Here is a 115343-nt window from a genome sequence, read left to right as displayed (position 1 = left end):
ACTATCAGGCCACCATAGAAGGTAAGGCCGCTGAACGAGAGCAACGCGCCAATGGGGTCCTGAACAAAATCGTTCCAGTTCTCCAGGTTATGAAACACTTTAGCGCCCAGCAGTCCCGCGATAGCTGCCATTACGATAATGTCCGGCACACGCTGATGAGGCCATACGCTCACGGTTTCTTTTTTGGGTGCTGTTCCTTTCAGTTTTTTGGTGCTGTTGTATTTGAGGAAGACCAGTATCGCTGCCACGGCGAGGCCGCCGAGAAAGCTGCCTTCAGCAGAGAGGATAAAACCCTGAAAATTCTGGGACGCTTTATCCCAGTTGAGTATCAGTCCAAGACCTTTCCAGCCCAGCAGGAACCCGAGGATGCCATTGCTGATATATTCGCCGGTAGTGGCCGGACCGCCCGTCAGTACAGTCTGGGAAACAGGTTTCAGCCAGCCCAGCTGTTCTCGGCGCTTCAATTCTTTTGTCAGTACATAAGCCCCTGCCAGGAAAGCAACGGCCACAAAAAAACCAAATGTCTGAAGGATTTTAAAAACAGGAATCTCTATACCGAACAGGTCTCTGAAAGCGTAATATAAATTAGGATACATAGCCCAAAAAAAAATTGGTGATCTGAATTTTCCTATGAACAAAGCCGAATTAGTCAACAAGGAAAATCAAACCACCAAAGTACGATGTAATTTCGAAATTCTGAATTGGAATTCCGGAATTAAAGTATTAGCAATATTGTTCAAATGCGTCTGCGAGGTTCGCAGCAATCATCTGTGCTGAACGGCCCTCGATCATGTGGCGCTCAATGAAATGTACCAGCTGTCCGTCTTTAAACAGGGCGATAGACGGAGAAGATGGAGGATAAGGCAGCAGGTGCGTACGGATCTGCTGTACAGCTTCCAGGTCATAACCGGCAAAAGCGGTCGTCAGTCTGTCCGGTTTCTTTTCACTGTGCGCTACAGCCATCAAAACACCCGGACGGGCAGTAGCAGCAGAGCAGCCACATACAGAGTTTATTACTACCAGCGTGGTGCCTTCTTTCTTCAGCGTATCGTCTACACTGCCGGAAGTCAGCAGCTCGTCAAATCCATTATCAGTCAACTCAGCCTTTCTAGGCATAACTAGTTCCGCAGGATACATATTATTATAGTTTTTTGTGTTAAGATTTTCGACAAAGTTAAAGATATAGGAGCAAAAAGTAAAAAATCGATCTCATAAAAAGACTTTTTGACACAAACCAAACAATCAAAACGACACAATGTCAGTATCTGTAACGTTTTTACTAACAAAATAGCAGTTTTGTTGGCATGGTATCCCATTTGATCTGTAACCATCGTTGAACAACAAAATTGATTTCACACTAAAAAAATTGATAAAGACTATGACACACGTAAAATTCAACCACAGCCCTCTTCCCAGATTAGTTGAAGACATTTTTAACAATGGATGGAACAAATATGTAAAAGATGATTTCCTGACCAGCGATTTCTTCTCTACCCATCCTCCTGTGAACATCGTAGAAACCAAAGATGCGTTTCTGCTGGATGTAGTGGCGCCTGGCTTTGCGAAAGAAGACTTTAAGATCAATGCAGATGAAAAAGCCATCACCATCAGCGCAGAAAGAAAAGCCGAAACCAAAACTGAAGGCGACAAACAGGTACGCCGCGAGTTTAACTTCAAATCCTTCAAACGCTCCTTCAGCATCTCTGATGCGGTAGACGTGAACAGGATTCAGGCGAAATATGATAATGGCATCCTGAAGGTGACCCTTTCCAAAAAGGAAAACAAGCAGGACGCTCCCAAAGAAATAGTAGTGGAATAAGGGATACAGGATGGCTTCCTACCGGAAGCTGTCCAAAACATGGGGGTTAATTGAAGGAGGTACCATCTGGTGCCTCCTTTTTTATATGTGTATAATTCACACAAACGTTGAATCAACTGGTGTATATTAATACGATAATTTGCTTTCTTAAGCAAGCGCTATGGCAAAGCATTTCAGGAATGCCTGGATATTCACCAAGAGCATCTACCTCAGCTCAGAAAAAGCAGTGATCGGCAATGTATTGCAACGTACGGAAGACACCTATGAACAGGCGAAACTCCGGCTCATCTTTGACTTTCTCTTTTTTTATACGCTACTGTTGTTTCCCATCATGTTGCTGGCCATGATCAGCCAGAATGAAGTCAACATGCTGCTGATCCCCTGCCTGGTCACCGCTTTGATGACCGGCCTGTACCTGCTGAGAAAAGGTGTGGCCGCCCGTGTGGTCGGCATGGTCACTTCCTGTTGTACGCTGGTCATACCTATTATTTCTTCTTTTTTTAACAGCCAGGACCTTTCGCCCCGTTATGCCATCATATGGGCCATGAGCATACTGCTGGCCTTCATTACCGTCAACATCAGGAGCGCACTGGTATTGTGCGGTATCCTTTGCGCCTACCTCTCTGTGGTGGCCTACATTAAAATCAATGGCATCCCGGTTTATGTAAGCTCCGGCTATTCTGATAAGTTTCAGCTGATATCCAATCCGATAACAGTAATACTGTACATGCTGTTCCTGATCCGCGCACTGGGACAGTATTACCGCAACATTATTTCCATGGAACAGCAGCGTACCGCGGAAAAACAAAAGCAGCACCTGTCGCTGATCAATCAGAACCTTACCAAGCAGTTCCTGTTGGTGAAGGGCTTTTCCCGCTCGGGCAAATCTGCTTTCATGAAAGGCGAAATGGAGTTACTGGAAGCCTGTTTCACCGAAATAGAAAAACAATGTGGTGCCGCTATCGGGTATCTCAACGAAGCGCAGGAAGACTGATACTACACGTCTGTGTGAGATATAATATTTTTTTATTTCCTGTCCCCCGTCTTCTCTCCGAAAAAATGGCAACAGCCAAACTATTGAAAGCCCGCGTAAATGTTAATGATTTGTAAATGTTATAATATTATATTAACCCGAAATTGATTCAAACACCACAATAACAGATTATAAAAAATTACAACTTTTAGGTCTTATCCAGCGTTAACGACTACACTATATTTGTGCTATCAAATTATTTCCTATTGTCCTTATGCTATTGGACATCATCTAACCTATGCCATGGATGGGGCTTTCAGCAATGAAAGTCCTTTTTTTTTGCCTGTATCTTTCTGACATAAAAAAAGAAGCCCCCCGAAAAATCGGGGGGCTTTCAGTAGGATTACTAACCCATTTTTTTAATAACCCAAAATCTTTAACATGCTCTGGGAAGTCTGCTCTTTGGCATACAACCAGTCTTTCAGCTGTCCATTTTTATCATATCCCACAATCACGTGCTTGGGAGACGGGATCAGGCAGTGTTTAATACCACCGTATCCACTCAGCTGGTCCTGGTAAGCGCCTGTATGGAAGAACCCAATATACAGCGGCTCTCCGCTTGGCTGTTGTTTCGGTAAAAATACCGCGTTAATATGTTCCTCAGATGTATAAAAGTCGTATCCGTCGCAGGTAAGCCCCCCCAGGTGTACTTCCTGGTACTCCTGGTCCCACTTGTTGATAGGCAGCATCAGGAATTTCTCCCCAATACCCCAGGTATCTGGCAGGGTGGTAATGAAAGAACTGTCGATCATATACCAGGATTCCCTGTCGTTCTGCATTTTTTCGCCTACTACGCTGTAGATCACCGCACCGCTTTCACCTACAGTGAAGGAACCGAATTCTGTGTAGATGTCCGGTACCGGCACTTTGTTCTTTTTGCAGGTGCTTTTAATATTGGCTACAATTTCATTAACGATGTAATTGTAATCGTAATCAAAGCCCAGGGAATGTTTGATCGGGAAACCGCCACCGATGTTGATGCTGTCCAGTTCAGGGCAGATCTTTTTCAGCTGGCAGTACAGGTTGATCACCCTGTTGAACTGCGACCAGTAGAAGATATCATCCTTGATCCCCTTGTTCATGAAGAAGTGCAGCATTTTCAGCTCGAACTTCTCATTCCCCTTGATCTTGTCGACATAATATTCGAGGATATCACGGGGAGGCACGCCCAGGCGGGAGGTATAGAAGTCGAAGCTGGGTTCTTCTTCCGCGGCTACACGGATACCCAGTTTCACTTTATCTTTTATCCGGACATTACGTTTGTAGTCTTCCAGTTCCTCTTTATTGTCCAGTACCGGGATCACATTTTTAAAGCCGCTGTTGATCAGTCTGGCTATGGCCCTGGTATAGGCTTTTGTTTTGAAACCGTTACAGAGCACAAACGTCTCTTTGTTGATCTTCTTTTTTTCGTACAGCTTGTTTACGATATCGATATCATAAGCAAACGAAGTTTCGATGTGCACGCCATGTTTCAGGGTTTCCTCCATAATAAAGGAGAAGTGCGAGCTCTTGGTACAATAACAGTAATAATATTTACCATCGTACCTGTTCTTCTTGATGGCATCATGGAACATCTTTTTTGCCTTGTTGATCTGCATTCCGATCTTGGGAAGGTAGGTCAACTTAAAAGGCGTTCCGTACTTGTCAATCAGCGCCTTAATATCCAAACCGTTAAACTCCAGGTAGTTGTCTTTTACGTCAAAGCCCTCCTGGGGGAATTCGAAAGTCTGTTTAACGAGGTCGGTGTAGGTGTTGTTCATTTAAATCTGCAAATGAATTAGTAATAAAATAAACTACAGGATAAATGCTCCTTTTCCTCGCTGGAAACTCCTGGTTTACACACCTACGTCAGTTGAAACCCAGCAAAATTGGTTGCAAAGCTAAATATTTTGTTGATTGCTGCAGTAATTTTTTTCCGGCAGTCCTGCCGGGCAACAGGTCAGCAACCGGGCAAATATACAAACAATTACAAATCAACAAATTAAATAAAAATATTTAATATTTATTGGCCATCATTTATAACCGTCAGGGACTGCTTTCCTTCGCAAAAAAGAAGGTCCAGGATGCTCAGATCGGGCAGGAAACCGACCCGTTCCTGGAATACCTGGGTGTACTGCGGCGCATCCTCCGGCGTGGGGGCGTTCGGCAGAATGCGGTCACGTGCATCTGTTACACCAGGTACTACCTTTTGGTAACTGTCGGTGAACTGAATGACCGGGCTAAGGCCGAGCTTGTTATTCACCCATTCAAAACAGGCCATGTTCCAGTCGAGCAAAAATGAAAACTGTTTTTCAAACAGTCCCTGCATATCCTCCTCGTAATATTCAAACCAGGGAGAGCGCCTATAGGCGGACACGAGCGTTTTCCAGTGCAGAGACTGCCATCTCTCTTCATTACTGATCCGGACATCCTTCATCAGGGTCCGTTGGTTTTTACCGCGGGTGAGAGGCACGCTTAAGATCATACGGCCATTTGGCCCGGCGAGATAACAACGGTTCCTGTAACTGAGCTTTTGATAGTGTTCATATTTCTCAATCTGTAATATATCGTGGTTAATTAAAGTTTTATAGAAGCTAATTGGCGGAAAATACTGTGATTCAATTAATAACGCTCCACTTTTTGCATTCTCTGTCATAATGTCAAAATTTTAGCCCGCCAGTGCGGAAATGATTAGTTACAGCTGCTGATCTACTTACAGTTATTTACTTAATAATTAATTTCAAATAACTGAATAACAATTCATAGAATTGTTATTCATATGCTAATGAAATTAGTATTTCATTATTGGAAGTAAAGTGGCAGAAAAATGCAAAAATACTAAAGATATTAGTTGCTTGCGAGATGAATTTAAGCAAGCTCAGGAAGGTTTTGAAAGATAGGAAAGAATCATAAAGAATATATTTTTTTATATTCATTTTTTAGATTATTTAAATAGACTCTCCTACCCGGCTCCGCCATAACCTCCCGTTAAATGTTTCCCAATTCCGGACCTGATTTTTGATAAGTAAAACCTTTGCAGTAGGTTTGAAGATTAAAAGTTCACCGACAACAATGAAAACGATCCGTCTGTTTTTAATCATAATGGCCACTTGGGGACTGACAAGCTCATGCGAAAAAATGAAGGACCTCCAGTTTGTAAGAGTCGCTAATCTTCAAATGGATGAGCTGGGCATGTCCAAGAGCATTGTACGGCTCACCCTGGCATATTACAATCCGAATAATTATCAGCTGAAATTAAAAGACGCCAACTTCAACGTCTTTTTTGATGATACAGAAGTAGGACGCTCTGTTCAGGATACCATGATCAATATCCCGGCAAAAGATACTTTCTATTTTCCAGTGAAGCTGGAAGTCAATATGGCGAATGTGCTGAAAAATGCATTTACTGCTTTTTCCAGCAAGGAAGTCACCATTAAAGCCACCGGCAATTGTAAAGTCGGCAAAGGAGGCATTTATATTCCCTTCCCTATTAAATGCGAAACTAAACAGGCGCTGAATTTTTTTTAACGCAAATGTCCCAGGGCTGAAGCCCTGGGCTACGATTAGATTCTGGTCTTTTTTATTGATAATGCTTTATGGGGGGAAGACAACCATGAAGCGCTGATTGAAAAGTGATTGCCTTTCGTAATGAAAGGCTTTTTTTATTGGCAGGACTTTTATACGGGAAAGACAAACAGATTGAAAAATTTCTGTTTTTAGCGGAAAAGTGGCTTTTTCATGAAAAAGCCAGAACAATATATTCGTACATAACGGCATTTTCAATGCCCCGAGCCGCAAATATTACTCTTCATTCCTAACTGCATTTCTCCTTAAAGGGCTTCAAAATCTAATCGTAGTCCAGGGCTTCAGCCCTGGGACACAAGGGAGATGATCTTCAGCATATGTTGTGCATCTTCCAGGCTGCGTACCGGCGACAACGCTGCTATGGCCCTCACGGCGTTTATATCGGTCAATAGTTCACCCGTGAGCAGGCCGTTGCGTTCCGCCGCTTTATAGGCCATCGCCGTTTTCAGCGCGGCAGCTTTAATGCGCAGCGAATGGGGACTGTACCGTCCGGGATGCAGATGGACATAACGCTCCGGATCGTCAGACAGCCGCAATATCCAGCATGAGGTGTCTGACAGCGTCACTTCCGTGTAGCTGTGATGTGCCGCTACCCGGGCGGCAAAGGCAGCCGGCAGGAGGATGTTCTGTGCCGTTAGTTGTGTAGTGATTTCGTTGAAAATCATCTCCGGCGTCAGGGTGCCGGTATACATATCCATCTGGGAAGTGCCGATCTTTTGCAGCGCAGCGGGCAATTCAGCAGGTGATACCCTTATCAGCATCTGCTGTAACACTCCTAAATGGTGCTTGAACGGGTTAAAAAGAATGCAGGAAATAGCGGAAAAATTGAAAAATTGAGCAATTTATGGGGAAAACGGGCAATTCGGGCTTTATTAAAAAACCCGGGAAGGGCTCGGACCACTCCCCGGGGCAATTATAATGATGATGTCAAAAGCTTAGTGCTTTTTCTTTTCCATGCCGCCGCCGTCTTCCGGCTTTTTGCAGCATTTAGGCAGTTTAGCGTAGCTTTCCGGATTGGCAGTTACGTTATCTGCATCATAACCGGCATTAGCGATGCCTGTTTTGACATTTTCGATATTTGTACGGTCATCCCAATATTTTACGGTAGTCACGTGTTTTTTATAATCCACTTTTACAGACTCCACGCCTTCTTCCTGGGACATGTATCTTTCAATACGGTTTTTGCAGGATTCACACTGCACGGTTGGCGTGCTGATCTTGGCAGTCAGCAGGGCTTTTTTCTTCTGCTGCGCCATGGCCACGCTTACGCTCGCCAGCAGGAACAGCATTACTAATTTTACGATGCGCATAGTATAGATTTTGACAACCGAATATACAAAAAAAGTAATATACAGGCATTATTTACCCCACTGGTCAGGCGCTGTTCTCCAGGCCTGCAGTGTGCTGATCTCATCTGCTGAAACAATGCCTTTCTCTTCCGCCAGGGCAATCATCGCGTTGTAGTTGCTCAGCGACTTAAACGGTACGCCGGCTGCTTCAAATGCTTTTACCGCCACATCAAAGCCATAGTTGAAGATAGACACCATGCCTATCACCTCACCGCCTGCGGCACGGATGGCCTGCACCGCTTCGAGGCTGCTTTTGCCGGTAGAGATCAGGTCTTCCACCACTACCACCTGTTGACCAGGCTGCAATACGCCTTCTATCTGATTGCCCATACCATGCTCTTTCGGTTTGGAACGAACGTAGATAAATGGCAACTTCAACTGATCCGCCACCAGCGCACCGTGTGGAATACCGGCGGTGGCCACGCCCGCGATCACCGCTGCATCAGGAAAGGTCTCAAATACGGTATTGCATAACTCGGATTTGATATAGTCCCGTACATATGGATAGGATAACAGTTTCCGGTTATCACAATAAATAGGGGATTTCCATCCGGAGGCCCATGTAAAAGGTTGGGCAGGGCTCAACTTTACGGCCTGCACCTGCAGCAGTTTTTCTGCAACTTGTTTTTCGCTTACTGTACTCATACAGCGCCAAAGTTAAAACATTTGATTATTTAGACATTTAGATATTTAGACATTTACAGATTTGAGTGCTTTCATTAAATCTTCAAATAACTAAATGTCTGAATAACCAAATGTCTAAATTTGCACCATGCAAGCAAACATGACGATCTACCTGAATGAGCGCCCCCTCATTATCAGCGGAAGTGAACAGAACATACCGGCAGACATCAACGGGGCAAAGGTGTACCTCAACCCGGACACGGAGAAGATAGAGAAAGTATTGCAGAAGATGGAAGAGGGTAAAAAAGAAGCAGCGGTGTTTATCACAGAAGACGTGAAACAGCTGTTTAAGAAGGTATCACTTCATTTTACCGTGCTCGTGGCGGCCGGCGGCCTGATCACCAATCCTGATGGTGAAGTACTGATGATGTTCCGCAGAGGAAAATGGGACCTGCCCAAAGGCAAACAAGACCCAGGAGAAGACCTGGAAACCTGTGCTGTCCGCGAAGTGGCGGAAGAAACCGGTCTGCATACCATCTCCCTCACCCATAAAATCACGGAAACGTTTCACTACTACCCGATGAAAACCAAAAAGGTACTGAAACACACGCACTGGTACCGCATGCAGTTCACCGGTACTGAACTTACCGTACCGCAGATTGAAGAGGATATCCAGGATATAGAATGGGTTAAACCACAGAACCTTGATAAATTCCTTAAATATTCCTACGAAAATATCCGCGAGGTGTTCAAAGCAGAAAAAATCATATAATAATTACGAATTACGAATTACGAATTACAAATTACAAATTACGAATTGAGGGTTCCTTATCAGAGCGGCTACTAAACTAACCGTTTTATAAACGAGTCCTCAATTCGTAATTTGTAATCGTAATTGATTTTATCTTTTGGCCAGAATAGCCATGGTAAGCCGGCTCACACAGATAAGTTTATGTTGGTCGTCCGTAATCCGGATATCCCATACATGGCTGGTAGCGCCTATATGCAACGGTTTGGCACAGGCATGCACATACCCGCTTTTTACTCCTCTCAGGTGATTGGCACTGATTTCCATCCCTACACAGATTTGTTTATCGGGGTCGATGATCAACCCGGAAGCCATACTGCCTACAGTTTCGGCCAGCGCCACAGAAGCGCCGCCATGTAGGAGGCCATACGGTTGTTTGGTACGGTTGTCTACCGGCATCATCATCTTCAGATAATCCGGGCCTATTTCAGTAAACTCCATTCCCAGATGAGTTCCCATGGTATTTTCACCCAGCTCGTTGAGTGTGTCCAATGATACGTTCAGGGAATGCCAGATCGCTTTCATAGTATGCGCTTTAACAGTTATCGCTTATGTTGTTGAATACCTTCCAGTACCACCTTATGGAGGAAAGGCTGTACGTCTCCCCCATTCCGGTAAATATCCCGCACCAGCGTGGACGCCACACTGGAATACTGCGGCGTGGTGGTCAGGAAAATTGTTTCTATGTCAGGGGCAATGGTCCGGTTTACATCCGCAATGGCTTTTTCATATTCAAAATCACTCACGTAACGGATACCACGCAGGATGAAGCTGGCACCTATTTCCTTGCAGAAGTTGATGGTCAACCCCTGATAAACGGCCACTTCCACCCTCGGGTCGTTTTTATAGATCTCCCTGATCCATTCGATACGCTCTTCCAGCGAAAACATGGGCGTTTTGGCGCTGTTGGTGCCGATACCCACCACGAGGCGGTCAAACAGGCCCAGCCCCCGGTCAATGATATCGGTATGGCCCAGCGTAATGGGATCGAAAGTACCCGGAAATAAACAAGTCCTCATGGAAAGTTGATGAATTAAAATGACAGATCAGCGTTTCAGCTCTTCCCGGTTAATAAAAATCGAGAAGGTGGTCCCGCCATAACTCCTTTCGGAGCGATAATAACTATAGTCCCGGAAATCGTTCTGCCGGGTATGTTCTATGACCAGCCAGCCTTCGGGATTGAGCAGTTGTTGCTCAAAAATGATCCCGGGCAGTTTATACATGGCTTCCATGGCATAAGGCGGGTCGGCAAAAATGAAATCGAATTTTTCGTTACACTGCTGCAGGTATTTAAAAACGTCCATCCTCACTACCTTCAGGGTGGGGATGTCCAGCAGAGCGGCTGTCTTGGTGATGAATTCAGCCATTGCGTGGTCTTTCTCCACGATGGTCATGTCGGTGGCTCCCCTGGAAGCCAGCTCATAGCTGATGCTACCGGTACCGCCAAAAATGTCGAGTGTTTTTAAAGAAGGAATATCCAGGTTGTTCTCGATAATATTAAACAGTCCGCCTTTGGCAATGTCTGTAGTAGGCCTTGTATTAGGCATTTTTGCAGGCGGTTGTATTTTTCTGCCCCCACTTTCTCCTCCGATTATACGCATAATGCTAACGCATACAAGTTATGAAAATAATAGCCTGGTATTTCCTGCATGGGCGTGATATAGCTAAATCCCGGCAGTCGTTGCACCCATTCCAGTTTGGAGATGAATTTATACATCTCCTGGTAAACCACGCTGTCTGTGGCCACCACCCCTCCGAGCTTCACCTTTACCTGCTGCTCGTTGAGTCCCAGCTGGCGAAGGGTATTTACCAGTTGATATACCACATCGAGCCCGGCCTGGTACTCACCATCCTGCTGGATGATAAGTTTCCCGTTCACGTAAATAGTCAATGTAAAAGACTGTCGCTGTACATGCACAAAAGCTATTCCTTCAGGCGCCCGATAGTCCAGGTCCAGCGGATAAGCCTGCAGCAGGGCAGAGTTGGCGTGTACCACCAGGTCTGTGGAGAATTCCTTACGCAGGAACCCCAGCAGGTCTTTGTCCACGCTGAATATATTCACCATAGGCAGTCCCGGCAGCAGATCGGCCAGGATGGCTTCCTGCATTTTTTCCGGTTGTGACAGGTGGAGGTAGTCTTTTTTCAGCGAAGGCATATAATATACCTGTGGCACCAGTACGCCGCCGCCGTTGTCAAAAGCCAGCAGTACGGATTTAAAGGCGGTAAACAGCAGTTTGTCTGCGTCAAACACCTCTTCTATCATTTCCAGATCGGCCATGGCCAGTTTTTGTGGCTGGAAATGGTAGGATTTAAGCGCCAGGAATTTTTTCGCTGCGGGATCAAACACCACATAACTGAAAGTACCGCCGCCAACCAGCACCAGCAGGTGACAGGCCGTAAGATCGGTCCCCAGTAAAGTTTCATCATCTACTGTAAATGCAGGATGGATGTTGTAAGCCACGGGCATATATAACCTTTCAAATGAATTACAATAATAATCTTTTTAGTGAATTGGTGAGGCTATATCTTTGTTTTTTGATGAATATCAGAACCATTTCACGATGCAACTGGAAGTTAACAACCGGCAGATCATTAAAATCGCCGCCCCTATATGCCTGGCACTGATCATCCCTCAGTTTAACCACATGACCAACACCGCTTTCCTTGGCCGGCTGGGCGAGCTGGAGCTGGCTGCCAATGGTATCGCCGGTATTTACTACCTCGTGATGTATATGATCGCCTATGGGCTTAACAACGGTCTGCAGGTACTAATAGCCCGCCGGGCGGGTCAACAGCAATACAGCAGCATTGGCAGGCTTTTCGCCAACGGGCTGGAAGTGGGTGCCTTCTTTTCGCTATTGGCTATCCTGATCACGCTGGCGGTGGCCCCTTATTTTTTTTCGAAAACGCTTCACAACCAGGAGATCCTTGCTGCAGCGGTTTCGTTCATCCGTATCCGTATCTGGGGCCTTCCCTTCCTGATGATGCTGAGCATGGCCAACGCCTTTTACATCGGCAGCGGTAATTCCCGCGTGCTGGCTGTCACCTCGCTGTGCCAGGAAACGATCAATATCTTTTTTGACTACACGTTGATTTTCGGGAAGCTGGGCTTACCCGCCCTTGGGCTGAACGGGGCTGCGGTGGCTTCCATTATTGCGGAGATCACCGGGTGTTCGGTAGCTTTCAGTATCATCTTCCTCAAAAAACACCATATCAGGTATAGCCTGTTCACCTACATACGGCCCAACCGGGAGATTATCCGGAACATTCTCAACGTGTCTGCCCCGTTGATTGTGCAGTTCCTTTTCAGCATTGGCAGCTGGTTTGTCTTTTTCATTTTCATTGAGCATCTGGGAGAAAGGCCGCTGGCGATTTCCAATATGCTGCGCAGTATTTTCGGTTTTTTCGGCATTTTCACCTGGGCGCTGGCTGCCACCTGTAATACCATGGTAAGTAATATCATCGGGCAGGGCAAGGAACAACTGGTCTTTAAAGTCATCCGGAACATCGCCGCTATCAGTCTGGGTTGTGCCACGGTTGTTTGTATCCTGGTGAACCTCTTCCCCTATACCATCCTGCATATTTATACCAACGATGCTCCGTTGATCACTGCGGCAATCCCTTCCATCCGTGTCATTACCCTCAGCACCCTGCTGATGGCGGTAGCGGCGGTAGTGCTCAGCGGCGTTACCGGTACCGGGAATACGCGGATGAACCTTTTCACTGAATGTACTGCGGTGGTGGGTTATCTGATTTATTGTGATATCGTGATAGAGCGGATGCGCAGCCCGCTGCACCTTGCCTGGGGTGCAGATTTTATCTATTGGATATTGATATTCGGGCTCAGTGCCTGGTATCTGAAAAGTGGTAAATGGAAAGGGAAAGTGATTTAAAATAATTACTGGAGATCATCCAGCATTTTTTTGCAGTCTGCTTTGATATTGGCGTCGTCCTGGTAGATGCTGCGGAGGCTCAGGGCTTTTTTCAGCACTTCGATGGCTTTGTCCTGCTGGTCATCGGCTTTATAGGCACGGGCCAGTTCGTAATAGTTGAGGAGGAAAGCGGGGTCCAGCTGCCTGCATTTTTCATAATTGGCAATAGCATTTTTAAGGGAGCCGTCCGGCAGGCCGCCGAAGAGCATCTTAGCGGCACCTCTTTCAAATACATTGAGGTTGGCTACTTCGTAGTTCCACTTGCCAAGCACGTGATAAGCCTGTGCGAGGTTGGGGTTGAACTTAATGGCCAGTTCGGCGTACTTCTTCACATCTTTGGAGGCGGCAACTTTTTCCTTTGCGCCCGAGATGAGGGCCATGCGCCCCATGGCCACTGCCATGGCGAGGTTGGCGTCTGCGTTATTCGGGCCGACTTTCAGCGCTGACTGCGCATAACTTTTCGCCTGGTTAAAATAGTTTGTTTTAGCGCTTTTATCTTTCTGGCGGTTACCAATACGGGAGCACATCTGGCTCGCCTGGTTCAGGGCCCTTATCTCGTTGGGCTGTATTTTCAGTATTTCCTTGTCTTTGTCGAGCGCAGCCTCTTCCTTCATCTGTAATTCCAGCTGCTTGGCCTGTTCCACCATTTCGTCCACGGACTGGGCTTTTGCAAATAATACAGTGCAGAGCAGGAATGAAATTGTCAAAATCCGTTTCATCATAGGATTGGTTTTTAACAGGAATAAGAAGCTTGATTTACTTGTTGCTATAAATCTACGGAAAATTACAAATAATTAGCGCGGGCAGGCATGCATTTTAGTATTCCTTTTCCAGTGACACCAGTGAATTACGGATGCTGGCACCCATTGGCGGGTTCAGTTTCCGGAGGGTGACAGTACTGTATTGAATAGCAGGATAACGTGCCTTCAGGGTATCGGACAGGGCGTAGACCACTTCTTCCAGCAGCGGTTTCGGTTGCGCCATGATTTCTTTGGCTATTTCATAGATTCCCTGATAGTTCACAGTATCAGTAAGATCGTCGATGGTAACGGAGCCAGGTATACGAACAGAAATATCGAGGAGAAAATCATTGCCGATCACGGTTTCTTCCGGATACAGGCCATGATAGGCGCGGAAAGCAGCTTGTTCGAGCGCAATAGTAAGCATCTTTGGATAATTACGAATTACGAATTACGAATTACGAATTGAGGTGCAATTCGTAATCAGTAATTCGTAATGGTGTTATTATAATGTTTCAGTTAGGAATTATGGACCACAAATTAACTCTCAATTCGTAATTCGTAATTCGTAATTCTCAACTGGTTATTGGTGTTCTTTAGCAGACAGGTATCTTTCCGCATCGAGGGCTGCCATACAACCGCTGCCTGCAGCAGTTACAGCCTGGCGGTAGATTTTGTCCTGTACGTCGCCGCAGGCGAATACGCCTTCCACGCTGGTACGGCTGCTGCCCGGAACGGTCACGATATAATCCTGTTCGTCCAGTTGCAGATAGTCTTTAAAGATGGCGGAGTTAGGCTGGTGACCAATAGCCACGAAGAACGCGCTTACCGGAACGTCTTTTTTCTCGCCGGTTTGGTTATTACGTACTCTGACAGCTTCTACTTTGTTTTCGCCAAGTACTTCATCTGTTTCGGTGTTCCAGTATACGATGATATTGGAAGTTTTGAGGACGCGGTCCTGCATTACTTTGGAGGCGCGCATTTCGTGCTTGCGTACCAGCATGTGTACGGTGGAGCACATTTTGGAGAGGTAAAGGGCTTCTTCAGCGGCGGTATCGCCGGCGCCTACGATGGCCACCTCTTTACCACGGAAGAAGAAACCATCGCACACAGCGCAGGCGGAAACGCCGGAACCGTTGAGCCGTTGTTCGGACGGGAGTCCCAGCCATTTGGCGGAGGCGCCTGTTGCGATGATGATAGCGTCAGCAGTGATTTCTTTTTCTTCGTCGATGATTACTTTATATGGTTGTTTGCTGAAGTCCACTGATGTGGCCATACCATAGCGGATATCGGCGCCCATTCGGGTAGCTTGTTTTTCGAAGTCCACCATCATTTCCGGGCCTTGAATACCTTCAGGATATCCGGGATAATTTTCAACTTCGGTAGTGATGGTCAGCTGGCCACCGGGTTGAATACCCTGGTACAATACTGGTTTAAGGTTGGCTCTTGAGGCATATATTGCAGCGGTATAGCCGGCGGGGCCGGAACCGATGATCAACAGATGCACATGTTCTTGTTGTTTGTTTTCCATACTTTGATTGCTCTATATAATTATTTCCTGATAATAACTGTTTTATAGGTGACCGCATAACCGCCCCAGTAACCGATGGCGCCGGGCACATTTCCCATGATTTTAGTAGGAGATGCGAACGGATTGCCGTTGCTGCTGTAGGCAAAATCGAGTGCCCGCCAGAAGGTGTAGGTGGCTTTATCGATGTTACAGAATTTGAGCGTCACCGTATCTCCTCTGTTAAAAAAGCCGTTGGTCTCCGGGTCTACACGTTTGCTTTTATCCACGCCGGCGTCCACAGGAATTTCAAATGTTGTGCCGTTCACCACCTGGTCGTCCAGGGTGGAATTCAACCCGGCCAGAAAGGGCCCTTTATTGGTCCGGGTGAAGTACCGGGCATAATTACCGGGGGTGGCTGCATCCGTGATCCTGGCCCACAGGCGGGCTTTCAGCGTATCGTCGCCCTGTCTTGTGCGACGCCACCAGATGGTGTCCAGGTGAAAATTCTGCAGTGGTATAGTTGTCACCGCCTCATATGACTTATTGTCAGCAGTTATTCTTAACGTATACTGGTTGCCGGCTTTTCCTTTGAAGACGGATGGTTGGGCAGTATCCGGCGTATAGGCGAAAACGGGGCCCAGGCCTGGTATTTCCACGATTGTTTCCCGGAGTGTCATGGTGCGGACACTATCGGAGACGGTCACCACGGCTTTGTGTACAAAGGAAGCCAGTAATGCAGCGGTATCTATCTGAGAGAAGTAGCCGAGGCTGCGGGTAAGCACTACCTGCGGGTACTGGTTGGATTCAAATTTACCTTCCACCACCAGCGATTGCTCCTGTTGTTGCAGGTTGACGGTAATATCTTTCTCGCAGGCGGAGAGCAATATTACTGCAGCCACTATGATCATCAGGAGGTTGCGCATAACTGCAAAAATAAGTGGTGTTCACAATATAAAAACACCGGCCATGTATTTACAAGGCCGGTGTTTTTATAGATTAAGAGGGTTTATACAGCGGTTTCAGGAGAAACCGTAAATATTATCCCAGGTAGGATTTCAGGGCGCCGCTATAGCGTGCTTTCTGGAGCCTTTTGATAGCGCGTTCCTTGATTTGCCTGATTCTTTCTTTGGTCAGATCGTACTTCTGTCCGATTTGTTCGATTGTTGCGCCGTTTTCACCATCCAGACCGAAATAGGCATTCACAATTTCCGCTTCGCGGGGGCTCAGGGATTTTAATACCCGGCGTATTTCCTCGCGGAGGGAATCTCTCATCACGTCGTCATCGGTAATGTCACCACCTTCCAGCAGATCTCCCATAGCTACGTCTTCAGCTTCATGTACCGGAGCGTCCAGTGACATATGGCGGGTGTTGCTCTGAAAAATGTTGTTAATTTCCGATTCAGACATTTCCAGGATTTCTGCGAGTTCCTCGGTAGACGGTTCACGCTCGTTTTCCTGTTCAAATGCCATGTAAGCTTTGTTCGCTTTATTATAGGTGCCAATTTTGTTTTGTGGCAGACGAACAAGACGGCCTTGTTCAGCCAATGCCTGCAGGATGGACTGGCGAATCCACCAAACTGCATAAGAGATGAATTTGAAACCTTTTGTTTCATCGAAACGTTGCGCAGCTTTGATCAGGCCTAAATTACCTTCATTGATAAGGTCGCTGAGGCTAAGCCCCTGGTGCTGATATTGCTTGGCAACGGAAACCACGAAACGCAAGTTTCCTGTAGTCAATCTTTCAAGAGCCTTCTGATCGCCCATTTTAATGCGCTGCGCCAAAACGGTCTCCTCCTCAGGTGTTAACAAAGGGATCTTCGAGATTTCCTGCAGGTACTTTTCTACCGCCTGCGAATCACGATTGGTGATCTGGGTGGCAATTTTAAGTTGCCTCATATGAAAAATTGTATTGGTTTATAAATAAGAATAACAGCGAAAGAAATATTTTGTTTGAATTTTGAATTTAATTAACTTACAAAATTTCCCGCACCTTATTCGTTTGTTTTAATTAGCCTGCAAAGATCGTGCTAACCCACCACTCTACCAAATCCTTCTTTTTTTCGTCTTCGCTATAACAAAGTACAGTTTTATAACGATATTTTATAGTGCTTTAGTCCTTGTTGCCACACGCTTTATGCAAATTTTAACAATTGATAAATAATCATTATTAAATTAGCATCTTAACTAATTTATTGTCAAAGTCCTTGCAAATTATTCAATCATATGATAGACTTTCGCAGCGATACTTTTACACGCCCCGGTCCTGGCATGTTACAGGCCATGTTACAGGCTGAAACAGGAGACGACGTTTTCGGTGAAGATCCCAGCGTTAATAAACTGGAAGCCATGATGGCAGATTACTTTGGCAAAGAGGCAGCTATTTACTGCCCTTCCGGCACAATGAGCAATCAGATTGCCATCAAAATACATACGTTGCCAGGGGATGAAGTGGTTTGCAGCGACCTCGCCCATGTGTATATTTATGAGGGAGGCGGCATTGCGGCCACTTCCGGCGCCCAGGTACAGGCCATCACCGGCGACCGTGGCATGATCACCGCTGCCCAGGTGGAAGCTGCCATCAACAATCCCGACGATGTGCACAAAGCCCGCACCAGCCTGGTATGCCTCGAAAACACCTCCAACCGCGGCGGCGGATGTTGCTATGACTGGGAAGAGGTGCTCCGCATCCGGCAGGTATGCAACCAGCATAAACTGGCCCTTCATATCGACGGCGCCCGCCTCTTCAATGCCCTGGTAGCTACAGGACAAGATCCCAGGACTTACGGACAGACATTCGACAGCATCTCTGTATGCCTCAACAAAGGAATGGGCTGCCCCATGGGCTCCGTGCTCCTTGGCAGCAAAGCTTTCATCCGCGAAGCCCGCCGTGTACGGAAAAGACTGGGCGGCGGCCTGCGGCAGGCAGGCTTCATGGCCGCTACCGGCATCTACGCCATGGAAAACAACATCCAGCGCCTCGAAGAAGACCATCAGCATGCCAAACAAATAGCGGCTGCCCTGCTGGAGAAAACTTTCGTTGGCCATATGCTGCCCGTGGAAACCAATATTCTCATCTTTGAAGTCACCGGCGAATGGACGCCCAAAAAACTGACAGACCACTTCCACAGAGAAGGCGTACTCGTCATCCCCATCTCGCCCACACAGGTCAGAATGGTGGTCCATCTTGATATCACACCTGACATGGTGGCGAAAACCTGCCAGGTGATCTCCGAAACCATGTAACGGTACCGTCTATATATAAAGACACTTATCTGCAGCAAAAGGTGCATCTGATGATGCACTTTTTTTTTGCACCAAAACCGTCCGGTGCGGCCGGCATGCAGCCAACAGCAGCAAAACGCAGGCACACCGGCACTCCGTCCTTTCCCCTGCGGCCAACGCTCCGGGCTAATATTCTGCGTCATTATTTCCTTCTCTGGTCAATCTCCGTTATTTTTGCAGACTTATATTATGAATAGCATGGAACTTTCGAAAAATTACCTGCCTGCAACGGTTGAAGACAAATGGTACCAACACTGGATGGACAAAGGCTATTTCCACTCTACGCCGGACAGCCGCCAGCCCTTTACTGTAGTGATCCCCCCGCCTAACGTCACCGGGGTCTTGCATCTTGGCCATACCCTCAATGAAACTGTCCAGGACATACTGGTGCGCCGCGCCCGTATGAGCGGTTTCAACGCCTGCTGGGTACCCGGTTCCGACCACGCGTCCATCGCCACTGAAGCCAAAGTGGTGGACATGCTGAAACGGGAAAAAGGGATCGAAAAATCCCAGCTGTCCCGCGAGGAATTCCTCAAACACGCCTTTGAATGGAAGGACAAATACGGTGGCATCATCTACCAACAGATCAAAAAGCTCGGCTGCTCCTGCGACTGGGACAGGGTGACCTTTACCATGGACGACCACTATTATAAAGCGGTGATCAAAGTGTTCGTGGAACTGTATAATAAAGGCCTGATCTATCGCGGCGCCCGTATGATCAACTGGGACCCCAAAGCAAAAACAGCTTTGAGCGATGAGGAAGTGGAATACAAAGACATCCAGGGCTTCCTCTATCACGTGAAATATGCCATCACTGACGCGGAAGGCAAGCCTACCGGCGAATTCATTACCATCGCCACGCAGCGCCCCGAGACCATCATGGGCGACACCGCCATCTGCGTAAATCCGGAAGATGAAAGATATGCGCACCTGAAAGGCCACTTTGCCATCGTACCGCTGGTAAACCGCCCCGTGCCCATTATCTTCGATACATACGTAGACAAAGCCTTTGGTACCGGCGCCCTGAAAGTGACGCCTGCACACGATATCAACGACTACAACCTTGGTCTGAAACATAACCTCGAGATCATCGACACCCTCAACGAAGACGGCACCCTGAGCGCTGCCGCCGTCGTATTTGTGGGCGAAGACCGTTTCGTGGCCCGTAAGAAAACAGTAGCCGCCCTCGCAGAGGCCGGCCAGCTGGTGAAAGAAGAAGCCTATACTACCCGCCTGGGCTACAGTCAACGTAACCCTACCACGGTAGTGGAACCGCGCATCTCCACCCAGTGGTTCGTAAAGATGGCCGATATCGCCAAACCAGCGCTGGACGCAGTTGTGGAAGGCGACGTAAGGATACATCCCGGCGACCGCTTCCTCGCGACGTACAAATACTGGATGGAAAACGTGAAGGACTGGTGTATCTCCCGTCAGCTCTGGTGGGGACAACAGATCCCTGCCTGGTACACTGCCGACGGCACCTTCGAGGTGGCCGCCACCGCAGAAGAAGCAGTAGCGCAGTTTGCAAAAAAAGGCATCACGCTCACCGCGGCAGACCTGAAACAGGACGAAGACTGCCTGGATACCTGGTTCTCCTCCTGGCTCTGGCCCATGGAAGTGTTCAACGGTATTTCCAGCCCGGACAACGAAGATTACAAATACTACTACCCCGGTTCCGTACTGGTGACCGGTCAGGATATCATTTTCTTCTGGGTGGCCCGCATGATCATGGCCGGCCTGGAATTCAACGGGCAAAAGCCTTTCAGCGACGTGTACTTTACCGGCATGGTAAGAGACAAGGAAGGCCGCAAGATGAGTAAACAACTTGGCAACTCACCAGACCTGCTGGAACTCATTCACAGCTACGGCGCCGACGCCGTACGCTTTGGCGTAATGATCAGCTCTCCGGCCGGAAACGACCTGCTGTTCGATACTTCCAGCTGCGACCAGGGCCGTAACTTCAACAATAAAATATGGAACGCCCTGAAGCTGGTGAAAATGTGGGAATCCCGTCAGGCTACTGACGATGTGGACGCTTCCGGCCTCTTCCCGATCAGATGGTTCCAAAGCCGCCTGAACGAAGTACAGGCACAGGTAGCCACCCTGCACAACGACTTCCGTCTCAGCGAAGGCCTGAAAGCTTTGTACAGCCTCATCTGGGACGATTTCTGCGGCTGGTACCTCGAATGGGTTAAACCTGGTTTCGAACAACCCATCTCCGCTGCGGTATACGCCCAGACAGTATCTTTCTTTGAACAACTGATGCAGCTGCTGCACCCGTACATGCCGTTCATCACGGAAGAGATATACCAGTTGCTGAATGTACGCGACGAAGCTGATGTACTGATGATGAAACAATTCACCACCCCTGCCGCCCCGGTACACGCCGCCCTGCTGGAAGGCGTACTGGCACAGGAAGTGATCACCGGCATCCGCGACGCCCGTGTTAAAAACCAGATCAAACCCAAAGACCCGATTGTACTGCATATCGAAACCAAACACGAGAATGCCTTCAAACAAATTGAAGACACCATCGCCAAACAGGTCAATGCAAAAGCAGTACATTACGTACAGGAAGCGGTTCCCGGCTGTATTACGCTCGTGGTACAGAAAGATAAATTCTACCTCGGCACAGAAACAGTACTGGACACCACCGCGCAGAAAGAATCCCTGCTCAAAGATCTCGAGTATCAACAGGGCTTCCTGAAGTCGGTGGAAAACAAACTGGCCAACGAACGGTTCGTTCAAAATGCCAAACCGGAAGTTGTAGAGGCTGAAAGACGCAAGAAAGCAGACGCCGAAGCAAAAATCCTGGCGATAACGGAAAGTTTGAAATCTTTATAATTTTTGCAATCGCCCGGTCGTTAGTATACCGGGCGATTTTTTTATCCCGTCACTATCATGCTGAAACACCTGTCCGCATTCATTTTCCTGCTGTTGACGATCAACGTGAGCACTTTTGCCCAATCCGGTAAAAAGCCCGCTCCTGCTACCAAAGCCTCACCGGCGACCAACAAGCGGCCCGCGAAACTTCGCAGCAGCTGGGGGCTCTTCCTCAGCGACACGCTGCCGAAAAGCCAGGTGGTAAAGCTGCTGGACTCCGCACTGGTGGTACGTGATGAGAAGAACCACGTTTACCAGGTGATCTCTTTCGCCTTTACTTACGAACAGCATCAACCTTACCTGAACGATACTACCGGCCAGGCCGCCATTTATAAGGACTTTACCGGGGACAACTTCAAAACCTCCCGCCTTCCGGCGCTCTGGAGCACACGCCTGAAAGAGAGCCTGCAACAGGGAGACGTGTTGTACTTTGATGATATCCTGATTGAATATGCGCCTGATAAACTTTACCGGGCACCGTCCTTACGGATAGACGTGAAATAGGTTTTCAACATTATATAACAAAGGGCCCATGAATACTGGTATTCATGGGCCCTTTGTTATATAAAAACTCTTTAGTAGTTAAACAGCTGCTGCAATGGCAGGATAAAGTCCACCCTGTTCTGTGCATTGTCAACCGGGTCTTTGTCAAACAGGTGGCTGAACCGCACCCCACAGGTAAACGGCAGCGTATTGCCGATACGGGTATCCAGGAAAAGTTCTGCCCCGGCTGAAGTATAGCGGTTGTCCCGTTTGTTGATGAAATCCCGCGCCATGCTATAATCGTAAAACAGATTCCCCCTGATCCGACTGAAATAAAGGACCTGCGCAAAGCCCCAGTCAGGATATGCCAAAGGCAGGTGGTAGTTGGCTCCCAGCTTATATATCCGGTCGTAGAAAGGGGTATTATACCCTCTCGCATACACGAAATTGTCTGTAAACGTATAGTTAAAGTTCTGATCACGTTGCCGGTAGGCGGCCTGCAATACGATACTGTGGTTTTGGGAGAATCCCGGAAGATATTGATCTATGCGGCCATACAGCTGTTCCGCGAAGGGATTGCCCATTGAGTGATTGTAATACAGCGCGATATACTGGCCGAAATGGCTATAGATGTTCTGTTTGGCTTTGATCCGCATGTTACTGAATATCAGCCGGCTGCTCAGGTATTGCAGGTTGTCGTTCCTGAACTTGAAATTTCCCTGCGGATAACGATGCAGAATATTGTAATCGCCGCCAATGACAAGGCTGCGGCTATACAGTCCCGACGAAAAATTCAGCGGAAGCGACAACCCGGCGTGCCAGGTCAGCTCATTCCAGTAAATGCGCCCGATATTTGGCGCCACTGTATTGCGGTTAAATATATAGTCCACGCCGGTATTGAGATAAGGGAACCATCCGCCGAAAGTGAAGCTGGCTCCCAGATCGGAGTATCCTTCATTCCGGTTGTAGGTATATCCCAAAGAGGTATTGGTGGTGTTCAGTATGTTTTCGCCCAACAGCGAGATACTGTAATCGGGCTCGTTAAAAGAAGGCACCCAGCTGTGGAAATTGAACGGACGTGTAAAGAGCGCGTATTTCTTCACCGGCAGCGAGTCATGCGGCACGATGTCCAGAATGTTGGCCCCTTCTTTATCAGACGGCTCCAGCCATTTGCTGTGCCGGGCCTGCGCCACGGCTGTTTCTTTCCAGGCCGTTTTCAGCGGCGCGCGGTACAGGCGATAGCCGGCTGTGGTGAACTCGCTGAACACCAGGCTGTCCTGCTGCGGCGAAGCGGCCATGTGCAAGGCGCTGTTCCCCCGGTCTGTGATTTCATATGTTTTCCTGTCAGATAACGTGAGCGCATATACGTTGTTCACATCACGGGTAGATGCGGTGAAATACACCGTGTCGCCCTGTACGGCAGGTATGCCCAGCACAACGAAGCTGAAAGGGGTCAGTTCCGTGACTTCGTCCGTTTGCAGCGACTGCTGCACGAGCGCCATTTCGCCCCGTTCGTTACGGACCGCGCTGATAACGGCTTTATCATCAGCCGTAAAACGGGGGAAGGTATAGTACCAGTTGTGCGGGTTGGGCAGTACTTTTTCCACCGTGCCGGTGGAAGTGTTGATCAGCCGGAGGCTGTAATGCATGTCCGGCGTGATAGACGCAGCCACCACTTTCCCGCCGTCGTTGCTGATATCCGGGGAGAAGAACTTACCGCGGGGAGACACTGTTTTCGTACTACCGCTGGCGTTGTCGTGGATACGGATAACGGAAAAGTTTTTCCATCCCCAGCGGGCATCGAAACGGGCAGCGGCCCATACGATACGTTGGTTACGATAGCTGAAGAAATCATTGTATACAATGCCGGGCCTTACCAGCAGGTGTTCTTCCCCGTTGCTGCCAAGGCGGTAGATGCCGGGCACTTTATTAAAAGCGTCTTTCAGCACGATCCACTCACCAGGACCGGCGGCATAGACATATTTATAATTGGTCACCGTACGGCCGGCGGTGGTAACCGGTATTGCCGGCGTAGTGTCCGGACGGGCCGCGTAGCTGTTCCACTGTGGCTGGTATTCCGCCAGCATGGCGTTATAGAAAGCAGTAATATTTTTGCCGGTACGTTTTTTCAGGCTTTGGGAGAAGGGATAAAAAACGCCGCGGTAACGGACCGCATCGCTGGTAACGCCCTTCCAGAAGTCGTTGCCATAGTGGTTACGGCCATAGGTGGATAAGAGGTATCCCAGCGGATAATGGTCGGGAATAAAATCGCGGTAGGAGCCGTTGCGGATTTTCATATAGCTGTAGCGCTTGTCTTCGAGCGACAGGGCGCGGAAACCGTCAAAAAAAGCGGGCAGCCGGCCTCTCCCCTGTTGACTGAAAGCCGTTTCATTGATCACCGCATCACCCTCCCAGAACCAGTTGGGCACCGCGATATTGGTGGCGGCCGCCTGTCCCAGTTGTCCGCCCAGCCAGGAAAACACTTTAGACACGCCCTGGCGGAAGTTCATGTTTTGCAGCACATGGCGGTATTCATGGAGCGCCAGTTGTTCCGTCCAGTTGAGAGAGCCAAGGTCCTGCGATGAAGGAGACGGGGCCAGGTAGAATTCAGAACGGAAGGGGCCTAGCTGCACGTATCCGTTTGACTGCATCGTTTGGTTCTGCAGCACGATATCCACCTTCCTTTCGAGCGGACCGATAGAGCTGCGGGTATTTTTATTGAGCCAGGTAACGATATTGGCTACACGTTCTCCTTGCTGGCCCATCCCCTTGGGGAAGATAACGCGGACAGTGTCGGTATTGATCTGTTGCCATTTCAGGGAAGGAGGGTTGCCCCCGAATTGTTGGGCGGCAGCGGAAGTTGACAAAAACAGGAGCCAGAAGTAGTGACGCATAAAAAAATACGGATTACGAATTGCGGTACTGAGCGCAAAACGAAAATATGTTTCTTTCTTAATATAAACATATTTAAAATCCTGAGCCCTGTACCGCTGTTTCCGTACTTTATGTTAGCATTCGCTGAGACTGATGGGGATGTTGACAGCGAGGCCGCCGTCGGACGTTTCCTTGTATTTAGAGTTCATGTCCAGGGCGGTGTCCCACATGGTTTTCACGACCGCGTCGAGGGAAACCTTGGCCAGTTCAGGGTTGCTTTGCAACGCCAGTTGAGAGGCCGTGATGGCTTTGATAGCGCCCATGGTGTTTCTTTCAATGCAGGGAATCTGAACCAGTCCGCCGATAGGGTCACAGGTCAGGCCGAGATGGTGTTCCATGGCTATTTCGGCAGCCATGAGCACCTGGCGTTGAGATCCGCCGAGGCATTCTGTCAACGCCGCAGCGGCCATGGCAGAGGAAACGCCTATTTCCGCCTGGCATCCGCCCATGGCAGCGGAGATGGTAGAGCGTTTTTTGAAGATGCTGCCTATTTCTGAGGCGGTGAGCAGGAACTGCATGATTTTATCGTCGTGCAGGCCGTCGCAGAATGCGATATAGTATTGCAGCACCGCCGGAATTACGCCTGCAGCGCCATTGGTAGGTGCAGTCACCACGCGGCCAAAGGAAGCATTTTCTTCATTGACGGCGAGGGCGAAACAGCTCACCCAGTCGAGCGTATAGGTGAAATGTGCGCCGCCGGCGCGGATAACTTCTATCCACGAATGATAATCGGTATAAGTGCGTCCTTTCAGGAGTTTTTTATTGAGCGCAGCAGCACGGCGGGCCACTTTCAGGCCTCCGGGCAGTTCTCCCGTGGTATGACAGCCGCGGTAGGTGCATTCCTGCATCACACGCCAGATATTGAGCACGCCGGCACGGGTTTCGGCTTCCGGTCTCCAGGCCAGTTCATTTTCCATGACCAGTTCAGAGATGCTGAAACCTGTTTTAATGCAGAACTGCAGCAGTTGCCGGGCCGTATCAATGGGAAAAGGCAGGTCTACCGAGGCAGCACCGCCGTTTGCTTCGCCTTCCTGCACCACAAAACCGCCACCAATAGAGTAATAGGTAGCTGCGCGTTTATCGCCATCGGCGAAGGTGACGAGGAAAACGAGTGCGTTGGGGTGGAATGGCAGGGATTCCTCGAAGAGGAATTCTATGTCTTCCACCGGATCAAAATCAATTTCATATTTGCCGGCCAGCATCATTTTACGGGTACGGCGCAGGTCATCTATTTTACTGTTGATTTTATTAACATCGAAAGTAACGGGGTCATCACCGCAGAGGCCCAGCAGAACGGCGATATCGGTGCCGTGACCATGGCCGGTTTTAGCGAGGGAACCATAGAGCAGTACCTGTAAACCGGTTACGGAAGAAAGTTTTCCGGCGGTATCCAGTTCATGCAGGAATCGCTGGGCGGCCCTCCAGGGGCCTAAAGTATGAGAGCTGGACGGACCAATGCCAATCTTAAAAATGTCAAATACGGAAATACATTCGTGTGCCACTACATTATTGATTTACCTGTAAAAATAGGCCATTTTACATATTCAGTTATTTACGGATTTTGTTATTTAACGATTTATGTTTGGAAGTGAGGAGGGAGACGACATAAAAAGGGCTGACCTGTTGGGGTCAGCCCGGGAGATTTATTTTTTAACGAGGTCTTTCAGTGTTACGTCGAACAGCAGGACAGCGTTTGGCGGAATGCTTCCTCTGCCACCGGGGCCGTATGCGTAGATGGAAGGCAGGAACAGTTTGATGCGTCCTCCTTTTCCGATTTTGGGAATACCGATGGTCCAGCCGGTAATTACGCCGTTCAGGTCAAAGCTGATGTTATCGTTGCTGTCGAACGCTTTTCCATCCACGAAAGTGCCGGCATATTTCACGGTCACGTTACTGGTGGGAGTAGGTTTGTTGGCCACATCGCCGCTGTCGATGATCTGCCAGAAGATGCTGCGCGGATCATGGGAAGCGGTGATGTTATTGGTTTTCAGGTAATTGACGATAATGGTGCTGTCAGCGTCATACTGTGCAACAGCATCATAAGTTGGTGTATCGTCTTTTTTGGAGCAGGCCGCCAGTAAAGCCAGGCCTAGCCCTCCCAGTAAAAAAACTTTCTTCATTCCGTTGATATTTGGATTTTATAGTTACACAAAAATTACCTGACGTCTACCAGTTCCACATCGGAGATGAGGATGGCGTTGGGTGGAACAATATTGGGCACGCCGGTGCTACCAAAGGCGAGGTATGGCGGGATGTACATCCGTATTCTGCCACCTTTTGAAATTTTACCCAGTCCTATCTGCCAGCCGGGAATATGATTTTTAAGTGTTCTGTTGTTGAAGTTGGTCACATCGAAAGAGGCGTCTACGACGGTACCGTCAATCAGTTGGTTGGTATAGTTGACAAAGGCGATGGATGTCGGTTTCAGGTAATGAATACTGTCACCGGGATTATAGACGCGGTAATAGAGGCCGGACGGGTCACGTACCGCAATTTCGTTATGGGCAAAGAGATATTGTTGTATACGGGTATCTGTTTCCGCCGTGGCCATGGGCATCATCTCATCTGCTTTTTTGGAGCAGGAGAGCATTGTTAGTACCGGCAGGCATGCCAGGGCTATTTTCAGCAATAACTTCATTCAGTGTTCATTAATTTAATTACCAGGGGTACCTGTGTAACGCAATACCGGCGGTAAAGTTACAAGATAAAAAAAACTCCCGCAGAAAGGCCTGCAGGAGTTTCTTTTTTATGGTAATAAGACTGATTAGTAGTCCATGCCCATACCGTGTCCACCACCTGGCATAGCAGGAGCAGCGGATTTAGGTTCAGGTTTGTCAGCGATCACGCATTCGGTGGTCAGCAGCATACCAGCGATGGAAGCGGCGTTTTCGAGTGCGATACGGCTAACTTTAGTTGGGTCGATAACACCGGCAGCCAGCATTTTTTCATATACTTCAGTGCGGGCGTTGAAACCGAAGTCACCTTTACCTTCTTTCACTTTCTGTACAACGATGGAACCTTCGATACCAGCGTTAGCAGTGATTTGGCGCAGTGGTTCTTCGATAGCGCGTTTGATGATAGCGATACCGGTTTGTTCGTCGTTGTTATCACCTTTCAGTTTATCGAGAGATTCGATAGCGCGGATGTAAGCCACACCACCGCCCGGTACGATACCTTCTTCCACAGCAGCGCGGGTAGCGTGCAGGGCGTCGTCTACGCGGTCTTTTTTCTCTTTCATTTCCACTTCGGTAGCAGCACCTACGTACAGTACAGCCACACCGCCGCTCAGTTTAGCGAGGCGTTCCTGCAGTTTTTCGCGGTCGTAGTCGGAAGTAGTTACTTCGATTTGTGCTTTGATCTGACCGATGCGGGCCTGGATGTCTTTTTTCTGGCCTTTACCACCTACAACGGTAGTATTGTCTTTATCGATAGTTACGGATTCAGCTTTACCCAGGTAAGTGAGGTCAGCGTTTTCCAGTTTGTAACCTTGTTCTTCGCTGATAACGATACCACCGGTGAGGGTAGCGATGTCCTGCAGCATGTCTTTTCTTCTGTCGCCGAAGCCAGGAGCTTTTACAGCAGCTACTTTCAGGGTACCACGCAGTTTGTTTACCACGAGGGTTGCCAGTGCTTCACCTTCCAGATCTTCAGAGATGATCACCAGCGGAGCGCCTTGCTGGGCCACTTTTTCCAGGATGTGCAGGATATCCTTCATGGTGCTGATCTTTTTGTCATAGATCAGGATGTAAGGGTTCTGCAGTTCAGCCTGCATTTTTTCGCTGTTGGTGATGAAGTAAGGAGACAGGTAACCGCGGTCGAACTGCATACCTTCTACTACTTCAACAGTAGTGTCGGTACCTTTCGCTTCTTCTACGGTGATTACGCCGTCTTTGGTTACTTTTTTCATGGCTTCCGCGATCAGTTTACCGATTTCGGAGTCATTGTTAGCGGAGATAGAAGCAACCTGTTCGATTTTTTTGTTGTCGTTACCAACTTTTTCGGACTGTTTTTTCAGGTTTTCAACGATAGCTTTCACCGCTTTGTCGATACCGCGTTTCAGGTCCATTGGGTTAGCGCCGGCAGCCACGTTTTTCAGGCCTTCGCCGATGATAGCCTGTGCCAGTACGGTAGCAGTGGTAGTACCGTCACCTGCCAGGTCAGCGGTTTTGGAAGCAACTTCCTTCACCATCTGGGCGCCCATATTTTCGATAGCGTCTTCCAGTTCGATTTCTTTCGCAACGGTAACACCATCTTTAGTTACGCCGGGAGCGCCGAATTTCTTTTCGATCACCACGTTACGGCCTTTAGGACCGAGGGTTACTTTTACTGCATCAGCCAGGGTATCAACACCCTTTTTCATTCTGTTGCGTGCCTCTATATTGAAGAATAATTGTTTTGCCATAATGCTCTAAGGATATTTAAAAGATTAGTTTTTACAATAACACAAACCGGCTGTTATTAAACGATAGCCAGGATATCGGATTCTCTCATGATCAGGTAATCTTCGCCATCGATCGGCAGTTCCTGACCGGAGTATTTGCCATACAATACAGTGTCACCTACTTTTACAGTCACCGGCTCGTCTTTTTTACCAGGACCGGCGGCTACCACGGTTCCTTTAACGGGTTTTTCCTTTGCAGTATCCGGGATGATGATACCACCTGCGGTTTTCTCTTCAGCGGCTGCAGGTTTTACGATGATCCTGTCAGCTAATGGTTTAATACTTAATTTCTTAGCCATAGTAGTTTTTATTTAAAGAAAGTAGTTTGAATTGTGAATGCACCTTGCCACGAGAATTATGCCAAGGCGTTTTTATGGTCAAAATTGCAGATTGCAAATGTAATACAGGCTTTCATTACTGACAAATCATGACAGCCCACAGGAAAAAATGACAGGAAAGTGTTTTCAGATTTAGACATTCGGATATTTTGTCATTTGTTTTCATGGCATTGTCTCCGTTGTTCCGGTTCCGGTCTGACAGAATGATCAAACGGCCAAATGATCAAATATCCAAATTTTTGTCTAGTTTTGCGCCCTTATACCAGTTCTTTTTTATACGATGATCAGTAGAAGAAATATCCGGGTTAAAGTAATGCAGACACTTTATGCCCTGGAAACGATGGAGCAAAGCAATATTAAGCCGGGCACGGCCACAAGGCTTCTGAATGAGAAGCTGGACCAGACCTGCCAGATCTTTACCTACTTACTTTATTCAGTGGTACAGGTGGCACAATACGCGGAAACTGATGCTCAGACCCGTGCTTCCAAACACTTACCCTCTGCCGAGGACCTGCAGGTGAACACCAAGATCGCAGGTAATGAATTCATTTATCAGATAACAAACGACAAAGGCTTTCAGGTAAATCTGGAACAGTGGAAAATGCGCCAGCTGACAGATACGGACCTGATCAGAAAGCTTTATAATATACTGGTAGCCACCGACACCTATAAGGCCTACATTGCGGACGAAAGCCGCACCAAAGCCGGTGAAAAGGAGATACTGGAATATATCTATAAGGAGATATTGGCCAAAAACGAACTGTTTATCCAGCATATGGAAGATACCTTCCTGCACTGGAGCGATGACGAGGAAATGATGGGCATTCTGCTGGGCAACTATTTCAACAAGCCGCACCTGTTCAACTTCCTGCAACTGATCAGCAAGGAAAAACTGGACTATGCGCGGGAACTGTTACTGACGGTGATCGACAAGAAAGAATACTGCCTGGAGCTGATCAAACCCAAGTTGCAGAACTGGGACCCGGAGCGTATCGCGGCGGTAGACATGCTGCTGATGGAAATGGGCGTTTGCGAATTCCTCTATTTCCCTACCATTCCGACGAAAGTGACCATCAATGAATACATCGATCTGGCCAAAGCGTACAGCACGCCACAAAGCGGTCAGTTCATCAATGGCATCCTGGACAACATCCTGAAAGACCTTGAAAAAGAGTCGCTCGTACAAAAACAGGACCGTCCGAAAAAGTAAGTGGAAAGCAGTATTTTTAGGCCAAAACAACACCATTATGAAAACACTGCTCTGTTTCCTTACCTGTGGCACCCTCTTAATGGCTGCCTGTAATAACCAACCGGCAAAAGATAAAACCGCTGGTCAGACCGCTGCTTCCGGCACTACTGCTGAAGCCGGTAAAGCATCAGATCTTTCTTTTGAAGAAAAGGTGCATAACTTTGGGGATATCACCCAGGGAGAAAAGGTGGAATATTCCTTTAAATTTACCAACACCGGCACCAGCCCGCTGGTAATTGAGGATGCCATCTCCAGCTGTGGCTGCACAGTGCCTGAATGGCCCAAACAGCCCATTAAACCGGGAGAAACCGGCTTTATGAAGGTTATATTCGACAGTCATGGAAAATCCGGCTATACCGAAAAAGAGATATCCATCAAAACCAACCGGGAAGGTGGTTATCAGGTAGGCCCTAAGATCCAGTGTAATATCATTACAAAATAAAGCGCTGATTAGGCAAACTATTTAAATCAATTTATCGATGAACATCATGAACATTTTACTGATGGGGCCGTCACAAGGCGGTGCGCAAGGCGGTAGCCCAATGATTTCTATCCTGTTTTTTGGCGGTATGATCCTGATCATGTGGCTTTTTATGATCCGTCCGCAGACCAAGAAAGCCAAACAACAGAAACAATTCATTGACAACCTGAGAGAAGGCGATAAAATCGTGACCATAGCCGGCATCCACGGTAAAGTGAAAAAAATAAACGACAATAACACCCTGGTAGTGGAAGTTAGTCCTGGTACCAGCTTCACCATCGAACGTTCTGCGATCAGCATGGAATACACTTCCGCTCAACAGCAGAAACCGGCCGAAACCAAATAAGCATCAAACAAATCTGTATAAAAAATCCCGGCCGTTACGTCCGGGATTTTTTTTATACTTAGCTTTCAATATTGACTCATTCATCTGGATTTTATGTTAAAGGTAGGCATCACCGGTGGTATCGGTTCCGGCAAAAGTACCGTCAGCAAGATATTTGAACTCCTGGGCGTCCCGGTGTATTACGCGGACGAACGCGCCAAGGATATCCTGGTCCGTGACCAGGAACTGGCTGCTGCCGTGCGCAGGCACTTTGGCCCTGAAACCTATGACGCCAATGGCATGCTAAACCGTAAATACCTGGGCAACATCGTGTTCAACGATAAAGATAAACTGGCATTGCTCAACTCCCTGGTACACCCTGCCACCATCCGCGATTCCAACCTCTGGGCCAGTCAACAGAAAGCGCCCTATGTGCTGAAAGAGGCCGCACTGCTGTTTGAATCCGAATCCTTCCATTACCTCGACAAAATCATTGGCGTATATGCCCCCCAGCCCCTGCGTATCCTGCGGGTCATGAAACGCGACAACGCCACCCGGGAAGAAGTGCTGGCCCGTATGCACAAACAAATCGACGAAAAGATCAAAATGCGTTTGTCCGACTACGTTATCCAGAATGATGAACAGCATATGGTCATCCCGCAGGTACTGGCGCTCCATGCACAGCTGTTACAGCTGGCCGCCGCCACCTGAGGTTACCTTACGTATACCATCGCCCCTACTCCCCTGGCTTTTTCCTACCTTTGGAAAAAAACAGAAGCCCATGGCCACCACCTTTACCGCCCCCCTGCAACTCACTGACAACGCCGCTGCTGTAGTAAAACAACTGCTGCAGGGCAACGTGGAAGCGCCTTACCTGCGCATTGGCGTAAAAGGCGGCGGATGTTCCGGCATGGCTTATATGCTGGGATTTGACGCATTGGGGGAAGATGACGACCTGTTTGACATTGCCGGCGTCCCGGTGATCATAAAAAAAGCACACGGCATGTATCTCGCAGGCCTGGAAGTGGATTACCAGGACGAAGTGGACGCCCGGGGTTTTGTATTCCGCAATCCCGGGGCTGAAGTCCTGGGCTAAGATGTTGTTCAGGCGTGTTTATACAGCATTACGCCTATAACCTTTATATCCGTTAAAATGCTTATCAATAAAAAAAGCCTGCTATGTAACATAGCAGGCTTTTTTGTCAAACATATTTTTCAGCTATCACTTACTTATTTGGTAGCAGGTGTTGCTTTCTTTTCAGCAACCGCCACTGCGTCACTTTCGTTGGACAGCTGGTTTTTCTTGTCAAAGTCAACCAGTACCGGTGCAGCCACGAAGATGGAAGAGTAAGTACCGGTGATAACGCCGATCAGCATAGCGAAGGCGAAACCGCGGGTTACTTCACCACCGAAGATGAACAGTACCAGGATGGTCAGGAATACCGTGAGGGATGTCATAATGGTACGGCTCAGGGTATCGTTGATCGCTTTGTTGATCACGGTGTCTCTGTCTCTGCCGTGTACGCCGGTTTTGAAGTATTCACGGATACGGTCGAACACGATCACGGTATCGTTCATAGAGAAGCCGATCACGGTGAGGATCGCAGCGATGAAGTGCTGGTCAATTTCCAGGGTGAAAGGAACGATGTCCTTAAACCAGGAGAATACGGCCAGTGTCAGCAATACGTCGTGCAGCAGGGAGAAGATAGTACCGATAGAGTACTGCCATTTGCTGAAACGGATCAGGATGTACACGAAGATCACGAGGATGGACAGTATTGTGGCTTTTACCGCACCAGCGCGCAAGTCGTCGGAGATGGTAGGCGATACTGTCTGAGAGCCAACTACATAACGGGTGTTGAACACGTCCTGCGTAACGCTCGCTTCATAGTATGGTTTCAGGCCATGATACAGTTTGGTGATCACTTCCTGATCAACCGCCAGGCTCTGCTGCTCAATTTTATAGGCAGTAGTGATGCTCAGCTGGTTGGTGTTACCGATGGTTTTTACGAATACTTCACCATCAAATTCTTTCTTCAGCACATTAGCCACTTCCTGTCTGTTCATTGGCTTTTCAAAGCGGACAGTGAAGCTACGGCCACCGGAGAAATCGATACCGTGGTCGAAGCCATGGAAGAAGGAGGTGATACCACCTATCGCCACGATAGCGGAGATGATGTAAGCGTATTTACGTTTGCCTACGAAGTCGAAGGCAGCGTGTTTGAAGATTTTCTTAGAGATCGGTGTAAAGTACTCAAAGTGTCTTTTCTTGTTGGTCCACCAGTCAGTGATCATGCGGGATACGAGGATACCGCAGAACAGGGACAGGAGCAGACCTATGATCTGGGTGGTGGCAAACCCGAGGACCGGGCCCAGACCGAAGTAGAACAGGATGAACGCGGTGAGCAGGGAGGTAACGTGACCGTCGAGTACAGGCGCATAGGAGCGTTTGTAACCGAGAGAGATCGCGTCCGGATAGCTCTTGCCATGCGTCAGCTCGTCCTTGATTCTTTCAAAGATGATTACGTTGGTGTCCACGGCCATACCGATGGTCAGTACCAGACCGGCGATACCGGCCATGGTGAGGGTAGCACCGAGGGATGCCAGGATACCGAAGGTAAACAGCAGGTTGAGCACCAGTGCAATATTGGCCACCCAGCCGGCGCTGTTATAATATACCAGCATCAGCACGAAGATGATCACGAAGGAGATCATGAAGGATTTGGCACCGGCGGCGATGGATTCAGCGCCGAGGGTAGGTCCTACGATCTGTTCCTGTACGATGCGTGCAGGTGCAGGCATTTTACCGGACTTCAGGATATTGGCCAGGTCATTGGCTTCTTCCATGGTAAAGCTACCGCTGATGGAAGAACGGCCACCGGCGATTTCGCCCTGGATAGAAGGTGCAGAGTAAACGATATTATCGAGGACGATCGCAACGAAGTTCAGGGTGGAAGGATCTTTCGGGTTGGCAGGAGCCAGTTCGCCGGTCAGTTTTTTCCACTCGTGCGCGCCTACGTTGTCCATCGTCATGCTGATTTCCGGCTGGTTGTCCGGGCCAACGTCCTGACGGGCGTCAACGATCCTTTCGCCGCCTACACGGGGTGCAGGGTTAGCTGGATTTACTTTCAGCGCGTAGATGGCCAGCGGGCCATGTTTGTCTTCCTTATTTTCCGGACCGAAGGCAAATACCGCGTCTTTAGGCAGGATAGCCTGAACAGCCGGCATCTGCAGGTATTGGCGGAAAGCGGCAGTGTCTTTAGGCAGGATACGGCCGATGGAAGGGCTTGGAATCAGGGTGCCGGACTGCGGGTCGAGCATGGGGATCATGATCGCGAACAGCGGGTTTTGTTTGCGTTGTTCGGCGAAGAGTTGTTCCTGGGATGCTTTAGCGGAGTCTTTTACGCTTTTTCCGGTATCTTTTTTAGCCAGGTAGTCGCTCAGTTTACCTTCCTTGCCGGTATCAGCAGGATTAGCTTTGGTATCAGCAGCGGCGGTGGCTTTAGATGAATCGGTAGTGGCAGGGGTAGCTGCTTTAGCGCCACCTTGTGCGTTCCTGATGGCTTCGTTCATCGGGTTCAGCACGTTCTGGAAAAATTCGGGGCTGTTTTTGTACACCTCACGGAATTCCAGGTTGGCGGTAGCCTGCAGGTATTTGCGTACACGTTCTGCGTTGTCCACACCGGCCAGTTCCACGGAGATCAGGCCTTTATTTTCATCGAGGCTGATGTTGGGCTGGGCCACACCGAATTTATCGATACGTTTTTGCAGTACGATATAGGTGTTTTTGATGGCGGCATGGGATTCTTTGCGGATCATGTCCAGCACCTGCTGGTTAGAGGAGTTGAAGTTGATGTCTTTCTGGTACGCGTTGGCGAAGATGGTAGCCAGGCGGCCCTGCGGAGCAACTTCAGCGTATGTTTGCCCGAACAAAGTAACAAAATCAGCCTGGTTGGTATTTTTGCGTTGTTCAGCCAGTTCCAGCGCTTTGTTGAACGCGGGGTCCTTGGATTGACCGGCGAGGGCGCGGATCACATCTTCCACGCTTACTTCCAGCACTACGTTCATACCACCTACCAGGTCGAGGCCCAGATTCAGTTCTTTCTCTTTAGCCTTGGTGTAGGTGACATACCATGGAAACCCTGCAATCTGTTTATTGCTGGTGCTGTCCACGATCTCTTGTCTTCTTTGTTTGGTGAATCCTTTCAGCGTGTCAGAATAGAAGGCCTGCAGTTCTTTGCTGCCAGGGTATTTCTGGTCAGGTGTAGGGAATTGTTTGGCTACATCGGTCTCGGCCTGCCGCTCTATCTTCTTCTCATAGTTCCGCACCAAAAACGTGAAGGACAGTTGATACAAAGAGATAAGGATCAGTGCGATGGCAAAAAATCTTACCAGTCCTTTTAGTTGCATGTTGTTTGTTTCGGGTTTATAATAAAAAAATTTTAAGAGTTGCAAAGATAGAATTTAAATTGATATATTAAAGCCCTTGTTAAAAGAGGCGCAAAATCAATATGTGATTGACTTTACGGACTTTGTGACACTCAACTTTCTAAATCCGCGATTCTGGTTTTTCCCTTTTTTTAGGTATATTTCTTTGCTTTACAGTCATGTAATACCGACAAATATATGCAAACCCACCATTATCCGGCAACAGATAATTTCCCTGAGGCGTTGCTAAAAAGTCGAAAAACCGCTGTGGCCAAGGTATTCAGGGATGCCGCCGCTCATCGGCTGCAGCTTGTTTACACCCGGATAGACCGGGACGCGCAGCAAAGGCCGCAATTTACTGATTTTCGCTTTGGCATAGGGCGGGGCTGGTACTGTTATCCGGCGTCCACCGTAAAACTCCCCACTGCCATCCTGGCGCTGGAGAAGCTGAACGACCTGCAGATTCCGGGGCTGGACCGGCAAACGGCCATGTTCACCCGGCCGTTGCCTGGTATCAATCCGGGCGTCCTGCACGACTATTCAGCGGCCGGCAAGCTACCATCCATCTCGCATTATATCAAAAAAATTTTTCTGGTCAGCGATAACGACGCCTATAACCGCCTGTATGAGTTCCTTGGACAGGAGCCGCTCAACCGGCGTTTGTGGGAGCTGGGGTATACCGGCACCGAAATCCGGCACCGGGTGGGGCTGCCGTTGCACATGGCCGCCAATATGCATACCAACGGGGTGTATTTCCGTGCCGGCAGGCAGCTGCTGTACGAGCAGCCAGAACGGCGCAGCAACCTCGTTTTCGCCCCGCGGCAGGACTTCGCCGGCCGGCAGCATATAGACCACAGGGGCCGTTTTCAGGATGGCCCGATGAACTTCTCGCACCGGAACCGGTTGCCACTGAACGAACTCCACCAGATGATGCGGCAGGTATTTTTTCCGAAAGCTGTAACAAATCCATTCCGCTTCCGTTTAACGGAAAATGACTACAATTTTTTGTATCGTTGCATGTCTCAATACCCGGAGGAATCAACAGATCCGGTATATGATACAGGACAATACCATCCGGCATATGTGAAGTTCCTGCTTTTTGGCGGCCAGAAAGCAACCCACATACCAGACCATATCAGGATTTTCAACAAACCGGGATGGGCTTATGGATTTTTGACGGATACGGCTTATATCGTGGACTATGCCAATCATGTAGAGTTTCTGCTCTCTGCCAGCCTGCTGGTAAATACACATGGTCCGCTGGGGGAAGACCAGGAATCTTTTGAAACGATCGGGAAACCATTTCTCAAGGCACTGGGTGAACTGATATATGAGGAGGAATTACAACGAAAAAAAATGTATCAACCAAACCTGGACCGTTTCAGGGTACATCAGGGAACACAAATTTTATAAACACCATACTAAAAAACTGTGAGCTAATGCTGATCAAAAAAAATCGTGTTTGGGCGATAGCCGCCCTGCTGGGAGGAGTAATCGGATTTTCATCCTGTCTGAAACAAAGCGACCCTACGCCGCAACGGATGAACTATACCGGGGCGATCATCAACGGCGCCTGGCTTCCGTCCAGCCTGGACATCTTTAACAATGGCACAAAAATGAACACCAGTGCCGCCTACAAAACTGCTGCCTCTGCCCCTTTCCTGGACCTGCCGGGGGTACATACGTTCTCCTTCCGGAACCTGAACGGCACCGGCCTCGATTCTGTTACACAACAGTTTGATTCCCTGCGGTACTATACTATCATCACCTACAATGATGGCAGCCAAAAATTCGTTGCCCAGCGCCTTACGGAAGATTTCTCCTTACTGTCCAATGCGAAAGTGAATTTCCGCTTCCTGAACCTGAGCCCCAACGCCGGTCCGGTAGACCTGTACATCAACGCCAAGAAAGTCCTGGAGAACCAGCCTTTCCAGATAAACGCCGCATGGAACTCCGCTGATCCGTTTAACAACAGCGTGGAATATTATGTAACGCTGCCTGGTTCCACCACACCGCTGGTGAAAGGCACTTCCCGCGTAACTGCCGGTTCCACACAGGTACAGTTCCAGCCCGGATATGCTTATACCATTTACCTGGCAGGCGCCAAAGACAGCACCGGTGACAACAAACTGCAGTTGTACTATCTGTCACATACTTCCAACTATTAGGATCTTGGAATTTTTTGATTTACGGATTTTTTGATGTCGTAGATCTATAAATAGGAAGGCCGAAGCGAATTGTCATCGCTTCGGCCTTTTTTTGTAGCATCAAAAAATGCGTAAATCGCGAAATCCCTGAATTTTTATGTAGGTTTGTTCCGGTCAATCCAATGTTTAGATATGAATCAACTAGCAGAAAGGCTGTCACGGATTTCCGAGCCGCAAACCATTAAAATGGCCAAACTTGGCCGAGAGCTGAGAGCACAGGGAATAGACATCGTAGACCTGAGTATTGGAGAACCTGATTTTGATACGCCGGAACATATCCGGGAAGCTGCCAAAAAGGCGATAGATGACGGTTTTACCCACTACACACCGGTAGCCGGTTATGCAGAAGTGAGACAGGCGGTCGTGCACAAACTGAAACGTGATAACGGTCTTGACTATACGCCGGAACAAATCGTAGTGACTACCGGCGCCAAACAAAGCCTTGCCAACGTAGTACTGAGCATTGTCAATCCAGGTGACGAAGTGATCATCCCTACTCCCTACTGGGTTACCTATTCCGAACAGGTAGCGCTGTGCCAGGGCACGGTGGTATTTGTTCCCAGCACCATTGAGAACAACTACAAGATCACGCCCGAACAGCTGGAAGCGGCCATTACGCCTAAGACCAGGCTGTTTATGTTCTCCTCTCCCTGCAATCCTACAGGTTCCGTGTATTCGAAAGAAGAACTGGAAGGACTTGCTGCGGTATTTGCCAAACATCCGCAGATCTTTATCATTTCCGATGAGATCTATGAATATATCAACTATGTAGGGAAACATGAGAGCATTGCGCAGTTTCCCGGCATGAAAGAACGCACCATCATCATCAACGGCCTTAGTAAAGGTTTTGCGATGACCGGCTGGCGCCTGGGCTATCTGGCTGCCCCCCTTGATATTGCCAAAGCCTGTGATAAGATCCAGAGCCAGTTCACTTCCGCCACCTGCTCTATTACACAACGGGCAGCTATTACAGCCCTCACCGGCGAGTTGACCACGGCGGAAGCCATGGTGGCAGAGTTCAAAAAACGCCGTGCCTATATACACGAAGCGCTGCAAACTATTCCCGGACTGAAAGTGAACGATCCGGAAGGCGCCTTCTATATGTTCCCGGACATCAGTGCGTTTTTCAATAAGTCATTTGAAGATTCCCATATTAAGAATGCGGACGACCTGTGCATGTACCTGCTGCATAAAGCACATGTATCAGTTGTTACCGGTGTGGCTTTCCAGCAGCCTAACTGCATCCGCCTGTCTTATGCTACCAGCATGGCCAACCTGGAGAAAGGCGTGGCGAGGCTGAAAGAATGGCTGGGCAAACTGAAATAGGAATTACGAATTACGAATTACAAATTACGAATGGAGGGCTTTTATATAGTACGGCTGCTTAGTGACCGTTTGGACAGGGAACCCTGAATTCGTAATTCGTAATTTACAATTCGTAATTATTTTATATATATTTGCGGTTCAAAACGTTCCGATAAGATGAATTCCCAACAGCTCTTGTATGTGGCGCTGGCGATTGGCGTAATTGCCATTCTGTATATGACCGTCCGTGATATGTTTAAAAAGAAAACCGGGGCGCCTGCACCGGAAGCCCAGCCGCAGACGGTAAATCCCGCTGTGCTGCCTTTACAGCTGCAAGCCTATGAAAGACTGGCGTTGTATGTGGACCGCATCACTCCCCAGAGCCTGATAGGCCGCATTTATCAGCCCGGCCTCACCGCGGTAGACATGCAGATTTCCATGGTACAGAGCATTAAAGCCGAGTACGAGCACAATATCACCCAACAGATCTATGTCTCAGCCATGACCTGGGAGGCAGTGAAAACACTGAAAGAACAGACTATTTCCGTTATTAACCAGATAGCGATGCAACTGCCACAGGACGCGCCGGCACTGGAGCTTAACCGTCAACTGCTGGAAGTGTTCCTGCAGGCAGGCGAATCTCCTGCCGAGCTGACGGCGCAGATCATCAATGCAGAGGCCAAAAGGCTGATGCGCTAATTATTTTGAGCTGATCACTTCATTCAGCAGGTATCCTTTTCCATCAAACAACATGTAAAGCGGCGGCGCCTTGTACCAGGGAACGCCAGCCTGACGGGCATGTGCCTGGATATGCAGGTGTGGCTCCGTGCTAAAGCCGGAGTTGCCCACACATCCCAGCGCCTGCCCTTGTTTTACGTATTGCCCTTCTTGTACCACCACACTGTTCATTTTCAGATGACCGGCAAAGAAATAGCAGTCGGCCCCTTCCAGCAGCACCTGGTTGGTGTTCTTCGGGCCTCTGTCCATATTGGGCGGGATATTGTCGGGGTTATCGCCATAGGCCCTGCGTACTGTGCCATCACAGGGAGCATATACCGTATCATTAAAAATCCAGTAGTCGTCCAGCTTACGGGAGAAGACGCTGGCCGCACGGCAGCCGCGGCTGTCCAGCTTCACAATGTCCATCGCATAGATGGCCCCGCGGAGGCTGAAATGAAACACATTGGTCGGCAGTCCTTTGCCTCCTTGCAGCACAAAGTAACGGCCTGATTTCAGGGGGAATGCCAGCTTCACAGTGCGCGGCGTGCCGGTCGTTCCGGTAAAATATAACAGTGTTGCCAGCAGGAGCACTCCTGTCAGCGCCAGGTTAGCATTTCTTTTCCAGGCGGGCAGTACTGCGGTATTGCGTTTGCGCCCAAAGGGCAGCAACATGACGAACAGTGCCAGCAGTGCGCCAAAAACATACTTACTGTAAATTGACAGGTATACCCAGGTGCCATAGAGGTAGAGGAACACTCCCAGCGACAGCCCCAGCAGCAACGTCGCATAAGAACGTGACAGCGGCCGGTGGCCGGCCCGGTACAACAACCAGAGGCTGTAAAGCGCCAACGCGAGGGTAATACATAGTAGCAACCAGATGATCATAACAAAGCCTGACTTTCCTGCAAATATCAATATTTTTCCCGGCGGCGAAGTACCATAATAATTATGTAACATTGCAACGCTAGTTACAACTATCATGGAAAAGATCATTCAAACCGACTCCGGTATTACCATTGACCCGCTGTACACCCAGCCGGTACCGATGAACGAACAGCCTGGCGTTTTCCCGTTCACACGTGGCATCCATGCCACTATGTACCGCGATAAACTGTGGACCATGCGGCAGTATGCCGGTTTCAGCACCGCGGAAGAATCCAACAAAAGATACCACTACCTGCTGGGCCAGGGTGTGATGGGCCTCAGTGTGGCATTTGACCTTCCCACCCAGATCGGGTACGACTCAGACCACGCCATGTCTGAGGGCGAAGTCGGTAAAGTAGGCGTGGCCATTGATTCCCTCGATGACATGGAGATCCTTTTCAAAGGCATTTCACTGGAACAGATCTCCACCTCCATGACCATCAATGCCACCGGGTTTATCCTGCTGGCGCTGTACATCGCCCTTGCCAAAAAACAGGGTGCCGACCTGAAAAAGATTTCCGGCACCATCCAGAATGATATCCTGAAAGAATATGCCGCACGCGGCACTTTCATTTACCCGCCCAAACCTTCCATGCGCCTCATTACCGATATATTCGACTATTGCAGCCGCGAAGTGCCCAAGTGGAACACCATCTCCATTTCCGGTTATCATATCCGGGAGGCCGGTGCCAACGCCGTACAGGAGCTGGCCTTTACCCTTTCTAACGGTAAGGCCTATCTGAAAGCCGCGTTGGAGAAAGGGCTCGACATCAACGTATTTGCCAAAAGGCTTTCCTTCTTTTTTAATGCGCACAACCACCTCTTCGAAGAAGTGGCCAAATTCCGCGCTGCGCGCCGGATGTGGGCCAACATCACCAAAGAGCTGGGCGCCACCGACCCCAAGGCACAGATGCTGCGTTTCCATACGCAGACAGGCGGCAGCACCCTCACCGCACAACAACCGCACAACAACATTGTGCGCGTAGCTGTGCAAACACTGGCCGCCACCATGGGAGGCACACAGTCACTGCATACCAACGGATACGATGAAGCCCTCTCCCTTCCTACGGAAGAAGCTGCCCGCATCGCGCTGCGCACCCAACAGATCATCGGTTACGAAAGCGGCGTGGCGGACACGGTAGATCCCCTGGCAGGCTCCTATTATGTGGAAGCGCTGACCAACGAAGTGGAAAGCAAAGCCTGGGACCTTATCCATAAAATAGACGCCATGGGCGGCGCTGTCAGCGCCATTGAACAAGGTTTCGTGCAGGATGAGATCGCGCGAAGCGCCTATCAATATCAACAACAGGTAGAAAACAACGAGAAAGTAATTGTGGGTGTCAACAAATTTGTGGCAGCTGATAATCAACCGCCGGAAGTATTCCGTATTGACGACAGTATCCGCCAGATGCAGTCGGACCGCCTGCAGGCACTGCGTGCCCGCCGCGATAATGAAGCCGCCGCCCAATGCCTTCAACGTATCCGTGAAGCCGCACAAACCACCGAGAACCTGATGCCACTGGTAGTAACCGCAGTAGAGCACTACTGCACCCTCGGAGAAATTGCGGACGCGCTCCGCCAGGTATGGGGAGAATATAAAGCGTAATCAATTACGAATTAAGAATTACGAATTAAGAATTACGAATTAAGAATTAAGGGTCTGCTCATGAAAAGGTTACTAAGTAATTGCTCCATTAGAAAGCCCTCAATTCGTAATTCCTAATTCGTAATTTGTAATTGATTTAAGATATTTATTTTTGGGGCCTAAAAAACTAGAACTTGATTTATTACCATAGCTGTCCGCTTTGTGGCTCTTCGCAAGTCCATGAAGCACTTACCGCTAAAGATTATACTGTATCCAAAGAAACATTTCCCATATTCCATTGCGGAGGTTGTGGCGGCCGTTTTACCCAAAACGTGCCTGACAGCCAGCATATAGGCCGGTATTACCAGTCGCAGGAATATATTTCGCATTCAGAAACCAAACAGGGGCTGATCAATCGTTTATACCACAGCGTGCGTAAAATCACGTTGCGCTCCAAACAGAACTGGGTACGCAACGCCGCAGGCATGAAGCAGGGCAACCTGCTGGACATTGGTTGTGGTACCGGCGCATTCCTGCACTATATGCAGGTTGGCGGATGGACAGTTACCGGCCTGGAGCCGGATGAAAACGCCCGTCACAATGCCAAAACGCTTTACAACATAGATCCGCTTCCGATAGACGAGCTTTTTAAATTGCCCGCGCAACAATATGACGCCATCACCATGTGGCATGTGCTGGAACATGTGCACGAGCTGCATGCCTACCTGGACCGTATCCGTGAGCTGTTAAAGCCGGGAGGCGCCCTGCTGATAGCGGTGCCTAACTACACCTCTTCCGATGCAGACCACTACGGGGAATACTGGGCCGCCTACGATGTGCCCCGTCACCTCTACCACTTCTCCCCTGCTTCCATGGAACGGCTGTTGCAACAGCATCAGATCAAACTGATCAAAAAACACCCGATGGTATTTGATGGCTTTTATGTGAGCCTGTTGAGCGAGAAATACAAAACCGGTAAAAGCCGCCTGTTCGCAGGTTTCTTCCATGGTTTCCGCTCCTACCGCAAGGGCCTGAAAACGGTGGACCAATGCAGTTCCATCGTATATGAGTGTAAGTTATAGACAATTACGAATTACAAATTACGAATTACGAATTGAGGGCCTTCTTATGGGAAGTTTAGTTATTAACCTCTCCATAAGAAGGCCCTCAATTCGTAATTCGTAATTTGTAATTCGTAATTTACTTCACCAGTTTCATTTCATCCACCAGGCGGGTGCAACCAGCAAATTTATCAACGATAAACAGCACGTACCGGATATCCACCATGATATTACGGCAGATAGACGGGTCATAGTTGATATCGCTCATGGTGCCTTCCCAGGTACGGTCAAAGTTGAGCCCGATCAGGTGGCCATTGGCATCCAGCGCAGGGCTTCCGGAATTACCGCCGGTAGTATGGTTGCTGGCAATAAAACATACCGGCATTTTGCCATTCACGCCATAACGGCCATAGTCCTTGTTTTTATACAGCTCAATCAGTTTAGCCGGCACGTCAAATTCATAATCGCCCGGCACGTACTTTTCCATTACCCCGTCGAGGTAGGTGTAGAAGTCGTAGTGGATGGCATCGCGGGGATTGTACCCGTCCACTTTGCCGTAGGTAACGCGCAGCGTGCTGTTGGCATCAGGATAAAAGCGTTTTTTTCCTGCCATTACATCCATCTGTGCCTGCATATAGGTACGCTGGAGGTTGTTGATGCTGTTTTGCAGATCGTTGACCGGTTTGCTGACATTGTCCACAAAGCCTTTGCGCATGGCCATGATGAGGCGGGTGCCCGGGTCTTTCCACATCTGGGCTACTACAGCGTTATAGGGCTGTTGCACAAACGCTTTGAGTTTCTCCGGTGAAGTGAGCGCTGATCCCGCATAGATTTTGTCAGCCAGCGTACGGCTGTCGTTGTTGCTCTCTGCGCATATCTGCGCGTATTCTGTTCCGGCATATTGCTTGGGCACCCCTTTCGCGTATATCTCCAGCAGTCTCACGCTTACATCGTGGTCTACCTGTGCATTATAGTTTTTATAGAACGGCTGCATGGACTCCAGGAATTGCTGGCGCAGTGTTTCATACTGGCCCTCCCCTTTGTCGCGTACTTCCCCGAGGAAACTGATGAGGCGGTCGCCTGCGGTGAACAGCTCCACGTTTCTTACCAGTTCGCTGTAGTAGTCGCGGGTTTGGGCGTAAGGACGTATGCGGCGGTACATTTCATTCAGTGAGTCCAATACGCCGCTGTACTGCACTTTCAGCTCAGGGCCAGCCGTGTTCAGCAGTTCGTTGTAGGTGATCTCGTATTGTTCTTTTTTCTGGATGCCATGTGTTTGTTTAACACCCAGCATCTCGCCCTTCCATTTTTTCCAGGCGTTGGCGGTATTGGCGTATTTGGCAGCGTACTGGATTTTGATCTGTTCATCCTTGCGCATGTAGCCGTCGATCACTTCCAGGGCAGCGTCGCGCATACCTACTTTAGCAGGGTCGAGCGCTTCCACGGTCAGTTTTACCGCTTCGGAGGGCAGGTATTCGTTGGTGCGGCCGGGAAAACCGAGCACCATGGTAAAGTCGTTTTGTTTTACGCCTTTCAGGGACACGGGCAGGAAGTATTTGGGTGACAGCGGCACGTTGTCCAGGGAATAAGGTGCAGGGCGGCCGTCTTTGCCGGCATAAATGCGGAACATGGAGAAGTCGCCGGTATGACGGGGCCATACCCAGTTGTCGGTATCGGAGCCGAATTTGCCGATAGCAGAAGGCGGCGCGCCTACCAGACGTACGTCGTTGAACGTTTCCGTTACAAACAGGAAGTACTGGTTGCCTTCATAAAAAGGTTTGATCATGGTTTCCTGCCAGGATTCCTTACGGGTGTTCTGGCGGATTTCGTGCAGGCGCTTGTCGATGGCCGACTGGCGCTCGCGTTCGCTCATGCCTGGTTTAACGTCCTGCAGGGCGGCTTTGGTCACGTCATCGATACGAACGATGAAAGTAACGAAGAGGCCCGGGTTAGGCAGTTCTTCCGTGGCTGTTTTAGCCCAGAAACCTTTTTCCAGAAAGTTGTTTTGCAGAGAAGAGTGTTTTTGGATGGATTCATAACCACAGTGGTGGTTAGTCAGGATCAGTCCCTGAGAAGAGATCACCTCTGCCGTGCAGAAGCCGCCGAAGCTAACGATAGCATCTTTCAGGCTTCCCTTGTTGATATTATAAATATCGGACGCAGTGATTTTCATACCCATCCCTTTCATCTCTTTCTCATTGAGGCCGGACAGCAGTTGAGGTAACCACATCCCCTCCGTGGCATAAGTCAGCTGAGCGAACAGCAGGAGTACTGCCATCATCAGCGGCTTCACGATTCGTTGCAACATATCTGATATTCTTTTTATAGAACCGGCAATTTACTACAATTCGGGCAGGCGGGAAAGGATAAACCTGCGTTTCTGCGGATTCATCGACGTAAAGGCGGTATTGACAGAGATGTCGCGCGTCAAGCAGCGGAATTGGCGCATATTGGGGCCAATTCCGAATATCTGTTGAGCATGTTCCGGTCAAAATTGATGGTCATAATGCTGCATATCACCGGTTGGGTGATATGCATGAGCCTTCCGTTGCTTTTTGTTCGGGGGCAATACTGGTACAATCATGTGCTGGCCGTGGTACTGTCATTGGTATTGAGCCTGGCCATTGAAGTCACCTGCCACCGCTGGCGGTTATCAGAGCAGGCGCTGCATAGCAAGGCGCTCAAAGCAGCTGCGGAATTGTCTTTCCTGAAGTCGCAGTTACAGCCGCACTTTCTTTTTAATACGCTCAACAATATCTATTCGCTGGCGATGTCCCAACATGAGTATACCGCCGCCAGCATACTGAAGTTATCCAACATGATGCGGTACGTTACTACCGATACCGGCCATGATTATGTCCTGTTGCAGCGGGAAATAGAATGTATACACGATTATATTGACCTGCAACAACTGCGGCTTACCTCCCGAACGAAGGTAAAGTTTTCGGTGTCCGGCAACCCGGGCATTAAATGTATAGCGCCCATGCTGTTATTGCCGTTCCTTGAAAATGCTTTCCAGCGCGGCGTCAGCACGCAGGAGGCTTCCGATATTGTCGTGCATTTGCAGGCTACCGATAAATGTATCCGCTTCTATTGCAGCAACCGGCATTTTCCGGTAACGATGGATGACGGCCCGGCAGCGGCGGACATACGCCACGCGCGGGAGCGGCTGCAACAGTTGTACCCGCACCGGCATCAGCTGCAGATACGGGAAGACAACGGTGTGCAGGTGGTGAAGCTCTCGCTGGATATTTAGTGATAGAGGTAATTCAGGGCAATGATATCATTGGCATTAAAGTTACGGGCGATGCCATTGGAGCAGGCCAGCATCCAGGAGTTGGGATCAGGGCCCATTGGCGTGCCGGGAATCCATATAGCGTTAACATCTTCACGGACGGGGGTGCCTCCGCAGCTAAAGGAACGGTCCATGAAATCGGTGTGGTGCATGCCTATGCTGTGGCCAATGTAATGCTGGATCTCAGAGGCTATATACAGCACATTGGGAGTAAGTCCGTAGGCAGCAGCATTGTAGTTCAACTGCACAGTAGGAAAAGGATTGCCTCCTGTAGGGAGACCGGAAGAACCGTAACTAACGTAACCATTGACAGGCGGCTGGTTATAACCCTGAATAGTAAGCGTGGGCGTACCGCTAACAATATGCTGGAAGTGGAGGCGCATATTCAGCCTGTTATAACGAAAAAGGGCCGTATCAACACCTGCTATGTATGCAGCCGGAAGGCCGACCACCTTTACGGTAATAACCCGGGGCAGGCCTGTCACCAGCGAACTGGAACGGTATTGTTCCACCTGGCCGACACGTAAGGTAATACCGCTGGCCTTTTCTTTCAGGTCATCAGCTGTCAGCAGGATATCACCTTCCACCAGATAACCGTCTTTTGTTTTCCGGACATTATTTGTACTGAAGCCATGGGCTTTTATTTGCGCCAGCACTTCATCAGAAACAGGATTAGGTTGTGGCTCCTGCTGTTTATCATTTTTACTACAGGAAGAAATCATGATACCTGCGGCCAGACAGGTTATTACGGCAAGCATTTGTTTTTTCATCACTTCAGATTTTGGTTATTAAAAGAAAAATATTTCTATCTGAATAACTGATCATCAGAACAACAATGCTTATCTGCCGGGGTAACGCTACAGGGGGGACGGGCTATGCTACCAACAAACAACAGATGGCATGGTGCTACATACAAAAATAGGGTCTTTCAGTGCTCTTTCTTAGCAGACATATGAGAGCGCAGATGCCTTATTCAGACATCTACGCTGTGTTCTCAACAATTGGCTCACGCCAAAGTATTTACCCGATTAGTGGTAGAGGTAATTTAATGCGATGATGTCATTGGCATTAAAGGTACGGTTGCCACCATTGGAGCAGGCTAGCATCCAGGAGTTGGCATCCGGGCCGGAAGGCGTACCTGGGATCAGGACAGCGCCAACGCCGCCATCGCCTTCATTTACAGCAGAGCCGCCACAGCTGTATGCACGGTTCATATAGTCTGTATGGCGCATACCGATGCAATGGCCGATTTCATGCTGGATCACAGATCCTACGTACAACACATTAGGGTTGGAGCCATAGGCATACTGGTTGGTGTTCATTTTAACAGTAGGGTAAGGGTTACCGCCGCTCGGGAAACCGGAAGAACCGAGGGTGATGTAACCACCGCTGGGGCCCTGGTTGAAGCCCTGGAGAGTGATATCGGGCGTGCCGCTGGTAATACGCTGGAAAGTAATACGCAGGCCCAGTCTATTATAACGGGCAATAGCCGTATCAGTACCCGCGATGAATGCGGTACCCAGACCGGTTACTTTTACCGTGATCACACGCGGCAATGCAGACACCAGGTTGTTGGTCCGGTACTGTTCATCATTGGCAATGCGCAATGTAGGAGTACCGACTTTCTCCCGCAGTTGCTGTTCAGTCAACAGGATATCTCCTTCCACGAGATAACCGTCTTCTGTTTTTTGTACGTTGTCAGTGCTGAAGCCACTGGCCTTTATCTGCGCCAGCACATCATTGGAAACAGGGTTGGGTTGTGACGCCTGTTGCTTGTCATTTTTGTTACAGGAAGAAATCATTACACCTGCGGCCAGACAGGCAATTACGGCGAACATTTGTTTTTTCATCAGTTCGGATTTTGGTTTAGAAAAGAAAAAATATTTCCCTGCCGGCTGATTTGGATACAGCCGGTATATAAATGGTCACACCACAAAATCAATCGTATTGATGTGCAAAAGCAGTGCTACCGTCGGAAGCAGGCAATGCTACTGACAAACAACCAACTTCGTGGTGTTACGCATCCGGAAAAAAAACGGGTCTTTTAGTGCTCTTCTTTTAGCTGGCATATACCATGCAGATATCTCTGTCATGTATTGTTAATGCCTGGCAGTTATTAGTGGTAGAGGTAATTTAAAGCGATGATATCATTAGCGTTGAAGGTACGGTTGCCACCATTGGAGCAGGCCAGCATCCAGGAGTTGGCATCCGGACCGGAAGGCGTACCAGGAATCAGGACAGCGCCAACGCCGCCATCACCTTCATTTACAGCAGAGCCGCCGCAGCTGTATGCACGGTTCATATAGTCAGTATGGCGCATACCAATACAGTGGCCAATTTCATGTTGGATCACAGATCCTACATAAAGAACGTTGGGGTTAGAACCATAAGCAGCAGCGTTGGTGTTCATTTTGATAGTACCATAAGGGTTACCGCCGCTGGTAGGGAAACCGGAAGAACCGAGGGTGATGTAACCACCGCTGGGCCCCTGGTTGAAACCTTTGATGGTAATAGTGGCCGTACCGCTGGTAATGCGGCGGAAGCTGATACGCAATCCCAGTCTGTTGTAACGGGCAATAGCCGTATCAGTACCGGCAATAAAAGCTGTACCCAGATTACTTACTTTCACGGTAATAACGCGGGGCAGCGCAGTAACGAGGTTATTGGTACGATACTGTTCATCATTGGCGATACGTAAAGTAGGAGTGCCAACTTTTTCTTTCAGCTGATCGGCGGTCAACAGGATATCGCCTTCCACAAGGTAGCCCTCATCTGTTTTCTGAACATTATCAGTACTGAAGCCATTGGCTTTGATTTGCGCCAGCACTTCATCAGAAACAGGATTGGGCTGGGACTCCTGTTGTTTATCATTTTTGTTACACGAAGAAATCACCATACCTGCGGCCAGACAGGCAATTACGGCGAGCATTTGTTTTTTCATCTGTTCGGATTTTGGTTTTTAAAAGGAAAAATATTTCTCTTCCGGCTGATTTGAATACAGCCGGTATACAAATAATTTCAATACAAAAAATACAGCGCTTATCTGCAGGGGCAATGCTACTGGCGGAAGTGGGCAATGCTACCAACAAACAACAAACTGCATGGTGTTACACATCCGAAAAAAAGCGGGCTTTCAGTGCTCTTCTTTAGCAGACATATTACAGCAGTGACATCTTTCATCAGACATCTGCATGCATTTTCAATGATTGGCTATGACTTAATAATACCGGTGTTTTCCGGGGACTCAGACTTGCTCTTCAGTTAACCTTTGGTTATCGGTTCTCTCGTATGGTTTAATTAGATTTCGTTGCTCGTTTTCAATACAAATTATCGTGTTCTCAATATTACAACTTTCGTTTAACTTAAAAAAAATATTTTACGTGTAGGCATAAAAAATTGCGTTGAACGATTTATTGCAGTAGTTTTAAGTAACATCGTCCAACACCAGGATCTATCGCCCGTTAGCATGAAAAAGAAAACCGTCAACGTATTATCAGCGCTCATTTTGCTGTTATCCCTTCACCCTTCCGCCATGGCGCAGCAGCGTACGCGGGAAGTTGTGATGATCAAAAGATATGCTGCCGATACATTGACAGCATCCCCAACGAAAGCACCGTTGTTTGTTAAATTCATCACCATTCCGGATGACAGAACACTGGGCAGGTGCGGCGTTATCAGGGCACTGACCAGCCGCCATTACATCCTGCAGCAGCTGCCGGCAGACAGCACACTGCGAAAAAAAGTACAGTACAGTTATATCGCCAGCCCCAATTATAAAGCCACTGATGCTTTGCTGGCGCAGCTGGAATCATTGCAACCGATTGACAGCATTGAGGTGCAGGTATCTTACAGTGGAGAACATTTCAGCGCGGCACGCACACAAACCCTCTATATGATTGACCGCTACCATGCGGCGGTGGTAAAGCTGCAGCAGCGTGACTGGCCGTCGTTGATAGCCCTGTCTGACGTGACGGGTGCCAACCAGGTGAGGCATGCATCACCGGAGGTGATCATTAATACCATCAATCCATATGTGAACCGTATCAACGTTGCCCAGCAACAGTTTCCAATGATACGCGGAAAAAGTATAACCGTTTCCGTTAAAGAAGATTTATTTGACACTACCGATATTGATCTTTCAGGGAGATACCTGCGTTCTGCCCTACAGTCGAACGTTAACAGCGCGCATGCCACCATTATGGCCACGCTGCTGGCCGGCGCGGGCAACAGTGGCGCCAACGGCCTGGGAGTAGCGCCGGAGGCCAGACTGACATCCAGCAGCGCCAGCGAGCTTTTCCCCGATGCAGACACCTATTACCGGAGTTTTGGCATCACCGTACAAAACCACTCCTACGGCATCCCTATTGAATATGATTATGACGCCGAAGCCGTAGCCTACGATCAGCAGATCAGGGCGGCGGACACCTTACTGCATGTTTTTTCTGCCGGCAACAGCGGCACCACCATTCCGTCCGGTGGCCGTTACCAGGGCGTTGGCGCCTTCTCCAACCTTACCGGCAATTTTAAACAGGCCAAAAACGTGATCGTAGTAGGTGGCACGGAAGCCAACTTTGATGTAGCTACGCTGGCATCCAGGGGACCGGCCTATGACGGGCGCATTAAGCCGGAGATAGTGGCCTACGGGCAGGATGGCACTTCAGGTGCTGCCGCCCTCACCAGCGGCGTGGTAGCGCTGTTACAGGACGCCTACCGCCAGTTGCACAGTATGGCTCCTTCTTCCGCGCTCGTTCGCGCATTGCTGATCAACAGCGCCGCTTTGCCGGCAGGTGGCCGGCCAGCTTACACTTACGGATTTGGCAGCCTGCATGCTGCCGGCGCACTGACCACCCTCAGCGCCGGCCGTTACCGCCAGGGCACCCTTCTCCCCAACAGTACCGCAGCTTTTGATATTCCCGTACCGGCAGGCGTCCGGCAGGTGAAAGTGACCCTTTGCTGGAACGACCCCGCTGCGGCCCTCAAAGCGCCCAAAGCGCTGGTCAACGACCTGGACATGCAGGCCGTCACCCCTGACGGGACAACATGGCTCCCCTGGGTACTCAATCCCTATCCGGCCGCCGATTCCCTGAAGCAGCCCGCCCATCGCGGCATTGACAGTCTCAACAACACGGAACAGATCAGCATAGACCAGCCCGCGGCAGGCAACCTGCACATCACGATAAAAAGCAAAAACCTGGCAACTGCCGATCAGCCGTTTTATATCGTGTATGATTTCATCCGGGAACCGTCCTTTGCATGGCAGAACCCTGTGAACGGCGCCATTCTGCCGGCTTCCCAGGCCATCCCCCTGCAATGGGAAACTACGTATAGCGGTAACAGTGATATTTCCTACAGTATCGACAGCGGCGCCACCTGGATACCCATCGTAAGCCAGGTACCGGCACAACAGCAGATGGCCTACTGGAATGTCCCTGCCCTCTTCAATAAGGTACTGTTAAAACTAACGTTAACGGATACCTCGTTTATTAGTCCGCCCTGCTATGTCACGCCACAGCTCACGTTGTTCACCGGTTTCAACTGTTCAGACACTGCCATGATCTACTGGGACCGGCTGGCGGGGGCCGGCGGCTATCAGGCATATACGCTGTCGCAGGGTGTTATGACACCTTATAAACAGCTGACCGATACCTTCCTCTTCATTCCCAAACAAGGTAATACCTCCGTGTATTATGCCGTCAGCCCCATCGCACCGGCAGGCTGGGAAGGCCTCCGCAGCTACGCCAGCAACTATGCGCTGCAGGGCGTAGGCTGTTATATCAAAGCTCTACTGGCCGACAAAACAACAGACAACCAGGTGGTGTTATCACTCTCACTGGGATCTACCTGGCTGCTGAAAAATATATACTGGGAAAGACGTTCACCGACAGGCTGGACAAGGCTCAGCACCAGCGCGGTAAACAGCGGTTTTACAAACTATGGCTATACGGACAGCAGTCCCTACGAGGGAGTCGTGCAATACCGTGTAGCGCTGGAAAGGCAGGACGGGCAGATCATTTACTCCGACATCTCCTCAGTGAGCATACTGCTGCAACATGATGTATTGATATTCCCCAATCCCGTACTGAGCCAGTTGATCATCCTTGATAAAAACTACCGGGAAAGACAGGTGGTGTTGACAGATATGGGCGGCAGGATTGTCTTACAACGGACTATTACCGACATACAGGAATACCTTCCTGTGGACCGGCTGGCGCCAGGGGTTTACAACTGTAGCATTTTTGTGGGCAGCCAGCGTATCTACTCGAAGCAGATCGTGAAGCAGTAAGGACCGGAAAGGCATAAAAAATGGCCTGCCGTAGCGGCAGGCCATTTTTTTATAATGGAGTAAGTTGATTACAGGTGAATTGCTTCGCCGTAAGCTACTTCGATCGCGTCTTTTACAGACTCGCTCATAGTTGGGTGTGGGTGGATAGAATCCAGCACTTCCTGGTAAGTAGTTTCCAGTTTGCGGGCAACTACAGTCTCAGCGATGATTTCGGTCACGTTAGCACCGATCATGTGAGTACCCAGCCATTCGCCGTATTTAGCGTCGAAGATTACTTTTACGAAACCTTCAGTAGCACCGGCAGCGGAAGCTTTACCGGAAGCAGAGAATGGGAATTTACCCACTTTCACTTCGTAGCCTGCTTCTTTCGCAGCTTTTTCGGTGTAGCCTACAGAAGCGATTTCCGGTGCGCAGTAAGTACATCCCGGAATGTTCATGTAGTCGATGGTTTCAGGTTTGTGTGCGTATTTTTTCTCGTTGTAAGCGATAGCTTCCACGCAAACGATACCTTCTTTAGAGGCAACGTGAGCCAGCGCCTGGCCAGGCACCATGTCACCGATAGCGTACACACCAGGAACGTTGGTCTGGTAGTATTTGTCTACCGTTACGCGGCCTTTATCGGTTTTAATGCCCAGCGCTTCGAGGCCCAGGTTTTCGATATTGGCAGCGATACCTACAGCGCTCAGTACCACGTCTGCTTCGAGGGTGATTTCGCCGGTTTGTGTTTTCACTTTCGCCTTCACACCGTTACCAGCTGCTTCCACCGCTTCCACAGAGGCGTTGGTCATAATTTCGATACCTTTCTTTTTGTATATTTTTTCCAGTTCTTTGGAGATGTCTTCATCTTCTACCGGTACGATACGCGGCATGAACTCAACGATGGTCACTTTAGTGCCCAAGGTGGCATAGAAGTAAGCGAACTCCACGCCGATAGCGCCGGAACCAACCACGATCATGGATTTAGGCTGTTGCGGCAGCACCATTGCCTGGCGGTAACCGATCACGTTTTTACCATCGATCTGCAGGTTCGGCAGTTCGCGGGCGCGGGCGCCGGTCGCCAGAATGATGTGTTTGGCGTCGTATACGGTCGCTTTACCATCTTTATCAGTCACTTCCACCTGGCCTTTGCCTTTCAGCTTGCCGGTACCCATGATCACGTCGATCTTATTTTTCTTCATCAGGAACTGTACGCCCCTGCTCATTTTATCAGCAACGCCACGACTGCGCTTGATAACAGCATCAAAATCTACCTTCGCATCTCCGATAGTGATACCGTAGTCTTTGGAATGCTGTGTATATTCATATACCTGTGCCGTTTTTAATAACGCTTTGGTTGGAATACAGCCCCAGTTTAAACAGATACCACCCAGGCTCTCCCTTTCCACTACCGCGGTTTTAAATCCCAGCTGCGAAGCACGGATAGCAGCCACATATCCACCAGGGCCGCTACCAATTACGATTACGTCGTATGCCATATTGTTTAATTTTAATTGAAACTTGCCAAAGGTATAACAATAATTACGAATTAGGAATTACGAATTACGAATTGAGGGTCCGCTTATGGGAAGGTTACTTAGTACACCTCCTGATAAGGGACCCTCAATTCGTAATTCGTAATTCCTAATTCGTAATTCCTATCGGAGGTCCACTACTTCTACGCCAGGATATTTTTTCGCGTCAAATGTAAAGATAGCATCTGCTACATTGGCGTTAGGCGTAAAGCTGGTGATTTCGTATGTGTAGTGGTTGCCGTTTTTCTCGAACACTTTCATTTTGGCAATGCTCTGGTTCTTTTTATCAACGGAAACAATCACTTTGAAGATGTTTTTAGACTTGTCTGTCGGCGTCATTTCGATGTTTTGCAGCACCTTGCCTTTTTCGTTGGTTTCGCCGTCCAGACGGTACAGATAGTCCTTGTCGTAGAAGTTGGTGAACAGCTTGGCTGGCGTCATGGCGCCGCTGCTCTGGTCCACATTATTGATGGTAACCTCATTCACATCTTTAGCGTATGTCCAGGAAGTTTTGTTATCGCTGATGATTTCCTGTCCGGGCAGGGTTACTTTATATTTAGCCCCTTTCAGGTATACGGTCCCTTTTTTGGAGTCGTTTACGCTGTTGTTGGCGCCTTCCACTTTTAATATGAAGTTGGCCATCACGGTTTTGAGGGATTTAAATTTGCTGCTGACACCGTCCAGGACCGTTTTCGCCTTAGGATCGCTGACACCCTTGGACTGGGCCATACCACTGAAAACGATACCACCTAATAACAATCCTGTCAATACAAATTTCTTCATTGTAGATTTTTTTTGTTTTCTAACCCAGCCATGTCAAATGCCATGCCGGTATGAAAGTTTGGTCATTTAGTCGAAGGGCAAAATTCGGTTTATTTTGTTAAAATGTGCAACATATGCCCTGTCTTCTTAATATATTATAACAAATCATTAAGAATTTCCTGTAATTCCGAATCTGTTTTCACCAGCACATCGCGGGCTTTGGAGCCCATATTGGGGCCCACAATACCAGCAGACTCTAGCTGGTCCATCAGGCGGCCTGCGCGGTTGTAACCCAGTTTCATCCGTCGTTGCAGCAAGGAAGTAGATCCCTGCTGGGTCTGTACGATCACCTGGGCAGCTTCTTCAAACAGCGGGTCCCTGTCGGCAAGGCTCAGCTCTTTGCCGTCGGTGTCTTTATCATCCACATATTCAGGCAGCAGGAAGGCATCAGGGTAACCTTTCTGGTTGCCGATGAATTCCGCCACGCTCTCCACTTCCGGTGTGTCCACAAAGGCACACTGCAAACGTACCAGTTCCCCGTTGAACGATACCAGCATGTCCCCCTGTCCGATCAGCTGTTCAGCGCCACCGATATCCAGGATGGTGCGGGAGTCTATCTTGGAAGACACCTTAAAGGCCACACGGGCCGGGAAATTGGCCTTAATGGTACCAGTGATAATGTTTACAGACGGGCGTTGCGTGGCAATGATCAGGTGAATGCCCACCGCACGGGCCAGCTGGGCCAGGCGGGCAATCGGCATTTCCACTTCCTTGCCTGCTGTCATGATCAGATCGGCGAACTCATCCACCACCAGCACGATAAACGGCAGGTAACGATGTCCTTTCTGCGGATTGAGGCGCCGTTGGGTGAACTTGGCGTTATATTCCCGGATATTGCGGGTACCTGCTTCCTTCAGCAGGTCATACCGCAGGTCCATCTCTATACAGAGCGCGTTGAGCGTGTGGATCACCTTTTTGGTATCGGTGATGATAGCATCTTCTTCACCCGGCAGTTTGGCCAGGAAGTGCTTTTCAATCAGCTTATAGAGCGACAGCTCTACCTTCTTGGGGTCTACCAGCACAAACTTCAGTTGGGAAGGATGTTTTTTGTACAGCAGTGACACCAGCAGGGTGTTGATGCCCACGGACTTACCCTGGCCGGTGGCACCCGCCATCAGCAGGTGAGGCATTTTAGCCAGGTCGGCGATGAAGTTTTCGTTGTCGATCTTCTTACCGATAGCGATGGGCAGGTCCATGGTGCTGTTCTGGAATTTCTCCGACGCCAGCAGCGCTTTAAGCGATACAATGCTCTTTTTGACATTGGGCACCTCGATACCGATGGTGCCTTTGCCCGGGATAGGTGCAATAATACGGATACCCAGGGCCGACAGGCTCAGGGCGATATCATCTTCCAGGTTTTTGATACGGGAGATACGTACGCCGGCGGCGGGCACTATTTCATAGAGCGTCACCGTAGGTCCTACCGTAGCGCTGATTTTCTGGATGGAGATATCGTAGTTTTTGAGCGTATCGATGATCTGGTTTTTATTTTTCTCCAGCTCACCTGTATCCTGCACCACTACTTTATCAGCGTTGTGGTTTTCCAGCAGGTCGAGGCCCGGGTAGCGGTAATCGCGCAGGTCCAGTGACGGATCATAGGGATCTACAGGCACTACAGGACGTACGGTCGCCAGTTCTTCCACCTCATCTTCTTCATCCTTGAAAGTCTCCTTGATTTCAAAGGCCACTTCCTCCGGCTGATTTTTCTTCTTAGGTGGTGGCGGTGGTGCCGGCAGCTCTTCTTCCACGTCTTCCACATACAGGAGCGGACCGGGATCTTCTTCCTCTTCCTCAGGCAGCTCCTCTTCTTCCTCTTCCGGTGCGGGTGCAGCTACGGGAGGTGGCGCCGGTGAGGCTACCGGCGGCACGTAAGCCGCGTGAGCAGCGGGGATAACGGTCACTTCGTCATCTTTTTCGATCAGGGTCATAGGAATTTCTTCCTCCGGACCTTCCTCATGCGGCGGGATGACCACCACTCCGCCGTCGCCCTTGAGGGCGTTGCCTTTGGCCGCTTCCGGCGCAGGCGTAGCTGCCACTGGTGTGGGAACGGCCGTGGAGGCCACTGCAGGAGAGACTGGCACCACCGGTGCTGCCGGTGCAGGTTTGGGCGGTTTTACTTTTTTCTCCGGCCATTTAAAATCGAAATTGAATTTCCAGATCAGCCAGGAGAAGCCTGCCACGAGGAGCAGCAGCGCGGTGCCGGTTTTACCGATGAACCCGGAAGTCCATTTGTCGAGGGCATTGCCCAGTGCGCCGCCCCACGGGAAATCAGCCCCATTGGTGACAAAAGCCATGGCCATACTGATAAACAGCAGGCCGAAGATCATATACTTCACATTGCGCCAAACGCGGAATACACGCCTGCCTACAATGAAATTGACGCCGATGATAAAAAAGAAATAGCAGAACAGGTATGCCGCGATGCCCACTCCGTTATAGAAAAAATTGTGTGACACGTAGGCGCCGAGGCGGCCGAGCAGGTTGTCCACTTTTACATCGCCGATGAGCAGTTCACGGGTAGTGTAACGGAATACTTTGTCCTGGTCATCTTCCCAGGTAAACAGGTAGGAGGTGAAAGCAATAAAGCAATAGACAGACAGCAGCAGGAAGAACACACCCATTACTTTGTGGGTACGTTCATCCTTTACCAGTTCCTTTACTTTTACCTCGGCCTCCTTGTCTTTCTTCAGCACTTCAGGGTTGGGTGCGGGGGCTTTCGGTTTTTTGCTCTCCGGTTTTTCGTTTTTCAGTTTATTCTTGGACATAATTTAACTTCAAGTTGGGATTACCTGGGCCTTGGCGGCAACTGGAGTATCCAGTGTGCGATGAATTCCGGCACCAGTGGATCAATGGTCTGCTCCAGATCGCCGTATTCCGCTACAGTGCAGGTTTTACAACGTTGGAACAGGTGGTTTAATCCGTCGAACTTCCGTATGGTGACAAGCATATTCCCATTCTCGCGCAGGGCGCGTTCTATGGCGTTCAGGTTCGTGGTCGCCTCTACCTGCAGGTCGCGGGTGCCGTTGACAGCCATGAACGGGCACTTGATCTGTTTCAGGTAATCGAGCGGTTTATATAACAAAATTGATGACAGTTCCCGGTCGAAGTGCATATCGCTGGTAAACTCTTCTTCGGACATTTGTTTTTTGATTTCGTCCGGTGAGTTACGGTAGATATCGTGCAGCACGGTTTTAGCCCTGGTGGCGGCCACAGTATAATTGGTATCGCTGGCCAGCGCGTCCCAGTAGGGTTTGAGCCGTTGCAGGCGGTCTTTTATTTCCTCGTCTGAAGCGCCGGACATCCGTCCGTCGAGGACCACTTTCTGGTCCACCATTTCGCGGCCGGTAACGCCCAGCCCTGCCAAAGAAACTACAAAAGCCACCGACTTATTGTTTGCCGCAGCGATTTGTGCAACAATCGCGCCTTCGCTGTGGCCGAGCAGGCCTATCGTGTACGGATCTACGTCTTTTCTTGTTTTCAGGTATTCGAGCGCTGCTTTGGCATCGTTGGCGAAGTCGTATATATTGGCGTTGGCATATACGCCGCCGGACCCGCCTACGCCGCGGTCATCAAAGCGGAGGCTGGCAATACCGTTGCGGGCGAGGAAGTCGGCCAGCACCAGGAAGGTTTTGTGGCCGGCGTTTTCATCGTTGCGGTCCTGCGGGCCGGAGCCGTTCAGCAGGACTACCACCGGATAACGTCCCCATGCTGCCGGCCGGGTGAATGTGCCCGCCAGAGACACGTGGTCGTGGGTATTGTCGAACTTCACCTCGTCCGTAAAATACGGATACGGCTTTTGAGGCTCCTGTGGCCGTTTGTAGACATCGCTTCTTTTGATCTCTTTCCGGGAGATATTAAAGGTGCCTTTGATGCTGCCCCAGGAGAAGATGCCTTCAAACTGTTTCTCCGCAGCGTTCCATACGCCTGTATAGGCGAACTGGATAGTATCTATGCGGAGCAGCAGCGTGTCTCCGCGGTAGATAATATGATCGAGGGTGATGGCTTCATCGTCATGATCGGGATTTTGCAGTTCCCCGTTGTAGCCTTCCCCCTCTTTTTCGAGCACCACGGTGAGGCGTTGTTTATCGCCGTAGTAGGATTTGGTTATACCGTACCATTTACCACTGATATCTTTTGTTTGTTGCGCCGTGGCAACAACGCACCATGCCATACACATCCACAGCAACCAATATCCTTTATGCATATACGTTTTGCTTTTTACGCTTTAATTTTCAGTAGTCCCAGCAGCAGTGATATCCATCCAGCGATGAACACCAGGCCTCCGATGGGGGTGATAATGCCGATTCCTCTCAGGCCTACGTTGCCGGTGGCTTTGAGCATGGTCAACGCATAGAGGGAGCCGGAGAACAGGAAGATGCCGATGATGAAACATCTGCCGGCCCATTCCAGCTGGCTGCCCGGAGCATGAGCAAAGAGGATGCCGGTTGCCAGCAGTGCAAACACATGATAGAACTGGTAAGTAACGCCTGTCTGAAATGTAGATACTGTTTCCGGGGGCACCAGTTCTTTCAGTTTATGTGCGCCGAAAGCGCCTAAAATCACTGCAAGCGCGCCGAAAGCAGCTGCCCAAACTAAAAAGCCTTTATGCATGTTCGATATTTTTCGTAAAGGTATCCAATGTAATGTTATCGGATGAAATGATGTGCCTGGATTGTTCGTAGAAAGGTCTGCGTTCGGCCAGTTTTTTCTCCACGAAGTCGGCCAGGTCCTGATCATCGAGGTCCTGTATCAGGGGCCGTTTATGTTTTTTGCGGGTCAGCCTTTCCACCATGGTCTCCAGTGGAGGGTTGATCCAGACGGTGGTACCCTTTTCGTTCATGAAATCCATATTATCCTGGAAGCAGGGCGTGCCGCCGCCGCAGGAGATCAGGAAATTTTCCTGGCGTGAGAGCTCCCGGAGCAGCATACTTTCCCTTTCCCGGAAATAATCCTCTCCTTTCGTTGCGAAGATGTCGCTGATGGCCATTTCTTCCGCTTCCACAATCACCTCGTCCAGATCGTAGTAAGGCACTGCCCAATGATCTGCGAGCTGCTTTCCCCAATAGGATTTTCCGGCTCCCATGAAGCCGAGCAAGAATATTTTCATAAGTCAAAATAACGCAACAGTTAGTAAAATGCCTTTCCTCACACCGGATGGGTCCATGCCAGGCACAAACCGTTTTCCATTATATATTGCAAATATAACCGGGTATTTGAATCCGGCTTCACAAAATTAGCGGTGATAAAACCCGTTGACTGATATACAAAGGGTTGTAACACGAGATTTTCCTTAAAATCAACGCTGCCCAGTCCATACCATTTAAACATGGCCTCTTTGGCGCTCCAGCAGATTGTTTTATGCGGCAGGGAGTGCCGGGGATCGATAAAGTCCCGCTCACCGGGTGAGAGGAATTTATGGGACACCCTTTCTATTTTGTCTTTTACCTCTTCGATATCTATTCCTACGGCGCCTTTGGCGCTCACGATGGCGGCCACATGGTCACCACAGTGGGAAATGGAAAAATGGAAGCTGTCGCACAGTAACAGGGGTTTACGGGAATCGCTGACGGTTATCTTCTCCAGCGGAAATTCCGGGAAGAGGGTCACCAGCAGGTATCTCCCGGCCAAATGCTGCAACCGCTTGTGTGGATGATGGATGCCGGGACTGATATTTACCCGTTCCCGGAAGAAATTTTCCGGCTCTTCTATGCTCCACACGCCCAACCTGGTTTCCGGATCAATTTGTATGGTACGTATTAATGGCATATCTTGCCAAATTAAAGCAAAAAAGCAGAAATAACAGCAAAGGTTAAAGCTTTTTAACGCTTCCCTTAAAATGCCGTAACCTTTCTTGCTACTACTAAAACACCTAACATGATCCTGTCAGACAAACGGATATTGGAAGAAATTGAAAAAGGCACCATCGTTATTTCGCCTTATGACCGGAAATATCTGGGTACCAATTCCTATGATGTACATTTGGGCAAATACCTGGCTACGTACAAAGACCGTATCCTCGATGCCCGCAAACACAATGAAATAGAACATTTCGAAATTCCTGAGGAAGGCTATGTGCTGCAGCCCGGCACCCTCTACCTCGGCGTAACACTGGAGTACACCGAAACCCACGCCCATGTGCCTTTCCTGGAGGGGAAATCCAGCACCGGCCGCCTGGGTATCGATATCCATGCTACCGCCGGCAAAGGCGACGTAGGCTTCTGCAATACCTGGACACTGGAAATATCCTGCGCGCAGCCGGTAAGGGTTTATGCCGGTATGCCGATCGGCCAGCTGATCTACTTTGTGGTGGAAGGAGAAGTGGAAACCATGTACAACAAAAAAGGTAACGCCAAATACAACGGCCGCACCATCAGGCCGGTGGAAAGCATGATGTGGCGGAATGACTTCTAGTCGACCGCGTATTCATCAAGCTACATAAAAAACAAAGGAGCGAAGACCGTATGGTCTTCGCTCCTTTGTTTTCTGCATTACCGTCGTCAGTTGGGTTGTTTTTCAGCAACACATCCTGCTACAACGTGTTCGTCTTTTATTTGTGCTGTTTTACGGTGATGGTACGTTTGGGTTGATCTATCATAAAATGAACGTTCGCCCTTTGTTCCAGCAAAATCAGCACTTCCATCACGGAGGGCGATTTTTCCAGGTTGGCGCCAAGCCGTTGTTGTTGCATCGCTGCATTGTCGAAGCGGATGGTATAGTCATATTCGCGGCCCAGTCTTGTCATGATATTTCCCAGGCTTTCGTTGTCAAATACGAGGAGGCCTTCTTTCCAGGCGGTGAACTGCTCTGCGTTCACATGGGCGACGGTCATGTTTCCCTGTCTATAAACCGCCTGCCGGCCGGGAGACAGCTCTTTAGCGAGTGCGCCTGCGTCTACCTTTACCTTACCGGACACCAGGGTGATAAAAGTATTATTCGTATAGGCGTTAATGTTAAATTCAGTGCCCAGTACTGTCACCTTCACATCGCCGACTTTTACGAGGAAAGGTTTCGAGGCCTGGGGCGTTGTTTCAAAGCAGGCTTCTCCCTGCAGTTCCACTTCGCGGGCATTGCCGGAGAAAGCCACCGGAAAGCGCAGCCGTGAACCGGCGTTGAGCCATACCCGTGTGCCGTCGGCAAGCACCGCTTTATAGGTATGCCCCCGGGGCACCACCAGCGTGTTAAACACAGGCGCGGCAATAGTTTGGGCGGCCTGATAGGATACGCTGTTTTTACCGGCGGCAACGCTGGTGCCGTCAGCTTCCCTGAATTGTGTGGCTGTGTCCAGCACAACAGTAGCGCCGCTGCCGGTGATCAGTTGCACCTGATGATTCCCCGCAGCCTGGGCCACCGTGCGGGTGGAGGGTTGGTGATGCGGTGGTTTCAACAGGAATACCGCACCTCCTGCAATCAGGCCGGTGACTACCGCGGCGGCGGCCACCCGGAACCAATTAACGGCATATCTTTTTCTGTGTGTATGTTCTATCTTCACAGCCACTTCCTGCCATGCTGCAGCGGTGTCCAGCAAGGCTATTTCCTGCCAGCCTTCTGCCGCATCCCTGATATCGAAATACGCTTCTTCATCCGGCGAAAGCGGCCCTTCCTGCCGGGATGCTTCCAGTTTGGCTGCAAGCTTTTCCCACTCGGGGGATGGTTGATTTTCTGTCATAAGCAGGTACTACAGGAAGATTTTTTTCAAAAAAATGAAAACACTGATCCATAACGGAGAGAAAGCTTCATTCCGCAAAAAAACATAAGCTGCCTTAATATGAAATTTGACCGTGTTAATGGAGATATTCAGTTCGCGGGCTATCTCCGCATATTTTTTATTGTCTGCGGCGCTCATGAGGAAAACACGGCGGCGCTGCTCCGGCATACAGTCGATCGCCTGCGATAGCCGCTGGAAAAACTGCTCCCTGTCCCCATCGCCGGCATCCGGAGCTTCCGGCGGCATGGCGGCAAAAAGCTGCCGGTGTTTGTCCTGTACTTCCTGCCGGGCAATATGATTAAGGCTTCTGTTCTTCACCGTGCGGGCGGCATAGATTTCAAAAGGTCCCCTTAACAGTATGGTATGTTGCGTTTCCCAAAACTGCACAAAGAATTCCTGCACTATGTCCCTGGCAACATCTTTATCTTTTACCACACTATATGCCAGCAGGGCTAATGGTTTGAAATGTTCCTTAAACAACAATTCAAATTGCTCCAACGAAAAAGGAGTCTCCTGCATACGTTGTTAAATGGTTGGCCCAACAATTCTTATTAAACAATATGGGTAAAAAACATGGATATATCTCACAAGCGCGGGCCAAGATAATCATTCCATAATTTTTTACCCATACTATTTTTAGCGGACCTCCCAGATCACTTCATGCGCTTCTGTGAGCGAGGGAACTTCCAGTTTGCTGATCAGCCGCTCCATCGCGGCTGCCGGCACCACATGTTCGCGCCTGCTGTTTTGTTGCAGCAGCCGGGATGCCGGCACCTCCACATATACAATGGTAACAGCCGCATGATAAGTAAAGAACAGACCAGTGAGCTGTTCCCGCATCTGGCGGGTGATGTTGGTAGCATTCCAAACAAAGGAACGTCCTTTACGCAGGTATTCCCGCGCCTGTTCCTTGGCGGCCTGTATCACGGTGCCATTGCCGTTTTTATCGGTGGGCGCTATTTTCAGGGCCCTTCTGATATCATCCAGGGAGATGACCGGCCAGTCTTTATAATGCTGTTGCACATAAGTGTCTTTACCTGCGCCGGGCAGTCCGCTCATCATGACAACCTGAGTTAGCGGCTGTTCGTAAGGCACATAGTCCGGAGACACGCCTTCTTTCAACAGGTAGTTCATCTTCGCCGCTGCATTGGCAAAAGCCCGGGGCACGCCCCAGCATTGATTGTCACGACATAATTCCTCGAAGCAGTCCAGCCGGTACAGCAGGTCAGCCTGGTCGTCACAAATGCGGCCCAGCGCATCGGCGCGGGCCAGCATGGCCAGCAGGCGGGTATTCACCTCCAGGCTCGCCATGATCACCGCTTTCTGCGGATCTTTTTTATCAAATGCCCATAGCGGCAGGCCATGATACCGTACCAGTTTGGCTATCTCCTCCCGGATGTGGAAGGGCGCAGGTATGTCACGGTACAATATCTGCCGGGCACGCATCTCCCCTTTGCGGGCATGACCGGCGGAAGTGATCCGTCCGTCCGGCTCATGCACGGTGGTGGAATACTTCTCCACGTCATGCAACAGTGCCGCAGTCCATATGATCTCCTGTTCCTGGGGCGATAGTTCCCGGTAAGCAGGCAGCTGCTGTAATTGTTCCAGTACCATTTGCGTATGTACGGCCACGTTACCTTCCGCATGGTGACGGGCATCCTGCGGTACGGAAGCCATCACCCGCACCCATTCAAACTGCTGTTCCAGTGCGGACCATTCTTTATTATCTGTAATCTGCCACATGGTTACCTCCTTCATAGTTAAGCCTGGCCCGGCGCCAATGGCGGGTCCAGTGCTGATCGGTTTTCACATGCCCTTTACGGACATACTTAAACACGTTATGTGAAAATTCGCTGACCGGATAACCGGCAGCATTACGGGACACGATACCTTCCATCACGGTAGGTTCTCCGGTAAAGGCATCATGCGGGTCAAAGGCGCCACGGCCGCCAGTCAGTGCCAGCGTGTCGCGCTCGAAATCCTGCCGTACAGCCGGCGGCGTTATAACGCCTGCTACCGGCACCACCGGCAAATCCAGCATGGAGGCATAAAAACAGGTCTCCTCCCAGCTCAGCCAGCGGTCATGTTCCCGGACGCCAAACACATAGAAGTGATGGTCGAGGTTTTTATATTCAATAGAATGTACAGCGTACAGGTTCTCCAGAAAAATTTCCAGGTCGCCCAGGTCATTTTTAATGCTTTGCCAGTAGCGGCGGATGCTTTCGGTCCACGGTGACGTAGTAGGCGCCACATGTGAGCGCGCAAACACGCCGTGACGGGAAAGGCAGTTGTTCTCCCCGTCCAGTTTCTCCGTGTGTATCAGCTGCGGTATGTTTACCAGCCAGTCCCAGTAGTCATGCTGGATACGGTCATCGCTGGTAGTTCCCGGTGAGAACGGATAATGATAAGTACGGCCATATTTTTGGGAAATCGCCATATAAATGAAATTACGAATTACGAATTACGAATTACAAATGGGGGCTGTTTAGCAGCGGGTGCATACAGGCGGGCCATTGTAACCGGGCAACGTAATCGGGTTAGACAAAAAAATTCACAGGCCGGTCCCGGAGCGGGACGGCGAAGACAGAAGGTTTAATATGCCTGTGAAATTACATGGCGCAAGGTTTAAGCTGTTTTTACAAATGAGCCGCAAAGATAGCGAACTTTTTTATTTCTGTTTCCGTCCATCCTCATAATCCTGCTGTATATGTCATAATTCTTTATATTAGGTGCCGACAATCAACAAAATCTTCACCATCATGAGAAAGATACTCCTTTGCGCCTCGGCGGCTGCGGCCATGATTGCCTGTAACAATGGCAACAGCACCCAGGGCGGTGGTCAGGCTGACAGTGTGCTCAACAAAGCATTTCAGGCCTACCAGGAACGTTTTATCGGCCAACTTTGGAAAGAAAACCCTGATTGGGCCACCAGCGTAGGCTATCATCAATATGACTCCGTACTGATCGTACCCGACAGCGCTGCCGCGCAAGCCGCGCTTGCATTTGCCCAACAGCAACTGGATTCCCTCAAAACGTATGACTTAAGTAAGCTCTCCGATGCCAACCAGACAGATTATCACCTGATAGAAAACTATCTGAAGTCATCCCAGTGGGGCATTAAAGAACTGAAAAACAACGAATGGGACCCATCTTCCTTTAATGTCAGCAATACATTTGCATTCATTCTTAACGAAAACTACGCACCGCTGGAATCCAGGCTGCGCAGCTTCTCCGCCAGACTGGGCAATGTGCCGGCCTATTACGAAGCAGCCAAAAAACAAATCAAAAACCCGGTACCGGAACTCACTGAACTGGGAGCAGACCAGAACAATGGCGGCGTGTCCATTTTCGAAAAGGACTTCGCAGACTCGCTGCAAAAGACCAGCATCAGCCCTGAGGAAAAGAAAACAATGATTGCCCGCGCGCAGACAGCCGTGAAAGCCATCAAAGATTACGCAGCATGGCTGAAAGCACTGAAGCCTGAGCATCCGCGCAGCTTCCGCCTGGGCGAACCTTTATACGATCAGAAATTCAACTACAATATCCAGTCGTCTTTCACCGCCTCGCAGATCTACGATTCTGCCGTAGCGCGCAAGACATATGTGCATGGAGAAATGGCTAAAATCAGCCGTGAGCTGTGGCCTAAATACTTCGGCAGCCAGCCTGTACCAACTGATCCGCTGGAGCTGATCCGCCGCGTGATCGACACCCTGTCTGTGAAACATGCGAAACCGGAAGAATTCCAGGCCACCATCGAAAAACAACTGCCGGAGCTGATTGCTTTCATCAAAGAAAAAGACCTGCTGTACATCGATCCTTCCAAACCGCTGGTAGTACGTAAAGAGCCTGCCTATATGGCCGGCGTGGCCGGCGCTTCCATCAGCGCTCCCGGCCCGTACGACAAAGGCGGCAACACCTACTACAACGTAGGCAGCCTTGAAGGATGGCCTAAAGAAAAAGCAGAAAGCTACCTGCGCGAATACAATCATTATATCCTGCAAATACTGGATATCCATGAAGCTATTCCCGGCCACTATACCCAGCTGGTATATGCCAACCAGTCACCCAGCCTGATCAAATCCCTGATGGGCAACGGCGCCATGATAGAAGGATGGGCCGTGTACACCGAGCAGATGATGCTGGAAAACGGCTATGGCAACAATGAGCCTGAAATGTGGCTGATGTGGTACAAATGGAACCTGCGTGCCGTATGCAATACCATCCTCGATTACAGCGTACATGTAAAAAACATGAGCCGCGAAGATGCGATCCGCCTGCTCACAAAAGAAGCCTTCCAGCAACAGGCTGAAGCAGAAGGAAAATGGAGAAGGGTCAGCGTAACCAGCGTGCAGCTCACCAGCTATTACACCGGCTACAAGGAAATCATTGACCTGCGGGAAGCTTATAAAAAGAAGATGGGCAAAGACTACAGCCTGAAAGCTTTCAATGAGAAGTTCCTGAGCTATGGCAGCGCACCGGTGAAATATATCCGGCAGCTGATGCTGAAATAGATTTAGGGATTTTTTGATTTACGATTTTTGATTCATGAATCAATAGCGCGAATAAAACAAGAAGACCGAAGCTGCTCGCTTCGGTCTTCTTGTTTTATGTCCACGAAATCAAAAAATCCCTAATTATCTCAGGTGTCACATGTAACCTCGTCCCATGGCTGATTGCGGTAGTTGATCAACCAATTGAGCGCATAGTGCCTTTCATACACCACGCCCGGATGTACCGGTGCTTCTTCGCTTTTCAGGCGGGCATCCACGCAGGACCAGTGTGCGCGGTAATAGAGATCGTTGGCATCCAGGATGGCCGTTGCCGAGCGTAATTTTGTTGCTTTTTCAAAGAAGAAAGCCACGTCGCCGGAGAGCCCGCGGAAGGGGAATACTTCTTCCGGCACCATGTCCAGGTTACAGAGGTCTGTCATATATCCCAGTTCCGGCACCAGTTCGAGCGCCCACAGGAGCACCCAGATGCTTTCGCATTTCCAGGTAGCCTTTGTTTTTTCTTCTTCCGTAGGATTTTCCAGGAATTTTCTTTCTGCCGGTGAAGTATGTTCCCACAGCTGGTTTCTTTGCAGGTAGCTGATCACGTCTTTTCCGGCAAGATGCCCGAAGGCTACGCCGTTGATAGCAGTAAGGACGGCTACCCTTCCGGCTATTTCCTGGCGGGAGCGCAGCGTGACAGCACTTTCATCGACGATGGCCGGCAGCATGGCGCTGGAGCGGACACCCATGGCTTGCAGCTGTTGCAGGCTACGGGCTTTTCTTTCCAGTGCTTCCGCGGAGGGAGGCGTTTGGCTGTCGAAATATTTTGCTTCGATATTGACGTTGAGATTGGTAGCGGTGGAATGACCGTTCACGTCCAGCAGCAAGGCGCCTGTTTTATCCCAGAAGCCCTGTACATCGGTATTGAAGATCACATTGCCTTCGGAGAAAAAGAAAGCATCCAGCTCATAGGCCAGGTCCATCACGGCGGAGCGGAGATCTCCGTTGAACGAAGGTTCAGCCTTGATGGCTACTTCTGTATTGATGGTAGGGATTTTTGCCAGCAGCCGTTGTTTCAGCTCCTGATTATCAGCATCAATTTGTTGCACAAATGCGTGCATGCCGTGCAAATTAACGATGATGGGCTCATCACTGTGCTCCAGGGTGTAGCCCGGCACTGACCGTTGCCGGTAAGTGATTGTAATGGTATTGCCTTTTCTTAAACGTCTCTTTTTTGAAACTACGGTAATACTCTCCCAGTTGTCTTCCTGTCCGTTTACTTTCAGGGCCGATGCATCGAAATGCGCACGCATGCGCGTCAACACCTTTCCCATATCTACCTCATGCGTGTAGAGGGTACAATTTTCCATGCTAATTTTTTCGAGGGGCCAAAGGTAGCCCAAACCTGTAAAAAATCAACCTTTGGAGTTTTCAATTTTTTCCGTAGTCAGGAATAATTATTGCCTTCGTATAATAAAAAAGGAGCATAACTATGATCACCAGACGTGTTAATTACCGGTGTGCTGTATGGTTGACAGCTGCGGCCCTGATGGCCGCCAGCTGTGTTCCCCCGAGGAGGCCGAACCCGCCGCATCCGCCACGGCCACGGACATCATTGGCTTTATTTGCCGCTTTTGTTCCGTTGTTGCAACAGGTGGATAATTTTATTGAGTTTCACCGGATCATTGATGTAAGGAGATAAATCAAAGAGTTCAACTTTACGGAACTGTACCGGGTGACTTTCACTTTGAAGGGAAATAGATCCTTCTGTGAGCAGTTTACCGTCCTGTTTCACAGCGGGATCGGCGTGCGATACGTTGCCACCGCCGATTTGCGGTTTATTATAGACGATCACGGTATCGCCTTCCACAATATGTTTGATCACGGAATCACGCAGTACCAGTGCTTCCACATGCACCCACCGGTCGCCATGATAGGTTTTGGATGTTGAACTGATGCAGTGGTCTGTGATCAGTTTACCGTTCATGACCACATTGGTGCCGGGCGTACAGAGGTTGGCCGTGCTTCTGGGGTCTTTGCCATTACCGCCCAGCAGCTGGTTTTCCAGGGAGATGGGGAAGTCCTGGTCTTTTGTCATGGTAGCTGCCGGTTGCCCGTGCAGCATGATACCGCTGTTACGAAAAGCCCATCCGGGACCGCCTTTCACCTGATCGCCGGTGAAACGGTATTCTACCACCACCAGGTAGGCAGAGAAATTCTTTTTATAGAAGATATGCCCGTACCTTTCTTTAAATTCATCGTATTTATCATAGCTGACAGTGAGATAGCCATCTTTCACCCGGAAGGTATTGCCAAAGTTATCATTAAGATCATAACCGGTTATTTTAAGGTCCCAGTCTTTCAAATCCTTGCCGTTAAAGAGTTTCAGCCATTTATTGGGGGCTATTTCCTTCTGGGCATAACTGTGGAGGCCGGAGAGCAGCAATAACGTGGTCAGTAGCTTTTTCATATGTTCTGTAGTTTGGCCGGTTAAGATAATCCATCAGGCACAGAAATACAAACATGGCATATAATTGGCGTCGGCACTCCTATCTCAAATACTTTTATATGAAGCGATTGCTTTTACTTTTTTGGGTGATGACCGCCGGGTGGTCTTCCGTCCTTTTTGCGCAAGACAGCACGCGTAGCTGGCAAACGGTGTTACAGGCACAGTTGCAGGCGCTGGAGAAAGTGCCGCCACTCCAATGGCCTGCTTATACCGATACGCTGGCGGAACTGGCCCGTGCGCACCCCCAGGAGTGGCTGTTGCAATATTATGCCGGATGGGCGTACACGCAACTGTCTTTTAAAGCAGAGAAGAAAAAAGCAGAGCAATACAGCGAACAGGCGGCGCCTTTTGTAAAAAAAGCGCTGGAGCTGCAACCCCATCATACAGAAACACTGACACTGATGGGTTATTGGTTGTCGGCGCGCATTAATGCGGTGCCTTCCCGTGGCGCATCACTGGGCACTGAGAGCCGGCAGTATGCGGAAAAGGCCATCGATGCAGATCCTTCCAATCCCCGGGCTTCGCTGGTAAAAGCGTTGAATATCTATTATACGCCGGCTATTTTTGGCGGTGGTAAAAAAAGAGCGCGGCCGACCGTGGTGGAAACAGGAGAAAAATTTGCGCGCTTCACTCCTGCCGATGCGCTGGCGCCTAACTGGGGCAGGAATATTTATGACGTGTTGAATGCGTCTTATCAATAAGCTGCTATTCCATCGCATGGAAGTGTGTAATTATTTACGCACCGTACCCATCGCTCCACAGGTATTTATCAGAAATTTTAATGTTTATTTATTTAGATATTAACTTCTTAAGTTCTTTTAGCAAAACTTGCAGGGTTTTAGCTGCATGACCCCAAACTGTATCTAATGAGAAATCCATCAAATGGTCATGTACCACCTAAGGCGGGACCGCTCTACGAAAGTTCAAATATCATCAATGTAACTCCGGAAGGCAGGATTGTATCCATTTTCACAGGTGCGTGGCTGTTGGGCAGTGCTATCAGCAAGGTCGACAAAAAGCCGGGAGGCAGCCTACTGAAGCTGTTGGCCGCCGGCTACCTATTGTACCGTGGCATTTCCGGCAATGATCTGGTCAACGGATTGCTGGGCAGAAGAAAGCCCGACAAACACACCGCCTCCATTAATATCCGCACTTCCCTGAAGATAGACAACCCGAAAGAGGAGGTCTATTATTTCTGGCGGCAACTGAGCAATCTGCCAGTATTTATGAAACATCTGAAATCTGTTGAAGAAATAGATCCGCTGCATTCGCACTGGGTAGTGAAAGGACCGGGAGGCATCGGCACACTGGAATGGGACGCTGAAATTGTAAAAGAGATACCCGGTGAAATGCTGGGTTGGCGGTCTTTGCCCGGATCGTCTATTGCCACTGCGGGCCGTATTACATTCCAGGAAACAATCAATGGCGGGACTGAAGTGGATGTGATGATCTCCTATCGGCCGCCGGCCGGCTATATGGGCAGTGGCCTTGCCTGGCTGCTAAATCCCGCGTTTGAAAATATGATCGACCGGGATATCAAACGTTTTAAGAATTATATGGAAACCGGGGAAATCCTTTCATAAATTACGAATTACGAATTACGAATTACGAATTACGAATTACGAATTACGAATTAGGAATGAAGGACTCACGAATGGAGAGGTCTCTAATAACTAGCCGCTCCGAAAGCGAATTTTCAATTCGTAATTCGTAATTCGTAATTTGTAATTTATGAAAGGGCTTCTCTTTTAAAGCGGTTGTATTTTCCCTGTGCTTTGTTGATCAGCCGTAAGACGCGTTCACGTGTATCATCCTGCAGGCCATCAATTTCTTTTTCGAATACTTCTTTCAGGTCAGACAGATCTTCACCTCCACGATTTACCATACCATTTATTTTGTTACGCCAGTCATCCGCAGTATGCCTGATTTTTCTACGGGTATTATCGCCACTTTCCGGGGCTGTTAACATACCAATAACGATCCCGGTGGTTAACCCTGCAATTGCTCCTGCTAAAAATTTGGTAGTAGACATAATGTGTAGATTTTATGTGGTTTAACAAAAAAAGCGCGTGCGTGGTTTAAACCTGCACAGTGAAGCAAGATTTTCAAATATCAGGCCATAACGGCCGACGCAAATGTTAAGATAGCGTGAAAGAAATAAACGTGGAATTTACAAGGCTAAACGTGGAGGCTTCGATACCTGCCGGAACAACACCAGTATTGACATTGTTCCGGAGGTGGATTGACAAGCGTGTTAGATAATGGTGGAATTCATAAAGTCAAACGGAGCAGTAAAATAGGTAAGTTTTTTAATTTTTCAATACTTTTTGAAAGAGATGAAAAAATAAATTTTCTTAAAAAGTCAAATCCTTCCCGGCAACTGTGTACCAGGAAGGATTTGCACTATTTTATCGGTTAAAATTACGATTCCAGCAATTGGCTGATCAACCTTTCAAAGTCGGCTTTGAACTGTTCATAATGTTCTCCTGTGCCTGGTCCGGAGAAGCCGGTATGCACTTCTTTCACATTTCCTTTTTTATCGATGAAAATGGTGGTCGGAAAACCTTTGATACCTGTCAGCTGCGGGAGGGTCTTCTCTCCTTTTTCCGGGTCTGCCGGCGTAACACCGGTGATCAGTACAGGATACTGCACATCGAAACGGGTCAGGAAACCGGCGAGTGCTTTTTTGGATTTTTCGAAGTCAGGAGTGCGTTCGTAGGATAATCCGATCACTTCCACGCCGCGGTCTTTATTTTTCTTGTACCATTCGCTGAGGAAACCGGTTTCGTCCATGCAGTTCGGGCACCAGGAACCCATCAGGGTGATCACGACTACCTTGTTTTTGAAGCGGTCGTCATTAATGCTGACTTTGTTACCGTTCATATCAGGGAAAGTAAAATCGAGTTTTGACTGTCCTGGTTTCATGGTAGCGATGGTACGTTCATCGGGCAGTTTGGCGGTATCATTTTTTACAGCAGACCAGTCTTCCACATGATCGCCGATACCGGCAAAGAAGCGGCCGTTCACGATGCTGTCTTTTTTCACCACGGCTTTGAAGAAATAAGCGTGGGAGCCGTCGAACGTAGACAGGCGGAGAGTATCGCCGTCCATGTTGCCCTCGAGGAAGCGGTAGTCGCCTGTGGTGGTGAGGAAAGTGCCGTGTACCAGGTCGCCCATCTGTTTAAATTCACCGATAGCGTTGCTGGTTTTATTGTCTTTATCCACGAAGGTGGTCACCCAGCGGCCGGTCACCTGTTGCGAAGGAGCGGCGCCTTTAGGGAAACGTTCCGCGGTATTGGGTTTAGCGGTAAAAGACACAGACACGTCTTTGTCTGCCAGGTGGCGGGTCCATTGTCCTTCGAGGCTACCGCCGTCAGCGAAACGGGCTTTAAAATCAGAATCGAAGAAAGGCATTTTAATGAAGACAGAGTCACTGGAGACTTTCACATCATCTACCAGCAGTTTGTCTGTAGCGTTGAGGACATAGAGTACTTTTTTGCCGGCGGTATCTTTCACCAGGAAGTTAAAGACGATGTCAGCGCCATCGGGGCGGTGCAGGCTGGCCTGCCAGGTGCCCGGCGTGAGTTCTTTTTTTGTGTTGCCGGTATTGCAGGCGGTCATGCCGATACCTGCGAGGCAGTAGATCCAAAGTCGTTTCATAAGTTACTTGTTGTAGTTCCTTTCTCCAAACAGCAGGCTGCCGATGCGTACCATGGTGCTGCCCTCCTCCAGTGCGATGGTATAATCAGCGCTCATGCCGATGGATAGTTCCCTGAAATAATCCTGTGTGTTAAAAAAAGTGGTTTTAACAGAGCCGAATAACTGGTGGAGCTGGTGGAACTCTTGGCGGACCTGTGTTTCATTTTCGGTATTGGTGGCCATTCCCATCATACCGGCGATACGGACGTGTGCAAAATCCTGCTGGTGGCTGTTCCACGAGGTAAGCAGTTGCTGTAACTCCTGCTCGTCCATGCCGAATTTTGTTTCTTCTGCTGCAATGTGGACCTGTAAGAGGCAGTTGATCACCCGTTGGTTTTTAGCCGCCTGTTTATTGATTTCCTGCAACAGTTTGAGACTGTCTACCGCATGGATGGTGTGCACAAAAGGAGCCAGGTATTTGACTTTATTGGACTGGAGGTGCCCGATAAAATGCCATTCGATGTCGGCCGGCAGTGCGGCCTGTTTTTCCACGAGCTCCTGTACGTAGTTTTCGCCGAAGATGCGCTGCCCTGTTGCATAGTATGCCTCGATGTCTTCCACCGGCTTGGTTTTGGAAACCGCTACCAGTTTGGCATGATAAGGCTTTAGTTGGGACAGCACTTCATTATAAGCATTGATGTTGATAGCCATCCGGCAAAAATAAACAATGCTGGTGTAAAATAAAGCGCCCCGGGTTGGGGTCCCGGGGCGGCTGTGAATATTTGGTGATGATTACGCCAGTATAGAGCGGCTGATCACGATACGCTGCACTTCTGAGGTGCCTTCGTATATCTGGGTGATCTTTGCGTCGCGCATGAGGCGTTCAACGTGGTACTCTTTCACGTAGCCATAACCGCCGTGTACCTGTACTGCTTCTGTAGTGACCCACATGGCAGTTTCAGAAGAGAACACTTTGGCCATAGACCCGCTGAGGGTATAGTCGAGCTGATGGTCTTTTTCCCATGCCGCTTTCAGGCATAGCAGCCGTGACGCCTCGATTTTGGTGGCCATGTCCGCCAGTTTGAACTGGATGGCCTGGTGCTGGGATATTTCTTTTCCGAATGCTTTTCTTTCTTTGGAGTATTTCACGGCCAGTTCGTATGCGCCGCTGGCGATGCCCAGTGCCTGGGAAGCGATGCCGATACGGCCGCCGCCGAGTGTTTTCATGGCAAATTTGAAGCCGAAGCCGTCTTCCCCTATCCTGTTTTCCTTAGGCACTACCACGTCCTGGAACATAATGCTGTGGGTGTCGGAGCCGCGGATGCCCAGTTTGTTTTCTTTGGCGCCTACGGTCACGCCCGGGCTGTTTTTCTCCACGATCAGGGCGTTGATGCCTTTGCTGCCTTTTTCCGGATGGGTTTGGGCCATCACCAGGTATACGCTGGCGGAGTTACCGTTGGTGATCCAGTTTTTGGTACCGTTGAGCAGATAATGGTCGCCTTTATCTTCTGCGGTAGTACGCTGGGAGGTGGCGTCAGAACCGGCTTCCGGCTCGCTGAGCAGGAAAGCGCCGATGATTTCGCCTTTGGCCAGCGGTACCAGGTATTTCTGTTTCTGTTCTTCCGTGCCGTAGGTTTCCAGTCCCCAGCAAACCAATGAATTATTTACGCTCATCACCACGGAGGCGGAGGCATCTACCTTCGATATTTCTTCCATCGCCAGCACATAGGAGATGGTATCCAGGCCTGCGCCGCCGTATTTAGGGCTTACCATCATGCCCAGAAATCCCAGTTCGCCGAGTTTTTTGATCTGTTCTGCCGGAAATTTCTGATGCTCATCACGCTCTATCACCCCCGGCAAAAGTTCCGTTTGGGCGAAATCACGCGCAGCCTTTTGAATCATAAGATGCTCTTCCGTAAGTTGAAAGTCCATGGTTATTGTTGTGTTTTTAAAAGAATAGTTGATAAAATCCAAATTATTTATAAATCAGCACCTAAAAAAATGCCTCCCGGAAAATTCAACGTTGTCAACCATATTGCGGCAATTATTGAATAAAATGCGAGGATATCACTACTGTATTGGATTTGGTTTATACAATATATACCCTTTTTTTACCATTGCCCGATGCGCTGCTTTGGGTGTTCTCCCAAAATCCTGTAGCTTGCCGGTAATGAAAACTTTATGAAGAACATTAAAATAATAGAAGTCAAGTCGGAAATTGGGGCTGGTACCCGGGGCGCAAGCCTGGGGGTGGACGCGATCAAGATAGCTGCGCTGGACTTCATGAGCAACTTTTTTGTACACTTTCCCACCGAAGCCATTGAAACGGAAAACAAACTGCTGTTTGAGCCCATTGAATCCCCCTATGCCAAAAGGATCAAGGGTACTGTGAATATGTACGAACGTATCAGCAAAAGCGTCTGTGAAACGGTAAAAGCCAACTGGTTCCCGGTATTGCTTTCCGGTGATCACAGCACCGCCGGCGCCACTATCGCAGGACTGAAAATGGCCCATCCCAAATCCAAGCTGGGCGTGATCTGGATAGACGCCCATGCCGACCTGCACACGCCTTACACCACCCCTTCCGGCAATATGCACGGCATGCCGCTGGCCACGGCTATAGCGGAGGACAACCTGGACTGTAAAGTGCATGACCTGGACGAACCTACCACTGGTATGTGGAACGCGCTGAAAAACATCGGTAAGATCGCCCCCAAGGTATTACCGGAAGATATTGTGTTCATCTCCCTGAGAGATTATGAGAAGGAAGAGGACTACCTGATCAAACAGTATGGCATGAAGGTGATCACCACCAACGAAGTACGCCGCAAGGGCCCGGAGAACATCTCCCGTTCCGTGTTCCGTTACCTGAGCGACTGTGACTATATCTACGTGTCTTTTGACGTTGACAGCCTGGACGCCTCCATTTCAAAAGGTACCGGCACCCCGGTGAGCAATGGTTTAAGGGAACGTGAGGCGGAAGACCTGATTGCCAAGTTCATGCAACACCGTAAGATCTGCTGTTTTGAGATCACGGAGGTAAACCCTACCCTGGACCGGGAAAACCTGATGGCCGAGATAGCGTTCAATATCCTGCAGCGCAGCGTGAACGTGCTGATGATGAACTAATCAGCGTATTTTAAACCAGGCGATGAGCCATCCGGTCACTTCACTGTAGCTGCGGATACCTTTCGTTTGTTTATTGGCTTTCAGGTATTGGTCATATAAGACCGTGGAGTAGTCGTCCACTTTGCCTGTATACTTTTCATAGAAAGTAATAATGCTTTTATAGTCCGCTTTTACGCCGGGCAGCGCCCGGTGCCAGATGTCCTTTGCCAGCGTGGTGTCCCTGACGGCCAGCTGGCGCACGCTATAGAGCAGCATATCAAAATTGGCCGCATAACGGAAATGGCTATCCTGAATACTGGTGGCGGCGAGGTATCCCACAAAATTGGCTTCTTCTTCCGGCGCATATCCCAGCTGATGGGCAATTTCATGGCAGGTAATAATGGGTTGTATCACCGGTGGCACGGTGGTGTTGACCTGTGCCTCCAGTGTAAAGGGATTCAGATAACCGGTCACCCCGGGATAGTTGAGCCATTCCCCGAACAGGGCTTTTTTAACGCTCGGCGCCTTATAGCGGAAAGCGGGCCAGCGTTCGGCGGCGGCCTGATAGGCTGTAGCAGCCTTATCGAACAGCGGTGAGTTTTTGTCCGGCACGGTTACGCCCACGGTATCGCCCAGGCGTTGTTTTTCGGCGTTGGTGAGCCGCAGCAGGGTATCTGACAGCTGGTAGAGTTGTTGCGTGTTATAATCGCCGGTGATAATACCGGTATCGCGCAGCAGGGTATTCCGTTCGTAATTGAACCCCCAGAGAATGAGGAAAGCGAGGTACAGTTTCAGGATAAAATGGATGCCGCGCAGGGTGATCCAGCCTGCTTCCGCCCATTGCAGCCGGATGAGTTTATAACATAGTTTTAACAAATAAAACAGGGCACTTACAATCCAGGCTGTATATATTACGTCCCCAACACTGAATGGTACTATACCTGTTACTTGTCGAAATACCGTACTGACACTGCTGTACCACCTATGGAAGTAGACATCGCTGAAGCGGTTACTCCAGGCAAAGCATCCCTTTAACAACAGTATACCCGCAAGTGTTAATACAATACGGACGATCTTCTTTTTAATTTTGGCTTTTGTTTCCATATAAGTGGCGAAACATGATCGATGAAATTCTACAAAAACAACTGAGCGCGGCATTATCCGAACAGCTGAAAGTGAAAATACATATTAATGACGCAAAAAGCGTACATGGTGGCGATATTAACCAAACATTTCGTATAGGCACCAACGAGGGATATTTTTTTCTGAAGCTGAATGATGCCCGTCGTTATCCGGATATGTTTGCCGCCGAATATGCGGGGCTGGAGGCGTTGCATCATGCGCAGGCGCTGACGGTGCCGCAGCCGCTGGCTTATGGCCAGAGTAACGGGCAGGCCTATCTGTTGATGGAGCTGTTGCTGAAAGGCAACGCTGTGCAGGATTTCTGGGAACATTTTGCGCAGTCGCTGGCGCAACAGCATAAAAAAACGCAGCCGCATTTCGGGTACCCTGCGCCGAATTATATCGGCACGCTGCGACAATACAACACGCCTTACAGCAGCTGGCCGGTATTTTACGCTTTCAACCGGCTGATGCCGCTGATCAGAATGGCTTACGACCGGCAGCTGATAGACCAGGGCATGGTACAGCAGGCGGAGCGGCTTTGCCGCCAGTTGCCGCAGTTGTTTCCTGCCGAGGCGCCGGCCTTGTTGCATGGCGACTTATGGTCGGGGAATTTTATGGTCGGTCCGGATGGCAGGGCTTGTGTATTTGATCCGGCGGTGTATTACGGTCACCGGGAGATGGATTTGGCGATGGCGCGGTTATTTGGCGGTTTCGACACCCGTTTTTATTACGCTTACCAGGCAGCGTGGCCGCTGTCGCCTGGGTGGCAACAGCGGATTGGCGTTTGTCAGTTATATCCTTTACTGGTACATCTGTTATTATTTGGCGGCAGTTACCACGGCAGCATACGGGAAATATTGCAGGCCTATTGATGCGGATGGGAGGCCGTGTCCACGAATTCCCGCATGCGGGCATATTCCTCATCCACGACCGGGTAGTATTTATCCACGTCTGCCACGATTTCATCGAATAGGCGGGTGGTGCCTTCCGGCTGTTGCGGTTCTCCGGTGCGGAGGTTGTTTTCCAGTTCCTGCATTTTGGCACTGATCCAGGTGAGGCCTACCATGGCGAAATTGGGTTTCAGTTTGTGTACCTGGAACTTCACCCGCTCCCAGTCGCCCGTATCTACGATAGCCTGTAATTTTTTGATTTCGTCCCGGATGGTCCGGATAAATATTTCAAATAAGTCGGCGGCATAGGAAATATTGTTCTCATAGAGCGCTGTGAGATACTTGACGTCCAATTCGGGGTGGAACTCAAATCCGCTGATATTCTGCACTTCTTCTTCCATTATTAGTTCTGTTTCGTCTTCGTTGAGATATTTGTTAAAGATCTGTAGTAGCTGGTCCGGCGTATACGGTTTAATAAGGATATCGGTGATGCCTGCGGCCCTGACGGTGGCGGCGGTGTTTTCCATGGCCACCGCCGTAGTGGCGATAATAGGTGTGGCCACGTTGAATTGGTTTTCATCTGTCCTGATTTTTTGGGCCAGTTCCAGTCCATTCATGCCGGGGATACGGATATCCATGAGGATAAGATCATATTGCCGGGCGTTGAGGAACCAGGTGGCATCGGGTCCATTGGTGGCCAGCTGGTAATTGATTTTATATTTTTCCAGGAGGCTCATCATGTAGCGCAGGTTCATCTGATTGTCTTCCACTACCAGTACACGGGCTTCCTCAAAGGTACGTTGTTTCAGCTTTTTACGTGGTTTGTTGCCCGATGCGGAGATAGGTTTTCTGCTGTCCATGAATGGAAGGTCAAAGACGAAGCAGGTATTATAACCCGGGTAATCTTCCACGCCGATGGTACCGCCGAGCAGTTCCACGAGTTGTTTGACGATAGCGAGGCCGAGGCCGGTGCCGCCATATTTTTCCCGGATATCCCCTTCTGCCTGTTTATAGTTGTGAAAAATCAGCTCCAGTTTGTCTTTTCGGATGCCTATGCCGGTGTCACATACGCGGAAGCGGACCCAGAGGGTATTATCGAGCCAGCTTTCCTGAGTGGCTTTAATGGCTATTTCTCCTTCGCTGGTAAACTTCTCTGCATTACCTAACAAATTGAGTAATATTTGGTTCAACAGCACATCGTCGCCTATCAGCCAGGTGTTAAGGTTGGCGTCCAGTTCGGCGGTGATGGAGACCGGCCGGCGGCCCAGTTTCAGTTCAAAGGTCTGTCGCAGGGACTGTATCAGTTCGCGGGGGTTGAATTCCCGTTGGTTGACCTGCAGTTCCCCTGCTTCTATACGGGAAATATCGAGTATATCACTGACGATGCCCAGCAGTATGCCGGAAGAGTGTTTGAGGATGTTGACGTATTCCTTTTGTTGCGCGTCGAGGCTGGTTTCCTCGAGGAGGTGGGCCATGCCGATGATAGCGTTGAGGGGGGTACGTATTTCGTGGCTCATGCTGGCCAGGAAGTCTTTTTGAGCGAGGCGGGCTTCATCAGCCAGGCGGCGGGCGTTTTCGAGGTCGCGCTGGAGGCGTTTTTGCCCGGTAATGTCCATATGGATGCCGGCGCCGCCGGTGATGTTGCCGTTGCGGTCGTACACATTGGCCGAGCTGGCGAGCACCCATCTGCGGGAGCCGTCTTTCAGGACAATTTCCATATCATAGAGCAGCGGCACGTTTTCCGAGAGGCGTTTACGGCGGAGGGCGCGGGCGAAGGCACGGTTTTCTTCCGGCACGAACACGTCGGTGATGTTTCTGCCCAGCAGTTCAGCTTCCGTGTACCCGGAGAGGCGGCAGAAGCTTTCATATACGCGGGTGATATTGCCGTCCAGGTCTGTTTCGCACATGGCCGCGTTGAGGTTGTTGAGCATCACGCGGAATTTGTGCTCGTTATGTTTTATTTCTTCCTGGAACTGGTATTTACGGGTGATATTGATGACCTGCCATACGCTGCCCTGGAAGGCGGGGCCGTTGAAAAGTGGTGTATAGGCCACTTCTACGGTTGTTCCGTTTCCGAGCACCAGTTCCCAGCCGAAAAGTGGCTTTTTTTCATTCCGGAGGGCGTTCATTTTGGCGGCGAAGGCTTCCTGATTGGCGACGAACGGTTTCAGCAGCAGGATGAGGTCGTCAAAAGGCAGATTTTCCGGGATGGGATGTGGCAGGCGCTGCAACAAAACGTCGTTTGTCCAGCGGCAACGGAAATTTTCATCTGTCACGAGAATACCGGCGCTGGTGTGGCTGAGCCAAGCGTGGATAGGCAGCGAGCAGATGTCCGGGGTGTCACGGGGCTGTGTTGGAGCCGTGTCAGGGGCCGGGATTTTCCTTGCATTCTTTCCTTTGGATGTCATTGGTTATGATGGCCAGGGGACTTCAGGTTTTCAATTTCACGGTTGTATTGCAAAAAACAGGTATGAGATGAAGGCAGAAATCCTTACCTTTGCGGCTCACTCCCGCTGTTAAGCAACAGCAATATGGATGATATTCTGATATATAAATATATATAATCTGGATATCGATAGTGAACAAATTTAGGAAATTTTTGCAATTGCAAATATTTAATTACCTTTGCATCCCTCTAAAAGTGAGGACATTGATATGAAACCACTCCGCGAATTTGATATAGCCTTTGTTGGATTAAAACCAGGGGTGCATTCATTTCAATATGAGATCGGAGAGGATTTCTTTGAGCATTTTGAAGGAGAAAGGGACTTCAGTGATTGTAAGGCGACAGTGAACCTGACGCTGGACAAGAAGATGAATTTCTTTTTGCTGAAGTTTGAGATCGGCGGCACAGTAACTGTTACCTGCGACCGTTGCGGACAGCCTTACGAGCTACAGCTCTGGGACGAGTTTAACCAGATTGTGAAAATGGTGGACAATCCCGAAGAAATGGCCAACGAGGACGCCGATCCGGATGTAGCGTATATTTCCAAGACCGAAAGCCATCTGAACGTGGCGGAATGGATATACGAGTTTATCCTCCTGAGCATTCCGATGCAACGTATCCATCCTGATACTGCCGACGGCAAAAGCGGATGTGATCCCAAGGTAATAGAAATGCTGGAACGTATGAACCAGCAGGCTAAAGAGAACGATAACCCAATCTGGAAAGGGTTGGATAAATTTAAGGACAATTAAAAATTAAATAAAATGCCAAATCCTAAACGCAGACATTCTCAGCAGAGATCAGCAAAGAGAAGAACGCATTATAAGGCGGTAGCGGATACATTAAGCACAGACAGCGCAACCGGTGAAGTGCACCTGAGACATCGTGCTCATTGGGTAGAAAACAAACTGTACTACAAAGGAAAAGTAGTGTTGGAAAAACAGAGCGCCGCTAAATAATTTATTTTACTATTTTTACCCGAGCTAACAAGACAAACTTGAGTTACATGAGAATCGGGCTTGATATGATGGGAGGCGATTTTGCCCCCGCAGCAGCAGTAAAAGGAGTAAAATTATTTTTAGACACCGTTGCATCTGATGCGCATCTGGTGCTGATAGGGGACGAATCACAACTGCTCCCTTTATTAGCGGAAGCGCAGGTGGACCAATCAAAATATTCAGTTGTTCATTCATCCCAGGTAATCGGGATGAATGAACACCCTACCAAGGCACTGAAAGAGAAGCCACAATCCTCCATCTCTATTGGTTTTCATTTACTGAAAAATGAGAAGATAGATGCTTTCATCAGCGCTGGCAACACCGGCGCCATGATGGTAGGCACCTTTTATTCCATTAAAGCCATTGATGGTGTGCAACGCCCAACTATTTCTACCCTGGTCCCCCGTGAAAACGGTACACAAGGACTTATGCTGGATGTAGGTATCAACGCTGACTGTAAACCTGAAAACCTGGTACAATTTGCCGTCCTCGGCTCCCTGTATTCCAAACACATTCTGAAGGTCGACAATCCAAAGGTGGGTCTGCTGAATATCGGAGAAGAAGAAGGTAAAGGCAACTTACTGGCCCAGGCCACCTACCCTCTGTTAAAAGAAAACAAACAAATCAATTTCATCGGAAATATCGAAGGCAGAGATGTTTTAACCGAAAAAGCCGATGTCATTGTATGTGAAGGTTTTACCGGCAACATTATCTTAAAAATGGCCGAATCCATCTACGATATCGCGTCCAGACGCAATATCAACGATGAATACCTGAACAAACTGGACTCAGAATCTTATGGCGGCACTCCCGTGCTGGGCGTTTCAAAACCGGTCATCATCGGTCATGGTATCTCCCAGAACGTTGCCTTCAAAAATATGATCCTGCTGGCACAACAAATGATTGAAAGTAAATTGCTGGAAAAGATCCAGGAGAGCTTCCACAGCAATAACTAAGAGAAAAAGATATTGAAAAAGGGCTGGTCCGATGCGGACCAGCCCTTTTTTTGTCCCAGGGCTGAAGCCCTGGGCTACATTTAGATTCAGGTTCTTTTATCAGAGGAATTATTAGTAATGATTAGCGCCAATGAATTGCCACTGCCCTTGCATATTCTTAGTACTGAAGCCCCAAGATTTGGAAACCCAGTTATTCTTAAGGACCTGAATCAGAGCGCATCCCAGGGCTTCAGCCCTGGGATTGAAATGCGTCGTACAGGGGAAGTTTTACATAGAAGGTAGTTCCTTCATTGAGCTTGGTTTCAAACCAGATCTCTCCTCTTGTTTGTTCGGCAATATTTTTACACATGGCAAGACCTAAGCCCGTGCCGGATGATTTGGTGGTGAAATTGGGCACAAAGATTTTGGACTGTACCTCCGGTGAAATACCCCCCCCATTGTCGGCCACGCTTACAATCACATAGTGGTCGACTGTTTCCTGCAGCCGCACACGGATACGGCCCTGGGTATCTTCCGGAATAGCCTGGATAGCATTGAGCAACAGGTTGGTGAACAACCGGTTCATCTGGGTTTTATCGGCAAATACATACAGCGCCCTGCCTGGTTCCACATATTCGATATTACAGTCTTCCTGCGTCTGATACAGGCCCGTTAAAGAAGACAATACTTCATTCAACAGTACGACCTCATTATTCGGTTCACCGATACGCGCAAAAGCCGAGAAGTCGGATGCGATATTGGACAGGTGTTCTATCTGTTCCACCAGCGTACGGGCCACATTGGTAGACAATTCCTTCACATTGGGCGAATCGCCGGCGATGGCCCTTTGCAGGTACTGTATGCTCAGTTTCATCGGTGTAAGCGGGTTCTTGATCTCATGGGCCACCTGTCGCGCCATTTCCCGCCAGGCCCCTTCCCTTTCGCTTTTGGCCAACCGGGCGGCACTCACTTCCAGCTTACGCACCATCTTATTATATTCCTTCACCAACGCGCCGATTTCATCATCTTTCTCCCATTCAATTTCATCATTGCGCTGCCCCAGGTTCACATGCCGCAGCTTCTCCGTTACCAGGGAGAATGACCTTGTGATGGAGTTGGTGATCAACAACGCCACCATGCCCGCAATGAGGAAAATGAACGCGTTGAAATTGATCAGGGCCACGAGGAAGTTGGAGATCTGCTGGTTACGCTCTGTCTGTGTAGCGAAATAAGGCACATTGAGATAAGCCATCACATCGCCGCTGCGGTTACGTAATGGCATATAGCCTGACAGGAACGGCATAGTGCCGATCTTTTCCGTCTGGATAAACTGAATATGTTGCAGCCGGGATATCTCGTAATAGGCCATAGGCTCCATTTTACCGGATATGAGGCCTTTTTCCGTCATCAGTGGTTGTGTGGTGAGGCGCAGGTTACCGTCCGCATCATATACGTTGATATCGAGCGCCCTTTCATTGGCGATATTGCCCAAAGCGGCGGTCAGCTTCTCCTTAAATACGGGATCGTACATATTGTCGATCTCGTCCATGTCACGCTGGTTGAGGAATACCGTTTCCACATCGGTGGCCACCTCCCCCATCGTTTTACTGAGCTTCTCGCGGTTCTGTACTTCCGATCGCCAGATAAAGAACATGGTGGTGGTGATACCCAGTATCACAAAAGAGAATACCACTACAAAAATGATGGTGCCATGCACTTTTTTACGGATACTGATATTGATCAATGCCCGGATGTTACTCAGTCGCATCCGTGCCTTTATCAGCAGATCGAACACCTTGTACATCACGATAATCAACAGGAACAGGCAGAACATGTAAGCAAAGAGCGTAATAAACTCAACGAACGTACGACTTTGTTTGACCACAAACACCACCTTCTCCGGTGAAGCACGATAGATCATTTCAGAGTGTCTGTCCACATCTTTTACGGTAAGCTCGCCAGGCGGCACATCGCCGGGATACAGCCGGATGGGGAACGGATAATCGCTATAATGACTGACCAGCACTCCTTTATCATAGATCGCGTATGAGTAATTGGATTGTGATTCCCGGCTACGGTCATAGAGGTCGCCCTCCACCAGCAACTCAGGATACAGCCGCTCCTGGCTGAATATCTTGGGTTTGAGCACATATACCAGCCATCCCGTTCCCGTATTGTCTACCGGATTATGGAATTCCTTTTTACCGATATAGTTATAGTCGTTGAAACTGGGCTCGTAGTAATAGAGGTCATTGCCACTGACATCTGAAGGAGAAACTTCCGATTCAAAGAACATGCGGCGGTTGAACGAGATGAGGCTGGTCGTGTCGCCGGGATAGATCGGCTGACCGTTTTCATCGTATGGATAAAACGTTACGTCAAAGCGGCTCAGGTAGCCCTGGAAATAGTTTTGCTGCAATACTTCCTCCATACGGGCTTTGGACTGTTTAGCCCCTTTGTCCATAAAGAAGTACTGCATGTATTCATCGTGTTCAATTTTTTTGCCCAGATCGTTGAGCAGCATTTCCAGGTAGGGGTCTTTCTGTTTGGATAGATCGGCGGCCAGTTTTTCGCGGGCCGACAGTTCTTTCTGATCGTTGTAGTACACCAATGCGCCGGAGGTGGTAACGGTGAGCAGGAAAAGCCAGAAGAGGAAAGGCACTGTGGCCACGCTGCTTTCAAAGCGGTCTGCCAGGAAGTCGAGCAGCACTATATACAACAGCAGCCAGATGACCATGGCCACCGAGAAAGGCAGTTCGGGGTTGTGGATACGGAACAGCAGCCAGATGATGCCTACGGCAGCCAGCCACACGTATTTAGCGCGGTACTGGAAATTGGTGAGCTCATTGAGCAGGTAGTTGATGATCTGGGAGAAAAACAGGAAGCTGAAGGAGATAAACCCGAGCACCACAAATCCGATCAGGCTGTATTCGGTGAGACTGAAAGGATTGGTCACATCAAACGATATATGGGAGTCTATCACAAGGCTCTGGATCAGGTCTGCGAGGAACTGTTCCACCATGTACAGCAGGAGGCTGGCCACGATGATGACGATGCTTTGCAGCCAGCGTTTGCGGATCACCGGCAGGTTAATGGTTTTAACGTGTTCGCGGAAAAACAGGATCATCCAAAAGGCCAGCAGCACATTGAGCAGCAGGTCACCGAGTGAATAGAATATTTCGTCTTTTGCGTAGATGACCGGATTAAATACGTTCAGCGCGCGGAAATTGAACGGGAACGCGTAGGTGTAGCTGAGTACGCGGAGGCTGAAGACCACGAGGAAAAGGAACAGGAACCCGTAGAGTGGATTGGTGTTTTTGGCCAGCAGCGTAGCGAACAGGTTAAGGAAAATGAGCACGCAGATACAACCCAGTACGCGCAGTATCACGCTGAGCGTATTGGGAGGCTGGGCGCGGATGCTTTTATTGTAGTCGAGGAAAAAGAGGGTTTGATCGTTCCCGTTTTTCACCGGCAGGATGGTATGGTCTGGCAGGATGAGGCTGGGGAGGTCCATGTGGACAGTGTATTCCGGCCCCAGTTCTGATTTGTTATAAAAGTGGCTGATGAGAAAGCTGTTTCTGATCGCATATTCCATGCGTACCGGGATAGCTGCCACCACGAAATGCTGATGATTGCCCGATGTTTTCATTTGCCGGGTAATAAGCTCGTAGTAGCCGTTTTTCAGTTTCGCGAACTGGGCGCCGGGCTGGAGCACGTCCGGCATATCTTCCGGCTGTACCTGGCTGGTGCTCCAGAAGGTAAGCCAGGTGCCTTGTGCGCTGGAGTCGTAGGCAAATACGAAGTAGTCGCGTTTACCGATCCGTTCCAGTGTTTTATCATCATAGGAGCGCTGAAAGAGGCTGTTGACCACAGCGGTGTCTTTCAGCAGTTTATCGAATGACTGCTCCCGTTGATGCAGGCTTTTCTCGAGACTTCTTTTCACGCCCTGCGGGGAAGAATAATACGCCCAATAGTTGCTGAACAGGAAGGCGAAGGTGAACAGCCATGCTGCAACGATCAGAAGATATCCGTGCCGGAGGAAAAAAAGACGTATTTCTTTTATATCAATCAAAAGAATCTGAGTATTTGGATATTCTGTTATCTAATTATTGGATTTAAAAATTTAGAGATTTTGATATTTTGATATTTATGGGTCCCTTAAAACGGAAGTTCATCAATAACTAAATATTAAAATAACCAAATAACTAAATTCCTGCTTCTTTCGCTTTATTCCAGAGTGTGTCCATCTCCGTTAGGTCCATATCGTTGAGGCGGCGGCCCTGTTCGAGCGCGAGGGCTTCCATGTGCTGAAAGCGGCGCTGGAATTTTTTGTTGGTGCGTTCCAGGGCGTTCTCCGCGTCGATATTGAGGAAACGGGAGTAGTTGACCAGCGAGAACATGACATCGCCGAATTCCGCTTCTATGGCGTCCTGGTCGCCGGTATTGGCCACTTCTTCCAGTTCATTCACTTCTTCCTTTACTTTATCCCACACCTGGCTGGTGTTGTCCCATTCGAAGCCGGTCTGTTTCGCTTTTTCCTGCAGGCGCATGGCTTTTACGAGAGCAGGTAGGGAAACGGGCACGCCGCTGAGGACAGATTTTTTACCTTCTTTCAGTTTGATTTTTTCCCAGTTCAGCTTCACTTCCTCTTCATCCTGCACCTTTACATCGCCGTAGATATGGGGATGCCTGGTGATGAGTTTATCGCATACGCCGTTGATAACATCGTTGATATCGAATTGTTGTTTTTCGGAGCCGATTTTTGCGTAGAAGACGATGTGGAGCAGGATATCTCCCAGTTCTTCCTTGATGGACTTCCAGTCTTCCTCCGTGATGGCATCCGCCAGTTCGTAGGTTTCCTCAATGGTCAGTTGCCGCAGTGTCTGGATAGTCTGTTTGCGGTCCCAGGGACATTTTTCCCTTAAATCGTCCATTATCTGTAACAATCTGTCGAATGTAGCTGTCTTTTCCATAGCCGTAAAAATACAGAGAGATTTTGTCATTTTGGCATTTTGCCCGTGGCTGGTAATGGGGGTAAAATTGCTTTCTGATTAAAAGGCTTTTTAATTACATTTGCGAGCTGTAAAAAATTCAGCGATTTTAGTATTTGGCGGCGGGGCAGATACCTGTTTAAACAGAGGTGTCAGGGTCTGTTGCCAACATAAAAAAATCCCAAAAAGTATTGATATGAATGCGAAACACATTACGCTTATTTCATCCGAACTGGGCATCTCCGCCAAACAGGCAGAGAACACCATGGTGTTATTGTCCGAAGGGTCTACTGTGCCCTTTATCAGCCGTTACCGCAAGGAGATGACGGGCAGTCTGGATGAGGTGCAGATAGGCAAGATTGAAGACCTGCAAAAGCGTTACAAAGAAGTGGACGACCGTCGTGAGTTTATTATCAAAACCATTACGGAGCAGGAGAAAATGACCCCTGAGCTGCTGGAGAAACTGGAGAATACCTGGGTGCTGGCAGAGCTGGAGGACATCTATCTTCCCTACAAGCCCAAACGCAAGACGCGCGCCACCGTGGCCATCGAGAAAGGGCTGCAACCGTTGGCCGAGCTGTTGTTTGCCCAGCAGGACGGAGACACCAGCGCTGCAGAGACATTCATCAACGAGCAGGTAGCCTCTTCAGAAGAAGCCCTGAAAGGCGCCCGCGACATTATCGCTGAATGGATCAATGAGAACGCCGAATGCCGTGACAAACTGCGTAAACTCTTTACCCATACCGGCAAAATGACTTCCAAAGTAGCCGAAGGCAAAGAAGAGGAAGGCAACAAATACAAAGATTATTTCGACTTTTCGGAAGACCTGCGCGAAGTACCGTCCCACCGGGTACTGGCTATTCTGCGTGCCGAGTCTGAAGGCATACTGTTCAGCACCATTGCGCCACAGGAAGAAGAGGCCATGGAGCTGATAAACAAACAATTTGTGACTGGCAAGGGCGCTGCCGCCGAGCAGGTGGCCAAAGCCGGCGCCGATGCTTACAAACGCCTGCTGCGCCCTTCCCTGGAGAATGAATTCAGGGCAGTGGCCAAAGAGAAGGCAGATACCGAAGCGATCGACGTATTTGCAGAGAACCTGCGTCAGCTGCTGCTGGCAGCGCCACTCGGCCCCAAAGCCGTGATCGCCATCGATCCGGGTTACCGTACGGGTTGTAAGACCGTGGCACTGGACAACCAGGGCAATATGCTGGACCATGACGTGATTTTCCCGCTCGAGAAAAATTATAAAAGAGATGACGCCGAAGCCCTGCTGAAAAAATGGGTTAACCGTTACGATACCGCGGCCATTGCCGTAGGTAACGGTACCGCCGGCCGTGAAACAGAAGAGTTTGTTAAAAAGATAGACTTCGGCAAAAAGATCAACGTGTTTATGGTCAACGAAAGCGGTGCCTCCGTGTATTCCGCTTCTGAAGTGGCCCGTGAAGAATTCCCCGACCAGGACGTGACCGTACGCGGCGCCGTGTCCATCGGCCGCAGGCTGATCGATCCGCTGGCGGAACTGGTAAAGATCGACCCCAAATCCATTGGTGTAGGTCAATATCAACACGACGTGAACCAGTCTTCCCTTAAACAGAGCCTTGACCGTGTGGTAGTAAGCTGCGTGAACAATGTGGGCGTAAACCTCAATACCGCCTCCAAGCACCTGCTGGCCTATGTTTCCGGCCTTGGCCCTTCCCTCGCGGAAAACATCGTGAAATACCGCAAGGAAAACGGCGCCTTCAGCAACCGTACACAGCTGAAGAAAGTACACCGGCTGGGCGACAAAGCCTTTGAACAGTGTGCCGGCTTCCTCCGCATTGAAAACGGAGACAACCCGCTGGACAACTCCGCCGTACACCCTGAACGCTACGCCCTCGTGAAAGAGATTGCCGAGAAGCAACACTGCAGCATTGAGGAACTGATAGGCCAGGAAGACCTGCGCAAAAAAGTCAACCCGAAAGACTTCGTGCGCGAAGACGCCGGTATGCTCACCATTGAGGATATCCTGAAAGAGCTGGCCAAACCCAGCCGCGACCCGCGTGATGAAATAGCTATCTTTGAATACGCAGAAGGCATCCACAAAATCGAAGACCTGAAAGTGGGCATGGTCCTGCCCGGCGTTGTGACCAACATCACCGCATTCGGCGCCTTCGTGGACATCGGGGTAAAACAGGATGGCCTGGTGCATATCTCCCATATGTCCAACAAATTCATCAGCAACCCGAATGAAGCCGTGAAGCTGAACCAGAAGGTACAGGTGACCGTTCTTGAAGTGGATATCGCCCGTAAACGCATCTCCCTGTCTATGAAAGACCAGGAGAAAGCCCAGGGCGGCGGTGGCGGACCGCGCAGAGAGCGTCGTGAAGACCGTCGTGACGATCACCGCGACGACCGCAAGGGAAAACCAGCCAAGGAAGCGCCTATGAACGATTTCCAGGCGAAGCTGGCAGCGTTGAAAAATAAGTTTGATAAATAAACTTACCAGATAAAGAGATCGCCCCTTGCTGATATGATTCAGCAAGGGGCGATCTCTTTTATATCATCAGCGGTGAAGCCACTGCCTGAATTTCGCCGGGTAAAGCGTATCATTTTTCTCTGAGAAGATCATAACGTTTTTATGGAAGGAATAGGCCGCGTAAACGATATCGCGGTCCATATCGACGGCGATGGCCGCTTCATACGGACCGGTTTCATCGGGCATACGGCCCTGATTGAAAAGGGTTTTGTCATCCACTTCGATGGGCGGGCACACTTTGAAGCGTTCCATGAAGACTTTACGGTTTTTGCCCAATAGCCGGTCAAGGCGGGATTTTAACGGTTCTTGTTCCAGCAGCGCCACTTCCTCCGCGAATTGTCCGTTATACTGTTCAAATTTTTTCCAGGAAGCGATCCTGTCTGTCTGAATGGTATCGCCATTGGCGATCATGGTGTCTGTGGGGGGCGCTGTGGTGTCATCTGCCAGCATGACGGCCCTGATTTCCTGGGCAGGGCCATTACAGGCCGTTGAACAGAAGTTGATCAGAAGCACTGCTACAGGTAACAACTTAAGGGTCATGGTTAAATTTTTAGTCATCAATACAAACGGGTTGCCAAAAGCCTGCAGGTACCACTAGCCTGCGATGCGGCTGCTAATTACGGGTTTCTTCGATATCAGGTTAACAAATCAAATAACAAAAAAGTTTAATGGTTTTTCAATCTTTTATATTGTTTGTTGATTATTGACCTTTAAAATCGGGGGTTCTTTTCTCCATGAACGCCTGCATACCTTCCTTCTGATCAGAGGAAGCGAAGAGCAGGTAGAAATTTTTCCTTTCGAAGTGGAGGCCTTCATCGAGGGTGGTGTCAAAAGCTTTGAGGACGGCCTCTTTCGCCATTTTCACCGCCAACGGGGCCATAGCAGCCACTTCACCTGCCAATTTGATCGCCTCCTGCAGGAACAGTTCCACCGGCACTACGCGGTTGATCAGGCCGGCCTGTTGTGCTTCCTGGGCCGTAATAAAGCGGCCGGTGAGCACCATTTCCATGGCAAGGGCTTTACCTACCGCGCGGGTCAGTCGCTGTGTACCACCGGCGCCAGGCATTACGCCCAGTTTTATTTCCGGCTGGCCGAAGCGGGCTGTCTCGCTGGCCACGATCATATCACAGAGCATCATCAGTTCGCAGCCGCCGCCCAGGGCGAAGCCGCTCACTGCTGCGATGATAGGTTTTTTTGTTCTTTTGATGGTATCCCAGGTGCTGAACTGGTCTGTATTAAACATGTCGATAGCAGACTTTTCCGCCATCTGTTTGATATCTGCGCCTGCGGCGAAAGCTTTTTCATTGCCGCTGAGGACGATCGCACGTACCTGTTCATCCGCATCGAGGAGTTTCAGGGCATCGCGTAATTCGCCCATCAGCTGGAGGTTCAGGGCATTCAGTTCTTTGGGCCTGTTTAACTGGATGTGGGCCACATAGGGCGCCACTTGCTGGTGTATGATAATAAATTCCGGTTGCATCACTCAATTTAAAGAAAAAAGATAATATTTTATCTTCCTGTCGTTATCAAAAGCTGGCAAGCACGCCAAACAGGAAGACCACAAATAATACTACAGCCACCGTGAAATATCCACAGTACAGCAACAACGCTTTCAGCAATGATTTCCAGAATGACTGCTGATAAGCGTTTTTCAGTGCGAACACCAGATAAAAAAATACGCCCCAGTAGGCCAGGTCCAGCGGTAAATCATCGTGAACAAAATAGCGTATCACCAGTCCCACAAAGAGAATGATAAACAGGAAAGAATGGACATGCACCGTAAAGATGGCGTGATCAACGTATACAAGGTGACGCTTGCGATGCGTCCATTTTACCAGCAGCGCAAAGAGCGGCATAAGGATGAACATGATCTTTGGCAGGTTATGCGTAAACATTTCCCGGATCACCTCTTTAGCGCTTTGTTTGTTTTCCCGCATTCTTGCAAGGCGGCGTTGTATCCGGTCTTCCAGCCCTGTATACCGTTTATTGGCCGGTTTGGCAGCCTGCGCGGAATCATATTCCGCCACACTTTTATAATCGGAGCCTATGTCCCCTACCTCCATATCTACCAGGTCTGTCTGAATGCCCGGCCTGGCATTATGGTCTTTGGGGCTGCCGGCCAGCGTCAGAAAGAAGAAGAAAAAGACGGCCGATATGAATATGTACAGTTTAATCGGGTTCACATAACGCACCCTTCTGCCGGCCCAGTATTCTGTTGTCAGAAAGCCCGGACGTATGGTCAGGTATTTCAATGTTGCCAGCAATTGGGAGTCGTAATGAACGATGTCCGCCACCACGTGGCCCACCAGGTGGCCGAAGCTTTCGTGCTGCACGGTATTTTCCTGTCCACATAGCGGACAATAACGTTCCGGCACTTCCGTACCGCAGTTGAGACAGTTTTTCTCAGAGCGTAAGTGTTGTGATTTCACGGGACGTACATGGTTATAAAATAAAGACTAAAGGTCAGGCCAGCAGCATCACGAAGAAAAAAAGCACGAATACCGTAAGCGCCACGATAAAATATCCCAGGTAAAGCAGCAGCGCTTTTATCAGCGCCTTCCAGAATGATTGCTGGTAGGCATTTCTCAGCGCCAGCAACAGATAGAGGAATATGCCCCAGTAGGCCAGGTTCAGCGGCGTTTCCCTGTGGATGAAGAACCGTATCACCAGCGCCACCAAAAGAATGATAAACAGAAAAGCGTGAAAATGAATGGTAAAAATGGCGTGATCAGTGTATACCAGTCCACGTTTGCGATGCGTCCATTTCACCATTAGGGCGAACAATGGCATGAGGATGAACATGATCTTGGGCAGGTTATGGATAAACATCTCCACAAACGCCGCCTTGCTGCCTTGCTTGTGTTCCCGCATCCTGGCGAGGTTGCGCTCCATGCGGTCTTCCAGTCCGTGGTTACGTTTATCCGCGGGCAGCGACGCCTGTACTGAATCATATTCCGCTACGCTGCGAGAATCACTTCCGTCGTACACATGCTCTTCTGCTGTTCGCGTTGTTGCCGTGCTTGCATGCACTACCGGTTTCTTTCCATGGTCTTTTGAGTTATTGATCAGTGCCATGGCGAAGAAGAACACGAATGATGCGAATACGTATAGTTTGATGGGATTGACGTACCGGACCCTTCTTCCGGCCCAGTATTCCTTTGTCAGGAAGCCGGGGCGTATGGTCAGGTATTTGAGTGTTTTCAGGAACTGGGAATCGTAGTGGACGATATCCGCCACCACATGCCCGACCAGGTGGCCAAAGGTTTCGTGCTGCACGGTATTTTCCTGTCCACAGAGCGGACAATAGCGTTCCGGCACTTCCGTACCACAGTTGAGACAGTTTTTTTCAGAGCGTAAGTGTTGTGATTTCACGCGATATAGACAGTTGTAATATGAATTTCTAATCAGATAAGGGCATTATACGGACAACACTGCGAATATAAACGCCATGAATACTATCGCCGCGATGAACACGTAGCCGGTAAAAAGCAATGTTCCTTTGAAAAACGATTTCCAGAAAGACTGCTGATAGGCATTTTTCAATGCCAATACCAGATAGAAGAATCCGCCCCAGTAGGCCAGGTCCAGCGGCATATCGTCATGAACAAAATAACGGACCACCAGTCCTACAAAAAGGATGATAAACAGGAACGAGTGGATATGAATAGTGAAAATGGCATGATCTGTATATACCAGTTTACGTTTGCGGTGGCTCCACTTCACCATTAGTGCAAACAGTGGCATCAGGAGGAACATGATTTTAGGCAGACTATGGGAGAACATTTCCATTATCACCTGATCAGCGGTCTGGCCGCCCTCCTTTAACCCCGCGATGCGGCGCTGCCAGCGGTACTCAACCCCTGTGAGCCTTTTATCCGGAGGAAGAGCCGCCTGTAACGAGTCGAATTCCGCTTCACTGCTGTAATGGGTGTCCATGGCGCTGAGGTCTACCTCTTCATCGTCTTTGGGGTGGGCAGGTGCTGTCTTGTGTGCCGTTTTTTTCCTGTTCACATGATCTTCCGGTGAATGAGTAAGGATAGCAAAGAACAGGAAAAACACAAAGGAGATGAAAATATACAGTTGAATGGGATTGACGTAACGTTTTCTTCTGCCGGCCCAGTATTCTTTCGTCAGGAAACCCGGGCGGACAACCAGGTATTTGAGGGTTGTCAGGAATTTGGAGTCGTAGTGGACGATATCAGCCACGACATGCCCTGCCAGATGGCCAAAACTTTCATGTTGTACTGTATTTTCCTGTCCACAGTGAGTGCAAAAACGCAGGGGCACCTCCGTACCGCAGTTGAGACAGTTTTTCTCAGACCGTAAAGGTTGTATTTTCACGCGATTTAGATGGTTGTAATATGAAATCGGCCACCAAGATAAATAATAATCGGCAGCTAGTTTATGCGGTTAAAAAATTTTAATATGAAAATTGCGTTTTACATTTGTCGTAATTGTCACCATCAAAAAATCTGCGATCATACCTACATGAAGAAGACGATCCTATTGGTATTGGGAATGCTGGCCGTGGGCAGCAAAGCATATGCACAGTTTTATTTCCAGGACATCTATAATACGCAGCAGACCATGGCCACCATGGCCTTGTTGAAGGAGAACAAGGTGCAGCTGCAGCGGGTAATGACGCTGGACGCCAATATGGAGATTGACCGGGATTTCCGCTGCGAGCGCAGCCTGAGCCCTACCTATCACCAGATGAAATCGCAGACGCAGTCCACCGCCACCGGCTATTCCGCCCTTACCTCCTCCTTTTCCGCCAAGGGTCAGCTGACCAGGACAGTGGACAGTTCCGCCGCCAGTATCACCACCACGTTATACCGTTATGACGCCCAGGGCAGACTGCAGTCCGTCAGCAGCAGCTCCGTTGCCCGGGAGAGCAAAATCCGTTTTGACGAGACCCGTAACTACACCTACGACAGCGCCGGGCACCTACAGCAGATGGTACAGAAAAAGAGCAACAGCACCGACTCTGCGGTGGTGGCTTTTAAGACAGACAGTGCCGGTCATGTTACCGAAGAGCTGGAGCAGCGCAAAGGCGTGCCTGCCAAACGTACCTATTACAACTATGACAAAAACGGCCAGTTGACCGATGTATACCGCTATCAGCCTGCGAAGAAACGCATGTTGCCTGACTATATCTTTGAATACAATGCCCAGGGACAGGTGACGAAGATGACTACCGTCAATGCACAAACGTCGTCTTACACTATCTGGGAATATGAGTACCAGGGCAACGGGCTTCCATCCAAAGAAACCTGTTATGGTAAAGGGAAAGAGCTGCTGGGTATGGTAAAATACAGCTATGAGCTGAAGCCTTAATTACAGTTAAATTTTCTGGAATGCATAAATTCTTTTAGCTCAACGCCAAAAAAATTTTGCAGCTTCAAAAAGATTACTATCTTTGCAGTCCCAACGAAAAAAGCCATGGCTAAAACGTTGAAAAAGTTCTTATATTAGACAACCTGCGGAAGTAGCTCATTTGGTAGAGCACGACCTTGCCAAGGTCGGGGTGGCCGGTTCGAGCCCGGTCTTCCGCTCCAGGTTTTACACCTTGATACCCTGGTGGTGGAATTGGTAGACACGCGGGACTTAAAATCCCGTTCGCAGCAATGCGAGTGTGGGTTCAACTCCCATCTGGGGTACATAATCAGAACTGGCGTTCTGAAGATTTTAAAAGGCATCGCGGAAGCGGTGCCTTTTTTGTTTGTGTTCTATAAGAACATCTTTACATGTTCCTTGCAGTTAGTCACTCCAATTAGCCCCGATTTATATAAAATACTATATAAAAACCACACATCATTCCCGGAAATTACATAACTTTAGCTACGATCTATTCCCTGCAGGACTCAAAATTTGACCATATTACCAGTAACAACCTATTGTACCCTTTCTGTTACTCCTCAAATGTTATCCAATGGATAAAGACAAATTTGGTTTCCAAAATCTAGCCAAGAAAGGCCTTGCTGTAATAGCGGCAGCGCTCAGCGCATTTTCGCAGACTAAAGGGGAATCCCTTCTTAATGACTATAAACCAGATGAAAATAAAAACATCAATTATGAAAACGTTCATAAAAATATTCTTAAACCCAAACTAATTCTTAAGTTGAACGTAATGAACCCTGAGAACAGTTTTGTGCTAATGCATAGTTCGCACAGTTCACACCGGTCTCATTCCTCTCATAGCTCACATAGTTCCCATAGTTCTCACTATTCCTCGTCGTATAGTTCCGGTAGTAGTTATACCCCCGCTACAACGCCTGTCTATACTCCATCATCTCCGGTTGAAAATATCACATCTTCAGGCAATTCAACAAGGATATCTTCTGGTCAGGGTGCCACAAATAAAAACGCTGTTACCAATACCAATTCATTTTATAGCCGAAATGCGGCATCACCTTCGATTCAAACATCCTCTAAAACCGGAAATACAGCCACTATCACCGATTCTCAGCATCTAAAGTTAGGTGACCGCCCTCTTTCCAAAGGTTGCGAAGGGACAGATGTCGAAATGCTGCAGCGGATATTACTGGTATTTAAAAAAGATTTGTACGTAACTGGCTACTTCGGACTTCAAACCGAAATCGCTGTTATTAAGTTTCAACAGGACAATGAGCTCAGGCCTAATGGTGTTGTTGATCACAAAACACTTAACTCTTTAATAAATAAAGTAAATGGAAGCGCTGCAAAGTGATAATGTATTAAAGGTGACTGTTGATGCAGATATGTATCCCGAGGTCGTATTATTAAAATGCCTTTATTGGTATAGTAATACTTTTGAAGTAGACGTTAGAAAATCATCCGCATTGCAGTATGAAATAACCTTAAAACCCCTTCGTCATTCAGATACAATGAACTGGGATGCTGTTGTGCTCAAACTCAAACAAGATCTCATAGATTTTAAGCTAAGGCAATATGTAACTGATGAAACTAAAGTTATCAGAGAACTTATCATAGCTAAGGCATTCGTTTATTATGATCAACAGGAAGATCCAGCATCAGAAATAAGTGATCCTGTGGGATTCGCTCCTCAATCAGTAAAAGCATGATACCTGCAAGCAGCAGTGCGTATAGTCAATCAAGAAAATTTAAAGAGATTTCCTACTATACCGCATCTTCCCAACGCTATTATCTACTACCATTCAAATTTCATCGCCTTTCTTTGGAAAAAGAAGTGATCGTAAATGAAATTGGAGATTTTCTTGTTATTCCAACGGGTACTACCAGCAGGATTGTTGCAGGAGAAATTAATCCGGATAACATCGCGGATCAGGAGTTGTTCGCTGATTTAATTGCCAACTTTTTCATATCATCCACCCCGCTTCCAGAGCTAATTGAAGTGCTGGCTACTCGTTATCGCACAAAAAAATCATTTCTCGACTATTTTACATCATTGCACATTTTTGTTATAAGTCTGCGATGTGAGCACACCTGTCATTACTGTCAGGTTTCAAGAGTGACTTCTGATAAAAACAAATATGATATGAAAAGAGTCCATATCGATGCAGGAATAGACATTATGATGAAATCTCCCAATCCCCATGTAACTATGGAATTTCAGGGAGGGGAAGCCTTATTGGCATTTGAAAATATCGTCTATGCGATTGAAAGAACAAAAGTTGAAGCAGAAAAACACAATAAGAAAGTTACTTATGTAATATGTACCAATCTTGCATTGCTTACGGATGAAATGATCCATTTCTTTTCCGAGAATAGTGTTTTGATCTCTACATCCCTAGATGGTCCAGCATTTATTCATAATAAAAATCGGCATAAACCACATGCAAGCAGCCATCAACTTGTAATTGAGGGCATCAGGAAATGTCGCGCGGCCTTGGGGGAAGAACGCGTTTCTGCATTAGTTACAACAACGGCACTTTCATTGGAACATCCTGAAGAAATTGTTGATGAATACGTTCGGCAAGGGTTTCGTAATATATTTCTCAGACCAATTAGTCCATATGGCTTTGCAACCAAAAGTACAGACAAAAATAAATATGAAACCGGAAGGTTTCTGGAGTTTTATAAAAAAGCGCTCACCAGAATCATTCAGTACAATCTAGACGGCTATTTTATCCGCGAAGATTATGCTGGCATTATTCTCAAAAAAATGCTTACCCCCTTTCCTGTTGGGTATGTCGATCTTCAATCGCCGGCCGGCCTTGTAAACAATGTAATAGTATTTAATTATGACGGCGACATCTATGCTTCTGACGAAGCCAGAATGCTTGCTGAGATGAATGATCAGACATTCAAGCTGGGTACACTTGGAGAAAGTACCTATGAGGAGGTATTTTATGGCAATAAAGTGTCAGCGCTAAGTGAAGTGATGATTAACGAATCTCTTCCCGGATGCTCTGAATGTGCCTTCCAGTCGTACTGTGGAGCCGATCCTATATTTAATCATGCAACCCAGGGTGATTTAGCAGGTCATAGGCCCACAAGTGCCTTCTGCCAAAGGAATATGGAGATAATCAGATATCTTATCTCTATTATGGATGAAGACAAAAAAACAGAAAAAATATTCAGAAGCTGGATAACAGGTAAAAGCTAATGTTACTAAAAACAAAAGGCATTCCGTCAGGGGTAAATATACCCATAGTAGGCAGGGTTACATTTAACCCGGAGAATAATGCTGAAATTTTAATTGTAGCTAATGCTATCCCAAAATATCTTGAGCGTTTCAGAGCAATTCTCTCGACCAGCGTTCAGTCTTATCCATTTGATAAACCTTACGTGCATTCGATTCCGGAAATTGGGCATTTATCAGAAGGGGATATCGTTGTTGTGAACACAGACGGAGTAATTAATACATTATACAGAATAAACTCCAATCATAATTTCCTATTATTTACAGAACGGTGCAACAGCAACTGCCTGATGTGCTCCCAACCACCCAAAAATAAAGATGATACAGATTATTTATTCGATGTCCATTCCCAAAGCATACCACTAATACCTAAAGACTGTTTCGAACTCGGAATTACCGGCGGCGAGCCGACACTTCTGGGGGAACGTTTTTTTAAACTATTGGAGCAAATTCAAATAGAACTACCAAACACAGAAATACATTGTCTAACGAATGGCCGCTCATTCGCCTGGCCTGCGCTTTCCGAGAAATTAGGAGCAATGTCATTTTCGCGACTCATGTTGGGCATTCCTTTATATTCAGATTTCTATGTACAACATGATTATATTGTTCAAGCTAAAGGGGCTTTTAATCAAACTGTGCAAGGTTTATATAATCTCGCTAAACACAATATCCGACTTGAAATAAGAATAGTACTACATAAGCAAACGATTCCACGCCTCCTGAAACTCGCCAAGTTTATCTATAAAAATTTGCCTTTTGTGGAACATGTAGCATTTATGGGGCTAGAGCACCAGGGCTATACGCCTCATAACATAGAAAAACTTTGGATAGATCCAAATGACTATGGAAACGAACTTGCAGAGGCTATAACCTACTTATCAGACTTCGGTATAAATACATCTCTTTATAACGCCCAACTTTGCACAACCCCCCAAAGAATATGGCAATTCACCAGAAAATCAATTTCTGACTGGAAGAATATATTTCATGCTGAATGTGATAAATGTCTAATGAAACAAGAGTGTGGCGGATTCTTTGCTTCAAGTATGGCCAAACGCAGCACTGCAATTAAACCCTTTACTGCCAACTCTCTACAATAGAGATTATTTAAAGATAATTATCGGCAGGGTCAACGAAATAATTGTTTTAATAGGACGAATCAATAATAGTCAATCTATTTTATCACGCAAGCGTCATTAGAGAACTTTCCCACCGGTACACCGGAGAAATCTTAAAGGCGCCGCTTCCATGGCGCCTTTAACAACTGCCCTATACCATTTACCCTCCAACCTCAATACTCCCCACTCCGTTTTCAAGCGCCGCCTCTGGCCCTATAACCGCCTGCCCTTCGGCCCTGAAAACGCCTGCTACCTCGATTCCTATGACCGATAGAAAAGAACGTACATATGGTTCCGTGAAATCGTAGGCTTTCAGGTCACCTTCCGAATAAACTCCGCCGGAGGAAGTCACTATATATCCCTGTTTACCTTTTAACAACCCTTCCGGCAGCAAGCCATTTCCGGTATACTTAAATGTTATTCCGGCCCTTGTAATATGGTCGAAATAGGCTTTCAGCGTGGAAGTAATAGTGAAGTTGTACATCGGGGTTTCTACCACAAGGATATCAGCGTCCATTAGTTCCTGAATGGCATCCTCTGAATACCTGATGTCATAAAGCTGTTCGGCGGTGCGGTTTTCCGCCGGGGTAAAAAACGAATTGATATGAGATTCATTGAGGTGGGGAGGCGGATTTTTAGCCAGGTCCCGCACTGTCACGCTGCTGCCTGTATATTTTTCTTTTATCTTTTCCACCACAGCATTCCCTAATTTCCTGCTGACAGAAGCATCTGTTCTCGGGCTTGTAATAATGTGCAATATTTTTTTCATTTCTCTTACTGTTTGATGCATCAAAACTACCTACATTCGCTAAGGAAAGGTCCGTAGTAAACAAAAGGTTAGTAGTAACCTGTATGTTATTTAATCCTATAAGCACATGAAAAAAACAGACTTCAAACAAACTGAATGTGCCGCCCGGCTGGCTTCGGTGGAAGATGCCATGTATGTACTGGGAGGCAAATGGAAGCTCCGTATCATTACGGCCCTGGTGACCGGCCACTACCGCTTCAACGAGTTGCAGCGGGTCATCACAGGAATTTCAGCCAGGGTATTGTCAGCAGAACTGAAATCACTGGAGTTGAACGGGTTGGTGAAAAGAGAAGTAAAAGCCGACCGGACACCAGCGGTAGTGGAATACCTGCCGACCGAATATGGCATGACTGTAAAAGAAGTGGTTTCCGTGTTGGGAAACTGGGGATTAACACATAAACAAAGGATTACCGGAAAATATGCAACACCTGTCATTAAAAAGGTTTCATAAAAGACTTCTTACATCAATCCCAGTTTCTTCATCGCCTTTATTCCATCTTTGCTGTTGGGATTAAGTTCCAGCGACTTTCTGTACATCCTTATGGCATCTTCCCGGTGCCCGGCTTCCAACAATGCTTCGCCATAACTGTCATAGGTGTTGAAATCAGCCGGTTGCAGGAAGGTATTCAGTTTAAATGTTTCCAACGACCACTGCAAATGCTCCCCGGCTTTGGACCCGTAAAGGAAATCATATCCCAGGAAGTTCATTTCCCTTGGATCAAAATAATAGTTGACACTATCTGCCTTGCAAAGATGCAACATGCAGGCAGCATGGTCAGCTCCGCTTGTCATCAATGCTCTCGCATATTCGCGGACAGCGGACTTCTTCAACGATAAGGGAATGCCCGGTTTGCCGTTCAGCAGGTAAAAACAGGAGGTTACGTTGGCGCCGAAAGAGCTGTTGCCATTCATGTAGGCCACGATCACCTGTCTGGTGCTGAGGTTATGATAGTAGAAAGTGGCCAGGCCAAATTTAAACCCTCCATGCCCTACTCCCTTTCCGTATCCCGGCATGCTAAATATCTCCCAGCCCAGGCCGTATTGTCCTGTGCCATCACCCAGCATAGTGTCCATGTGTTCTTCATACGTTTTTCCATTGTTTAGCCTAACCGGGGTGATTGCTTCTTCAACGGTAGTACGTAACAACAGCTTCCCACTAAAAAAAGCATTATCGAATTTCAGCATATCGTCTGTTGTCGTGATGATATTGGAAGACCCGATACTGCCGCTATTGTTATATTCAGTGTACCGGTAACGCGCCACTTTATCTGCCTGCGACCAGGCTGTATCATAATAGGTTGGCTTCACCTGTTGTTTTACGGCTAAAGGGTCGTCCATACTGTTTACGCTGCGTACATAAGTATTTTTCATCCCTGCCGGTCTGAAAACATATTTTTCCAGGTACACCGGATAATCAAGTCCCGAGACCTTTTCGATGATCAAAGCCAGCAGATTGAAGTTGGTGTTGCAATACCTGAACTCATCGCCCGGTTTGAAATACAACCCTTTTTGCCATTGTTTTAACAAAGGCAATACAGCAATGTTAGTGATGATTGTATCAGGGTGCTGTTTCACGACTTCTTCAAACAGTTCCAGGTTAGGTAACCCTGAAGTATGTGTCAATAGATGACGCAGGGTAATACCAGGGAAAGGAAAATCAGGAAGATACCGGCGCACTTCGTCATCCAGCTTTAGTTTGCCTTTATCTTTCAACTGGAGAATGGCAGTGGAAGTAAACACTTTAGAAACAGAGGCCAGGTTAAAACGCGATTGCTCCGTATTCTGCCGTTGTTGGGCGTAATCCGCATATCCCCCGGAAAAGGCATACACCTTATGACCATTTTCCGCCAGGGTGATATTGCCGTCGTACAGCTCATGAGCAGCAAGGGTATCAAAGTAGTTTTTAAACGTGACATCCCGGTTCTGAGCCATAGCACCGAAAGATATAAGGCAAATTGTGCCGATAATGATTGATCGCATAATGTATGTGTTAGAAGACAGCACAATAGTATAATTTCCTGTTAGCTCATCTTCTGCGATGGGATGAACAGGGCAAATCTGTGACGAAATGCATGTTTTGAGGTTTCGTTATATTATCAAGCTGTAACTTTCAGCAGGTCCCTTACAGGGCACATTTTAAAAACTGGCGTCTGGGGAAAATAACAATGGCATCGCTTTCACGATGCCATTATTATTTATTCATTTCTGGCGATGAAGCTTTAATTTTAATAGAGAACGTCTCTTAGATAGCCACCTTAACTTTGGGTTTAACAATTGTCTCTTCATGCTTACGAAGGGACCTGTCATTTTTTAACTCTATTGCTTTTTGTTGGGCTAAGACGCCATACCAAAGATCTGCAGGGAAATTATAATTAGAATGAATCTCCAGACGCATCAGAATTGTATCATTAGGTTCTCTTTGATTATGTATAAATTGGCTAAGCAGCGATGGCTTAATATTTATTTCCTGCGCAAAAGTTTTTCCATTTAACTCCAAACTTTTCATATAGAGCGCGAGAAAGAAACCGAATCTATACTCGGAATGCTCTCCCTTTAAAAATTCATTAATTTGAAACTTCAGTTGTAAAAATCGCAACTTTAATTTCTCTTCGTTTGATACTTTCCCCTTAGTATTCTGACGAAACTTACCAAATGCAGCTAAAGTCTCATTTCTTTGTTCACCAGTCACAGACGGGGATTCAAAGGAAATGTCCTCATCCGTCCACATTTTTTTTCTCCTGGAATTTTTTGGTTCCATATTATCTCTATTTATCCGCATATTCTTTAACTAGTTCGATTGAATTGGCTGTATCAGACACCATTCTTTCACCCATAACTCCTCCTATCTTTCCAATATACTGAAACCCGTACTTGCTATGGAAAAGCGAAGCTTTCTTACTTTTTGCAGTTAAAACCAGATAACCATCGTGATGGTACTCCTGGGACAATAACACAGCATATGCAAGCAAACACCCTCCAATTCTCCCAAATCCATTTTCACCACGATTATCCTTGCTGATTTCAATTACATTGATCTCTAAAACATCGTAACGGGGATCAGGATGATCAATTACATGCATTAAACCTAAAATTTCACCCGTCTCATCTAGACACAGCTTGTATATATCTTCTCCTTTATATTTATTCCAATCAAAATCAAACTTCTTGCCTCTTTTGATCATGGAAAAATCTTTGCTACCAATCTTCTCAACCCTAACATTACATTTCTTTCCGGTTTGCTTATTTTCTACATACATTCACCAATTGGTTTATTTAAATAGCTTTCCAAATTTACAGATTTTGTTAATATTTACAAAATCTGTAAATAATCATTACCGTTTCAACCTCTCCTAAATCTCGCGTAAAGACCGCCATTAACAAAAACCGGCTAATTTTCCAGGTGCGCTGGCCATGCAATGAGACTTTCGTATTTTTATCGGCATGAAACACCCCTTTCAATGCATCGACTGGAGCACCATCGCTCCTACCACACACCCCGGCACTACCGGCGAAGCCTTATGGCAAACCCTGCAACTGCCTGGCTTACGTATACGCATCGTGACCTACTCACCCGGCTACCTGGCTGATCATTGGTGCAAAAAAGGACATATCGTTCATTGCCTGGAAGGCAGTTTTGTCAGCGAAATGGACAGTGGGGAAGAATTTGTACTGCAACAGGGTATGACTTACGTCGTTTCCGATGAACTGAGCAATCATCGGTCCAAAACAGCATCAGGGGTTAAACTGTTGATTGTGGACGGGAATTTTCTGCAATAATCTGCGGCAGCCGGTATTGGCATAACCTGCTGCCACAAAACACAAAAGGACATCTCGTTTTTATTTCTTCAACACCTCTTCCAATTCCACTACCTTGTAATTTGCATCCAGATCGATAAAATGCTTGAACACGGCCGCATGTCCTGCGCCAACAATCACCATCACCCGTTCGTCATTGGCTTCCGTCAGTTTCTGCACCAGGGAATACATGTGCAGGTTTCTTCTATACCAGGCATTCACCACGTCCGCTCCTGTAAAGTCGTCCAAAGCACCGCCTTTGTTTAACAGGGTGATGTAAAATCCGAGATTGATATTGCGCATGCTTGCCTTATTCTCTTCCAGCAACATTTGTGTCAGGGTCAGTTTCTTCATGAGCCCGTTGGTCAACTCACCGAATTCTTTTATCTGTTTATCAATGGTAGCCTGGAGATCGGTTTGTCCCGCTTTTTTGATGGCCATCTGCAAACTATCGTAACGCCAGTCCATCGGGCAATCTATGGCATGTATCTTTGGCAGTCCGGCCTTTTTACCTGCTCTGAAACCCAGCTGAAATATCTCATTTTGTGCATAAAAAGCATTCTTGGGAAATTTCTGACGGACGTAATCAAAATAGGAATCCTTCAGATAGAGGTTGTACAAGGTATCCAGCCCCAGCTGATCATTGTATTCCCACTCTACAAATATTTTCGTGGGCTTAAATTTTTTGATGTGGTCAGTGATAAGCTCCAGCTCCTGCTGGGACTTTTTACTCATGACGTCAAACGTCTCTAATTTCGTCAGATCGGCACCGGGATTGTTAAAATGGAATACCCCTACTAAAAGTACCTCCTTTTGATGCTGGGCCTGGACACTGTTGGTGAGAGCAAGCACTGCTGCGACAAGGGCTATGTACAACTTCTTCATAATCCTGTTTTTTAGAACAAAGAAATGGAAATGATAGTCATTAAAATTGTACAAATGTAAACTACCTAAAAAACGAACCACACGTTCTCTTTCCCTGTATCTACTTTGCCGAAAAAGTCGGAAGGTGTGAAATGGGTGAAGCCCCGGAAATCACGAATAAAATGAGACTGGTCGTAGAACTGCGCGAGATACGACAACTGTGTGAGGTTACCGGATTTCTGTTTTTCCGAGATAGCATTTCTGAAACGGTGTATTTTCCTGAACTCAGAGGGAGATTTCCCTATGTGTTGGATAAAAATCCTGTTGAGGTATTGCCTCGATATCTTATGCTTTGCTGCAATGTCATTAATTTTCAGATCCGACTGAACATCGGCGATGAGTTGTTCCGCCAGGGAAAAATCGTGGTATTTCAGTTTTGACAGCCAATAGTCTTCCAGTTTTCTGATTTGGGCATCTCTGCCCGGGGTATTAAATATCTCAGCCATTTTTTCCTGGTAATCAGCAAAAGGATTGAAGCTGACAATATCTGCTCTGAACATCTCCTGTAAGTCGTCCACAAATTGATTTAATCCCAGTGGCTTGAAATAAATCGTTATTTCATCTGTAACGGCATGCTGGATTATCTCAATAGGACGCACATACCGGCTTACCAGACTGGATGCGATGTTATTTTGCCGGGAAGCAGCAACAACAATTTTATTTTCTTCCAACATCAGATCAGTATGCTGATACACGGCAGCAATACAGTAGTTATTGGGGAAAGTCCAGTATTTTATCACTTCTGAGATAGCTTTTTTATCAATAAAATAAAAGCCTTCCATGTATTGCTTTAATATCTCACTGGACGGTTTGTAAAACTGAACTTCCATTTATTGTATATTTTTCAATGAATGCCGAAGCTCCAGGAATTTCTCTTTTGGCATCATACCGTTGATGGCGATAGTGCCATCTTCCCCGATACGCACCTCGACTTTATTTTTGATGGTATGCAGGTTGTTTTCCAAATGCTGATACCGTGCTGTCTGAAAAAAGATACGCTGATTGGAAGAACCCACCCATGGCCGCTCGAAGCTGGTCAGGGCCTTTACGTAAGGCCCATCCACAAAAATATCACAAAGCGCGATGATAGCGGCTTTATGCGGGCAACCGCTTTCCAGGATGGTTTCTTTCGTATAGCCGCTGAAAAGCATCAGCGATAGTCCGGATGCTTTTACCGCCTGTAAAAAAGGCAATAGCGCCGCTGCCTGGTCCATGGGCTCGCCGCCTAATACAGTGAGGCCTTCAATATCCGGTGTTTCGGCGAGTATTTGCAGTAAGGTTGATGGATCTGTCGCCTTCCCCTTGTTTTTGTCCCAGGTATGCGGCACCATACAGTCCTCACACCTGACAGAACAACCCTGTACCCAAAGGCAGGCCCGGAGCCCTGGCCCTTCCGCGGCTGTTACCGGTATGAACGCATTGATATATAGCTGTTCCATTAACTTAAAATTCAATCACCCTTCCGCCTCCTCTTTTCGGCGCATCGAAATTTACGTTGCTCCTGATCCTGTCTACCTGTTCGGAAGAAAGCTCCATCCGTTTTTTCAGGTCATTTATGTCTGTGAAGTTGCCGCCGGTCTTTCTCTCTGAAATAATCGTTTTTGCCAGTATCCGGTTGATGCCGCGCAGCTGCATCAGCTCCTCTTCCCCGGAGGTGTTTACATTTACTATAAATGTCGCGGTGGATTCCTGTGGCAACGGTGGCGGCTGAAATGAAGCAGGAGATACAACCGGTTCCCCTGACGACTGCCGGTTGAATGACTGGCCCATCGTGTCTTTAGCAACGCCGGCGTTATTACCGTTTGACACCCGGGCAGGACCGGCAAATAAATTAGCACCATTGCTGATACATCCGACGGCGGCGATGACATAGCCAATCAATGCCAGCCCGCTCGCGATATCATCTGTAAGTCCATGCGGCGCGGTCAGGTACTCACCGATGAAATTCCGGATATAATCTTCCACCTGGTGGTCCGTTGCCAGCACCTCCATATCGAAAGTCAGGTCATATTTGTCTTTTCCTGTGGTGACTTTCACTTTATTAAGGTAATGCCCATAGAGGCACTGGCTCAACTGATGAAAAGCCGCCCCGGCTTTTCCGGTTAACTTGCTCTGTTGTGCAGCTGCCAGCAGGGGTTTGTTTTCGGGGTCCTGCTGTATCAACTCATCGGCCGTATTTTTTAAGACCTGTTGCAGGTTGGATTCCATTTCAACGGAATCCATCATTATATCCTGTTTCACGGCCACTGTCTGCAGGTTCTTTTCGAAAGCCGCCGGGAAGGCGGTCCTGACGGGCTTCTCCCTGTGGGCGGAAACGTTCAGCAGCACAATTATCCCCAATGTTACACCGGAGATAATACTATAGATGGCCACCCAGCGCTTCTTTTTCAGTTTATACGCCATGATGATAGCAGCCACAGTGTTTATAAACGGGACAATACCGGTAATGACGCCCAGCAACACGCCCCATAGTCGTTTTAAAGACATACTAGAGATTATTTGAAAGATGTGACCGGTCGTCTGTTTTAACCTCTTGCTCGTAATACCCGGCCGTCAGGGTCTCATTTATGATTTTCCCTTCGATGAGTTGTTCGATCAATTTTTCGTAATCCTTACAGGACGGACCTTTCACACCGTTTATTTCAGCGGTTACATTTCCGTCTTTATCTATTGAGATGATCAGTTTGCCTTCAGTAGACATCAGCCATTCAAATTAAATGTTAATACGATAGACTGGTTCTTCTGAACAGTTTCTTGTTCCAACACCAGTCCTTTTTCTTCCGCTTTTGTTTTTATGGTATTGTAGACGTAGTCCTGCACCATGCCCCTGTATTCAGCCTCCATATCTCTCACCAGTGTTCTTACTGCGTCTCCTTCCATGGACTTAAAATACTGTATTTCGTAAAAACCGGTACTGCTCATCCGGAATACAAGTTGATGGCCGGATATCTCGGTTTCAAGAGCATTGTCCCTATCATTGATGGTGGCGTTATATAACTTCGCCAGGGTATTCCTGAGCAGCGCTTCACTCTTCATTTTTGTCTGAACAGAGAAGGTTGATTTTCTATGGGCTGCCAGGCTCTGCATGACTTCCTCCAATGTGATCCGGGGTCTTATATCATATCTTACGCTCATGGTTGTAAATTTTAGAATTCTATGCTGCGGCCGCCTCGCGAAGCCTCTTCATCCGGCTTTTCAGGATCATTGTTCACCGCCGGGGCATTAGGTATTTTATGGCTGACAGAAGTAGCGGATACCGCCCGGACATTCGCCCATTCCCTGATGGCGCGGATCTTCTCCGATTGGGTGACCACCAGCGGAACAGTATTTTCGATGGCGGTAATAAAATCGTCCATGGTGATGGCCCTGTTTTCAGAGAATGCTTCAAACAGGCCACTGATCACCACCTGTTCAATTTCCGCTCCCGTAAAACCTTCTGTTCTTTCTACCAATGGATCGATGAAACTGTCATCCAGTTTCAGGTTGCCCAGTACTTCAGGATGTGTCAGCCGTTTCTTTAAGTGAATATCTATAATGATTTTTCTTTCTGCCCTGGTGGGAAGATCAACAAAAAATATCTCATCAAAACGGCCTTTACGCATCAGCTCCGGTGGCAGGAAATCGATATTATTGGCGGTAGCCACCACAAACACAAACTTCTCTTTCTCCTGCATCCAGGTGAGGAACGTTCCGAACAGGCGGGTAGCCGTACCACTGTCACCGGAGGAGCCTACGCCTGAAAACGCTTTTTCTATCTCATCGATCCACAGCACACAGGGCGCCATCGATTCTGCCGTTTGAATGACCGTACGCATGTTACGCTCACTGCTGCCGACAAGGCCGCTGAATACTGCGCCCATGTCCAGTCTCAGCAGGGGCACGTTCCAGGAGGTGCTGACGGTTTTTGCCGTCAAACTTTTACCACAGCCAGGCAAACCGGTGATCAGGACACCGCGGGGCGCCGGGATATTATATTTCCGGGCTTGCTCAGACCAGCTGTCAGCGCGTTTTTCCAGCCACTTCTTCAGGTTCTCCAATCCGCCGATGTCTTCCATCTTCAGTTTGGGCATGCTAAATTCCAGCAGGCCGTTGCGGTGAATGATCTGCTTCTTTTCTTCCGCGATGGTGCTGATATCATGCACGTCCAATATTCCGTCATTCACCATGGACAAGGCAAAGGCATTTTCCGCTTCATTGAGGGTAAGTCCGCAGGCCGCCTCACATAAGCGGGCCACTGCATTGTTGGCATTCAGGTCGAAACGCAGGCGTTGGTTCTGTCTGTTCTGCTCCACCAGGTTGAGCAATACCTGCTGGATCTCGTCTGCCGTCGGGAGCGCGAACTCTTTGATCAGTATCTCTTTCTGCAGCGCATCGGGAATAAATTTATCATGACCAGTGATGATGACCGTCTTCAGCCAGTCGCCTTCTTTAATGCGCCAAACCAGGTCTTTTAACTTACGGATAATATTCTGCTCACAGTTGGGACTGGCCAGTTGTGCGTACATGTCTTTCAGAATGAGCACGCCGTCTTCCTCCAGTTCATCTGCAAACTCCAACGCACGCATAGGTGTTTTCACATCCCCTTTCTCAGGCCTGTTGTTTTTGACATAACCATCCACAACGGTCCATTCCCATACCGGTCTCGGTTTACTAAACAGGGCAGTATCCTGTAACATTGTTTTTACGGTGTCAACAAATCGCTTCTCTTCCCAGGTAACAACATAGATGATAGGAAAGCGCGCTTTAATCAGGGCCGCAAGTTCTTTCGTAAAATCAGTAGCAGGCATATCGGTTTAATTAGTTACTACAAACAATCCACAGGCAAGGATATTTTGTTATCACCCTTATAGCGTCGAAAATATCCGGGTAAATATATATCATTTTCGCCCAATTCCTATACCAGGGGGATTTCCAGCCGTCCTATGGCTGGTTTTGGCCGTATATTCATACAGGTGGTAACGGCGCCGGATATATGTCAGTTAAAAATTATTTTACCGAACGTTGCGCCAGACCATCCCGGCTCTGAAAGGCGTGACAAATGCTGCATGTACCTGTTCATAAAAAAACGGGTTACAGCAACTGTAACCCGTTTTCCTGTTATGGTAAAATATATTATTACATCTGCTTGCCCCACGCATCGAATTTTTTTCCTTGCATGGTGTATATCCTCGATGCGCCTTCTCCGTCGGTATCATTATCAGAGGAAGGTGCGAACGGCACTACCACAGCACCGGAAGTATTGATCAGCGCCACTTCTTCCGCATCATTGTTCGTACGGATGACCTGCGAAAGGCCCAGGTTGAAGTCTGTGGCCATTTTGTATTCAAACGGAATGGCCACCTTGCCCTGTGGGTCCAGGAAGCCGTATTTACCATCCGCATTGGTCACCATAGCGAGGCCCTCACTAAATGGCCGCATGTTGTAATAACCTTTCAGATTAATCACTTTAACGCCCTGTGGATTGATAAAGTAGCTGTTGCCCCCTTTGTCAGTTACCAGCAACAACCCGTTGGTGAACACACCGGAGGTCACATACGGGCCGGCCACAGCTTTGCCGGTTTGATCGTAGATAGTGGTAACGCCAGCCAGCGGGCCGTCTTCTTCTGATTTATTGGCGAATATCAGCTTAGTGGCAGGATCGATGGTGATGTCCACAAACTCCATCGGCAGTACCATTTGCCCGGCGGCGTTCATCACACCAAATATTCTGTCGTTGATCCTGTTGGGAGAAGCTTTCACGAGGTCAGCCGACAGGGTTTCCACATGTTCTTTAATGGGCACCAGCTGTTTGGCGGCTGTGTCCAGCCGGTAATACTGATACGCGGGCGCTTTGCCGTTGGCAAAGAACCAGGGCGTGATCTGGCGCAGCTCTTCATAGTTGTACGGAATAGCTATTTTGCCTGTGACGGCGGATATAAATCCAAATTTATCGCTGCCGGTCTCTGCTACCATCATCAAGCCGGTATGGTTAGGCTCCAGGTTGCGCAAGACCAGGGTTTTCTTTCCTTCTTTGGTGCCGTCCTGGATATGCACTTTGATCCTGGCAACGTTCCCTTTGAAGTAGGCGTCCACGTAGCCTTTGTCTACATCGTCAAAAGGTGTTTCAGACGGCATCTTGTCCAGGATATCTTTCTGCAGGGCGGCTATGTCTTTATAGGCGCCCTTTTCCAGGTTCTTCAACAGCCCTTCCACGACCTTCCTGTAGTCTTTCAGCATGCCTGCGATGTTCTCACCGCCTTCCGGCGCTCTGAGATAACTGGTGCGGTCCAGCTGTTTACCATCTTTATTAAATGCTTCTACTTCGAGGTAACCTTTATAGGCTTCCTTTTCCAGAGAAACACGGACGAAGTTGTCCTGAATGCGCTCCAGTTTCACGGGCGTACCTTTAAAGTCGCCCCTGTCATGTTTATCATCCAGCTGAATAACAGCGGTTTTCACCGGATAGCTGTAGGTGGCCTCTGCCAGAACGCTATCGATCGTTTTCAGGGAATTTACCCGGTGAGACTCACTCAGGTCGAGCTTCTCAGATTGTTTGCTTCCGTCGTGGAAGTATATTTCCTTCGTAATAAAAACAGGTGTTTCAGTTGCGCTTCTCCTCATAGAAGGACCGTCCGGTTCCAGCTGGCTGTAGCCGTTGCCATACTTCTGGTTGAAGCCTGCATCGCTGAGGGCGAGCTGATAGGCCGCTTCCATCCGGGCCGGGTCCGTGATAGAAAAAGGCGAGCCTTCCTTTTCGTCTTCCGGTTTAAAGTGCTGCGGTTTATCTTCGTTCTTGAAATTGCCCATGAATTTGATGAAAGCGCCTACTTTCTCATTTTCCTCTTCCAGCTGTGCTTTCGCTTCTGCCAGGCTTTTGCCGTCTAATTGTTTTACAAAGTCTGCTACAAACTGCGACGGCTGGTGACTTTTACAGGCCTGCACTGCCAGCATAACTGCTACGCATGTACTAAATCGGTTGGTGGATTTCCTCATTGATCGTTATTAATAATTAAATATTGGGGAATTGGATATAACAAACCCTTACGGGGGCGAAAAATAGTAAAAAAATGCTAACTGCCAAAAAAGCAACCACTTAGGCTTTCCTCATTATGTGCAGGAATGCGCTAACATTATGCCGTCGCCGGTATCATTTCTTACCTGCGTTTTTATGCAGAAACAGCCGGACAGGGAAAAGTTTTTCCTTGTCCGGCCTTACGGCCGTTAGATTCCCGCGAGGGAAAAATTTATCTGCATAAAAAAAGCCGGGGGATACCCGGCCTTTATTTACGCTGTAATTTATACTGCCATTTATACGGCAAGATATTCCTCCAGAACACTCTTCACATCATTGGCAACAGCGTTCGCGTCTCTGCTCTCAATTCTGAATTTCGGCAGGAAATAAATCAACTCCTTGTCCTTGAAAAGCGCGATAGATGGTGATGAAGGAGGAATGTCCGGTATGTAATTACGGAAACGCGCGGTAGCTTCCACGTCCTGACCGGCAAAAACCGTCACTACACGGTCCGGCTTTTTAATACTGTTGTCTTCCATAATTATCCTGATAGCAGGGCGGGCTACACCGGCAGCGCAACCGCAGACACTGTTGATGATCACCAGTGTTGTTCCATCCTGGGCCATCGCTTTGTCTACATCCGCCGGCGTAAGCATTTCCTTTACGCCCAGGTCGGTCAGCTCATCTTTAAATGGCTTAATTAATAAAGGGGAATAAGGCATGATAATGTATTTGAGGGTTAGAAATGGGTAATCATATCACACTTTATAACACCACAACTTTTCAAAATGTTACCGGCAGATACAGCTTTTTCTGACAGAGGCAGCTTTAAAAACCATTTAATACATTGAAAACCAGCAGCAAAAAGCATCTTACAAAAACCGTTTGGCTTTTATCTGGCGAATTGTATACTTTCGCAGGCACAATCAGTTCTTACTTTATTTCTTATCAGCCGGAGAGGTTTTACTTCACGTAAATTAATAGGGAATTGTGTGTAAATCACAAGCTGTCCCGCAACTGTAAGTAACTTAAAGGTTTTGCCACAATGATGTCCACTGCCGCAAGGTGGGAAGGACGGCAAAATGTTACAAGCCAGGAGACCTGCCTAACCGGATTTGACAATGCTTTCGCGGACTGAAGTGATGTCGGATGATTTTCTCTGTGTACCTATGGGCATCCTGTGCCCTGCAGGGAGATCGTTTATGCTTCTCCGTCATTCCTCTTCCGCGAAACATCGTGAAATTCAGCAAAGAACTTTTAATTGATTTCATCATTTTAAAAGTTTCAGATGCGCACACACAATCTTGGCTACCCGAGGATAGGCAGCCGGCGTGAACTCAAAAAATCCTGCGAAGCTTACTGGGCAGGCAAACAGACACTGTCTGAATTATTAACCACAGGGCACGGTATTCGCCAAAAGAACTGGCAGCTTCAACAGGATGCCGGTATTGACCTCGTCCCATGCAACGACTTTTCCTTTTATGACCAGGTGCTGGACATGAGCCTGATGCTGGGCGCTATTCCAACGCGTTACATCCCCCTGATCACCGAACGGCAATTGTCCGCCACTGACCTGATGTTTGCCATGGCAAGGGGTTATCAGCAGGACGGTTACGACATCACTGCCATGGAGATGACCAAATGGTTTGATACCAACTACCACTACATCGTCCCGGAATTCACGGCAGCACAGCAATTTGCACTCTTTTCCGAAAAAGCCATCGATGAGTTTAAAGAGGCCAGGCAGCAGCAGATCAATGCCAAACCGGTATTGCTCGGTCCTGTTTCATACCTGCTACTGGGCAAGGAAAA

Annotated in this window: 106 protein-coding genes, 2 tRNA genes and 1 riboswitch (2 of these 109 only partly in view); of the genes, 41 read left to right on the top strand and 67 right to left on the bottom strand. The window is 48.5% G+C overall.

Going from position 1 to position 115343, the window contains the following annotated elements; all coding sequences use genetic code 11:
* Together ACTJJS_RS09045 and ACTJJS_RS09040 are read right to left on the bottom strand one after the other, a co-directional pair.
* Positions 1-596, bottom strand: the beginning of a protein-coding gene (locus tag ACTJJS_RS09045; protein WP_440663402.1) for a prolipoprotein diacylglyceryl transferase. 703 nt of this gene lie to the left of the window's left edge; the window shows 596 of its 1299 coding nt (coding positions 1-596); it begins with the start codon at positions 594-596; the stop codon falls past the left edge of the window.
* A 127-nt stretch (positions 597-723) separates the two neighbouring features.
* Positions 724-1137, bottom strand: a complete 414-nt coding sequence (locus tag ACTJJS_RS09040; RefSeq protein ID WP_168872614.1) for a BrxA/BrxB family bacilliredoxin — start codon at positions 1135-1137, stop codon at positions 724-726.
* 241 nt (positions 1138-1378) lie between these two features.
* Here ACTJJS_RS09040 and ACTJJS_RS09035 point away from each other — a divergent pair, with 241 nt between their 5' ends.
* Positions 1379-1819 (top strand): Hsp20/alpha crystallin family protein, encoded by a 441-nt coding sequence (locus ACTJJS_RS09035; RefSeq protein ID WP_168872613.1) that lies wholly within the window; start codon positions 1379-1381, stop codon positions 1817-1819.
* 160 nt (positions 1820-1979) lie between these two features.
* Complete coding sequence (locus tag ACTJJS_RS09030) at positions 1980-2813, top strand: hypothetical protein (RefSeq protein WP_440663401.1); 834 nt, start codon at positions 1980-1982, stop codon at positions 2811-2813.
* 398 nt (positions 2814-3211) lie between these two features.
* Here ACTJJS_RS09030 and ACTJJS_RS09025 read toward each other — a convergent pair whose 3' ends face one another.
* Positions 3212-4612, bottom strand: a complete 1401-nt coding sequence (locus tag ACTJJS_RS09025) for an arginine decarboxylase (RefSeq protein WP_168872611.1) — start codon at positions 4610-4612, stop codon at positions 3212-3214.
* Between the two features lie 242 nt (positions 4613-4854).
* Positions 4855-5487, bottom strand: a complete 633-nt coding sequence (locus ACTJJS_RS09020; protein WP_440663400.1) for a WbqC family protein — start codon at positions 5485-5487, stop codon at positions 4855-4857.
* A gap of 482 nt (positions 5488-5969) precedes the next feature.
* On the opposite strand from ACTJJS_RS09020, the gene ACTJJS_RS09015 reads away from it, so the two are divergent.
* Entirely contained in the window at positions 5970-6359 is a 390-nt protein-coding gene (locus tag ACTJJS_RS09015) for an LEA type 2 family protein (protein ID WP_440663399.1), read from the top strand.
* A gap of 338 nt (positions 6360-6697) precedes the next feature.
* On the opposite strand, the gene ACTJJS_RS09010 is transcribed toward ACTJJS_RS09015, so the two are convergent.
* The 3 genes from ACTJJS_RS09010 to pyrE form a co-directional block, all read right to left on the bottom strand.
* Positions 6698-7189 (bottom strand): hypothetical protein, encoded by a 492-nt coding sequence (locus ACTJJS_RS09010; protein WP_440663398.1) that lies wholly within the window; start codon positions 7187-7189, stop codon positions 6698-6700.
* A 162-nt stretch (positions 7190-7351) separates the two neighbouring features.
* Positions 7352-7726: a heavy-metal-associated domain-containing protein gene (locus tag ACTJJS_RS09005; RefSeq protein ID WP_078667885.1), complete on the bottom strand. Its 375-nt coding sequence runs from the start codon at positions 7724-7726 to the stop codon at positions 7352-7354.
* A gap of 48 nt (positions 7727-7774) precedes the next feature.
* Positions 7775-8410 carry an orotate phosphoribosyltransferase gene (pyrE, locus tag ACTJJS_RS09000; RefSeq protein ID WP_169227994.1) on the bottom strand — a complete coding sequence of 212 codons (636 nt, stop codon included), beginning with the start codon at positions 8408-8410 and terminating at the stop codon, positions 7775-7777.
* A 127-nt stretch (positions 8411-8537) separates the two neighbouring features.
* On the opposite strand from pyrE, the gene ACTJJS_RS08995 reads away from it, so the two are divergent.
* Positions 8538-9161: an NUDIX hydrolase gene (locus ACTJJS_RS08995; protein ID WP_440663397.1), complete on the top strand. Its 624-nt coding sequence runs from the start codon at positions 8538-8540 to the stop codon at positions 9159-9161.
* A 129-nt stretch (positions 9162-9290) separates the two neighbouring features.
* Here the strand turns inward: ACTJJS_RS08995 and ACTJJS_RS08990 are convergent, their stop codons facing one another.
* From ACTJJS_RS08990 to ACTJJS_RS08975, 4 genes are read right to left on the bottom strand one after another with little or no spacing between them, the layout of a single operon-like run.
* Entirely contained in the window at positions 9291-9722 is a 432-nt protein-coding gene (locus ACTJJS_RS08990; protein ID WP_440663396.1) for a hotdog fold thioesterase, read from the bottom strand.
* 17 nt (positions 9723-9739) lie between these two features.
* Positions 9740-10216, bottom strand: coding sequence for a pantetheine-phosphate adenylyltransferase (coaD, locus tag ACTJJS_RS08985; protein ID WP_168872604.1), 477 nt, complete (start codon positions 10214-10216; stop codon positions 9740-9742).
* 27 nt (positions 10217-10243) lie between these two features.
* Positions 10244-10744 carry an RsmD family RNA methyltransferase gene (locus tag ACTJJS_RS08980; RefSeq protein ID WP_247654987.1) on the bottom strand — a complete coding sequence of 167 codons (501 nt, stop codon included), beginning with the start codon at positions 10742-10744 and terminating at the stop codon, positions 10244-10246.
* 44 nt (positions 10745-10788) lie between these two features.
* Complete coding sequence (locus ACTJJS_RS08975) at positions 10789-11664, bottom strand: DUF3822 family protein (protein ID WP_168872602.1); 876 nt, start codon at positions 11662-11664, stop codon at positions 10789-10791.
* A 94-nt stretch (positions 11665-11758) separates the two neighbouring features.
* Here ACTJJS_RS08975 and ACTJJS_RS08970 point away from each other — a divergent pair, with 94 nt between their 5' ends.
* Positions 11759-13090, top strand: a complete 1332-nt coding sequence (locus tag ACTJJS_RS08970) for an MATE family efflux transporter (protein ID WP_440663395.1) — start codon at positions 11759-11761, stop codon at positions 13088-13090.
* A gap of 5 nt (positions 13091-13095) precedes the next feature.
* Here the strand turns inward: ACTJJS_RS08970 and ACTJJS_RS08965 are convergent, their stop codons facing one another.
* The 5 genes from ACTJJS_RS08965 to ACTJJS_RS08945 form a co-directional block, all read right to left on the bottom strand.
* Positions 13096-13851, bottom strand: a complete 756-nt coding sequence (locus ACTJJS_RS08965; protein ID WP_168872600.1) for a hypothetical protein — start codon at positions 13849-13851, stop codon at positions 13096-13098.
* A gap of 94 nt (positions 13852-13945) precedes the next feature.
* Positions 13946-14296 carry a dihydroneopterin aldolase gene (gene folB / locus ACTJJS_RS08960; protein WP_168872599.1) on the bottom strand — a complete coding sequence of 117 codons (351 nt, stop codon included), beginning with the start codon at positions 14294-14296 and terminating at the stop codon, positions 13946-13948.
* 156 nt (positions 14297-14452) lie between these two features.
* Complete coding sequence (trxB, locus tag ACTJJS_RS08955; protein WP_168872598.1) at positions 14453-15400, bottom strand: thioredoxin-disulfide reductase; 948 nt, start codon at positions 15398-15400, stop codon at positions 14453-14455.
* A gap of 20 nt (positions 15401-15420) precedes the next feature.
* Positions 15421-16302, bottom strand: a complete 882-nt coding sequence (locus tag ACTJJS_RS08950) for a DUF4249 domain-containing protein (RefSeq protein WP_440663394.1) — start codon at positions 16300-16302, stop codon at positions 15421-15423.
* Positions 16303-16417: 115 nt separating this feature from the next.
* A complete protein-coding gene (locus tag ACTJJS_RS08945) occupies positions 16418-17275 on the bottom strand; it encodes a sigma-70 family RNA polymerase sigma factor (protein ID WP_012793808.1) in 858 nt (285 codons plus the stop codon).
* Positions 17276-17602: 327 nt separating this feature from the next.
* On the opposite strand from ACTJJS_RS08945, the gene ACTJJS_RS08940 reads away from it, so the two are divergent.
* From ACTJJS_RS08940 to ACTJJS_RS08930, 3 genes are all read left to right on the top strand, one after another.
* A complete protein-coding gene (locus tag ACTJJS_RS08940; protein WP_440663393.1) occupies positions 17603-18622 on the top strand; it encodes a threonine aldolase family protein in 1020 nt (339 codons plus the stop codon).
* Positions 18623-18859: 237 nt separating this feature from the next.
* The gene (locus ACTJJS_RS08935) at positions 18860-21505 is read left to right on the top strand and encodes a valine--tRNA ligase (RefSeq protein ID WP_440663392.1); all 2646 of its coding nucleotides are present in this window, start codon (positions 18860-18862) and stop codon (positions 21503-21505) included.
* Positions 21506-21562: 57 nt separating this feature from the next.
* Positions 21563-22048, top strand: a complete 486-nt coding sequence (locus tag ACTJJS_RS08930) for a hypothetical protein (protein ID WP_343744070.1) — start codon at positions 21563-21565, stop codon at positions 22046-22048.
* A gap of 71 nt (positions 22049-22119) precedes the next feature.
* Here ACTJJS_RS08930 and ACTJJS_RS08925 read toward each other — a convergent pair whose 3' ends face one another.
* The 6 genes from ACTJJS_RS08925 to ACTJJS_RS08900 all read right to left on the bottom strand — a co-directional run bounded on the left by ACTJJS_RS08925 (position 22120) and on the right by ACTJJS_RS08900 (position 29701).
* Positions 22120-24921 (bottom strand): hypothetical protein, encoded by a 2802-nt coding sequence (locus ACTJJS_RS08925; RefSeq protein WP_440663391.1) that lies wholly within the window; start codon positions 24919-24921, stop codon positions 22120-22122.
* 114 nt (positions 24922-25035) lie between these two features.
* Positions 25036-26463 carry an L-serine ammonia-lyase gene (locus ACTJJS_RS08920; RefSeq protein ID WP_440663390.1) on the bottom strand — a complete coding sequence of 476 codons (1428 nt, stop codon included), beginning with the start codon at positions 26461-26463 and terminating at the stop codon, positions 25036-25038.
* Positions 26464-26604: 141 nt separating this feature from the next.
* A complete protein-coding gene (locus ACTJJS_RS08915; RefSeq protein ID WP_440663389.1) occupies positions 26605-27081 on the bottom strand; it encodes an FKBP-type peptidyl-prolyl cis-trans isomerase in 477 nt (158 codons plus the stop codon).
* A 35-nt stretch (positions 27082-27116) separates the two neighbouring features.
* A complete protein-coding gene (locus ACTJJS_RS08910; RefSeq protein WP_440663388.1) occupies positions 27117-27599 on the bottom strand; it encodes an FKBP-type peptidyl-prolyl cis-trans isomerase in 483 nt (160 codons plus the stop codon).
* A gap of 126 nt (positions 27600-27725) precedes the next feature.
* A complete protein-coding gene (groL, locus tag ACTJJS_RS08905; protein ID WP_168872589.1) occupies positions 27726-29363 on the bottom strand; it encodes a chaperonin GroEL in 1638 nt (545 codons plus the stop codon).
* A gap of 56 nt (positions 29364-29419) precedes the next feature.
* Positions 29420-29701 (bottom strand): co-chaperone GroES, encoded by a 282-nt coding sequence (locus ACTJJS_RS08900; RefSeq protein ID WP_078667864.1) that lies wholly within the window; start codon positions 29699-29701, stop codon positions 29420-29422.
* Positions 29702-30020: 319 nt separating this feature from the next.
* On the opposite strand from ACTJJS_RS08900, the gene nusB reads away from it, so the two are divergent.
* The 5 genes from nusB to ACTJJS_RS08875 all read left to right on the top strand — a co-directional run bounded on the left by nusB (position 30021) and on the right by ACTJJS_RS08875 (position 32891).
* Positions 30021-30950: a transcription antitermination factor NusB gene (gene nusB / locus ACTJJS_RS08895; protein ID WP_168872588.1), complete on the top strand. Its 930-nt coding sequence runs from the start codon at positions 30021-30023 to the stop codon at positions 30948-30950.
* 37 nt (positions 30951-30987) lie between these two features.
* Positions 30988-31431: a DUF1573 domain-containing protein gene (locus ACTJJS_RS08890; RefSeq protein ID WP_168872587.1), complete on the top strand. Its 444-nt coding sequence runs from the start codon at positions 30988-30990 to the stop codon at positions 31429-31431.
* Between the two features lie 37 nt (positions 31432-31468).
* Complete coding sequence (gene yajC, locus ACTJJS_RS08885) at positions 31469-31816, top strand: preprotein translocase subunit YajC (protein ID WP_246496790.1); 348 nt, start codon at positions 31469-31471, stop codon at positions 31814-31816.
* A 93-nt stretch (positions 31817-31909) separates the two neighbouring features.
* Positions 31910-32506 carry a dephospho-CoA kinase gene (gene coaE / locus ACTJJS_RS08880; RefSeq protein WP_168872586.1) on the top strand — a complete coding sequence of 199 codons (597 nt, stop codon included), beginning with the start codon at positions 31910-31912 and terminating at the stop codon, positions 32504-32506.
* 70 nt (positions 32507-32576) lie between these two features.
* Positions 32577-32891: a HesB/IscA family protein gene (locus ACTJJS_RS08875; RefSeq protein ID WP_440663387.1), complete on the top strand. Its 315-nt coding sequence runs from the start codon at positions 32577-32579 to the stop codon at positions 32889-32891.
* A 134-nt stretch (positions 32892-33025) separates the two neighbouring features.
* Here ACTJJS_RS08875 and secDF read toward each other — a convergent pair whose 3' ends face one another.
* A complete protein-coding gene (gene secDF / locus ACTJJS_RS08870; protein WP_440663386.1) occupies positions 33026-36205 on the bottom strand; it encodes a protein translocase subunit SecDF in 3180 nt (1059 codons plus the stop codon).
* A 216-nt stretch (positions 36206-36421) separates the two neighbouring features.
* Here secDF and ACTJJS_RS08865 point away from each other — a divergent pair, with 216 nt between their 5' ends.
* The 4 genes from ACTJJS_RS08865 to ACTJJS_RS08850 all read left to right on the top strand — a co-directional run bounded on the left by ACTJJS_RS08865 (position 36422) and on the right by ACTJJS_RS08850 (position 40434).
* Positions 36422-37636, top strand: coding sequence for a serine hydrolase (locus tag ACTJJS_RS08865; protein ID WP_440663385.1), 1215 nt, complete (start codon positions 36422-36424; stop codon positions 37634-37636).
* Between the two features lie 26 nt (positions 37637-37662).
* The gene (locus ACTJJS_RS08860; protein ID WP_440663384.1) at positions 37663-38391 is read left to right on the top strand and encodes a DUF4397 domain-containing protein; all 729 of its coding nucleotides are present in this window, start codon (positions 37663-37665) and stop codon (positions 38389-38391) included.
* Between the two features lie 171 nt (positions 38392-38562).
* Positions 38563-39756, top strand: a complete 1194-nt coding sequence (locus ACTJJS_RS08855) for a pyridoxal phosphate-dependent aminotransferase (RefSeq protein ID WP_168872581.1) — start codon at positions 38563-38565, stop codon at positions 39754-39756.
* Positions 39757-39912: 156 nt separating this feature from the next.
* Positions 39913-40434 (top strand): hypothetical protein, encoded by a 522-nt coding sequence (locus tag ACTJJS_RS08850; protein WP_168872580.1) that lies wholly within the window; start codon positions 39913-39915, stop codon positions 40432-40434.
* Here ACTJJS_RS08850 and ACTJJS_RS08845 read toward each other — a convergent pair whose 3' ends face one another.
* Positions 40435-41412, bottom strand: coding sequence for a M23 family metallopeptidase (locus ACTJJS_RS08845; RefSeq protein WP_343744065.1), 978 nt, complete (start codon positions 41410-41412; stop codon positions 40435-40437). It abuts the gene before it with no gap.
* Between the two features lie 22 nt (positions 41413-41434).
* Here ACTJJS_RS08845 and ACTJJS_RS08840 point away from each other — a divergent pair, with 22 nt between their 5' ends.
* The gene (locus ACTJJS_RS08840) at positions 41435-42985 is read left to right on the top strand and encodes an acyl-CoA mutase large subunit family protein (RefSeq protein WP_343744064.1); all 1551 of its coding nucleotides are present in this window, start codon (positions 41435-41437) and stop codon (positions 42983-42985) included.
* A gap of 173 nt (positions 42986-43158) precedes the next feature.
* Positions 43159-44046 (top strand): class I SAM-dependent methyltransferase, encoded by an 888-nt coding sequence (locus ACTJJS_RS08835; RefSeq protein WP_343744063.1) that lies wholly within the window; start codon positions 43159-43161, stop codon positions 44044-44046.
* Between the two features lie 118 nt (positions 44047-44164).
* Here ACTJJS_RS08835 and ACTJJS_RS08830 read toward each other — a convergent pair whose 3' ends face one another.
* Entirely contained in the window at positions 44165-46333 is a 2169-nt protein-coding gene (locus tag ACTJJS_RS08830; protein ID WP_247654985.1) for a S46 family peptidase, read from the bottom strand.
* Between the two features lie 198 nt (positions 46334-46531).
* On the opposite strand from ACTJJS_RS08830, the gene ACTJJS_RS08825 reads away from it, so the two are divergent.
* Entirely contained in the window at positions 46532-47281 is a 750-nt protein-coding gene (locus ACTJJS_RS08825; RefSeq protein WP_440663383.1) for a sensor histidine kinase, read from the top strand.
* Here the strand turns inward: ACTJJS_RS08825 and ACTJJS_RS08820 are convergent.
* The 3 genes from ACTJJS_RS08820 to ACTJJS_RS08810 all read right to left on the bottom strand — a co-directional run bounded on the left by ACTJJS_RS08820 (position 47278) and on the right by ACTJJS_RS08810 (position 50261).
* A complete protein-coding gene (locus tag ACTJJS_RS08820; RefSeq protein ID WP_440663382.1) occupies positions 47278-48090 on the bottom strand; it encodes a M57 family metalloprotease in 813 nt (270 codons plus the stop codon). The two genes, ACTJJS_RS08825 and ACTJJS_RS08820, sit on opposite strands and share 4 nt — an antisense overlap.
* Before the next feature lie 258 nt (positions 48091-48348).
* The gene (locus ACTJJS_RS08815) at positions 48349-49170 is read right to left on the bottom strand and encodes a M57 family metalloprotease (protein WP_168872574.1); all 822 of its coding nucleotides are present in this window, start codon (positions 49168-49170) and stop codon (positions 48349-48351) included.
* 266 nt (positions 49171-49436) lie between these two features.
* The gene (locus tag ACTJJS_RS08810; RefSeq protein WP_168872573.1) at positions 49437-50261 is read right to left on the bottom strand and encodes a M57 family metalloprotease; all 825 of its coding nucleotides are present in this window, start codon (positions 50259-50261) and stop codon (positions 49437-49439) included.
* Positions 50262-50786: 525 nt separating this feature from the next.
* Between ACTJJS_RS08810 and ACTJJS_RS08805 the strand changes: the two genes are divergently transcribed.
* Positions 50787-53603 (top strand): S8 family serine peptidase, encoded by a 2817-nt coding sequence (locus tag ACTJJS_RS08805; protein ID WP_440663380.1) that lies wholly within the window; start codon positions 50787-50789, stop codon positions 53601-53603.
* 68 nt (positions 53604-53671) lie between these two features.
* On the opposite strand, the gene lpdA is transcribed toward ACTJJS_RS08805, so the two are convergent.
* From lpdA to ACTJJS_RS08770, 7 genes are all read right to left on the bottom strand, one after another.
* Positions 53672-55078, bottom strand: coding sequence for a dihydrolipoyl dehydrogenase (gene lpdA / locus ACTJJS_RS08800; RefSeq protein WP_168872571.1), 1407 nt, complete (start codon positions 55076-55078; stop codon positions 53672-53674).
* Between the two features lie 159 nt (positions 55079-55237).
* Positions 55238-55897 carry a LolA family protein gene (locus ACTJJS_RS08795; RefSeq protein WP_168872570.1) on the bottom strand — a complete coding sequence of 220 codons (660 nt, stop codon included), beginning with the start codon at positions 55895-55897 and terminating at the stop codon, positions 55238-55240.
* 134 nt (positions 55898-56031) lie between these two features.
* Positions 56032-58701: a DNA translocase FtsK 4TM domain-containing protein gene (locus tag ACTJJS_RS08790; RefSeq protein ID WP_440663379.1), complete on the bottom strand. Its 2670-nt coding sequence runs from the start codon at positions 58699-58701 to the stop codon at positions 56032-56034.
* Positions 58702-58721: 20 nt separating this feature from the next.
* Positions 58722-60140 carry an alpha/beta hydrolase family protein gene (locus ACTJJS_RS08785; RefSeq protein WP_440663378.1) on the bottom strand — a complete coding sequence of 473 codons (1419 nt, stop codon included), beginning with the start codon at positions 60138-60140 and terminating at the stop codon, positions 58722-58724.
* 14 nt (positions 60141-60154) lie between these two features.
* Positions 60155-60547, bottom strand: coding sequence for a DUF423 domain-containing protein (locus ACTJJS_RS08780; protein ID WP_168872567.1), 393 nt, complete (start codon positions 60545-60547; stop codon positions 60155-60157).
* Positions 60540-61043 carry a shikimate kinase gene (locus ACTJJS_RS08775; protein ID WP_168872566.1) on the bottom strand — a complete coding sequence of 168 codons (504 nt, stop codon included), beginning with the start codon at positions 61041-61043 and terminating at the stop codon, positions 60540-60542. Before ACTJJS_RS08775 ends, ACTJJS_RS08780 begins: the two co-directional genes overlap by 8 nt.
* Before the next feature lie 38 nt (positions 61044-61081).
* On the bottom strand, positions 61082-61702 hold the full coding sequence (locus tag ACTJJS_RS08770; protein ID WP_440663377.1) for a 4'-phosphopantetheinyl transferase family protein: 621 nt from the start codon (positions 61700-61702) through the stop codon (positions 61082-61084).
* Positions 61703-61810: 108 nt separating this feature from the next.
* On the opposite strand from ACTJJS_RS08770, the gene dcd reads away from it, so the two are divergent.
* Positions 61811-62347, top strand: a complete 537-nt coding sequence (gene dcd, locus ACTJJS_RS08765) for a dCTP deaminase (RefSeq protein ID WP_168872564.1) — start codon at positions 61811-61813, stop codon at positions 62345-62347.
* 136 nt (positions 62348-62483) lie between these two features.
* Here the strand turns inward: dcd and ACTJJS_RS08760 are convergent, their stop codons facing one another.
* The 4 genes from ACTJJS_RS08760 to ACTJJS_RS08745 all read right to left on the bottom strand — a co-directional run bounded on the left by ACTJJS_RS08760 (position 62484) and on the right by ACTJJS_RS08745 (position 66078).
* A complete protein-coding gene (locus ACTJJS_RS08760; RefSeq protein ID WP_440663375.1) occupies positions 62484-63602 on the bottom strand; it encodes a FecR family protein in 1119 nt (372 codons plus the stop codon).
* 9 nt (positions 63603-63611) lie between these two features.
* Positions 63612-64160 (bottom strand): RNA polymerase sigma-70 factor, encoded by a 549-nt coding sequence (locus tag ACTJJS_RS08755; RefSeq protein WP_440663374.1) that lies wholly within the window; start codon positions 64158-64160, stop codon positions 63612-63614.
* A 117-nt stretch (positions 64161-64277) separates the two neighbouring features.
* Positions 64278-65399: an AAA family ATPase gene (locus tag ACTJJS_RS08750; protein ID WP_440663373.1), complete on the bottom strand. Its 1122-nt coding sequence runs from the start codon at positions 65397-65399 to the stop codon at positions 64278-64280.
* Positions 65365-66078, bottom strand: a complete 714-nt coding sequence (locus tag ACTJJS_RS08745; RefSeq protein WP_440663372.1) for an RNA ligase family protein — start codon at positions 66076-66078, stop codon at positions 65365-65367. Before ACTJJS_RS08745 ends, ACTJJS_RS08750 begins: the two co-directional genes overlap by 35 nt.
* Before the next feature lie 322 nt (positions 66079-66400).
* Here ACTJJS_RS08745 and ACTJJS_RS08740 point away from each other — a divergent pair, with 322 nt between their 5' ends.
* Positions 66401-68152: a DUF885 domain-containing protein gene (locus ACTJJS_RS08740; protein WP_440663371.1), complete on the top strand. Its 1752-nt coding sequence runs from the start codon at positions 66401-66403 to the stop codon at positions 68150-68152.
* Between the two features lie 128 nt (positions 68153-68280).
* Here ACTJJS_RS08740 and ACTJJS_RS08735 read toward each other — a convergent pair whose 3' ends face one another.
* Complete coding sequence (locus tag ACTJJS_RS08735) at positions 68281-69501, bottom strand: DUF4272 domain-containing protein (RefSeq protein ID WP_440663370.1); 1221 nt, start codon at positions 69499-69501, stop codon at positions 68281-68283.
* Between the two features lie 251 nt (positions 69502-69752).
* The gene (locus ACTJJS_RS08730; protein ID WP_168872559.1) at positions 69753-70601 is read right to left on the bottom strand and encodes a 3-keto-disaccharide hydrolase; all 849 of its coding nucleotides are present in this window, start codon (positions 70599-70601) and stop codon (positions 69753-69755) included.
* 98 nt (positions 70602-70699) lie between these two features.
* Here ACTJJS_RS08730 and ACTJJS_RS08725 point away from each other — a divergent pair, with 98 nt between their 5' ends.
* Both ACTJJS_RS08725 and ACTJJS_RS08720 read left to right on the top strand, forming a co-directional pair.
* A complete protein-coding gene (locus tag ACTJJS_RS08725; RefSeq protein ID WP_440663369.1) occupies positions 70700-71341 on the top strand; it encodes a hypothetical protein in 642 nt (213 codons plus the stop codon).
* A 165-nt stretch (positions 71342-71506) separates the two neighbouring features.
* Positions 71507-72223, top strand: a complete 717-nt coding sequence (locus tag ACTJJS_RS08720; protein ID WP_168872557.1) for an SRPBCC family protein — start codon at positions 71507-71509, stop codon at positions 72221-72223.
* A 146-nt stretch (positions 72224-72369) separates the two neighbouring features.
* Here the strand turns inward: ACTJJS_RS08720 and ACTJJS_RS08715 are convergent, their stop codons facing one another.
* From ACTJJS_RS08715 to ACTJJS_RS08700, 4 genes are all read right to left on the bottom strand, one after another.
* Positions 72370-72672, bottom strand: coding sequence for a YtxH domain-containing protein (locus ACTJJS_RS08715; RefSeq protein WP_168872556.1), 303 nt, complete (start codon positions 72670-72672; stop codon positions 72370-72372).
* 389 nt (positions 72673-73061) lie between these two features.
* Complete coding sequence (locus tag ACTJJS_RS08710) at positions 73062-74300, bottom strand: peroxiredoxin family protein (protein ID WP_440663368.1); 1239 nt, start codon at positions 74298-74300, stop codon at positions 73062-73064.
* A gap of 3 nt (positions 74301-74303) precedes the next feature.
* Entirely contained in the window at positions 74304-74990 is a 687-nt protein-coding gene (locus ACTJJS_RS08705) for a YggS family pyridoxal phosphate-dependent enzyme (RefSeq protein WP_168872554.1), read from the bottom strand.
* Positions 74991-75071: 81 nt separating this feature from the next.
* Entirely contained in the window at positions 75072-76211 is a 1140-nt protein-coding gene (locus ACTJJS_RS08700; protein ID WP_440663367.1) for an acyl-CoA dehydrogenase, read from the bottom strand.
* Positions 76212-76460: 249 nt separating this feature from the next.
* Here ACTJJS_RS08700 and ACTJJS_RS08695 point away from each other — a divergent pair, with 249 nt between their 5' ends.
* Positions 76461-77408: an arginase gene (locus ACTJJS_RS08695; protein ID WP_168872552.1), complete on the top strand. Its 948-nt coding sequence runs from the start codon at positions 76461-76463 to the stop codon at positions 77406-77408.
* Here the strand turns inward: ACTJJS_RS08695 and ACTJJS_RS08690 are convergent, their stop codons facing one another.
* Entirely contained in the window at positions 77409-78491 is a 1083-nt protein-coding gene (locus ACTJJS_RS08690; protein ID WP_440663366.1) for a DUF3810 domain-containing protein, read from the bottom strand.
* A 14-nt stretch (positions 78492-78505) separates the two neighbouring features.
* Between ACTJJS_RS08690 and ACTJJS_RS08685 the strand changes: the two genes are divergently transcribed.
* Entirely contained in the window at positions 78506-79384 is an 879-nt protein-coding gene (locus ACTJJS_RS08685; RefSeq protein ID WP_440663365.1) for a fructosamine kinase family protein, read from the top strand.
* Here ACTJJS_RS08685 and ACTJJS_RS08680 read toward each other — a convergent pair.
* Positions 79378-81810, bottom strand: coding sequence for a PAS domain S-box protein (locus tag ACTJJS_RS08680; protein WP_440663364.1), 2433 nt, complete (start codon positions 81808-81810; stop codon positions 79378-79380). The two genes, ACTJJS_RS08685 and ACTJJS_RS08680, sit on opposite strands and share 7 nt — an antisense overlap.
* A gap of 247 nt (positions 81811-82057) precedes the next feature.
* Between ACTJJS_RS08680 and ACTJJS_RS08675 the strand changes: the two genes are divergently transcribed.
* From ACTJJS_RS08675 to plsX, 3 genes are read left to right on the top strand one after another with little or no spacing between them, the layout of a single operon-like run.
* The gene (locus tag ACTJJS_RS08675) at positions 82058-82600 is read left to right on the top strand and encodes a YceD family protein (protein WP_168872548.1); all 543 of its coding nucleotides are present in this window, start codon (positions 82058-82060) and stop codon (positions 82598-82600) included.
* Between the two features lie 12 nt (positions 82601-82612).
* Positions 82613-82807: a 50S ribosomal protein L32 gene (gene rpmF, locus ACTJJS_RS08670; RefSeq protein WP_073079237.1), complete on the top strand. Its 195-nt coding sequence runs from the start codon at positions 82613-82615 to the stop codon at positions 82805-82807.
* A gap of 47 nt (positions 82808-82854) precedes the next feature.
* Complete coding sequence (plsX, locus tag ACTJJS_RS08665; protein ID WP_440663363.1) at positions 82855-83802, top strand: phosphate acyltransferase PlsX; 948 nt, start codon at positions 82855-82857, stop codon at positions 83800-83802.
* A gap of 229 nt (positions 83803-84031) precedes the next feature.
* Here plsX and ACTJJS_RS08660 read toward each other — a convergent pair whose 3' ends face one another.
* Together ACTJJS_RS08660 and mazG are read right to left on the bottom strand one after the other, a co-directional pair.
* Complete coding sequence (locus tag ACTJJS_RS08660; protein WP_168872546.1) at positions 84032-87853, bottom strand: sensor histidine kinase; 3822 nt, start codon at positions 87851-87853, stop codon at positions 84032-84034.
* Positions 87854-87986: 133 nt separating this feature from the next.
* Positions 87987-88754: a nucleoside triphosphate pyrophosphohydrolase gene (gene mazG, locus ACTJJS_RS08655; protein WP_440663362.1), complete on the bottom strand. Its 768-nt coding sequence runs from the start codon at positions 88752-88754 to the stop codon at positions 87987-87989.
* A gap of 214 nt (positions 88755-88968) precedes the next feature.
* Here mazG and ACTJJS_RS08650 point away from each other — a divergent pair, with 214 nt between their 5' ends.
* Complete coding sequence (locus ACTJJS_RS08650; protein ID WP_440663361.1) at positions 88969-91248, top strand: Tex family protein; 2280 nt, start codon at positions 88969-88971, stop codon at positions 91246-91248.
* 66 nt (positions 91249-91314) lie between these two features.
* On the opposite strand, the gene ACTJJS_RS08645 is transcribed toward ACTJJS_RS08650, so the two are convergent.
* The 5 genes from ACTJJS_RS08645 to ACTJJS_RS08625 all read right to left on the bottom strand — a co-directional run bounded on the left by ACTJJS_RS08645 (position 91315) and on the right by ACTJJS_RS08625 (position 95628).
* On the bottom strand, positions 91315-91827 hold the full coding sequence (locus ACTJJS_RS08645; protein WP_440663360.1) for a hypothetical protein: 513 nt from the start codon (positions 91825-91827) through the stop codon (positions 91315-91317).
* A 160-nt stretch (positions 91828-91987) separates the two neighbouring features.
* A complete protein-coding gene (locus tag ACTJJS_RS08640; RefSeq protein ID WP_168872542.1) occupies positions 91988-92767 on the bottom strand; it encodes an enoyl-CoA hydratase-related protein in 780 nt (259 codons plus the stop codon).
* A gap of 46 nt (positions 92768-92813) precedes the next feature.
* Entirely contained in the window at positions 92814-93716 is a 903-nt protein-coding gene (locus tag ACTJJS_RS08635; protein WP_440663359.1) for a DUF3667 domain-containing protein, read from the bottom strand.
* A 34-nt stretch (positions 93717-93750) separates the two neighbouring features.
* Positions 93751-94659: a DUF3667 domain-containing protein gene (locus ACTJJS_RS08630; RefSeq protein WP_440663358.1), complete on the bottom strand. Its 909-nt coding sequence runs from the start codon at positions 94657-94659 to the stop codon at positions 93751-93753.
* Between the two features lie 45 nt (positions 94660-94704).
* Positions 94705-95628, bottom strand: coding sequence for a DUF3667 domain-containing protein (locus ACTJJS_RS08625; protein ID WP_440663357.1), 924 nt, complete (start codon positions 95626-95628; stop codon positions 94705-94707).
* A 147-nt stretch (positions 95629-95775) separates the two neighbouring features.
* Between ACTJJS_RS08625 and ACTJJS_RS08620 the strand changes: the two genes are divergently transcribed.
* The 7 genes from ACTJJS_RS08620 (at position 95776) to hxsC (ending at position 100995) form a co-directional block, all read left to right on the top strand.
* Positions 95776-96624: a hypothetical protein gene (locus ACTJJS_RS08620; protein WP_440663356.1), complete on the top strand. Its 849-nt coding sequence runs from the start codon at positions 95776-95778 to the stop codon at positions 96622-96624.
* 145 nt (positions 96625-96769) lie between these two features.
* Positions 96770-96845, top strand: a tRNA-Gly gene (locus tag ACTJJS_RS08615).
* 16 nt (positions 96846-96861) lie between these two features.
* Positions 96862-96947: transfer RNA gene (locus ACTJJS_RS08610), tRNA-Leu, on the top strand.
* A 272-nt stretch (positions 96948-97219) separates the two neighbouring features.
* Positions 97220-97996, top strand: a complete 777-nt coding sequence (locus ACTJJS_RS08605; RefSeq protein WP_440663355.1) for a peptidoglycan-binding domain-containing protein — start codon at positions 97220-97222, stop codon at positions 97994-97996.
* The gene (gene hxsD / locus ACTJJS_RS08600) at positions 97977-98351 is read left to right on the top strand and encodes a His-Xaa-Ser system protein HxsD (RefSeq protein ID WP_440663354.1); all 375 of its coding nucleotides are present in this window, start codon (positions 97977-97979) and stop codon (positions 98349-98351) included. The genes ACTJJS_RS08605 and hxsD overlap by 20 nt, the downstream gene beginning before the upstream one ends.
* Positions 98348-99856, top strand: a complete 1509-nt coding sequence (hxsB, locus tag ACTJJS_RS08595; protein ID WP_440663353.1) for a His-Xaa-Ser system radical SAM maturase HxsB — start codon at positions 98348-98350, stop codon at positions 99854-99856. The genes hxsD and hxsB overlap by 4 nt, the downstream gene beginning before the upstream one ends.
* Entirely contained in the window at positions 99856-100995 is a 1140-nt protein-coding gene (hxsC, locus tag ACTJJS_RS08590) for a His-Xaa-Ser system radical SAM maturase HxsC (protein WP_440663352.1), read from the top strand. The genes hxsB and hxsC overlap by 1 nt, the downstream gene beginning before the upstream one ends.
* A gap of 178 nt (positions 100996-101173) precedes the next feature.
* Here hxsC and ACTJJS_RS08585 read toward each other — a convergent pair whose 3' ends face one another.
* Positions 101174-101782 carry an FMN-dependent NADH-azoreductase gene (locus ACTJJS_RS08585; RefSeq protein ID WP_440663351.1) on the bottom strand — a complete coding sequence of 203 codons (609 nt, stop codon included), beginning with the start codon at positions 101780-101782 and terminating at the stop codon, positions 101174-101176.
* A gap of 106 nt (positions 101783-101888) precedes the next feature.
* Here ACTJJS_RS08585 and ACTJJS_RS08580 point away from each other — a divergent pair, with 106 nt between their 5' ends.
* Positions 101889-102272 carry a winged helix-turn-helix transcriptional regulator gene (locus ACTJJS_RS08580; protein ID WP_168872528.1) on the top strand — a complete coding sequence of 128 codons (384 nt, stop codon included), beginning with the start codon at positions 101889-101891 and terminating at the stop codon, positions 102270-102272.
* An 8-nt stretch (positions 102273-102280) separates the two neighbouring features.
* Here ACTJJS_RS08580 and ACTJJS_RS08575 read toward each other — a convergent pair whose 3' ends face one another.
* From ACTJJS_RS08575 to ACTJJS_RS08565, 3 genes are all read right to left on the bottom strand, one after another.
* The gene (locus ACTJJS_RS08575; RefSeq protein ID WP_440663350.1) at positions 102281-103753 is read right to left on the bottom strand and encodes a serine hydrolase; all 1473 of its coding nucleotides are present in this window, start codon (positions 103751-103753) and stop codon (positions 102281-102283) included.
* A gap of 310 nt (positions 103754-104063) precedes the next feature.
* Positions 104064-104579 (bottom strand): hypothetical protein, encoded by a 516-nt coding sequence (locus tag ACTJJS_RS08570; RefSeq protein WP_440663349.1) that lies wholly within the window; start codon positions 104577-104579, stop codon positions 104064-104066.
* A gap of 7 nt (positions 104580-104586) precedes the next feature.
* The gene (locus ACTJJS_RS08565; protein WP_440663348.1) at positions 104587-105078 is read right to left on the bottom strand and encodes a hypothetical protein; all 492 of its coding nucleotides are present in this window, start codon (positions 105076-105078) and stop codon (positions 104587-104589) included.
* Positions 105079-105262: 184 nt separating this feature from the next.
* Between ACTJJS_RS08565 and ACTJJS_RS08560 the strand changes: the two genes are divergently transcribed.
* Positions 105263-105598, top strand: a complete 336-nt coding sequence (locus tag ACTJJS_RS08560) for a DHCW motif cupin fold protein (RefSeq protein ID WP_440663347.1) — start codon at positions 105263-105265, stop codon at positions 105596-105598.
* A 60-nt stretch (positions 105599-105658) separates the two neighbouring features.
* Here ACTJJS_RS08560 and ACTJJS_RS08555 read toward each other — a convergent pair whose 3' ends face one another.
* The 9 genes from ACTJJS_RS08555 to ACTJJS_RS08515 form a co-directional block, all read right to left on the bottom strand.
* Positions 105659-106501: a DUF5694 domain-containing protein gene (locus ACTJJS_RS08555; RefSeq protein ID WP_440663346.1), complete on the bottom strand. Its 843-nt coding sequence runs from the start codon at positions 106499-106501 to the stop codon at positions 105659-105661.
* Positions 106502-106566: 65 nt separating this feature from the next.
* Positions 106567-107370, bottom strand: coding sequence for a helix-turn-helix domain-containing protein (locus tag ACTJJS_RS08550; RefSeq protein ID WP_440663345.1), 804 nt, complete (start codon positions 107368-107370; stop codon positions 106567-106569).
* Positions 107371-107979 (bottom strand): 4Fe-4S single cluster domain-containing protein, encoded by a 609-nt coding sequence (locus tag ACTJJS_RS08545; protein ID WP_440663344.1) that lies wholly within the window; start codon positions 107977-107979, stop codon positions 107371-107373.
* A gap of 4 nt (positions 107980-107983) precedes the next feature.
* Entirely contained in the window at positions 107984-109027 is a 1044-nt protein-coding gene (locus tag ACTJJS_RS08540; RefSeq protein ID WP_440663343.1) for a ComEA family DNA-binding protein, read from the bottom strand.
* Position 109028: 1 nt separating this feature from the next.
* Positions 109029-109241 carry a DUF2997 domain-containing protein gene (locus ACTJJS_RS08535; protein ID WP_168872519.1) on the bottom strand — a complete coding sequence of 71 codons (213 nt, stop codon included), beginning with the start codon at positions 109239-109241 and terminating at the stop codon, positions 109029-109031.
* Positions 109241-109675 carry a hypothetical protein gene (locus tag ACTJJS_RS08530; protein ID WP_440663342.1) on the bottom strand — a complete coding sequence of 145 codons (435 nt, stop codon included), beginning with the start codon at positions 109673-109675 and terminating at the stop codon, positions 109241-109243. Before ACTJJS_RS08530 ends, ACTJJS_RS08535 begins: the two co-directional genes overlap by 1 nt.
* 11 nt (positions 109676-109686) lie before the next feature.
* Entirely contained in the window at positions 109687-111327 is a 1641-nt protein-coding gene (locus ACTJJS_RS08525; protein WP_440663341.1) for an AAA family ATPase, read from the bottom strand.
* Positions 111328-111655: 328 nt separating this feature from the next.
* The gene (locus ACTJJS_RS08520) at positions 111656-113512 is read right to left on the bottom strand and encodes a WG repeat-containing protein (RefSeq protein ID WP_440663340.1); all 1857 of its coding nucleotides are present in this window, start codon (positions 113510-113512) and stop codon (positions 111656-111658) included.
* Positions 113513-113827: 315 nt separating this feature from the next.
* Positions 113828-114253 carry a BrxA/BrxB family bacilliredoxin gene (locus ACTJJS_RS08515; protein ID WP_440663339.1) on the bottom strand — a complete coding sequence of 142 codons (426 nt, stop codon included), beginning with the start codon at positions 114251-114253 and terminating at the stop codon, positions 113828-113830.
* Between the two features lie 219 nt (positions 114254-114472).
* A riboswitch (cobalamin riboswitch) is annotated at positions 114473-114654 on the top strand.
* A gap of 165 nt (positions 114655-114819) precedes the next feature.
* Between ACTJJS_RS08515 and metE the strand changes: the two genes are divergently transcribed.
* Positions 114820-115343 carry the 5' portion of a 5-methyltetrahydropteroyltriglutamate--homocysteine S-methyltransferase gene (gene metE, locus ACTJJS_RS08510; protein WP_440663338.1) on the top strand. It continues 1801 nt past the right edge of the window, so 524 of the gene's 2325 nt are visible here — the first part of the coding sequence; its start codon is at positions 114820-114822; its stop codon lies beyond the right edge, outside the window.

The sequence above is a fragment of the Chitinophaga sp. 22308 genome (assembly GCF_052045305.1).
Lineage (GTDB): Bacteria > Bacteroidota > Bacteroidia > Chitinophagales > Chitinophagaceae > Chitinophaga > Chitinophaga varians_A.
The sequence above is the reverse complement of the archived record's forward strand: the minus strand, read 5'-3'. Positions and strand labels throughout refer to the sequence as shown.

Excerpts from the sequence above, each read along its gene's own strand:
- ACTJJS_RS08965 (WP_168872600.1), bottom strand. The coding sequence starts at position 13,851 with ATGATGAAACGGATTTTGACAATTTCATTCCTGCTCTGCACTGTATTA.
- ACTJJS_RS08620 (WP_440663356.1), top strand. The coding sequence starts at position 95,776 with ATGAAGAAGACGATCCTATTGGTATTGGGAATGCTGGCCGTGGGCAGC.
- ACTJJS_RS08705 (WP_168872554.1), bottom strand. The coding sequence starts at position 74,990 with ATGGCTATCAACATCAATGCTTATAATGAAGTGCTGTCCCAACTAAAG.
- ACTJJS_RS08850 (WP_168872580.1), top strand. The coding sequence starts at position 39,913 with ATGAATTCCCAACAGCTCTTGTATGTGGCGCTGGCGATTGGCGTAATT.
- ACTJJS_RS08820 (WP_440663382.1), bottom strand. The coding sequence starts at position 48,090 with ATGAAAAAACAAATGCTTGCCGTAATAACCTGTCTGGCCGCAGGTATC.
- ACTJJS_RS09015 (WP_440663399.1), top strand. The coding sequence starts at position 5,970 with ATGAAGGACCTCCAGTTTGTAAGAGTCGCTAATCTTCAAATGGATGAG.
- ACTJJS_RS08930 (WP_343744070.1), top strand. The coding sequence starts at position 21,563 with ATGCTGAAACACCTGTCCGCATTCATTTTCCTGCTGTTGACGATCAAC.
- ACTJJS_RS08735 (WP_440663370.1), bottom strand. The coding sequence starts at position 69,501 with ATGGAAAATTGTACCCTCTACACGCATGAGGTAGATATGGGAAAGGTG.
- mazG (WP_440663362.1), bottom strand. The coding sequence starts at position 88,754 with ATGGAAAAGACAGCTACATTCGACAGATTGTTACAGATAATGGACGAT.
- ACTJJS_RS08950 (WP_440663394.1), bottom strand. The coding sequence starts at position 16,302 with ATGCGCAACCTCCTGATGATCATAGTGGCTGCAGTAATATTGCTCTCC.
- ACTJJS_RS08720 (WP_168872557.1), top strand. The coding sequence starts at position 71,507 with ATGAGAAATCCATCAAATGGTCATGTACCACCTAAGGCGGGACCGCTC.
- ACTJJS_RS08725 (WP_440663369.1), top strand. The coding sequence starts at position 70,700 with ATGAAGCGATTGCTTTTACTTTTTTGGGTGATGACCGCCGGGTGGTCT.
- ACTJJS_RS08775 (WP_168872566.1), bottom strand. The coding sequence starts at position 61,043 with ATGAAAATATTCTTGCTCGGCTTCATGGGAGCCGGAAAATCCTATTGG.
- ACTJJS_RS08550 (WP_440663345.1), bottom strand. The coding sequence starts at position 107,370 with ATGGAAGTTCAGTTTTACAAACCGTCCAGTGAGATATTAAAGCAATAC.
- nusB (WP_168872588.1), top strand. The coding sequence starts at position 30,021 with ATGATCAGTAGAAGAAATATCCGGGTTAAAGTAATGCAGACACTTTAT.
- ACTJJS_RS08650 (WP_440663361.1), top strand. The coding sequence starts at position 88,969 with ATGAATGCGAAACACATTACGCTTATTTCATCCGAACTGGGCATCTCC.
- ACTJJS_RS08975 (WP_168872602.1), bottom strand. The coding sequence starts at position 11,664 with ATGCCCGTGGCTTACAACATCCATCCTGCATTTACAGTAGATGATGAA.
- ACTJJS_RS09005 (WP_078667885.1), bottom strand. The coding sequence starts at position 7,726 with ATGCGCATCGTAAAATTAGTAATGCTGTTCCTGCTGGCGAGCGTAAGC.
- ACTJJS_RS08900 (WP_078667864.1), bottom strand. The coding sequence starts at position 29,701 with ATGGCTAAGAAATTAAGTATTAAACCATTAGCTGACAGGATCATCGTA.
- ACTJJS_RS08915 (WP_440663389.1), bottom strand. The coding sequence starts at position 27,081 with ATGAAGAAAGTTTTTTTACTGGGAGGGCTAGGCCTGGCTTTACTGGCG.
- rpmF (WP_073079237.1), top strand. The coding sequence starts at position 82,613 with ATGCCAAATCCTAAACGCAGACATTCTCAGCAGAGATCAGCAAAGAGA.
- ACTJJS_RS08575 (WP_440663350.1), bottom strand. The coding sequence starts at position 103,753 with ATGGCTCAGAACCGGGATGTCACGTTTAAAAACTACTTTGATACCCTT.
- hxsD (WP_440663354.1), top strand. The coding sequence starts at position 97,977 with ATGGAAGCGCTGCAAAGTGATAATGTATTAAAGGTGACTGTTGATGCA.
- ACTJJS_RS08785 (WP_440663378.1), bottom strand. The coding sequence starts at position 60,140 with ATGCATAAAGGATATTGGTTGCTGTGGATGTGTATGGCATGGTGCGTT.
- ACTJJS_RS08695 (WP_168872552.1), top strand. The coding sequence starts at position 76,461 with ATGAAGAACATTAAAATAATAGAAGTCAAGTCGGAAATTGGGGCTGGT.
- ACTJJS_RS08715 (WP_168872556.1), bottom strand. The coding sequence starts at position 72,672 with ATGTCTACTACCAAATTTTTAGCAGGAGCAATTGCAGGGTTAACCACC.
- ACTJJS_RS08860 (WP_440663384.1), top strand. The coding sequence starts at position 37,663 with ATGCTGATCAAAAAAAATCGTGTTTGGGCGATAGCCGCCCTGCTGGGA.
- ACTJJS_RS09020 (WP_440663400.1), bottom strand. The coding sequence starts at position 5,487 with ATGACAGAGAATGCAAAAAGTGGAGCGTTATTAATTGAATCACAGTAT.
- ACTJJS_RS08605 (WP_440663355.1), top strand. The coding sequence starts at position 97,220 with ATGGATAAAGACAAATTTGGTTTCCAAAATCTAGCCAAGAAAGGCCTT.
- ACTJJS_RS08535 (WP_168872519.1), bottom strand. The coding sequence starts at position 109,241 with ATGTCTACTGAAGGCAAACTGATCATCTCAATAGATAAAGACGGAAAT.
- ACTJJS_RS08980 (WP_247654987.1), bottom strand. The coding sequence starts at position 10,744 with ATGCCTAATACAAGGCCTACTACAGACATTGCCAAAGGCGGACTGTTT.
- ACTJJS_RS08990 (WP_440663396.1), bottom strand. The coding sequence starts at position 9,722 with ATGAAAGCGATCTGGCATTCCCTGAACGTATCATTGGACACACTCAAC.
- yajC (WP_246496790.1), top strand. The coding sequence starts at position 31,469 with ATGAACATCATGAACATTTTACTGATGGGGCCGTCACAAGGCGGTGCG.
- coaE (WP_168872586.1), top strand. The coding sequence starts at position 31,910 with ATGTTAAAGGTAGGCATCACCGGTGGTATCGGTTCCGGCAAAAGTACC.
- ACTJJS_RS08810 (WP_168872573.1), bottom strand. The coding sequence starts at position 50,261 with ATGAAAAAACAAATGCTCGCCGTAATTGCCTGTCTGGCCGCAGGTATG.
- folB (WP_168872599.1), bottom strand. The coding sequence starts at position 14,296 with ATGCTTACTATTGCGCTCGAACAAGCTGCTTTCCGCGCCTATCATGGC.
- secDF (WP_440663386.1), bottom strand. The coding sequence starts at position 36,205 with ATGCAACTAAAAGGACTGGTAAGATTTTTTGCCATCGCACTGATCCTT.
- ACTJJS_RS08780 (WP_168872567.1), bottom strand. The coding sequence starts at position 60,547 with ATGCATAAAGGCTTTTTAGTTTGGGCAGCTGCTTTCGGCGCGCTTGCA.
- ACTJJS_RS08540 (WP_440663343.1), bottom strand. The coding sequence starts at position 109,027 with ATGTCTTTAAAACGACTATGGGGCGTGTTGCTGGGCGTCATTACCGGT.
- ACTJJS_RS08770 (WP_440663377.1), bottom strand. The coding sequence starts at position 61,702 with ATGCCATTAATACGTACCATACAAATTGATCCGGAAACCAGGTTGGGC.
- ACTJJS_RS08680 (WP_440663364.1), bottom strand. The coding sequence starts at position 81,810 with ATGACATCCAAAGGAAAGAATGCAAGGAAAATCCCGGCCCCTGACACG.
- ACTJJS_RS09035 (WP_168872613.1), top strand. The coding sequence starts at position 1,379 with ATGACACACGTAAAATTCAACCACAGCCCTCTTCCCAGATTAGTTGAA.
- ACTJJS_RS09040 (WP_168872614.1), bottom strand. The coding sequence starts at position 1,137 with ATGTATCCTGCGGAACTAGTTATGCCTAGAAAGGCTGAGTTGACTGAT.
- ACTJJS_RS08890 (WP_168872587.1), top strand. The coding sequence starts at position 30,988 with ATGAAAACACTGCTCTGTTTCCTTACCTGTGGCACCCTCTTAATGGCT.
- ACTJJS_RS08580 (WP_168872528.1), top strand. The coding sequence starts at position 101,889 with ATGAAAAAAACAGACTTCAAACAAACTGAATGTGCCGCCCGGCTGGCT.
- lpdA (WP_168872571.1), bottom strand. The coding sequence starts at position 55,078 with ATGGCATACGACGTAATCGTAATTGGTAGCGGCCCTGGTGGATATGTG.
- ACTJJS_RS08940 (WP_440663393.1), top strand. The coding sequence starts at position 17,603 with ATGATAGACTTTCGCAGCGATACTTTTACACGCCCCGGTCCTGGCATG.
- plsX (WP_440663363.1), top strand. The coding sequence starts at position 82,855 with ATGAGAATCGGGCTTGATATGATGGGAGGCGATTTTGCCCCCGCAGCA.
- ACTJJS_RS08855 (WP_168872581.1), top strand. The coding sequence starts at position 38,563 with ATGAATCAACTAGCAGAAAGGCTGTCACGGATTTCCGAGCCGCAAACC.
- ACTJJS_RS08525 (WP_440663341.1), bottom strand. The coding sequence starts at position 111,327 with ATGCCTGCTACTGATTTTACGAAAGAACTTGCGGCCCTGATTAAAGCG.
- ACTJJS_RS09025 (WP_168872611.1), bottom strand. The coding sequence starts at position 4,612 with ATGAACAACACCTACACCGACCTCGTTAAACAGACTTTCGAATTCCCC.
- ACTJJS_RS08520 (WP_440663340.1), bottom strand. The coding sequence starts at position 113,512 with ATGAGGAAATCCACCAACCGATTTAGTACATGCGTAGCAGTTATGCTG.
- ACTJJS_RS08545 (WP_440663344.1), bottom strand. The coding sequence starts at position 107,979 with ATGGAACAGCTATATATCAATGCGTTCATACCGGTAACAGCCGCGGAA.
- ACTJJS_RS08845 (WP_343744065.1), bottom strand. The coding sequence starts at position 41,412 with ATGTTACATAATTATTATGGTACTTCGCCGCCGGGAAAAATATTGATA.
- ACTJJS_RS08815 (WP_168872574.1), bottom strand. The coding sequence starts at position 49,170 with ATGAAAAAACAAATGTTCGCCGTAATTGCCTGTCTGGCCGCAGGTGTA.
- ACTJJS_RS09030 (WP_440663401.1), top strand. The coding sequence starts at position 1,980 with ATGGCAAAGCATTTCAGGAATGCCTGGATATTCACCAAGAGCATCTAC.
- hxsC (WP_440663352.1), top strand. The coding sequence starts at position 99,856 with ATGTTACTAAAAACAAAAGGCATTCCGTCAGGGGTAAATATACCCATA.
- ACTJJS_RS08570 (WP_440663349.1), bottom strand. The coding sequence starts at position 104,579 with ATGGAACCAAAAAATTCCAGGAGAAAAAAAATGTGGACGGATGAGGAC.
- ACTJJS_RS08790 (WP_440663379.1), bottom strand. The coding sequence starts at position 58,701 with ATGTCCAAGAATAAACTGAAAAACGAAAAACCGGAGAGCAAAAAACCG.
- ACTJJS_RS08530 (WP_440663342.1), bottom strand. The coding sequence starts at position 109,675 with ATGAGCGTAAGATATGATATAAGACCCCGGATCACATTGGAGGAAGTC.
- ACTJJS_RS08945 (WP_012793808.1), bottom strand. The coding sequence starts at position 17,275 with ATGAGGCAACTTAAAATTGCCACCCAGATCACCAATCGTGATTCGCAG.
- ACTJJS_RS08910 (WP_440663388.1), bottom strand. The coding sequence starts at position 27,599 with ATGAAGTTATTGCTGAAAATAGCCCTGGCATGCCTGCCGGTACTAACA.
- pyrE (WP_169227994.1), bottom strand. The coding sequence starts at position 8,410 with ATGAGTACAGTAAGCGAAAAACAAGTTGCAGAAAAACTGCTGCAGGTG.
- groL (WP_168872589.1), bottom strand. The coding sequence starts at position 29,363 with ATGGCAAAACAATTATTCTTCAATATAGAGGCACGCAACAGAATGAAA.
- ACTJJS_RS08840 (WP_343744064.1), top strand. The coding sequence starts at position 41,435 with ATGGAAAAGATCATTCAAACCGACTCCGGTATTACCATTGACCCGCTG.
- dcd (WP_168872564.1), top strand. The coding sequence starts at position 61,811 with ATGATCCTGTCAGACAAACGGATATTGGAAGAAATTGAAAAAGGCACC.
- ACTJJS_RS08970 (WP_440663395.1), top strand. The coding sequence starts at position 11,759 with ATGCAACTGGAAGTTAACAACCGGCAGATCATTAAAATCGCCGCCCCT.
- ACTJJS_RS08645 (WP_440663360.1), bottom strand. The coding sequence starts at position 91,827 with ATGACCCTTAAGTTGTTACCTGTAGCAGTGCTTCTGATCAACTTCTGT.
- ACTJJS_RS08515 (WP_440663339.1), bottom strand. The coding sequence starts at position 114,253 with ATGCCTTATTCCCCTTTATTAATTAAGCCATTTAAAGATGAGCTGACC.
- ACTJJS_RS08875 (WP_440663387.1), top strand. The coding sequence starts at position 32,577 with ATGGCCACCACCTTTACCGCCCCCCTGCAACTCACTGACAACGCCGCT.
- ACTJJS_RS08700 (WP_440663367.1), bottom strand. The coding sequence starts at position 76,211 with ATGGACTTTCAACTTACGGAAGAGCATCTTATGATTCAAAAGGCTGCG.
- hxsB (WP_440663353.1), top strand. The coding sequence starts at position 98,348 with ATGATACCTGCAAGCAGCAGTGCGTATAGTCAATCAAGAAAATTTAAA.
- ACTJJS_RS08825 (WP_440663383.1), top strand. The coding sequence starts at position 46,532 with ATGCTGCATATCACCGGTTGGGTGATATGCATGAGCCTTCCGTTGCTT.
- ACTJJS_RS08675 (WP_168872548.1), top strand. The coding sequence starts at position 82,058 with ATGAAACCACTCCGCGAATTTGATATAGCCTTTGTTGGATTAAAACCA.
- ACTJJS_RS08555 (WP_440663346.1), bottom strand. The coding sequence starts at position 106,501 with ATGAAGAAGTTGTACATAGCCCTTGTCGCAGCAGTGCTTGCTCTCACC.
- ACTJJS_RS08750 (WP_440663373.1), bottom strand. The coding sequence starts at position 65,399 with ATGAAGGAGGTAACCATGTGGCAGATTACAGATAATAAAGAATGGTCC.
- ACTJJS_RS08710 (WP_440663368.1), bottom strand. The coding sequence starts at position 74,300 with ATGAAACGACTTTGGATCTACTGCCTCGCAGGTATCGGCATGACCGCC.
- ACTJJS_RS08760 (WP_440663375.1), bottom strand. The coding sequence starts at position 63,602 with ATGACAGAAAATCAACCATCCCCCGAGTGGGAAAAGCTTGCAGCCAAA.
- ACTJJS_RS08865 (WP_440663385.1), top strand. The coding sequence starts at position 36,422 with ATGCAAACCCACCATTATCCGGCAACAGATAATTTCCCTGAGGCGTTG.
- ACTJJS_RS08830 (WP_247654985.1), bottom strand. The coding sequence starts at position 46,333 with ATGTTGCAACGAATCGTGAAGCCGCTGATGATGGCAGTACTCCTGCTG.
- trxB (WP_168872598.1), bottom strand. The coding sequence starts at position 15,400 with ATGGAAAACAAACAACAAGAACATGTGCATCTGTTGATCATCGGTTCC.
- ACTJJS_RS08795 (WP_168872570.1), bottom strand. The coding sequence starts at position 55,897 with ATGAAGAAATTTGTATTGACAGGATTGTTATTAGGTGGTATCGTTTTC.
- ACTJJS_RS08585 (WP_440663351.1), bottom strand. The coding sequence starts at position 101,782 with ATGAAAAAAATATTGCACATTATTACAAGCCCGAGAACAGATGCTTCT.
- ACTJJS_RS08755 (WP_440663374.1), bottom strand. The coding sequence starts at position 64,160 with ATGCAGGAGACTCCTTTTTCGTTGGAGCAATTTGAATTGTTGTTTAAG.
- ACTJJS_RS08690 (WP_440663366.1), bottom strand. The coding sequence starts at position 78,491 with ATGGAAACAAAAGCCAAAATTAAAAAGAAGATCGTCCGTATTGTATTA.
- ACTJJS_RS08995 (WP_440663397.1), top strand. The coding sequence starts at position 8,538 with ATGCAAGCAAACATGACGATCTACCTGAATGAGCGCCCCCTCATTATC.
- ACTJJS_RS08565 (WP_440663348.1), bottom strand. The coding sequence starts at position 105,078 with ATGTATGTAGAAAATAAGCAAACCGGAAAGAAATGTAATGTTAGGGTT.
- ACTJJS_RS08925 (WP_440663391.1), bottom strand. The coding sequence starts at position 24,921 with ATGCGTCACTACTTCTGGCTCCTGTTTTTGTCAACTTCCGCTGCCGCC.
- ACTJJS_RS08560 (WP_440663347.1), top strand. The coding sequence starts at position 105,263 with ATGAAACACCCCTTTCAATGCATCGACTGGAGCACCATCGCTCCTACC.
- ACTJJS_RS08640 (WP_168872542.1), bottom strand. The coding sequence starts at position 92,767 with ATGCAACCGGAATTTATTATCATACACCAGCAAGTGGCGCCCTATGTG.
- ACTJJS_RS08745 (WP_440663372.1), bottom strand. The coding sequence starts at position 66,078 with ATGGCGATTTCCCAAAAATATGGCCGTACTTATCATTATCCGTTCTCA.
- ACTJJS_RS08935 (WP_440663392.1), top strand. The coding sequence starts at position 18,860 with ATGGAACTTTCGAAAAATTACCTGCCTGCAACGGTTGAAGACAAATGG.
- ACTJJS_RS08730 (WP_168872559.1), bottom strand. The coding sequence starts at position 70,601 with ATGAAAAAGCTACTGACCACGTTATTGCTGCTCTCCGGCCTCCACAGT.
- ACTJJS_RS08685 (WP_440663365.1), top strand. The coding sequence starts at position 78,506 with ATGATCGATGAAATTCTACAAAAACAACTGAGCGCGGCATTATCCGAA.
- coaD (WP_168872604.1), bottom strand. The coding sequence starts at position 10,216 with ATGAGGACTTGTTTATTTCCGGGTACTTTCGATCCCATTACGCTGGGC.
- ACTJJS_RS08805 (WP_440663380.1), top strand. The coding sequence starts at position 50,787 with ATGAAAAAGAAAACCGTCAACGTATTATCAGCGCTCATTTTGCTGTTA.
- ACTJJS_RS08740 (WP_440663371.1), top strand. The coding sequence starts at position 66,401 with ATGAGAAAGATACTCCTTTGCGCCTCGGCGGCTGCGGCCATGATTGCC.